Source organism: Pseudomonas tumuqii (assembly GCF_013184545.1).
Taxonomy (GTDB): Bacteria; Pseudomonadota; Gammaproteobacteria; order Pseudomonadales; family Pseudomonadaceae; genus Aquipseudomonas; species Aquipseudomonas tumuqii.
In genome coordinates this window covers 171,496-286,838 of sequence record NZ_JAAOJA010000001.1, presented here as the reverse complement: position 1 = coordinate 286,838, position 115,343 = coordinate 171,496, and the positions used below count along the sequence as shown (strand labels likewise).

Here is a 115,343-nt window from a genome sequence, read left to right as displayed (position 1 = left end):
GCCAGAACCAAGGCACCAGCAGGCTCATGATCACCGCCCCCAAGAGGCTGGTGAGAAAATTGCTGGTCGCCGGATGGTCGGTAGCGCTCAGACGCCGAGTCAGCAACTGGTAGAGGCCAAAGCACAACGCCGCCCCCAGCGGCAGCAGGATCGCCGGCGTGAACAGCGCACCACCGGGACGCACGATGATCATCACGCCGAGCAGGCCGCAGCCCACCGACAGCCAGAGCCCACGGCTGATCCGCTCCTTGAGCACGGTCGCCGACAGCACGATCACCACCAGCGGTGCCAGGAAGATCACCGCGGTCGCCTCCCCCAGCGGGATATGGCGCAACGCCGTGAAGAACAGCAGGCTGATCGCCACCAGGCTCATGCCACGGGCCAACTGCAGCCACGGGCGGCGGGTGCGCACCAAGGCCAGGCCCAGGCGCGGCGCGAACAGCGCACCCATCAGCAGGGTCTGCGTCATATAACGCGCCCAGACCACCATCAGCACCGGATAGAGCGCGGTGAGCGACTTGGACAGCGCGTCATGGCTGGCCAGCAACAGGCCGGCCGCCAGAATCAACAGAATGCCCAGACCGGGGCGAGCAGCAACGCGCATGGTGATAATCAGACTAATAATTAGCGAGCTAACAATAGTACCGACAGACGCCCGCGTTGGCTAGGCACCCGCCAACTGCGCCGACGATCTGCTTCTTGCCCCATCGCAACACGGGTTTTGCCACAGGCGACTAGAGTGAAATAACGTCAGCCAATTCGGGAGAGCGCCCGCCATGACCCACCACAAGTACCTGCCGCAGCTGGCCGGTCTGATCCTGCTGGCCAACCTGCCACTGGCCCAGGCCGAAACCGTGACGCCACTGCAGGGCCAGAGCCAGCAACAGATGCAGAACGACATAGCCGCCTGCCAGAGCCAGGCAGGCGCTAGCCAGACCAGCAGCGCCAGCCAGCGCCAGGGCGGCGAGCGTCTGCGCGGGGCCACCGCCGGCGCTCTGGCCGGCGCAGCAGCGGCCGAGGTGCGTGGACGGCAACACGAAGAAGTCTATGACCGAGTGGATGACGACATCCAGCAGGAGTATCGGCAGAATCAGGCCCGCGAAGCAGCTGCCGTAGGGATGGCCGTCGGCGGATCGCGGCAGCGCCGTGAACGCCGCGACGAGCGCCGCGCAGACAACGCGGCAGCCCAGAACCCCAGCAGCTCGAGTCAGGCCTACCTCAACTGCATGAGCAGCCGCGGTTACTCCGTCACCCCGTGAATCAGCGCAGCTGACTGTCCTTGCTGCCGCGCCGGTTATAGCCGCTGAACCGTGCCTGTTCCTGGTCATGCGCAGACTGGCAGGCAATGCACAGACGCACGCCAGCAACGGCCTGACGCCGCGCCTCGGGAATGCTGGCGTCACACTCTTCGCAGTGGCTCAGGCTTTCGCCACGCGGCAGCTGGCTGCGGGCACGCTGGATAGCGTCCTCGATGCTGCTGTCGATCTGTTCCTGCACCGCGTCGTCGCTTGCCCAGCCACTGGCCATCACCACCTCCCACCTGCCCGGCGTGGGTACGCCTGGCCATCAGGTCACTATTCAGGTTCGGGTAGCTTCCAGGCGTACAGGCTCACCGCCACCCTCCATCCACTGGGCGCGAAGCCCATGACGACACTAGCACCGTCCGTCGATCACTTGCCGTTCAAACGACGGATGGCCCTCGGCCCTGGCCCCCGGTGCTACCCTTGCAACCGCTCTAAATCGGCCGTCGCGTCTCTAGCTGCCGGGCGAGTTTCTGCGACACGGAGGCTCGCGTGGCCGCGCTGCGCGGCGCCATACCGCTATTCTTCACCGGCTCATGGGCATGATGTTGAAGAAAATCCTGCTGGCGCTAGCCATACTGCTGAGCGCTGCCTGCGTCGCCGAGAGCGACGTGCTGGAACGTGAGGTCGGCGACTTCGATCTCAAGCTCGGCACGGCGCCCACCCGCAGCATGGCCCAAGGCCTGGTGCGGCCGACCACTGCGGGCGCGTTCCACGGCGGGCTGGACCTGACCCATGCGAGCGGCTGGTACGTCGGCCAATGGTCGCCCAGCGTCGGCCTGAGCGAAGGCAGCCAGTTGGAAGTAAATTCCTACCTGGGCCTGGCCCGGCAGCCCTTCGATGCGTCCCTGGGCTATGAGCTGGGGCTGATCCGTTACAGCTTCCCGGAAGTCGGCGGTCGGGACCACAACGAATACTATGCCGGCCTGAATCTCGCCGGCAGCAGGCTGGGCGCGGCGCTGAGCAATTCGCTCGGTCGCACCGACAGCACGCTGTTCCTCGATCTCGGTGCGCTCAAACCAATTGGTGTCGGCCTGCGGATGAAATATGCCAACCATGCGCTGGATGAGCCGCGCTATCTCGCCGACGGGGGCAGCGTGCGGGTGTACAACGACTGGTCGCTGAACCTGTCGCGGCCCTGGCTCGGCATCCAGCTCGACATGTCCTACACCGGCTCGAGCCTGGGCGGCCCACAGTGCGGCGCCTATTCCGGGCAGAACGTCCGGTGCGATGGCTTGCTGATGTTCAGGGTCGAGCGGCCGCTGTACTGAGCGCCGAAACGCTCAGAGGCTGTGAACATATCGAGCGCCGTCGCGAGGCCGCAGCAGGTGAGCGTTTTTTCACAAGCGCTCAGCTCATTCCTTCACGTCCATGAATTCTTCGGCCCAGGCTAGGTACTCCTCGGGCAGGGTGTACTTGTGGGTCAGCTCGGTGGCACTGAGATCGCAGGCATCGACGCCGCGCTGTTCGCGCAGGCAATCGTAGGTGGCCTTGATCGCGGCGAAATAGGCCGCATGCCCGTTGACCACGATACGCACGCCGAGCGTGGCCAGGCGGGCGTTGTCGCGTAACCTGGGGTTGCCATAGGTGACCAGCATCAAGGGGATGCTCAACTGTTCGGCGATCTGTTCCAGATGCTCGAAGTCCTGCACCCCCACCAAGCAGATGCCATCGGCGCCAGCGGCCTGATAGGCGAGAGTGCGGCGGATCACTTCGCCGACCTCAAGCACTCCGGCATGGGTGCGGGCGATGATCGCCAATTGCGGATCGACCCGCGCCTGCAGCGCCGCGCGGATCTTGCCCACGCCCTCCTCGACCGAAATCAGGTCAGTCGACTTGCGCCCGAACTGGGCCGGCAGCAGGGTGTCTTCGAGGGTCAGCGCGGCGATACCGGCGCGCTCCAGTTCGACCACGGTACGCATCACATTGAGCGCGTTGCCATAGCCGTGGTCGGCATCGGCGATCACCGGCAGGCGGCTGACCCGGCCGATGCGGGTGGCCTGCTCGACGAACTCGCTGAGCGTGATCAGGGCGAAATCCGGCGCGCCCAGCACCTGCAGCGAGGCCACCGAGCCGCCGAGGATGCCGACCTCGAAGCCCAGATCGGCGGCAATCCGCGCCGACATGGGATCGAATACCGAGGCGCTGTGCTGGCAGGTGTCGCCAGCCAGCAGCGCACGGAAGGCGCGGCGCAGTTGATGATGGGAAGCTCGTTGCATGATCGGCATAAGACAGTGTCCAAACGGCGGTTGAGTCGAAATGGCCGGGCTGTGGCTCACCAGCCTGGCGGCGCAGGCCTGACCCGCAGCAAGTATCCCGCCAACTCGACGCCGCCCGGCCCGCGCGCCGGGCCAGCGCTCGGCAAGTGGCGGGAACTCGCCAGATCATGGCCCGCGCGGCGTCTTTTCGCCACCTCGCGCGGCCGCTACAGGCCACCACCCGCACAACTTTGTCACAGTCCAACCGACGGTCGGGCTGGCGGCCGAGGCCCAGGCAGGCGATCATCAGCACTCATTCCTGCGCCATGAACGACATGACCGATACCACACACAGCTCCACCGCCACACACAAACCCCGTCCGTTCGTGGATTTGCTGATCAGCATCCTGATTCCTTCACTGATCCTCATGAAGCTCAGCGGCGAGTCCAACCTCGGTGCCGATGGCGCGCTGGTTCTGGCGCTGGCGTTCCCCCTCGGCTGGGGCACGTTCGAGCTGGTCAAGTACCGCAAATTCAACTTCATCGCCCTGCTCGGCCTGGTCAGCGTGCTGCTGACCGGCGGCATCGGCCTGCTCAAGCTGGACAACCAGTGGCTGGCGATCAAGGAAGCGACGATTCCCGGCTTGATCGGCATCGCCGTGCTGGTGTCGACCCGCACCCGCTACCCGCTGATCCGCACCCTGCTGTTCAACAAGACCGTGCTCAATGTCGACAAGATCCATGAGCGCTTGGAGCAAGGCGGCCATACCCAGCACTTCGAAACACGCCTGCTGACCGCCACCTACTGGCTGAGCGGCACCTTCTTCTTTTCCTCGGCGATGAACTATGTGCTGGCCAAGTGGATCGTGATCAGCCCGGCCGGTAGCGAGGCCTTCAATGCCGAGCTGGGCCGCATGAACCTGCTCAGCTACCCGATGATTGCCATCCCCTCGATGATCATGCTGATGGCGATCTTCTATTACCTGTGGCGCACCATTCACGGTCTGACCGGCTTGAAGCTGGAAGAGATCATGGCCCCGCAGTCCTGAGCGAGCGACTGAACACGCTGCTTGCCGAGCTGCAGCGCATGGCGCCCAGGCCAGTTGCGGCGTGCTGACCTTCTCCGCCTACCTAGGCCTGTTCCTCTCCGCCTTCGGCGCCGCGACCTTGCTGCCATTGGGCTCCGAGGCGGTGCTGGTCAGCCTGCTGCTCAGCGATGCCCACCTGTTGTGGCTGCTGGTGGCGGTGGCCAGCGTCGGCAATGTCCTCGGTTCGCTGGTCAACTGGCTGCTGGGCCGCTACCTCGAGCACTTCCGCCAGCGCCGCTGGTTCCCGGTCAGCGAACAGCGCCTGCAACAGGCGCAGGGCTGGTATACGCGCTACGGGCGCTGGTCGCTGCTGCTCAGCTGGCTGCCGATCATCGGCGATCCCTTGACCCTGGTCGCCGGGGTGATGCGTGAGCGCTGCTGGATTTTCCTGTTGATCGTCAGCCTGGCCAAGACCGGGCGTTACCTGGCGCTGGCCGCGCTGACCCTGGGTTGGGGTTCATTCGTCGCGTCATAGCGCAATCGCGGCAGCATTGCGCGGACATATCCCATAGAATGCCCGGCCGTTTTTCTAGGAACAGCGCGCCGCATGCCTTTCTCCACTCCCGCCCGCGCCTGCGGCATCGACTTCGGCACCTCCAACTCCACCGTCGGCTGGCTGCGCCCGGACGCCGAGACCCTGATCGAACTGGAAGACGGCAAGATTACCCTGCCCTCGGTGGTGTTCTTCAACCTCGAGGAACGCCGCCCGGTCTATGGCCGCCTGGCCCTGCAGGAATACCTGGAAGGCTATGAAGGCCGGCTGATGCGCTCGCTGAAGAGCCTGCTCGGCTCCAAGCTGCTGAAGAGCGAAACCACGGTGCTGGGTAGTGCCCTGCCGTTCAAGGATCTGCTTGGCTTCTTCATCGGCGAGCTGAAGAACCGCGCCGAAGCCGTCGCCGACAGGCCGTTCGAGGAAGTGGTGCTGGGCCGCCCGGTGTTTTTCGTCGACGACGACCCGGTGGCCGATCTCGAAGCGCAGAACACCCTGGTGGCGGTAGCGCACAAGCTCGGTTTCAAGGACGTCTCTTTCCAGTACGAGCCGATTGCCGCGGCCTTCGACTACGAGTCCGGCATCGCCCGCGAGGAGCTGGTGTTGATCGTCGATATCGGCGGCGGCACCTCGGACTTCTCCCTGGTGCGCCTGTCGCCGCAGCGGCGCAGCCTCGCCGAACGGCATGACGATATCCTCGCCACCGGCGGCGTGCATATCGGCGGCACCGACTTCGACAAGCAGCTCAGCCTGCAGGGCGTGATGCCGCTGTTCGGCTATGGCAGCCGGATGAAAAGCGCCGCGCCGATGCCCACCAGCACCCACCTCAACCTGGCCACCTGGCACACCATCAACGCGGTCTATTCGGCGCAGACGCAGCGCCAGCTGCAGAGCATGCGCTACGACATCCTCGACCCGATCGGCATCGACCGCCTGTTCAAGCTGATCGAGCGCCGCGACGGCCACTGGCTGGCGATGCAGGTGGAAGACAGCAAGATCGCCCTGACCGAGCAGGACGCCCGACCTATCGACCTGGGCCGGGTAGAACCCGGCCTGGTCGCCGAGCTGACCCGCACGCTGTTCGAAAGAGCCATCGAGCCACTGCTCGAGCGCGTGCGCGCCAGCGTCACGCAACTGCTCGGTGATGCCGGGGTGGGCGTCGCGCAGGTCGATACGGTGTTCTTCACCGGCGGCTCCAGCGGCATCCCGGCCTTGCGCCAGAGCGTCGCGGCGATGCTGCCGAATGCCCGTCATGTGGAAGGCAATACCTTCGGCAGCATCGGCAGCGGTCTGGCCATCGAGGCGCAGAAACGTTACGGCTGAGCGATATCGCCCCGTAGCCCGGATAAGCGCCAGCGCAATCCGGGGAGCAATTCAGGCCGTAGGGTGGATGACGCTGTATCCATCCACCAATAGCGGCACGATGGTGGATGAAAAGAGCGTCATCCACCCTACCCAGCTCTGGTAGCCCGGATGCAATCAGGGAGCGAGTTGACGCCAGGTATCGCCCCCGGATTGCGCCGAGGCTTTTCCGGGCTACCGGGACCAGATGTTATCCACCCCGGACTTTGTCAGCCGCTATCAGCGCGGCGCTACAGGCTTCCTCGGCGGCTTCTTGCCTTTGCCCTTGGCGGCATCCGAACGTTCTTTGGCGGCCTGCTGGTTGCGCGCCTGGGCGGCGGCCTTGGCCTGCTCGCGCTTGTCCCAGGGGTTGCCGCCCGCGGCACCGGTGTCGCGCGGCGGCAGGCCGGTGTGCTGGGTCAGCAGCGGCCGGGTCTTGTCGCCCGGGCCGCGAGCGGCGGCGCCGACCTTCTTGCTGCCGGCCGGGGTGGAGTTCTTGCGCCGCGCACTCTGGTAGCTGTCGGTGGCCGGCTGGTGCAACGGGATCAACTGGTGCTTGCCCGGACCGATCAGGTCGCTGCGGCCCATGCGCTCCAGCGCCTCGCGCAGCATCGGCCAGCCCTTGGGGTCGTGGTAACGCAGGAAGGCCTTGTGCAAACGGCGCTGCGCCTCGCTCTTGACTATAGCCACGCCGTCCGACTTGTAGGTGACCTTGCGCAGCGGGTTCTTGCCCGAGTGGTACATGGCGGTGGCGGTGGCCATCGGCGAGGGGTAGAAGGCCTGCACCTGGTCGGCGCGGAAACCGCTGCTCTTCAGCCACAGGGCCAGGTTCATCATGTCCTCGTCGCTGGTGCCGGGGTGCGCGGCGATAAAGTAGGGAATCAGGTACTGCTCTTTGCCCGCCTCTTTCGAATACTTCTCGAACATGCGCTTGAACTTGTCGTAGCTGCCGATGCCCGGCTTCATCATCTTGTTCAGCGGGCCTTCTTCGGTGTGCTCCGGGGCGATCTTCAGGTAGCCGCCGACATGGTGGGTGACCAGTTCCTTGACGTATTCCGGCGACTCCACGGCGAGGTCGTAGCGCAGACCCGAGGCGATCAGGATCTTCTTCACCCCCGGCAGGGCACGGGCCGAGCGGTACAGCTGGATCAGCGCCGAGTGATCGGTATTGAGGTTCTCGCAGATGCCGGGGAACACGCAGGACGGCTTGCGGCAGGCGGACTCGATTTCCGGGCTCTTGCAGGCGATGCGGTACATATTGGCGGTCGGCCCGCCGAGGTCGGAGATCACCCCGGTAAAACCCGGCACCTTGTCGCGAATCTCTTCGATCTCGCGGATGATCGACTCTTGCGAACGGTTCTGGATGATCCGCCCTTCGTGCTCGGTGATCGAACAGAAGGTACAGCCGCCGAAGCAGCCGCGCATGATATTGATCGAGAAGCGGATCATCTCGTAGGCCGGGATCTTCGCCTGGCCATAGGCCGGGTGCGGCACCCGCGCGAAGGGCATGCCGAACACGTAGTCCATCTCTTCGGTGGTCATCGGGATGGGTGGCGGGTTGAACCAGACATCCACCTCGCCGTGCTTCTGCACCAGGGCGCGGGCGTTGCCCGGGTTGGTTTCCAGGTGCAGCACGCGGTTGGCGTGGGCGTAGAGCACCGAGTCGGCGCGGACCTTCTCGAACGAGGGCAGGCGGATCACCGTCTTGTCGCGCTCCAGGCGCGGGTGCGGCAGCAGCTGCACCACCTTGGCCTCGTTGGGGTCCTCTACCGGTCCCTTCTCCTGCTCGATGGCGCAGGCCTGGGTGTCCTGGGTGTTGACGTAGGGGTTGATGATCTTGTCGACCTTGCCCGGGCGGTCGATACGACTGGAATCGATCTCCATCCAGCCTGCGGGCGTGTCACGGCGGATAAAGGCGGTGCCGCGGATATCGGTGATCTCTTCGATCTTGTGGCCGTAGGACAGGCGCTGGGCCACTTCGACGATGGCCCGCTCGGCGTTGCCGTAGAGCAGGATATCGGCGCAGGCATCGATCAGGATCGAGTGGCGCACCTTGTCCTGCCAGTAGTCGTAGTGGGCGATCCGGCGTAGCGAGGCCTCGATGCCGCCGAGCACGATCGGCACATGCTTGTAGGCTTCCTTGCAGCGCTGGCTGTAGACCAGGCTGGCGCGATCCGGACGCTTGCCGGCCAGGCCGCCGGGGGTGTAGGCATCGTCGGAACGGATCTTCTTGTCGGCGGTGTAGCGGTTGATCATCGAATCCATGTTGCCGGCCGCGACGCCGAAGAACAGATTGGGCTCGCCGAGCTTCATGAAATCGTCTTTGCTGCTCCAGTCCGGCTGGGCAATGATGCCGACACGAAAGCCTTGGGACTCGAGCAGCCGGCCGATGATCGCCATGCCGAACGACGGATGGTCGACATAGGCATCGCCGGTGACGATGATGATGTCGCAACTGTCCCAGCCAAGCTGATCCATCTCTTCCCGGCTCATCGGCAGGAAAGGCGCCGGGCCGAAGCACTCAGCCCAGTATTTTGGATAGTCGAATAACGGCTTGGCTGCGTGCATGAAAATGACCGAGATGTCAGGATTAAACGGTCGCGGAATATAGCACAAAATTTGACCAAGTCCGACCCTGACACTAGGACAAAACCGGCTGACCTCGCTTAACGCCGAAACACGTCTTTTGTGATCACAGACGTACTTATGGCTATACTCGGCCCACCACGTCACCGGTAACGGCGCCGGGCACAAGGAGTGCATGCAGTGCAGCGGATAGTCGCCTCGTTCATTCTACTGTTGAGCCTGATCTGCCTGCCCGCAGGGGTCAGCGCGGCGTCTATCCTGCTCGACAGCGCCAGCAGCGGCATGCTGTTGAATGAACGGATCGAGCTGCTGGAAGATGTCGGCGCGCAATTGAGCATCGCCGACATGGCGGATCCGGCCGTGCAAAGCCGCTTTCAACCGGCGAATGGCCGGGCCACCGTCGGCCAGAGTCGCCATCCCTGGTGGGTCAAGGTCACCCTGCAACGCGGCCAGGACAGCCCCCGTCAGTGGTGGCTGGAAAACGCCGGCATCACCATCTTCAACCTGCACCTCTACCTACCCGACGGCCAGGGCGGCTGGCACACGCGGGCAACGGGCACCGCGGTGCCCTACGCCGAGGGCCGCGACTACGCCTATCGGCGCATGGTCTTCAAACTGCCCGAGTTGGGCGAAGAACCCCTGACCCTGTACTTCCGCAGCCTCGACCCCGCCGGCAACTCCTTCCCGTTGACCATCTGGCAGCTCGGCGACCTCGAGCAACAGGCCAGCAACGAAAATATCGGCTTCGGCCTGATCTACGGGATGATCCTGGCGCTGCTGCTGTACAACCTGTTCATCCTCATCGCCCTGCGCGACAAGGCCTATCTCTGGTACGTGCTGGCCACCGCCTGCGTGCTGGTGTTCATCCTCAGCATGAGCGGTCACGGCTTCCAGTACCTGTGGCCCGACAACGCCGTGCCCTTCTGGCTGGATCGCATCACCCTGCCCTCGCTCTGGGGCATTTTCGTCATGCGTTTCACCCAGGAGCTGCTCTACACCAAACGCGGTTTGCGCTGGTCGCATCGCCTGCTGAATGCCGGCTGCGTGCTCTATGTCATCGCCATTGCGATCAACGCCTTCGGCTATCGCGCCGAAGGTGCCCTGCTGATCGCCCTGACCCCGCTGGTCACGGTGCCCACCGCGCTGTTCAGTGCCGGCGTGCGCTGCTACCAGGGTTTCTTCCCGGCGCGCTTCTACCTGCTCGGCTACGGCGCCGTCCTCAGCAGTACAGTGGTGCTGGTGATGCGCGCGGCCGGGCTGATCGAGCCGTACAACTTCACCGCCTACCTGTTCCCGCTGTCGGTCGCCGCAGAAACCATCCTGTTTTCCTTTGCCCTGGCCTACCGCATCCAGATGCTCAAGCAGGAGAAGGCCGAAGCGGTACGACAAGCCGATCGCGAGAAAACCGCACGCCTAGCGCTGGCCCAGAGCAACGCCGACGAGCTGCAGCGCGCGGTGGAGCAACGCACCGCCGAGCTGGCCGCGACCAACCAGCGGTTGCTGCAACGCGAACTGGAACTGCAACACGCCGCCTTCCACGATCCGCTGACCGAACTGCCGAACCGCCGCTATCTGGTCGAACGTACCGGAACCGCGCTGGCCAACGCCGAGCGCCACAGCGAAAGCGTGGCATTGATGCTGATCGACCTCGACCACTTCAAGCCGATCAACGACCGCTTCGGCCATGATGCCGGCGACCTGATGCTGCAAGTGGTCGCCCAGCGCCTGCGCGAGCATGTGCGCAGTGGCGATACCGTGGCCCGCCTGGGCGGCGATGAATTCGCCGTGCTGATCTGCGGCGACGAGGCCGAACGGCATGCCCGCGAGATCGCCGCGCGCCTGCTCGCAGAACTGGCCCAACCGGTCCTCTATGGCGCCGAACGGCTGCTGGTAACCATCAGCATCGGTGTAGCCCTTTATCCGCAGCACGCCAGCCACTTCACCAGTCTCTACAAGGCGGCCGACGAGGCGCTGTACAAGGCCAAGGCCCGCGGCCGCTCGGGCGCGTCGGTCTGTGGCGACGACGGCGAGCTGAGCGACAGTGAACGCCTGCAACTGGACGTGATCAAGGTCACCAGCGGCCTGTAGTGGCCCTGCACCCGCTCAGGCATCGCAATAACGGCGCGGCACGCGCTGGGTGACCTTGCTCAACAGCTCATAGCCGATGGTGCCGGCCGCCCGCGCGACCTCGTCCACCGGCAATTGGGCGCCCCACAGTTGCACTTCGTCCCAAATCCGGGCGGCTGGCAGATCGGTCAGGTCCACCGTCAGCATATCCATCGACACCCGCCCCGCCAGGGCCACACGCTGGCCGCGCAGCAACAACGGCGTACCGTTCGGTGCATGGCGCGGATAACCATCGGCGTAACCGCAGCTCACCACCCCTATACGCGATGGCCGCTGGGCTCGCCAACTGGCGCCATAGCCGACGCTTTCGCCCACGGCCACATCGCGACAGGCAATCAGCTGGGCCGTCAGGGTCATCGCCGGCACAAGGCCCAGCTCGGCAGCGCCCAACTCGGCAAAAGGGCTCGCGCCATAGAGCATGATGCCCGGGCGCAACCAATCCATGTGCGCCGCCGGAATAGTCAGGATGGCGGCCGAGTTGGCCAGCGAGCGCTGGGCGAAATCCAGGTCGAGCACGTCGAGAAATGCCTCGAGCTGCTGCGCGGTCAATTCATGGCCACGCTCGTCGGCGCAGGCAAAGTGGCTGATCAGGTTCAACTCGGCAACCTGTGCCACCCCTTGCAAGCGCGCATGCCAGGCGCGCAGGGCGCGCGCATCGAAGCCCAGGCGGTGCATGCCGCTGTCCAGCTTCAGCCAGACAGCCAGCGGCCGACTCAGCTTGGCCGCGAGAAAATCCGCCGCCTGCTGCTCGCCCTGCAGCACCAGATCCAGGCCCAGTTGCGCGGCCAGTTGATACTCCGCCGCCTCGAAACAGCCCTCGAGCAACAGGATGCGTGCCTCGCCATGCAGCGCGCGCACCTCGACCGCCTCCTCCAGGCAGGCCACGGCAAAACCATCGGCCTGGTCAGACAGCGCCGTCACCACCTCGCGCACACCATGCCCATAGGCATTCGCCTTGACCACCGCAAAAGCCTGCCGGCCCGGCGCACAGCGCTTGGCAACGGCATAGTTATGGCGGATGGCGGCAAGATCGATGGTGGCGACTAGCGGGCGCATGCGGAAAGGCATCCATTGAGAGCACGGGCGCCCAGTCTAAGCTGCAAGCTCATAGGCGTCACGACCGGTTGGCCGCGACCAGGTATTTACTGGCAATTAATGGCTTTGAGCATGTCGCTCAAACCAAACCCTAGTCCTCGTCGAACTGATAGCTGCCCGGCGCCAGGTTCTCGAAGCGCGAGTACTTGCCGAGAAAGGCCAGCCGCGTGGTACCGATAGGCCCGTTACGCTGCTTGCCGATGATGATCTCGGCCACCCCCTTGAGCTCGGTTTCCGGGTGGTACACCTCGTCGCGGTAGACGAACATGATGATGTCGGCGTCCTGCTCGATCGCCCCGGACTCACGCAAGTCGGAGTTGATCGGGCGCTTGTTCGGCCGCTGCTCCAGGGAACGGTTGAGCTGCGACAAGGCGATCACCGGGCAATTGAATTCCTTGGCCAGGGCCTTGAGCGAACGGGAAATCTCGGAGATCTCGTTGACTCGGCTTTCGCTGCTGGACCCGGGAATCTGCATCAACTGCAGGTAGTCGACCATGATCATGCCGATCTCGCCGTGCTCGCGGGCCAGGCGCCGGGTGCGCGCGCGCATCTCCGACGGCGAGATGCCGGCGGTATCGTCGATGAACAGCTTGCGGTCGTTGAGCAGGTTGACCGCCGAGGTCAGGCGCGGCCAATCGTCGTCGTCCAGACGGCCGGCACGCACCTTGGTCTGGTCGATGCGCCCCAGGGAGGCGAGCATCCGCATGACGATCGAATCCGACGGCATCTCCAGCGAGTACACGACGATGGCCTTGTCGCTGCGCAACACGGCGTTTTCCACCAGGTTCATGGCGAAGGTGGTCTTGCCCATGGACGGACGACCGGCGACGATGATCAGATCCGCCGGCTGCAGGCCGCTGGTCTGCGCATCCAGATCGGTAAAGCCGGTGGACAGGCCGGTAATCGCATCGCCCGAGTTGAACAGGGTGTCGATGCGGTCGATGGCCTTGACCAGGATGTCGTTGATCCCCACCGGGCCGCCGGTTTTCGGCCGCGCCTCGGCGATCTGGAAGATCAGCCGCTCGGCCTCGTCGAGAATCTCCTCGCCGGTGCGGCCCTGCGGGGCATAGGCGCTGTCGGCGATCTCGCCGCTGATGCCGATCAACTGGCGCAGGGTGGCGCGCTCGCGAATGATCTGCGCGTAGGCCTTGATGTTGGCCACCGACGGAATGTTCTTCGCCAGTTCGCCCAGATAGGCCAGGCCGCCGACCTGGGACAGCTGGCCTTCCTTGTCCAGCTGCTCGGACACGGTGACCACGTCGAACGGGTGGTTACGCTCGGCCAGCTTGTAGATGGCGCGGAAGATCAGGCGGTGGTCGTGTCGATAGAAATCGCCATCGGACACCGCATCGAGCACCCGCTCCCAGGCGTTGTTGTCCAGCATCAGGCCACCCAGCACGGCTTGCTCGGCCTCGATCGAGTGCGGCGGCACTTTCAAGGCGGAGGTTTGCAGGTCGTATTGCTCGGGAATGCTGATGTCGTTCATAGGGCTCTGGGCAATAAATCTGGTGTTGAAAAACAAAGGGCACGGCATCGCTTGCGCAATGCCGTGCCCGATGTTAACGGGCTTGCGCCTAAGCGCAAGCCCGTTGAGCGGCTAGCTTCAGAGCGGGGCTCTTAGGCTGCTGCAACCACAACGACGCGGACGGTCGCTTCAACGTCGGAGTGCAGGTGCACCGCCACGTCGTATTCGCCAACCTGGCGAATGGTACCGTTCGGCAGACGCACTTCAGCCTTGGCCACTTCCACGCCGGAGGCGGTCAGGGCATCAGCGATGTCGTGGGTACCGATGGAGCCGAACAGCTTGCCCTCATCGCCCGCGGTAGCGGTGATGGTGACTTCCAGTTCAGCCAACTGTGCGGCGCGAGTTTCAGCAGATGCTTTCTTATCGGCAGCCAGCTGTTCCAATTCGGCGCGACGCGCTTCAAACGCAGCCACGTTGGCAGCGGTTGCAGCGGTGGCTTTGCCGAATGGCAGCAGGAAGTTACGGCCGTAACCGGCCTTAACGTTCACTTTATCGCCCAGGTTGCCCAGGTTGGCGATTTTTTCCAGCAGGATCAGTTCCATTTGGTAATAACCTCTTAACTTTTAACCTTCACCGTTCGCGGGACCCGAGCCGTGCTTGCGCTCGAAGCGACCACGAAAATCAAACAGGCTGTCGACAATGGCCAAGACCACCAGTAACGGATAAGTCAGCTGCATGAACAGCAGCAGCGTGATGTACAACCCGACCAGCCAGAACTTGGCCAGTCGCCCTTGCGCCACCAGCCCATGCAACAGGGCAATGGCGGCGAACACCAGCGGCACGCTGCACAGCGGAGTCAACATGGCCATCTGCGGCCCCAGATTGGGACCCAGTAGCATGCCGACCAGCAGCAACATCGCCGGTGCCAGCGGCAGTCGCAGCGCGCGAAACTCGCGTCCGAAACCGCCAGGGTTATACAACAGCGCCTGCCAATAACGCCCAAGCATCAGGCTCAGCAGGCTGACAATCTGCAGCAAAGCCGCCAATAAACCGGTCAGCACCGGTGCAATCAGGCTATCCAGGCGCGCTCGCTCGTCCACCGACATCTGCTGGTGAACCCCATCGAGCATTTGCGGCAGGAGCTTTTGCAGCTCACCTGCCATCGCCGCGATGGGTTCGCGGAACACCGCACCCAAAATCAACCCGTACACCAGGCCCAATGCCACGCTGCAAAGCAGCACACGATCCCAGGACAGACTGGCGCGCAACAACAACGCCAGCCCCAGTGCACCGAGCAACACCAATAGGGTGCGCGGCTCACCGAAATACCACCAGCCAATCGCCGGCAGCAGGGCCCAAGCGAGGATGCCCAGGGCATCACTCAGACCGCGCCGCAGGAGCACCAGGCAACCTGCGGCAGCACTTAACCAGAACAGCAGCGGCAATGCCGCCGAAACAACCACCACGAGGATGGCCTGCATACGGCCGCGCATAATAAATTCAGCTAAGGCGCGCATGCGTTTTATCCCTTACTTCTTGTCGAACACCCGATCTCAGCGGCCGTGGCTGTCGGTGTAGGGCAGCAGGGCCAGGAAGCGGGCGCGCTTGATAGCGGTAGCCAGCTGACGCTGATAACGAGCCTTGGTACCGGTGATACGGCTAGGAACGATCTTGCCGGTTTCCGAGATGTAGGCTTTCAGGGTGTTGAGATCTTTGAAATCGATCTCTTTCACGTCTTCAGCGGTGAAACGGCAGAACTTACGACGACGGAAGAAACGTGCCATGTAATTGGCTCCTCAATAGATCCGTGGATTACTCGTCAGCGTTATCGCTGCTGTCACTGGAGTCGCTGTCATCGCCATCGGCGGAATCGGCACTGTCAGGACGGTCGCGACGCTCACGGCGCTCACTGCGGTTTTCTTCGGCCTTGAGCATCTCGGACTGGTCGATAACGGCCTCGTCGCGACGGATGACCAGGTTACGGATCACGGCATCGTTGTAACGGAAGTTGTCTTCCAGCTCGGCCAGGGCCTTGCCGGTGCACTCGACGTTGAGCATCACGTAGTGAGCTTTGTGGACGTTGTTGATGGCGTAAGCCAGCTGACGACGACCCCAATCTTCCAGGCGGTGGACTTTACCGCCGTCTTCTTCGATCAGCTTGGTGTAACGCTCAACCATGCCGCCGACTTGCTCGCTCTGGTCCGGGTGAACCAGAAAGATGATTTCGTAATGACGCATAAATGCTCCTTACGGGTTGTAGCCTGCCGCCAAACGCGGTCAGGCAAGGAGTGAATATCACTGTGTGTCTTGCTGCAACAGAAGGGCGCGCTAGCGCCTGCCGTCGCGGCAAGGGGCGCCATTCTAGAGAAGCGCCCAGGCACAAGCAAGGTGGATTGGTGATTATTTGAGCAACGCGTAGATTGGGCCGGGGCGCGCAGGTTGGGTTGAGGAGCGCAGCGACGAAGCCCAACAGGAAGCGCGTAGCGCTCCGCTCGACGGTCGCCGTCCGCGTGGGCTTCGCAAGCTCAACCAACGTGGCCCGGCCCAACCTACGGCCTGGCGATCGGCTCGCATGGACACCGGATCGCCAGCAAGCTGGCTGCTACGGTTTGTTCTTGCTGCTGCGCTGGCGCAGCGCTTCGAACAGACAGACCCCGGTAGCCACCGAAACGTTGAGACTACTGACGCTGCCGGCCATCGGCAACTTGACCAGGTAATCGCAATGCTCGCGGGTCAGCCGGCGCATGCCCTTGCCTTCGGCCCCCATGACCAGCACGGTCGGCCCGGTCATATCGTGCTGATACAGCTCCTGCTCGGCCTCACCGGCAGTACCGACCACCCACAGACCGCGCTGCCGGAGCTTCTCCAGACTGCGCGCCAGGTTGGTCACCGCCACCAGCGGAATCACCTCGGCGGCGCCACAGGCCACCTTGCGCACCGTGGCATTGAGCGTGGCGGACTTGTCCTTCGGCACTATCACCGCCAGCGCACCCGCCGCATCGGCGGTACGCAGACAGGCACCGAGGTTGTGCGGATCGGTCACCCCATCCAGCACCAGCAACAACGGCGGGCCAATGGCGCGATCGAGCAACTCCTCGAGCATCGCCTCGCCCCAGACCTGACTGGGACTGACATCAGCGACCACCCCCTGATGCACGCCCTCGACCCAGACGTCCATCTCGCGGCGCTCGCACTGGCCGACGGCAACCCGCGCATCGGCTGCCAACGCCAACAGGGTTTGCACCCGCGGATCATTGCGCCCCTCCGCGAGCCAGACCTGCTTGACCCGCTTGGGGTGATGACGCAGCAAGGCTTCCACGGCATGCACGCCGTAGATCTTTTCCAACTGACTCATGATTTCGCCTTACGCTTGCGCGGCCCGCCACCGGCGGCCGGTGCCCCGCTCTTCGGCGGACCCTTGCGGTGCTTGGCGGATTTGGCATCCGCACTCGCCGGCCTGGCAGGCTCGCTTTTAGCACCGCGCCCCTTGCCCTTGGACTCGGCCAGCAACGCCTTTTTCAGCTCGCGACTTTTCTCCACATCGGTGCCGCCGGCAGCGGCAACTCGCCCGTCCCGGCGCCCGGTCTTACCCGCAGCCGACTCGAAGCCGCCACGCCTGCGCCCGACCGGCGCATCCACGACGCTCTGCGCCATTTCGAAGTCGATCTTGCGCTCGTCCAGATCGACCCGCATGACCTTGACCTCGACCGTGTCGCCGAGGCGGAAGTTACGCCCGCTGCGCTCTCCGGCCAGACGATGATGGACCGGATCGAAGTGGTAGTAGTCGGCCGGCAACGCGGTGACATGCACCAGGCCTTCGACGTAGATATCGGTCAGCTCGATGAACAGACCGAAACCGGTCACCGCGGTAATCACGCCCGGGAAGGTTTCGCCGACGCGATCCTTCATGAACTCGCACTTCAGCCAGTTCACCACATCACGGGTGGCCTCGTCGGCGCGCCGCTCGGACATCGAGCACTGCTCGCCGAGCTGTTCCAGGATCGGTTCATCATAGGGATAGATGCGTGCCTTGGGCATGCTCGCCGCGCCCGCGCGCTTGACGTGCGGAGTGTCGAGCTTGGAGCGGATCACGCTGCGAATCGCCCGGTGGATCAGCAGATCCGGGTAACGGCGGATCGGTGAGGTGAAGTGGGCATAGGCCTCGTAATTCAGGCCGAAGTGGCCCTGATTGTCGGCGCTGTACACCGCCTGACTGAGCGAGCGCAGCATCACGGTCTGGATCAGGTGGTAATCCGGGCGACCGCGAATGCTTTCCAGCAGCGCCTGGTAGTCCTTGGGTGTCGGACCGTCCTTGGACTTGCCACGATGCAGGGACAGGCCCAGCTCGGTGAGGAAGGCCTTGAGCTTTTCCACACGCTCGGGCGGCGGACCATCGTGCACGCGATACAGCGCCGGGATTTCATGCTTCTGCATGAATGCGGCGGTGGCCACGTTGGCAGCCAGCATGCACTCCTCGATCAGCTTGTGCGCATCGTTGCGCTGGGTCGGCCGGATCTCGGCGATCTTGCGCCCGGCACCGAAGACGATCCGCGTCTCCTGGGTCTCGAAGTCGATGGCGCCACGCTCATGACGCGCCGCCAGCAAGACCTGATACAGCGAGTAGAGCTGCTTGAGATGCGGCAGCACCTCCTTGTACTCACTGCGCAAGGCCTTGCCTTCGCTGCCTTTCGGCTCCTCGAGCATGGCACTGACCTTGTTGTAGGTCAGGCGCGCATGGGAGTGGATCACCGCCTCGCAGAACTGGTAGTCGATCATCTTGCCGGTCTTCGAGATGCTCATCTCGCAGACCAGGGCCAAACGATCCACCTGCGGATTCAGCGAACAGAGGCCGTTGGACAGCTCCTCCGGCAGCATCGGGATCACCCGCTCGGGGAAATACACCGAGTTGCCGCGCACCTGCGCCTCGGCATCCAGCGCCGAATCGACTTTCACATAATGGGAGACGTCGGCAATCGCCACGTACAGCTTCCAGCCGCCGGAAAACAGCCGCCAGTTGCTGCCATTCTTCTCGCAATAGACCGCATCGTCGAAATCGCGGGCATCTTCGCCGTCGATGGTGACGAACGGCAGGTGACGCAGATCGATGCGCTTTTCCTTGTCCTTGTCTTCGACTTCCGGCTTGAGCTTGCGCGCTTCCTTGACCACGGCCTCGGGCCAGACATGCGGAATGTCATAGCTGCGCAGCGCGACATCGATTTCCATGCCGGGCGCCATGTAGTTGCCAACCACTTCCATCACGTCGCCCTGCGGCTGAAAGCGCGGAGTCGGCCAATGGGTGATTTTCACCTCGACGAACTGGCCTTGCTTGGCTCCGGCATTGCGCCCCGGGGTGACCAGCACTTCCTGCTGGATCTTCGGGTTGTCGGCGACCACGAAACCGATGCCGCTCTCTTCGTAATAGCGGCCGACGATGGTTTCATGGGCGCGCGTCAGCACTTCGACGATGCCGCCTTCGCGGCGACCACGCCGATCCAGGCCGGTAACCCGCGCCAGGGCACGGTCGCCATCGAAGACCAGACGCATCTGCGCCGGACTGAGGAACAGGTCATCGCTGCCGTCGTCCGGAATCAGAAAACCGAAACCGTCGCGGTGGCCGCTGACGCGACCAAGGATCAGGTCCAGCTTGTCCACCGGCGCATAGGTGCCCCGCCGGGTATAGATCAACTGACCGTCGCGCTCCATGGCGCGCAGCCGACGACGCAACGCCTCGATCTGCTCTTCGGTGGTCAGGCCGAACTCGTCGAGCAACTGCTCACGGTTCGCCGGGGAACCACGCTCGGCGAGATGCTGCAGAATCAGCTCGCGACTCGGGATGGGGTTTTCGTATTTTTCCGCTTCACGAGCGGCCTCAGGGTCGAGGGATTGCCAGTCGGCCATTAGAGAGAGTTCACCTTTTCTATATAAATTCGGTTTGCCATGTGCCTATTGAAGCGCGAAACCACTATCCGGGTCAGCACAGCAGGCAGAATAAAATTTTTTGAGCACAGGGGTTTACAAGTAAAAAGTCGATCCGTATTATGCGCGCCACAACGACGGGAAACGAAGTTAACCGAGTTGTAGTTGATAGCAAACAAGTAATATTTGCAATCAATGCCCAGGTGGTGAAATTGGTAGACACGCCAGCTTCAGGTGCTGGTGACCTTACGGTCGTGGAAGTTCGAGTCTTCTCCTGGGCACCAATTCAAAAAAACCGAGCCAAGCGCTCGGTTTTTTCTTGCCTGCGATTTAGCCTGGCCGACCAGCAACCTGTCCGTGAATACACATCGTGCCGGCCGGGCCGCGAAGCCCGGCAGGGCGGTTTGTTGCACTTCGTTCCTCAGCGCCAACCTGGCATTTGCAGCCAGTGCTAGACGCGAAACTGCCCCAGACTGGCCTTCAGTTGCCTGGCCAGGCCATCCAGCACCCGCCCGCTGTCGGCCGTGGCAGCCACCGCCTCGGCCGCCCGCTGGGCCTCGGCATGAATCACCTCGACCCGCCCACGTACCGCATCGGCACCTTGTGCCTGATGCGCCGCCGCCTGAGTCGCCGCATTGATGGCGCCATGCACCTCCTCCACCGCCGCCTGCACCGACTGCTGCACCTTGGCGCTTTCCAGCAGCGCTGCCAGCCCCTGATCCGCCTGCTGGCCGGCCTGGCCGATTGCGCCAACCGCCTCACGCGCACCTTTTTGCAAGGCACCGATATGCGCCTGAATATCACCAGTCGACTGCTGGGTCTTGCTCGCCAGCGCACGCACTTCGTCGGCGACCACGGCGAAACCACGACCGCTCTCGCCGGCGCGCGCCGCCTCGATGGCAGCATTCAAGGCCAGCAGGTTGGTCTGCTCGGCGATACCGTGGATCACCGTCAGCACCACTTCGATCTGCTCGCTCTGCCTGGCCAGCCGCTCGATCACTGCCGCGCCCTCCCCGACTCGCAGCACCAGGGCCTCCATCGCCCCACCGACCCGCGCCGCAATCGCCGCATTATCCTGGGTAGACTGACGAATCGCCGCCACCCGGCGCAACGCCTCTTGCATCGCCTGGCTTTCCGCCTGCGCCTCACCCGCCATCTGCGCCAAGGCCTGCAGACTGCCCGCCACCTCGTCGCGCTGACGCCCGGCAGCGGCCTCGGCCGCGGCACTGCGCAACGCCAGACTGCCGATCTCCTGCCCGGTGAGCACCGCCACCTCGCCCGCCTCGCGCACGATGGGCTGCAACCTGGCGACAAACCGGTTGACCGCGGCCGCCATGTCACCCACCTCGTCACGGCTGTCCAACTCGACCCGCCGGGTCAGGTCGCCTTCGCCCTGCGCCAAGTCCTGCAAGGCCGCGATCAGCAATTGCAGGCGGCTCAACACCCGCCAACCAAGCACCAGCGCCACCGCCAGCAACGCCAGCAAACCGACCACCAAAAGCCCGACAGCGATGCGCCAGCGCAAGCTCTCGGCAGCCGCCCTAACCGAACTCAGGCTACCCTGCGCCATACCCTCGGCCGCCTGCTGCGCCTCAGTCAGGCGCCGCTGCAGCGCCTGAGTGCTTTCGCCTGCGGCGCTGGCCAGACTGGCATCCACCAACTCGCCCGCATTGTCCACCAGCGCGGAGAAACGCTGATCCAGCGACAGCAACTCCTGCTCCACTGCCGCCCTGGACAGGCCCAACTGGACCTTGCCGATCTGCGCGCCCATGGGATTGATGGGCACCTCGACCATGTACACCTGCGGATCGCGCGAGGCCGCCTCGACCAACTTGTCCAGCGGAGTATCGCCCTGGCCCACAGCGACCAGGGCCCGCACCCGCGCATCGCTGCGATTGAAATTGCGCGTCAGGCGTTGTCCCTGCGCGTCGTAATAGACGGCGAACAGCACCGCAGGGTCGCGCTGAGCGATGCGCGTGAACGCAGTCAGTGCCGGCACATCGTCATCCCAGATGGCCTTGGGTGCGACACCAGCCAGCAACTGCGCCATGGCGCTGCCCGACTGCTTGAGATTCTCCTCGAGCACGCCGCGCAACTGCTCCTGCTCGGCCTGAAGCCGCCCGGACAATGCCGCCCCCAGACTCTCACGGGTATTGGCCGAGAGCGCAGCCAAGCTCTGCACCACCTCACGCTCGGCGGCACCCAACTCGCCACCCAGGCGCTGGCTATCGCCCTCCAGGCGCGTCGCCAGGTCGGCAACCAGGTCATCCACAGTGGTGCGGGTCAGCCATACGGCCAGGAATACTTGCACCAACATGGCCACACCCAGGGCAATGAATACCGGACGCAACAAACGGCTGTGCAGCAATGCGAACATGGCGGACAAGGTTCCACTCCTTTCAAATCAGGCCAGCTTATAACCAGTGATCGGCCGCAAAATCCAAAGCTGAAGCCGTCGCCGCAAAACGACAAAGGGCCGCCCATGGCGACCCTTTGCTATACCGCTCACGACAATCAGGCGAACGGGTGACGCAGCACGATGGTCTCGTTGCGATCCGGGCCGGTGGAAATGATGTCGATAGGCGCACCGACCAGCTCTTCCACGCGCTTGATATAAGCCCGCGCACTGGCCGGCAATTCGTCCAGGGTCTTGGCGCCCAGGGTCGACTCGCTCCAGCCCGGCAGGTCCTCATACACCGGCTGCAGACCCAGATAGCTGTCGGCATCGGTCGGTGCGTCGACCAGCACTTCGCCGTACTGATCCTTGTAGCCGACGCAGATACGAATGGTCTCGAGCCCATCAAGTACATCGAGCTTGGTCAGACACAGACCGGAAATGCTGTTGATTTCGATGGCACGCCGCAGGATCACCGCATCGAACCAGCCGCAACGACGGGCACGACCGGTGGTGGAACCGAATTCATGACCGCGCTTGGCGAGAAAAGCACCGGTTTCATCGAACAATTCGGTCGGGAACGGCCCCGAGCCGACGCGGGTGGTGTAGGCCTTGGTGATGCCGAGGATGTAATCCAGGTACATGGGACCAAACCCCGACCCGGTGGCGATACCGCCGGCAGTGGTGTTGGAGCTGGTGACGTAGGGGTAGGTCCCGTGATCGATGTCCAGCAGCGAACCCTGGGCGCCCTCGAACATGATGTCCTTGGATTCGCGGCGCATCTCGTGCAGTACCGCCGTCACATCGGCCATCATCGGCTTGAGCAGCTCGGCGTATCCCATGCACTCATCCAGGGTTTTCTGGAAATCGATGGCCGGCTCTTTGTAATAGTTCTGCAGCACGAAGTTGTGGTAATCGAGCAGCTCACCCAGCTTGGCGGCGAAACGCTCGCGATGGAACAGGTCGCCGATACGCAGACCGCGACGCGCCACCTTGTCTTCGTAAGCAGGACCGATGCCGCGACCGGTGGTACCGATCTTGAGATCGCCACGGGCTTTCTCGCGAGCCTGATCCAGGGCCACATGATAGGGCAGGATCAGCGGGCAAGACGGGCTGATACGCAGGCGCTCGCGCACCGGCACACCCTTTTCTTCCAGCTTGATGATTTCACGCATCAGCGCGTCGGGGGCAACCACCACGCCATTGCCGATCAGGCACTGAACGTTCTCGCGCAGGATGCCCGAAGGGATCAGGTGCAGAACGGTTTTTTCGCCATCGATCACCAGGGTATGACCGGCATTGTGGCCACCCTGGTAACGCACGACGGCTGCAGCCTGTTCGGTGAGCAGGTCGACGATCTTACCCTTGCCCTCATCGCCCCACTGGGTGCCCAGGACTACGACATTCTTACCCATAACACTTGTCCTCTTCGCGCAAGCTTGATGTCGACCGCAGCCGACGGAAACAATTTGGAATGGTCAGTTGGACGGCCTATCAGGACGGTCAGTTTGGACGACCAGCCCGGGCGATCCATTGATGGGATACAACCCGAGGCTGGCCAGTCGGCTCAACCAGCCAACGGCGTCACCTGCCAACGACCATCACACAGCAATAATTGACGATCACAGCCCACCTCGTGCGCATCAACCAACGCCTGCCCAGGCAGAGCCTGCACCACACGCTCGCCTTCACCGCGCAGCCGCTGCACCGCACGCCACAAGTACAGATCATGATGATCCGGTGCCCAGATGCCCGCCGGCAGCTCACCGAGCGGCATCTGCCCAAGACTGACCAGGGTTTTCAGATCGGTGGAGAACCCCGTCGCCGGACGCGCCCGGCCGAAATCCGCACCGATATCGTCATAGCGGCCGCCCTGGGCTATCGACTGGCCGACACCCGGCACAAAGGCCGCAAACACCACACCGGTGTGATAGCGATAACCGCGCAACTCGCCCAGATCGAAGTACAACGGCAACTCCGGATAACGCAGGCTCAGCGCATCGGCAATCGCCAGCAAGTCATCCAGCGCAGCATGCACATCGTCCGGCGCCTCGACCAGGCAAGCCTGCGCCAAGTCCAGCACTTCGCGGCCACCACAGAGCTCGGCCAGGGCGCGCAGCATCTTGCACAGCGCAGTCGGCAAGGCCTCGGTCAGCAGCGCTATTTCATCCATGGCCTTGCGTTGCAGTGCATCGAACAGCTGCTGCTCGACCTCGCCAGACAAGCCAGCGGCGCGGGCCAGGCCACGGTAGATACCGACATGCCCGAGATCCATGTGAATGTCGGGGACCTGCGCCAGCTCCAGGGTATCCACCAACAGGCTGATAACCTCCACATCACTGGCCGGACTGGCATCGCCATACAACTCGGCGCCCAACTGGATCGGGCTGCGCGAGGTGGTCAGCGCTCGTGGCTGAGCATGCACCACGCTGCCGGCATAACACAGCCGACTCGGCCCTTCGCGGCGCAGTGTGTGCGCATCGATCCGCGCCACTTGCGGCGTGATATCGGCACGAAAGCCCATCTGCCGACCCGACAACGGGTCGGTCACCTTGAAGGTGCGCAGATCCAGATCCCGGCCCGCGCCGGTAAGCAGCGACTCCAGGTATTCGATATGCGGCGTCACCACGAATTCATAGCCCCAGCGCTGGAACAGATCCAGCACCTGACGGCGCGCGACTTCAATGCGCGCCGCTTCCGGCGGCAGTACTTCTTCGATGCCATCTGGCAGTAGCCAGCGGTCTACCGTTGCCATTTAGCCATTCCCCTCTTGAACCGGGCGGCACAAGCCTTCAGTGAAGCAGATAAAGGAGAGCCGTACCCAGCAACATGCTGGCCAGCCCCATCAGTCGCAATCGTCGATCCGACAGCCGTGCAAGCTGTGCGGCTGCCCCACGCCAAAGGCGCGGACAGAGGAAGGGCAGGATGCCTTCCAGGACCAGCAGTAGACAAAACGCAATGCCCAATTCCTGCCACATGATACCCACAGACGCAAAAAAGCCGGGATTTTCCCGGCTGCCGCATGATACCACGTTTTCTTCAACGGTCACCCCGGCGGACGGCTCGCGCCCGCCGGGGTGGGGATCAAGGCTTGGCCTTTTCCAGGTAGCGGAAGAAGTCACTGCTCGGATCAAGCACCAGCACATCACGCTTATCCGCGAAGCTCTCGCGATAAGCCCTCAGGCTGCGATAGAACGAGTAGAACTCCTGATCCTGACCATACGCCCTGGAGTAGATGGCCGCAGCCTGGGCATCGCCATCACCGCGCAGCTCTTCAGCCTGGCGATAGGCATCGGCCAACAGCACGCGACGCTGACGATCGGCATCGGCACGAATACCTTCGGCCAGCTCCTTACCCTTGGCCCGATGCTCGCGAGCCTCACGCTCACGCTCGGAGCTCATGCGGTCGAACACGCTGCGGTTGACCTCTTTCGGCAGGTCGATGGCCTTGACCCGCACATCCACCACCTCGATACCCAGCTCACGTTGCGCCGCACGGTTCAGCGAGGCCGTAACATCCGCCATCAGCGCATCACGCTCGCCGGATACCGACTCGTGCAGCGTGCGCTTACCGAACTGGTCACGCAGCGAAGCTTCCAGGCGGCGCGCCAGACGCTCGTCGGCGATCTGCTTGATACCCGAAGTCGCCGTGTAGTAACGCTCGGCATCGAGCACGCGCCACTTGGCGAACGCATCGACCATCAAGGCTTTCTTTTCCAGGGTGAGGAAACGCGAGCTGGAGGCATCCAGGGTCAGCAGGCGTGCATCGAACTTGCGCACCTGATTGACATAAGGAACCTTCACATGCAAACCCGGTTGCACATCCGGCTGGACGATACGGCCGAACTGCAGCAGGACCGCCCGCTCGGTTTGCGCCACAATATAGAAGCTGTTCCAGGCAACCAGCGCCAGTACTACGCCAACAATCAGGGCGATCAGCGATTTATTGCTCATCAACGGCTCTCCCTTGTACGCAGCTCAACCTGACGCGGATCACTACTGGTGCGCGCACCAAGCTCACCGGCGCCCGCCCCCGAAACGGCACTGGCGCCAGCACTGCTACGGCCATCGATCATCTTATCCAGCGGCAGGTAAAGCAGATTGTTCTGCCCCTTGTCGCCAGTCACCAACACCTTGCTGGTATTGCTCATCAGCTCTTGCATGGTGTCCAGGTACAAACGCTCACGCGTGACCTCAGGCGCCTTGCGGTACTCGGCGACCAGCGCAGTAAAGCGGTCCGCCTCACCTGTTGCGCGGGAAACCACTTCATCGCGATAACCGCTGGCATCTTCGATCAGACGCTGGGCCTGACCGCGGGCCTCCGGCACCACGCCGTTGGCGTAGGTTTCCGCCTGGTTCTTCTCGCGCTGTTCATCTTCACGGGCGCGGATCACATCGTCGAAGGCTTCCTGCACTTCACGCGGCGCCGCCGCACTCTGCAAGTTGACCTGGGTAACGCTAATGCCGGTGCGGTAGGTATCGAGGAAACGCTGCAAACGATCCTTGACCTCACTGGCCATCAACTCGCGACCTTCGGTCAGCACCTGGTCCATCTCGGTCGAGCCGACCACATGGCGCACGGCGCTGTCGGTGGCGTGTTGCAAGCTGATTTCCGGCTGATCGACGTTGAGCACGAAATCCTGCAGATTGCTGATTTTGTACTGCACGGTCAGCGGCACTTCGATGATGTTCTCGTCCTCGGTGAGCATCTGCCCCTGCTTGCTGTAAGCACGCTCGCGGGTGACGTTCTCCTGGAACTTGCGATCGATCGGCGGGAAGTAGATGTTCAGGCCCGGCCCTACGGTTTCGTAGTATTTGCCGAAACGCAGCACCACGGCCTGCTCCTGCTCATCGATCACATAGATTGCGCTGTACAGCCAAACGGCCGCGAGCAAGCCCAAACCGATGAATAGCAGACCGAAACCACCGCCCTTGCCAGCAGCGTCGTCACTGCCACGTTTCTTGCCGCCACCGAACAGCCCATTGAGGCTTTCCTGCAGCTTGCGGAAGGCCTCGTCGAGATCCGGCGGCCCCTTGCGATCACCGCCTTTGCGGCCGCCCCAAGGATCCTGATTGTTCGAGTTGCCACCCGGCTCATTCCAAGCCATAGCGCTCTCCATCAAATAAAGCAAAGACGCGCCCACGGCGCGCCGACCAATGCTACCGAATGCCAGCCATCAGCGGCAAAACCACTGTCGCAGGCTTTATTGCAAAGTGTGTTGCTCGATGAATTCCAACGGTTTCAAGCCTGCCCGAGTGACCAGTCGATTCAACTCGATCCGCGGCAGGCGTACAGCCAACAAACTGCTGCCATCCTCGGCATGCTCCTCGCTCTGCACCGCACCCACGGCAAAAAACTGCGCGCGCAGCCGCGCCATGCGCTGCGGCAACTGCAATGTAGCGATAAACAGGTCATTGCCCAATAATTCGGCAATGGCCTGCTTCAACAAGGGCAGGCCACGTCCGTCACGGGCGGACAACCAGACCCGCTGCGGTTTGCCCTCGGCATCGCGCTGAATTTGCGGTTCGACCCCTTCGAGCAGGTCCAGCTTGTTGTATACCTCGAGCATGGGTAGCTCGTGCGCACCGATCTCGCCCAGCACGGCCATGACCTGCTCGATCTGCTGGTCGCGCTCAGGCTCATGCGCATCGATCACATGCAGAAGCAAGTCGGAATTGCTCGATTCCTCAAGGGTCGCGCGGAAGGCTTCAACCAATTTATGCGGCAGGTGACGAATAAAGCCCACGGTATCGGCCAACACCACCGGCCCCAGGTCGTCCAATTCCAGCCGGCGCAACGTCGGATCCAGGGTGGCGAACAATTGATCGGCGGCGTAAACGTCCGACTCGGTCAGGGCGTTGAACAGGGTCGATTTGCCGGCGTTGGTATAGCCAACCAGAGACACGGAAGGGATATCCGCGCGCTTGCGCCCACGCCGCGCCTGCTCGCGCTGACTGCGCACCTTCTCCAGTTTCTGCTTGATCTGGCGAATGCGTACGCGCAACAAACGACGGTCGGTTTCCAGCTGAGTCTCACCCGGACCACGCAGACCGATACCGCCCTTCTGCCGCTCCAGGTGAGTCCAGCCGCGAACCAGGCGGGTGCTCAGATGATCCAGCTGGGCCAGTTCGACCTGCAGCTTGCCTTCGTGAGTACGTGCGCGCTGGGCGAAAATATCGAGAATCAGGCCGGTGCGATCCAGTACCCGACACTCGAAAACCCGCTCGAGGTTGCGTTCCTGGCTGGGCGTGAGGACGTGATTGAAGATCACCAGATCGGCCTCGAGAACCTTGACCTGATCACGCAACTCCTCAACCTTGCCACTGCCAATCAGATATTTCGCAGTCAGCCGGTTACTCGGCACGCTAAGGAAGGCAACCGTGTCAGCACCGGCCGAGATGGCTAGCTCCTGAAACTCTTGCGGATCTTCGCGCGCCGCGGAGTCTTGGCCGTCCAGATGAACCAGCACGGCCCGCTCACCCCCTTCATGGCGCTCGAAGAACAATACGACCTCCTAGATCAGGCGTTGCCCGGCTCGGCTTCGGCCAACTCAGTCTCGGAAACGCTCGGCAAACGCACCGGGCGGCTTGGCACCACGGTGGAAATAGCGTGTTTATAGACCATCTGGCTGACAGTGTTTTTCAGCAAAATCACGAACTGGTCGAAAGACTCGATCTGACCTTGCAGCTTGATGCCGTTGACCAGATAGATGGAAACCGGGACGCGTTCCTTACGCAGGGTATTCAGGTAAGGGTCTTGTAGCGAATGCCCTTTTGACATGGGTCGTACTCCTTTGAAAAATCAATAATTAATAATTTTAGTAATGCAATAAACAACTTCAGGCCGCCATACCCCCAAGGATAGACGGCCAATGGCAAGGTCTCAGGTCAATATGGAGTCCGCTGCCAGGTATTTCAAGGCGCGCGGCAAATTGTCACAAGCCAGGCTATCCAGCCAGTGCACATCGGCCCAACTGCGCAGCCAGGTGAACTGTCGTTTGGCCAACTGCCGCGTGGCGATAATGCCGCGCTCGCGCATCTGCGCCTCGCTCAGGTTACCTTCCAGAAAATCCCACACCTGGCGATAACCCACCGCTCGTATAGACGGCAACCCCGGATGCAGGTCACTTCTCTGCCGCAGCCGTTCGACCTCGTCGACAAAGCCCTGTTCCAACATCAACTGAAATCGTTGCGCAATTCGCGCATGCAACATCTGGCGCTGCGCCGGAGCGATGGCCAAGTGCGCGACAGTATAGGGGAATTGTCCCGCAGCGGACGCGCCCATGACATGATTTTGCTCAAGCTGGAGCTGACGGTGCGCGGTCATGGTCAGACCGCTGACGCGGTAGACCTCCAGCGCCCTGACCAGGCGTTGCGGGTCATTGGGATGGATGCGCGCAGCAGATTCCGGGTCGACCGCCTGCAATTCGCGGTGCAGAGCCCCCCAGCCTTCGGTCTGGGCACGCGCCTCGAGCTCGGCACGCACCTGCGGATCGGCGCCGGGCATATCGGCCAACCCTTCGAGCAGCGCCTTGTAATACAGCATGGTGCCGCCGACCAGCAGCGGGATGTGCCCGCGTGCGCTGATCTCGGCCATCGCCGTCAGGGCGTCGGCACGAAACTCGGCAGCCGAGTAGCTTTCGGCCGGGTCGCGAATGTCGATCAGGCGATGGGGGAACTCGGCGAGCGTGGCTTTATCGGGTTTGGCGGTGCCGATATCCATGCCGCGATAGACCAAGGCCGAATCGACACTGATCAGCTCGCACGGCAGCACCCGCGCCAGCTCGAGGGCCAGATCGGTTTTGCCGGCGGCGGTAGGCCCCATCAGGAAAATTGCCGGAGGCAGGCGTTCGGACATCGTCAATAGTTCTCGGTGTGGCGCGAACGCCGATCGCCCGCAGCCCGGTCAGCGACCACGCAGGAACAGCTTATCCAGATCATCCATGCCCAGCTGGGTCCAGGTCGGCCGACCATGGTTGCACTGGCCGCTGCGCTCGGTGTGTTCCATGTCGCGCAGCAGGGCATTCATTTCCGGCAGGCTCAGGCGTCGATTGGCGCGTATCGCACCGTGACAGGCCATGGTGCCGAGCAACTCGTTGAGGTGCGCCTGGATCCGGTCACTGGTGCCGTACTCGAGCAGATCGGCCAGCACATCCGCCACCAATCGATTGGCCTCGGCCTGCTTGAGCAGCGCGGGAATCTGCCGGATCGCCAGGCTTTCAGGGCCCAGACGCTGCAACTCGAAGCCCAGGCGCTGGAACCAGGCCGCATGCTCCTCGGCGCAATCGGCCTCGCGCTGACTGACGGCCAGCGACTCGGGCACCAGCAGTGGCTGGCCGCGCAAGCCTTCGCTGGCCATCGCCACCTTCAGCCGTTCATAGGTGATCCGCTCGTGCGCCGCGTGCATGTCGACCAGCACCAGGCCCGGCACGTTCTCGGCGAGGATATACACGCCCTTGAGCTGGGCAATGGCATAACCGAGCGGCGGCACATCGCCCTGGGCCTCGGGCAGGCTCGCCGGCGCCACGCTCAGCGGCGCGAAAAACTCGCGGTAGGCGCCCTGCGCCTCGGCCGCCGGCACTCCGGCCTGGGGCCGCTGGCCCTGATAACCGGCTCCCGGCGAGCGCCAGATCGACTCGCCCGGCGTCGGCTCGAGCAAACTGGCCGCCAGGCCGATCTCGCCCTGCGGGCCGAACTCGCCGGCCGCCTGCCCCGTCGGCGCCAGCATGCCGCTCACCGCTGCCGGTGCGGCCAGTTGATCCTCCGGACGCACATCGCCCAGGGCGCGATGCAAGGTGCCGTAGAGGAAGTCATGGACCATGCGCCCGTCACGAAAGCGCACTTCGTGCTTGGTCGGGTGTACGTTGACATCGACCACCGCGGGGTCGATTTCCAGAAACAGCACGAAGGTCGGATGACGGCCATTGAACAGCACGTCGCGATAGGCCTGGCGCACCGCATGGGCGACCAGCTTGTCGCGCACCGTGCGCCCGTTGACGTAGAAATACTGCAGATCCGCCTGGCTGCGCGAGAAAGTCGGCAAGCCGACCCAGCCCCACAGACGCAGGCCATTGCGTTCGATCTCGATGGGCAACGCCTGCTCGAGAAAAGCCGCCCCGCAGACCGCCGCCACCCGCCGCGCGCGACTGATATCGTCAGGCGCCTCGTGCAGGCCGAGCACGGTCTTGCCGTTATGGCGCAAGTGGAAAGCCACATCGAAACGCGCCAGGGCCAGGCGCTTGATGACTTCCTGCAAATGATCGAATTCGGTTTTCTCAGTCTTGAGGAACTTGCGCCGCGCCGGGGTATTGAAGAACAGGTCGCGCACTTCCACCGAGGTACCAACCGGGTGCGCCGCCGGCTGCACGCGCGGCTGCATGTCGCGGCCTTCGGTTTCCACCTGCCAGGCCTGTTCGGCATCGGCCGTGCGCGAGGTCAGGGTCAGGCGCGCGACCGAGCTGATCGAAGCCAGCGCCTCGCCACGAAAACCCAGGCTCATCACCTGCTCGAGGTCTTCGAGTTCACGGATCTTGCTGGTGGCATGCCGGGCCAGCGCCAGCGGCAGATCGTCCGCAGCGATGCCACCACCGTCGTCACGCACCCGCAGTAGCTTGACCCCGCCCTGCTCGACATCCACTTCGATGCGCTGGGCACCGGAATCCAGGCTGTTCTCGAGCAACTCCTTGATCACCGAAGCAGGCCGCTCGACCACCTCGCCCGCGGCGATCTGGTTGGCCAGCCGCGGACTCAGCAACTGGATACGCGCGTCACTACTCATGGCTGAACCGCCAGCGCAGTGGCCGGAATCTGCAGGGTCTGGCCGACCTTGATCACGTCGGAACGCAGCGAATTGGCACTGCGCAGGGCGCCAAGGCTGACCTGGTAACGCAGCGCGATCAACGCCAGGCTCTCGCCGGAGCTGACCACGTGCTCGCGCGGCCCCTGGGTAATCTTGCCATTATCGCGCTGCCAGGCGACGTAGCTGCCGGGCGGCGGGTTCTGCTGAAAGAACTGCCGCACGCCAGTCACGATAGAGCGCGCCAGCGCCTGCTGGTGGCCAGCACTGGCCAGCTTGCGCGCCTCATTGGGGTTGGAGATAAAGCCGGTCTCGACCAGGATCGACGGCATATCCGGCGATTTGAGCACCATGAAGCCGGCCTGCTCGACCCGGCGCTTATGCAGCGGCGTGATCCGCCCCATATTGCTCAGCACCTTGTTGCCGACATTCAGGCTGGACGACAGCGACGCGGTCATCGACAGATCCAGCAACACCCCGGCCAGCATGCGGTCCTTATCGTCCAGACTGACATTGCCGGCGCCGCCGATCAGGTCCGACTGGTTCTCCGAGTCGGCCAGCCAGCGCGCAGTCTCCGAGGTGGCGCCGCGATCCGACAGGGCATACACCGAGGCGCCAAAGGCCGCCGCCCGCGGCGCCGCATCGGCATGAATCGAGACGAACAGATCGGCGCCCTTCTTGCGCGCGATATCGGTACGCTTGCGCAATGGGATGAAATAGTCGCCGGTGCGCACCAACTCGCCGCGAAAGCCCTTCTCGGCGTTGATCTGGCGCTGGAGTTCCTTGGCGATCGCCAGGGTCACGTGCTTCTCGAACTGGCCCTTGACCGGCGACAGCGCGCCCGGGTCTTCGCCACCGTGACCGGCATCGATGGCGATGACGATATCGCGCTTGCCACCGGGCACCGGGGTCAGCTTGGCTGGCACCCGGGTCGGCGTGACCGGCACTGGCGGTGCGCTGGCCACCTGGGTCACCGGCAGACTGGGAGCAGCACCCGCCTCTTGGTCGAACAGATCGACCACCAGGCGATGGCCGTATTGCTGATTGGGCGCCAACATGAAGCTCTTGGGCGTAACCTGCGCCGACAGGTCGATCACCACCCGCAGGTCTTCGGGCGTGCGCTGCGCCGAACGCATACCGGTTATCGGGGTATTGCTCAACGCCAGGTTATCGAACCGGGTCGCCAGCTTGGCGCCACTGACATCGATGACCAGGCGATCCGGTGCCGTGAGGATAAAGACACTGTGCTGCACCGGGCCGGACAGGTCGAACACCAGGCGCGTATTGTCCGGCGCCCGCCACAGCCTGACGCTGCGCACATCCGAAGCGGCCAAAACCTCGACAGCCAGCGCCGCCAGCACCACTCCAACCGCGATGAAACGCGCGCCTATGCGCATACCCGACCCCATTTTGTTTTGATCATGCCCCGGAGGCCAAAGCGGCACACCAGGTTTCGCCACGCTCACCTTGCGCCTGCACATGCAGGGAGCGGCCGGACGCTTGCGCGCTAATGGTAATGTCCATGTCGGCCTTTGGCAAAACGCCTGCGCCGCGCTCAGGCCACTCGACCAGGCACAAGGCATCGCCCTCGAAGTAGTCGCGTATCCCCAGGTACTCCAGTTCCTCCGGGTCGACCAGCCGATAGAGGTCGAAATGAAACACGCGAACCGCGTCGATCTCGTATGGCTCGACCAGGGTAAAGGTCGGACTCTTGACTGCCCCGGCATGACCCAGGCCGCGAATGATCCCGCGTGACAGGGTGGTTTTCCCCGCCCCCAGATCGCCATGCAGATAGATCACCCCACGCCCGCCACTGACCTCGGCGATACGCGCGCCCAGGGTCAGCATCGCCGCTTCATCGGCGGCATAAAGCTCTAACTCGGACAAACAGACTGCTCCTGCAACAATTGACGAATGGCGGCGCACAGGTCACTCGCCGCCAACCCACAGCCCTGCCCGGCCAGACGCTCGCCAGCGCTCGCATGCAGCCAGACCGCCAGACTGGCCGCCGCCATCGCCGGCAAGCCCTGGGCCAGCAACGCACCAATCAGGCCGGCCAGCACATCGCCCAAACCGGCGCCGGCCATTACCGGGTGACCGCGATCGCAGAGCAGCAGCTGCCCGGCAGAATCGGCCAGCAGAGTGCCCGCCCCCTTGAGCACGCACACCGCCTGGTAGCGCTGGGCCAGGGCTCGCGCCGCCGCCGAACGATCGGCCTGCACCTCGGCGGCACTGATACCCAGCAAGCGCGCGGCTTCGCCCGGATGCGGGGTGATCACGCCACCAGCCGCCATCTTGACCGCCCCCGCGGCCAGCAGGTTCAAGGCGTCGGCGTCCCACACCTGCGGCGCGTCAGTGATCGCCGCCAGCGACAGCAGACTGCGCCCCCAGGCTCCCTGCCCCAGGCCCGGCCCGACCACCCAGACGCTGGCCGCGGCGCCCAAGGCCCGTAATTGATTGGCAGAGGCCACGGCGGCGCTCATCACCTCGGGCACGCGCGCCTGCGCCGCCGCCAGGTGCTCGCCGCGGGTCGCCAGGGAAACCATCCCGGCGCCGCTGCGCAAAGCGCTTTGCGCCGCCAACAGGGCGGCGCCGGCGAAACCGCGATCGCCACCGACCACCAGCACATGGCCCAACTGCCCCTTGTGCACGGTGCGCGGCCGCGCCGCCAGGCGCGGCACATTGGTTCCGGCCAGACGCTGCGCCACGCAAGCCTGCGCAGCGAGCAGCGCCGGATCGGCCCGCAGGTCATCGAAGACCAGCTCGCCCACCCAATCCGCCGCCACCCCGGTGAACAGCCCCAGCTTCAGGCCGATCAGGGTCACCGTCAGCTGCGCACGCACGGCCACCCCCAGTACCTGACCGCTGTCGGCGCACAAACCCGAGGGAATATCCACCGCCAGTACCGGCAGAGCGCTGGCGTTGAGCAGGCGAATCGCCTGGGCATAGGGTTCGCGCACCGCGCCACTGAGGCCGGTGCCGAGCAGCGCATCGACCACCACGCCCCTCAGCTCGGCGCATTCGCTCCAGGGCTGGACAGTCACGCCTGCGGCCTGCGCCTCATCGCGCGCCTGCGCCGCATCGCCTTGCAGCTGCAGCGGATCGCCCACGGCCAGCAGCTGCACCTGCCAGCCGGCACGTAGCGCCAGGGCCGCCACCAGGTAGCCGTCGCCGGCATTGTTGCCGCGCCCGGCCAGCACCGTCAGCGTCCCGACATCCGACCAACGGCGCCGCAGCGCGCGCCAGATAGCATGGGCGGCGCGGCTCATCAGCTCGAAGCCCGGGGTACCGGCGGCGATCAGGCGCGCATCCAGCTCGCGCACCTGGGCGGCGCTATATAAGGCGAGGGGAAGATTGTCTGGCGATTGCGGCATGCGTCGGCTCCGATGTCTGGCAGAATTATACCCACCTCCGCTCCGGTTACCCGCCCCATATGACAACTGTCGCTCTCGACCTCACCGCCCTCGCCCAGTCGATCAAGGATTGGGGCCGCGAGCTGGGCTTCCAACAGGTCGGCATTGCCGGGCTGGAGCTGAGCGAGCACGAGGCGCACCTGCAACGCTGGCTGGACGCCGGCTACCAGGGCGAGATGGACTACATGGCCGCCCATGGCAGCAAACGTTCGCATCCCGACGAGCTGGTGCCCGGCACCTTGCGGGTGGTCTCGTTGCGCATGGATTACCTGCCCGGTGACACGCAAATGGCCCAGCGCCTGGGTGAACCGGAGAAAGCCTATGTCTCGCGCTACGCCCTGGGCCGCGATTACCACAAGCTGATCCGCAAGCGCCTGCAGCAACTGGCCGAGCGCATCCAGCAACAGATCGGCCCGTTCGGCTACCGCGCCTTCGTCGACAGCGCGCCGGTACTGGAAAAGGCCATCGCCGAACAGGCCGGCCTCGGCTGGATCGGCAAGAACACCCTGGTGCTCAACCGCAGCGCCGGCAGCTACTTCTTCCTTGGCGAGCTGTTCGTCGACCTGCCGCTGCCGGTCGATGCGCCGCATGCCACAGAACACTGCGGGCGCTGCAGCGCGTGCCTGGACATCTGCCCGACCGGGGCTTTTGTCGGCCCTTACGTGCTGGATGCCCGGCGCTGCATTTCCTACCTGACCATCGAACTGAAAGGTTCGATCCCCGAGGAGCTGCGCGCACCGATCGGCAACCGCGTGTTCGGCTGCGACGACTGTCAGTTGGTCTGCCCGTGGAACCGTTTCGCCCGCCCCACCGAGCAGGGCGATTTCCAGCCGCGCCATCAACTGGACAACGCCGAGTTGGCCGCACTGTTTCGCTGGAGCGAAGAGGAGTTCTTGAGTCGCACCGAAGGATCGCCGTTGCGCCGCGCCGGCTACGAGCGCTGGCTGCGCAACCTGGCCGTCGGCCTGGGCAATGCACCCTCGAGCATCCCGGTGCTCGAGGCGCTGCAAGCGCGCCGCGACCACCCCTCGGCACTGGTGCGCGAGCATGTCGAGTGGGCACTGGCGCAGCACCGCAGGAGCAGGCCGGAATAGCCCAGTAGCCCGGATTACATCCGGGCTACGCCCATGGCACTCGCTCTGTGGCCGACGCTCAGACCTTGATGAAGTGCTCGCGGTAGTACTGGAGTTCGGCGATCGACTCGCGAATATCGTCCAGCGCCTGGTGACTGGCTTTTTTCTGGAACCCCTCCTTGAGTTTCGGTGCCCAGCGCTCGGCGAGGATCTTCAGGGTCGAGACATCCAGATAGCGGTAGTGGAAATAGGCTTCCAGATCCGGCATGTAGCGATAGAGAAAGCGCCGATCCTGACCGATGCTGTTACCGCAGATCGGCGACTGGCCCTTGGGCACCCACTGCTCGAGAAAAGCGATGGTCTGCGCCTCGGCCTCGGCCGGGCTGATCCTGCTCTCACGCACGCGTTTGACCAGGCCGCTTTCGCCATGGGTACGGGTGTTCCATTCATCCATGCCGGCAAGCGCCTCGTCACTCTGATGCACCGCAATCACCGGGCCTTCGGCCAGGATATTGAGGTCGCTATCGGTAATGATCGTGGCCATTTCGATGATCACGTCCTTTTCTGGATCGAGTCCGGTCATTTCCAGGTCGATCCAGATCAGATTCTGCGGGTTCTGCATGCTCTACTCCTCGGCTGATACCGGCAGTTTAGCGAATAAACCCGCGCGCGAACCGGCGGACTTGTCCTCACCACGCACGGTCAGGCCCGTCCGACGCCCGGCATCCGCCATAACAGCAGACGCGAGCGGCGCCAGTCATGCAGTTCGACCTGCTGCTCGGCCGGTACCCCCGGCACCTCGAAGCTGTTGCTGACCAGCCAGGCACCGCCGGCCATTTGCGCCACGGCCTTGGCCCAGAGCGCCGCCATCGGCGCAGGCGAGAGAAAGCAATAGACCACGTCGAACTGCGCCAGATCGGTGCGCCAGAGAGTCTCGTAGCGAATCCGGCAGTTGTCCTGCGGCAAGGCACGCAGCCAGGCGATGACGAACGGCAAGGGCGCGGTCTCCACCCCGACGAACTGCGCCTGGGGAAACCGCCGCGCCAGCCAGAGCAGGGTTCCCGCCGGGCCACAGCCGAGATCGACGAAACGAAAATCGGCGGGTTGCCGAACGAGCCACTCGGCCAGCTGCTGGCGACTGCGCGCGCCAGTCAGATACAACGGCACCCGCTCGCCGACACTGTTCCAGTTACCCAGCAACAGCAGCAGGAAGCCGACTAAAAATACCCAGGACGGCAGCGCCGCACCACTGAACAGCAGCAGCGCCGGAACGAACCCCAGGTTCAACCACCACCACCAAGACGCCAAGCCAAACCGGCGGCCGAGACCCGCCGCCAGCAAGCCCAGGGTCAAACCGGCGGCCAAACCGCTGGGGCGCCAGTTCGAGAACTGCCCCGCCACAACGATCACCCCGCCCACCAGCAGCGCCGCGCATAGCTGCGCCAGCAACGCCAGCAGGGCCGGATAGCGGCCGGCCACCCGACCAATCATCCGTAAACACGCAACCATTTATCGCCTCGATCTGCCTGTCGCCACTGCGCCGCAGTCTAACCCTCGACATCCTGCAACGCAGCAGCGCGAGTCCGCATGTGCCGCGTGCTAGACTCGCTGGCGGATTTCACCGCAAGTCAACCTCGGAACCTTCATGGCCAAACGCCAACTCAACCGCCGGCAAAGCTGGCGCATCGACAAAATTCAGGGCGAACGAGCCGCCCGTGCGGCCAAGCGCGAGTCGCAGGCCGTGCAAACCCTCGAGGGCGGCGACCTCGGCCCGGAACAGCTCGGCCTGGTCATCGCCCACTTTGGCGTACAGGTCGAAGTCGAAGCCGAGGACGGCGAACTGGCCGGCCAGGTGTTTCGCTGTCACCTGCGCGCCAACCTGCCGGCCATGGTTACCGGCGATCGCGTAGTCTGGCGGGCCGGCAACCAGGGCATCGGCGTCATCGTCGCGCAACTGCCGCGCAAAACCGAACTGTGCCGCCCGGATACCCGCGGCCAGCTGAAGCCGGTGGCGGCCAACGTCGATCTGATCGTGATCGTCTTCGCCCCGCTACCCGAGCCCCACGCCAACCTGATCGACCGCTATCTGGTAGCCGCCGAACACGCCGGCATTCGCCCCTTGCTGCTGCTGAACAAGGCCGACCTGATCGACGAGCAGAACGCCGTGGCGCTGAACGTCCTGCTCGGCGTCTATCGCCAGCTCGGCTATCCCGTGCAGGAAGTCTCGGCCCATCAGGGCGACGGCATGGAGCAACTCAAGCGGCAGCTCGACGGTCACGTCAGCGTCTTCGTCGGCCAGTCCGGGGTTGGCAAGTCATCGCTGGTCAACAGCCTGCTGCCAGGCGTGGACACCCGGGTCGGACCGCTGTCGGAACTGACCGGCAAGGGCACCCACACCACCACCACTGCACGCCTGTTCCACTTCCCCGGTGGCGGTGAGCTGATCGACTCGCCCGGTATTCGCGAGTTCGGCCTGGTGCATGTCAGCCGCGCGGATGTCGAGGCGGGCTTCATCGAGTTCAACGACCTGATCGGCCAGTGCCGCTTTCGCGACTGCAAGCATGACCGCGAACCTGGCTGCGCCCTGCTCAAGGCCCTGGAAGAGGGTCGCATCCAGCCACAACGGATGGCCAGCTACCGGCACATCCTGGCCAGCCTGCCCGAAGCGGAGTACTGAAACGACCAGGCCGCGATCACTCGCGGCCCGGGGCGTACGACCCGCGACTCACTCGCTCGGCTGATCGAGCTGCAACACCCCATCCTCGAAAATATTCAGGCGCTCGCGCAACTCAGCCGGATCCGCGGCGGGCGGCTGCGACACATCGGGCACGACAGAAGAGCTGTCAGGTGCCTCGGATTCCGCGCCGGCAGCGCCATCCTGCTCGCCTTCGATGGCGCGCTGAGCCTTTTTCGTCAACACGACGATATCGATACGCCGATTGACCGGATTCAACGGGTCGTCGCGATCGAACAACGCCGACGACGCATAGCCAACCACCCGGGCCACCTGCGCCTCGGCGTAACCACCGGCGATCAGGGCGCGCCGGGCCGCATTGGCCCGATTCGCCGAGAGTTCCCAATTGCCGAACTCGCCGGCACCGGCAAACGGCTTGGCGTCGGTGTGGCCGCTGATACTGATTTTGTTCGGCACTGCCTTGATGGTGTCGGCCAGGGCCAGCAGGATGTCCTCGAAATGCGGCTGCAAGCGCGCACTGCCACTATCGAACATCGGCCGGTTCTCGGCGTCCATGATCTGGATACGCAAGCCATCCTGGGTGATCTCGAACAGGATCTGATCCTTGAAGCGCTGCAACTGCGGATTCTCCTCGACCTTGTTCTGCAGCTCCTGCAGCAACAGTTCGAGGCGTTCGCGCTCCACTTCCTCGGCCTTGCCTTCGGCCTGCGCGGGGTCAGGCTGCGCCGGCTCGATCTCGACTTTCTCGCCTTCGGTCTGATCATCGACCTGCTGATTGAGCGTGCGATCCGGCGCCGGCGTGGGCGAGCCGCCGAGATCGATGACGAAGGGACTGGCGCTCTCGGAAAAGCCGATCGGATCCTTGAAATAACCGGAGATCAACTTCTTCTGTTCAGGGGTAGCCACGGACATCAGCCACATCACCAGGAAGAACGCCATCATCGCCGTGGCGAAGTCGGCAAAGGCGATTTTCCAGGCCCCGCCATGGTGGCCAGCGGCAACCTTCTTGACCCGCTTGACGATGATCGGCTGATTGTTGTCCATTTTCCGTTAGTTTCCGCGCATCGCCTGCTCGAGCTCGGAAAAGCTCGGGCGATGGGCCGGATAGAGCACCTTGCGCGAGAACTCGACGGCCAGCGAGGGCGGCATGCCGGATGCCGAAGCGACCAGGCCGGCCTTGATCGCTTCGAATACGTTGATCTCTTCCTTGGCGTCATGCTCCAGCGCCGCGGCCAGCGGACCGAAAAAACCATAGGAGGCGAGAATGCCGAGGAAGGTACCGACCAGCGCCGAACCGACCTTGTAGCCGATCATGGCATTGTCGGCTTCGGCAAGGACCGACATGGTGATCACGATCCCCAGCACCGCGGCGACGATACCCATGGCCGGCATGCCATCGGCGACCTTGGCCACGGCATGAGAGGGATGCTCGAGCTCTTCCTTGAGGCTGGCGATCTCCATGTCGAACAAGCCTTCCAGCTCATGCGGCGCCATATTGCCGGAGGACATGATGCGCAGGTAATCGCAGATATAGGCCGTTATCCGCTCGTCTTTGAGGATGCTCGGATACTTGCTGAAAATCGGGCTGGCCGAAGGTTCCTCGATGTCGGCCTCGATGGCCATCATGCCTTCGCGGCGGCTCTTGTTGAGGATTTCGTAGACCAGCTTGAGCACGTCAAGGTAGTAGGCGTGGCTGAAACGCGAGCTGAACATGCTCAAGGACTTCTTGAACACGCGCATGAACATGCTGCCCGGGTTGGCCTGCAGAAAAGCCCCCAGCGCGGCGCCGCCAATGATCAAGACTTCAAATGGATGCACCAGCGCCATGAACTGGCCGCCGGACAGCATGAATCCGCCGAGCACGCTAGCAATTACAACGATGATGCCAATGATTTTTGCCATAGAGAGGAAACTTGCGCGAGCCTGGAGTGAGGGTTATGCAAAACAACCCTTCTATTTATCGGAACTTATGCGCGAGACTATAGCCAGTTAAGTCTAAAAGCCAGCATGGCTAAGCACAGATGCCCACCGCCAAACCCTTACCGCGCACCCTCGAAGACTGGCTCGAACGGCTGGACAAGCAATTGTTGCCGGTGCCGGTCGAAAACCACCTGACTGTCTGTCGCGCCCTGTCCGACAGCCGCCGATCGCTGCGTGAAATAGCCGAGTTGATGCAGGCAAGCCCGGCCCTGGCCCTCTGCGTGTTACGGGAGGCCAATCGACAGGCAGGCAGTTTCAGCGCCTGCGCCGAAAGCCTGGAAAGCGCGCTCAGTCGACTGGGATTGCAGCGCACCCTGGAGCTGGTGCAACGCCAACCCGCTCGCCCCCTCGAGGAAATCCCCCTGGCGCTGCGGCAGATCCAGCTGATCAGCCAACATGCCACCCAGCAAGCCAGCGGCCTGTTCGGCGGGCGTCTGGCGCGGCTCTGGCAGGAGATCCACTGGGGCAGCCTGTTGTTTCTCGCGCCGATCTGGTCGTTGCTGGTGGCCCATCCCGAGCTGTTCGAGCAATGGGAGCAACGCGTGCTGGCCCACGCCGAGCCGGCCGCCACCGTCGAGCAGGATCTGCTCGGCGTGCCTCTGCTGACCCTGTGCCTGGCTTTGGCCGAGCGCTGGCGCCTGCCCGACTGGGTGATCCAAGGCTACCGCCTGCTGGTTGCCGATCGCCGCCAGCTGGTCAAGGCGCTGCACATCGCGCGCGACAATCAACACCCGCTGCACCAGCAGCAAATGCTCGATGCCGATATTCCTCTGCGGCGCTGGCTGACCCAGCCAGCCAACAGCATCCTGCTGGCCAACGGCCTGGCGCTGTCCGCCCACCATGCCTGGAATAGCCCTCACAGCCTGCGCTGGCAGCATCTGACCGGGCTCTACCTGCAACTGCCGTTGAGCGATGTGCAGCAACAGATTCACCAGCACGCCGCGCAGAGTGCGCGCCAGCAAGCCACGGCAGAACTCTGGCATCCCGCCCAGGCGTTGCTCTGGCCCTGGGACGCTCGGCGCCTGCACAGCAAGCCCCCCGCCTCACCAGCGACGGCAACGAGGACAACGACGGCAGACCAGGGATGGCGGCAACATTGCGCGCAATTGCTTGCGCAGCCGAGTGCGTTCCACAGCCTCGACCAGCTCACCACCAGCACCACTCAAGCCCTGCAGGCCTGCGGCCTGTCGCGGGTACTACTGCTCCTCGCCGACCGCAGCCATAGCCGCCTGCAAGCACAGCAACAGACCGGCCTGGACAAGTCGGCAAACACCCTGGTCATTGACCCACAGCAGAGCCAGGTGCTGCGGCGCCTGCTCAAGGCACCGGCACAGCTGCGTCTGACGCCGGCCAATATCGCGCAATTCTCGGCCCTGCTGCCAGGCTCGCTGAAAGCGCTATTTCCCAGCGAGCACCTGCTGATCCGCTCACTGACCAGCAACGAGCGCGTGGTAATGGTCATCGTCGCCGACCAGGCCGGCGCCGTACTCAGCGATGCCAGCGTGCAAGCCTTCGGTAAAACCGCGCAATGTATTCAACGGGCCCTGGACAGTTTTGCCAGACGTGAGAGGTTGTGAAAAAACTCCCGCCTACTGCGACCGTCTCCTGGCGCCCGCTGCTTGCATTGCGCTACGCGAGCACCGGGAGACGCTCTCGCGACGGTGCTCGATATTTTCACACCCTCTGAGCGTTAGGCTTTCCGTTACAATCCGCCCCTTTCTCCATTAATGAAGAGGCCCAGCATGACTGCCTTCGCTGCGTTGCCATTGGTTATCGAACCGGCCGAACTGGCCGAGCGCCTGGCGGCTCCCGAACTGATTCTGGTCGACCTGACCAGCGCTGCGCGCTATGCCGCCGGCCACATTCCCGGCGCACGCTTCGTCGATCCCAAACGCACCCAACTGGGCCAGCCTCCGGCGCCCGGCCTGCTGCCGGAACTCGCCCAACTCGAACAGCTATTCGCCGAGCTGGGCCATAACCCGAGCGCCGTCTATGTAGTCTACGACGATGAAGGTGGTGGCTGGGCCGGGCGCTTCATCTGGCTGCTGGATGTGCTCGGCCACCGCCATTACCACTACCTCGACGGCGGCCTGCAGGCCTGGTTGGCCGAGGATCGCCCTCTCAGCACCGAGCAGCCCGCCGCCTGCGCCGGCCCGCTCACGCTGACACTCGACGACGGCCCGACCGCCAGCCGCGAATACCTGCAAAGCCGCCTGGGCGCCGCCGACCTGGCGATCTGGGATGCCCGCTCGCCCGCCGAATACCGTGGCGAAAAGGCCTTTGCCGCCAAAGCCGGGCACATTCCTGGCGCAGTCAACTTCGAGTGGACTGCCGGCATGGATCCCGCCCGCGCCTTGCGCATTCGCCGGGACATGCCTGCGCTGCTCGCCAGCCTCGGCATCAGCCCGGACAAGGAAATCATCACCCACTGCCAGACGCACCACCGCTCCGGCTTCACCTACCTGGTGGCCAAGGCACTCGGCTATCCGCGGGTCAAGGCCTACGCCGGCTCCTGGGGCGAGTGGGGCAACCATCCCGACACCCCAGTCGAACGCTGAGCCAGCGAAGTAGCTGCCATCCGCATGCCATCGAATCTTCAAGGAACACCCATGAAACAACGCCTGTTCATCCTCAGCCAGTACCTGCTGCCGCACCACCTGCTGTCGCGCCTGATCGGCTGCGCCGCCGAGTGCCGCACCGCCTGGTTCAAGAACCGCCTGATCACCTGGTTCGCCAAGCGCTACCAGGTCGACATGAGCGAGGCGCAGATAGAAGACCCGAGCGCCTTCGAGCACTTCAACGCGTTCTTCACCCGCGCCCTGAAAGAGGGTGCGCGCCCACTCGACAGCACCCCTGGCGCGATCCTCAGCCCGGCCGACGGCGCCGTCAGCCAACTGGGCAAGATCGAGCACGGCCGGATATTCCAGGCCAAGGGCCAGAGCTTCAGCGCGCTCGAACTGCTCGGTGGCGACAGTGAACGTGCCAGCCCGTTCATGGGCGGAGAATTCGCGACCATTTATCTGTCGCCCAAGGACTACCACCGTGTGCACATGCCGCTGGCCGGCACCCTGCGGGAAATGGTCTACGTGCCGGGGCGGCTGTTCTCGGTCAACCAGACCACCGCGGAAAACGTCCCTGAGCTGTTCGCCCGCAACGAGCGGGTCGTCTGCCTGTTCGACACCGAGCGTGGGCCGATGGCCGTGGTACTGGTCGGCGCGATGATCGTCGCGTCGATCGAAACCGTCTGGGCCGGTCTGGTCACGCCACCCAAGCGCCAGCTGAAAAGCGTCCGCTATGACGAGGCAGCGCGCGCGCCCATCACCCTGGACCAGGGTGCGGAACTGGGCCGCTTCAAACTGGGTTCGACGGCTATCGTATTGTTCGGCCCGGACCAGGTGAGCTGGGCGCAAAACCTGGGCGCCAACAGCAGCGTGCAGATGGGGCAAAGCATCGGCACTAGCCAGATCGGCTAATCCGCACAATACCCGGACGCGGACAAGGTGCTGCCGATCGAGCCACTTGCACGGCTGCACACCCGACAAATACCACTGCCCGCCAGACAGAGCGGGCAGCGGCGCACCACTCAAGCACGCCTGCCGATGCAAGGCTGCGGCCTCGGCCAGATACTGCTAAAGTTTGCCACATTGATCATCAAGAGAATGACTCGGCCGAGCTCCGGGCGCTGGAGTATCCAAGCTAGATGGATAAACAGAATTCCCACCTACTGCTCCGCGTTCCCACGCCGCAGAAGCCAAGCCTGTCTTTCTGCGATGCCAGCCCGCGCGACCTCAAGCGCTGGATCGCCAACCTGCCAAAAGCCAATATCGGAGAAACCGCCCGCCAGCTTTACCAGGCCCTGATCGAGCTCAACCAGTTGCGCACCGCGTCGGATAACCGCCTGCAGCTGCTGGAGTTGTTGCGCCCGGAGGTGTATTTCGTCTGTAAACACCTGGAACGGCATTTCCTCAATCAGGCGATTGTCCTCGATGAACGCCCACGCAAGGTGGCCAATCTCTGTCAGGCCCTGCAAAACCATCTGGCCGTCGGTTACAAGCTGATCATTGCCAGCCTGGCCCCGCAAAATAATAGCGAGCGCAACCCACTGCTGAGCGTCGCCCTGCAGCGTGCCACCCACAGCCTGTGCGGCCCACTGATTCGCGCCAGCCAATTGTATTGCCCGGTGCCTGAAGGCCTCTGGCTGGAGCTGCACCAGATCTACCAGATCGCCCGCGAGCGGCGCCTGCACAAGCTTGCGATCCGCGATCCGCTGGCCCGCCACACTAAAGCCATGAGCACCGAGCAGAGCTATGTGGTCGCCTTGCTGCTCGGCTGCGCCCGCTGCAACCAGATGCGCCAGAACGGTATCGCGCGCCTCGCCGAAGTCCTCGAACCCTGGAGCGCGCTGGTCAGCCTGCAAGCCGGCGATGCACCTTCGAGCCTGTTCGCGCTGGCCCCGCAAGTGGATGGTCCGCCGCGCTACACCTCGCTGTTTCAGGACAAAGAGCTGCCCAACGCGTTGGGCATCGACCCACACCGGCTGGTCGAGGCGATCCAGGAGTACCTGTTGCTGCCTGCCGAGGATGCCGGCCAGTCACGCCTGCTGGTACCCGAAGGGTTCAGCCTGGACATGCTGCAACACCTCAGCGCCGCCTGGGGTGACATCTCCGAGCGGACCTTCAATCGCACCCACGGCCAGGGCAACATGACCCTGTGCATTGGCATGAGCGCGCTGCACTTTTTCCTGGCAAATGAGCGCCCCTTCAACGAGATCCTGCAACAGCCGAGCGAAACCAAGGCGGCGGTATTCGACCCCGACGCCAGTGTCGAGGATGTCTGGTCGAAAGCCTTCGACACCCAGAAGAGTTCCAACTGGGACAGCAAGCTGCCCTTCGAAGAAATCCAGTACAGCAAAACCGCCAATCAAGACAGGCAGACAGAGTCCGCCGACGCCGAGAGCTACCCGACCTTCGCCCTGCCGATCGTCAACCACAGCCCGGGCGGCTACTGCCTGTCCTGGCCCAAAGAAGTGCCGAGCCAACTGCAAGCCGGCGAACTGCTCGGCGTACAGGATTCACCGGAACAGGGCTGGAGCGTCGCCGTGGTGCGCTGGATTCGCCAGGTACGCGGCGGCGGCACGCAGATGGGCATCGAACTGATCGCCCCGCATGCACAAGCTTGCGGCCTGCAACTGCTGCGCCGGGCCGAACAGAACAGCCAATACCTGCGCACGCTGCTGCTGCCGGAAATCAGCGCGATCTCCCGACCCGCCACCCTGATCACCCCACGCCTGCCCTTCCAGGAAGGCAACAAGGTGATGATCAACCTCAATGGGACAGAACGCCGCGCCGTGCTCAGCCAGCGAAAAACCAGCACCGGCAGCTTCAATCAGTTCGAATACCGCAATGTCGAACAGAAACCCGCCGACCCAGGGAAACCCGTCACAACCCAAGGCAGCCAAGGCGCCAGCGGGGAGGAAGACTTTGACTCACTATGGAAGTCGCTGTAGATTGCCGGCACATCAATTTTCGTCGCCTTTTCGCGCCCGTTTGCCGCAGATTTGACCCCTGATATGGCCATCGAAAAAAAAACCATTCGCCTGCTGATCCTCGAAGACTCGCAGAACGAGGCCGAGCGTCTCGTCAGCCTGTTCCGCAATTCCGGCCGCGCCACGCGCGTGCATCGCCTGACCTCCAGCGATGATCTGGCCGAAACCCTGCAGCAAAGCTGGGATCTGTTGATCTGTGCGCCCAGCAGCGAACACCTCGACCCGAGCGAGGCGATCAACGCCATTCGCCGCCAGGCAAAAGATATTCCCGTCATCCAGCTACTGGCCGACAACGACTCCGACAGCATCACCGAAGCCCTGACGCTGGGCGCTCAGGATGCGCTGCCGCAAGGCGAAGACGAGCGCCTGGTACTGGTGGCCAAACGCGAACTGGCCAACCTCGAAGAGCGCCGCGCCCGGCGTGCCGCCGAAGTGGCCCTGCGCGAGGCGGAAAAGCGCTGCCAGTTGCTGCTCGACAGCTCGGTCGATGCGATTACCTACGTGCATGACGGCATGCATATCTATGCCAACCGCGCCTACCTCGAACTCTTCGCCTACCAGGATGGCGATGAGCTGGAAGGCATGCCGATGATCGACCTGATCGCCAGTGCCGACCAGAGCAGCTTCAAGGACTTCCTGAAGAACTACCAGAGCGTCGAAGGCAATGCCGAACTGACCTGCACCGGCGTTCGGGCCAGCGGCCAGACCGTCCCGGTGCGCATGAATTTTTCGCCGGCCACCTACGATGGCGAGCCCTGCATTCAGGTGGTGATTCACGCAGAAAGTGGCAACGCCGAACTGGAAGAGAAGCTGCGCGAGATCAGCAGCCAGGATCTGGTCACCGGCCTGTACAACCGCAGCTATTTCCTCGGCCTGATGGATGCCGCCGCCGAGCGCGCGGTGAATGCCGGCCAGCCGGCCAGCCTGGCCTATATCCGCATCGACCGTTACGCCAGCCTGCTGGCAGAAGTCGGCCTGGCGGGAATCGACCTGCTGCTCACCGACCTGGCCAGCCTGCTGCGCGGTCACTTCAGCCACGAGGCGCAACTGGCGCGCTTTGGCGACGATGTATTCACCGTCCTGCAGCCCGGGAAGACCCCGGAGCAAACCGAAGCCGAGCTGGCGAGCCTGTTGAAAAAGGTCGAAAGCAACCTGTTCGACATCAACGGCCGCACGGCGCAGAGCACCCTGTCGATTGGCGTTGCCGGGCTTAACGAGAAAACCTCGAAAGCCCAGGAAGTGGTCGACCGCGCCCAGCGTTGCGCCGACGAACTGGACCGGGGCAATGCACTCAAGCTGTTCAACCCTGGCGATGAACTGGCCGCGGCGGCCAGCCGCGGCAACATAGTCGCCATGGTGCAGCAGGCATTGGAACACAACAGCTTCCGCCTGCTGTTCCAGCCGATCATCAGCCTGCGCGGCGACAGCCATGAATACTATGAAGTCTTGCTGCGCCTGCTCAGCCCGCAAGGCGAAGAGGTGCCGCCGGACGAATTCCTCAACGCCGCCAAAGAGGCCGGCCTGGGCGAGAAGATCGACCGCTGGGTGATCCTCAACTCGATCAAGCTGCTCGCCGACCACCGCAACAAGGGCCACAACACCCACCTGTTCGTCCATCTGTCGAGCGCCAGCCTGCAGGATCAGACCCTGCTGCCGTGGCTCAGCGTGGCCTTGAAGGCGGCACGCCTGCCCTCGGATGCGCTGGTCTTCCAGCTCAACGAACCTGATACCATCGCCTACCTCAAGCAGGCCAAGGCGCTGACCCTGGGCTTGAGCGAACTGCACTGCAAGGTGGCGCTCAGCCAGTTCGGTTGCGCGATCAACCCCTTCAACACCCTCAAGCACCTGCACATCGACTTCGTCAAGATCGACGGTTCCTTCTCCCAGGACCTGTCCACCCCAGAGAGCCAGGAAGCCCTGAAAACCCTGCTGGCCAGCCTGCACGCCCAGGCCAAGCTGACCATAGTGCCCTTTATCGAGAGCGCCAGCGTGCTGGCCACGCTCTGGCAGGCCGGGGTCAACTACATCCAGGGGCACTACCTGCAAGGCCCCAGCCAGTCGATGGACTACGACTTCTCCGCCGGCGACGAATAACCTGGGGCTGGGCTTACTCACGCCCGAGGCCCGTCAGGCTTTTTCGTCCAACGCTCCAGCCTCCAGCGCTTGTTTTGTCTTTCCGGCTTTTATTAGGGTTATGCCCCAGCGAGCTGTTGCAAATCGCCAAAGCGCGGCATCTGTAGGAGCCAGCTTGCTGGCGATCCGGACTAAAAACCGCACAGAAGCATCGCCGGAGTGCCGGACCACAGCAAGGACTAGGCGTCCCCCTGGCTCCTACATGGGCTTACTGCATGCAACACGTAACCGGGACATAGCTTTTATTATTCCAACCCATCGCGGTCGCGGAAGCCGAGCAGATAGAGGATGCCGTCCAGGCCCAGGGTCGATATGGCCTGTTTGGCCGACTGCTTGACCAGCGGCTTGGCCCGGAATGCCACGCCCAGGCCGGCGATGGCCAGCATCGGCAGGTCGTTGGCGCCATCGCCGACGGCGATGGTCTGCTCCAGGCGCAATCCCTGTTTTTCTGCCAGCTCGCGCAGCAGGTCGGCCTTGCGCTGGGCGTCGACGATCGGCTCCACCGCCACCCCGGTGAGCAGGCCACCGACGATCTGCAGTTCGTTGGCGAAGACGTAGTCGATGCCCAGCTTGGCCTGCAGTTGCTTGGCGAAATAGCTGAAACCGCCGGACAGGATCGCGGTCTTGTAGCCGAGGCGGCGCAACTCGCTGAACAGCGTCTCGGCCCCTTCGGTCAGACGCAAGGAGGCGCCGATATCGGCCAGCACGCTTTCCGGCAGACCCTTGAGCAGGGCCAGACGCTCCCTGAAGCTGGCGGCAAAATCCAGCTCGCCACGCATGGCGCGCTCGGTGATCGCCGACACCTGCTCGCCGACCCCGGCAGCCTTGGCCAGTTCATCGATCACCTCGGCCTCGATCAACGTCGAATCCATGTCGAATACCGCCAGGCGGCGATTACGGCGGAACAGCGAATCGCGCTGGAAGGCGATGTCGACGTTGAGTTCCTGGGCCACGCTGAGGAACTCGGCACGCAGCCCCGCCGGGTCGGCCGGCTCGCCACGCACGGAAAACTCGATGCAGCCCTTGCCCTGCTCGGCCGGCATATCCAGCGGCATGCGCCCGGAGAGACGGTCGATATGGTCGATGTTCAGGTCGTACTTGGCGGTAATGGCGCTGACCCGCTGCAATTGCTCGGCGGTCACCTTGCGGGTCAACAGGGTCACGATATGCCGCGGCTTGCCCTGGCCGCCGACCCACTGCTGGTAATCCGCCTCGGACACCGGCGTGAAGCGCACCTGCTGGTCGAGCTTGTAGGCGGCGAACAGCAGATCCTTGAGTACCGAGGAGCCCTGTTCGGTAGGCGGAATCTCAACCAGAATGCCGAAAGACAGGGTGTCGTGGATCACCGCCTGGCCGATATCGAGGATATTCACCCCGCCTTGGGCCAGCACACCGGTGATGGCAGCAGTCAGACCTGGACGGTCTTCGCCGGTAATATTGATCAGGACGATTTCGCGCAAGGCGCACCCTCCGGGGCTCGGTTAATGGTCAACAGCCTGCCACGGCAGGGCAAGCTTGCTGAAAAGCCGCACATTCTACCCATTTTCACTGCCATACGGACACGCACGGCGCTTTGCCCTATGCAGAGCGGTCGCTATACTGCGCGGCACCTACAGTCGATAAGAGCCGAGCTCTGTGAACCGGCCTGCCCCCGTCAAACCCGATAATTTCTTCCTGCTGCTGTTCCAGGCTCTACGCCAACGCCGCGTACCCCTGGCCTTGCGCATCGCCAGCCACAGCCTGCTCCTCGTGGCGCTGGCGCTGGTGATCTATGCCTGGGTGATCGGTATGCAGTTCAAGCATGCCATGGAGCAACAGGCTGAAGCCCTGGGCACCAGCCTGATCACCCAGACGGCCTCCTCGGCCACCGAGTTGCTGGTGTCCAATGACATCCTCAGCCTCAGTGTGCTGCTGAATAACCTGGTGAAAAACCCGCTGGTGGCGCATGCCGCGATCTACAGCGTGGATAACCGCGTGCTCGCCGAAGCGGGTTCGCGCCCAAGCAAAACCATGCTGGGCGAGACCGAGGGCCTGTACTCGACCCCGATTACCTTTCAGGAGGTAATTGCCGGGCAATTGCGCATCAGCCTGGATATGCGTCAATTCCAGCAACCGATGACCATCAGCTTGCAGAGCATGGGCATCCTCAGCCTGATCCTGCTGGCACTGGCCTTGTCCCTGAGCATGCGCCTGGGCCGACATATTTCCACCCCGCTGCTGCAGCTGCGCGTCTGGTTACGCGACCCGGATGACCCGGCGCCGGGTGCCGGCCGCCAGGACGAAATCGGCGATTTGGCGCGCCAACTGCAAATGCGCCTGGTCCCGGAAAAACCCGAGCCTGAAGCAGAGCCTGAAGACTTCCACGACGATGCCGATGAGCACGACTTCGGCGACGATGACGCCGCCGCCGATGAGTCGACCTTCGAGGTGCGCGATCTGCATGACGAGCGCTTTGACGACCTCAACCAGGCGGACGATGACAGCGCTCTCGGCCAGCCGCACGATGATGACCCCTTCGCCGACCTGCGTGACCACGGCGATGAATCGGCAGCGATTCCCACGCTGACGGTCAACGGCCCACAACAAAGCGCCGTGCTGGCCATTCAACTGGGTGCCCAGGAGCAGCTCCGCCGCTTGCCACGCGCGCGCCTGCTGGATCTGCTGCAGCGCTATCGCGATTGCCTGAACCAGGCCTCGGCGCTCTATCAGGGCGAATTGCACACCCTCAACGACGGCAGCAGCCTGATGCTGTTCCATCGCCAGGACTGTGGTGAGGATTACCTGACCCATGCCATCTGCTGCGGCGAACTGATGCGCGCCCTTGGCCATGCCTTGCAAATCGAGGTGGCCGACAGCGGCATCACCCTTCAGCTGCAACTGGGCCTGACCCAGGGTGAAGACCTGCTCGACTTGAGCCAGGGCGATCTGTTGCTCAGCGAGACCGCCCAGGATGCCCTGGCCCTGTCCCAGCACAGCCGTAACCTGCTGCTGCTCGAACGGCGCGTGGGCGATGATGCGCTGGTACGTCAGCGCGCGCGCATCCGCACCATCGCCAGCCCGGAAGGGGCCTGCTGCGTGGAGCGCCTGCTGGAACCCTATCCGTCACTGCTGGAGCGGCAACTGGCGCATATGCACGAGCACCCGCAGCAGGAATGAGGAATCCTGGCGCCCGCGGCCGACGCTGATATGTTCACAATCGCCGGGAGTCAGGGCTGTTGCCGGCCGGGGCTTGGCAGAAAAACCCGACCGGCGGCACAGGCCTAGAAGCGGAACACTTCCATTTGCTTGGCGGGTTCGACCAGCGGTGTTGGCGGCTTGCTCTCTGGACGCTTGACCGGCGCGGCGGCCGGCTTGTGCGCAGGGGCCGCCTGGGCGATCGGCATGGACTTGATTGCGCTCGCCAATTCGCTGGCGAGCTGCTGGAGCAGGTCGCTCTGCGCACGCACCTGATCGATCACCGCGCCCGTGTGCTCGGCCTGCAGGCGCACAACCCGACTGCTTCGCTGTACCCCGGCGGAATCGAGCAAGCGCCATTGCGCTTCGAGTACCGCAGGTTGCTGCACACCCGAGTCCAGCCGGCTGATACTCAGCACAACCTGTACCTGAGTGGCGAAACCGACGCGATCCGGATACAGCGCTACGCGGCTGGTATCGAGCTGTCCGGCCAGTTGGCGCAGCAGCAATTGGCCGACATCGTCCTGCAAGCTACCGGCCCAGCGGGTCTTCTGACTGAGCGAGAGGCTGTCATCGAGCTCGCGCTGTACCAGATTCTCACGCTGCAGATAATCCGCCAGCTTTACCGGACCGAGCAGTAACGCCGGCCCTTTATCGTTCTGCGGCAGCTTTGGGCTGCCCTGCTCGAGCTGATAGAACTGCGACGCTGGTTGCAGCGCAGCACAGCCCTGCAGGGTGAGCGCCGCGAGAAGCAATAACAACGGCGGCGAAAAGTGCAACGGTCTCATCAAAACATTACCTTGATTTGCCAAATATAAGCGATTGGGGCTGCTGATCGAGCCCTTCCATCGTGCGCTGCAGGGCTTTTCCAGCCTTGCTGAGCTCCTGCAGGGCACGCAATGCCTCGTACTGTACCTCGGATTCCGGGCCGAGGCTGCGACGACTGTCAGCCGTCAGCTGGTTGATCTGTTGCAAAGCCTGCGCGGTATTCTGCGCCGCGTGACGAATTTCGCCCACTGCGTCACGCAGGTCAACGCTGCTTTGCTGAACATTATCCATGATCGGCGGCAGTTGTTGTTCCAGGCGGCCACTCAGGCGATCGAGTTTAGCCAGCAACTGGCTCATGCTCACCAGCCCCTGCTGCAATTCCGGGGAGCTGCTCAGCTTCTCCAGGGATTGCAGCGTCCGCGTGGCCGAGGCGACCATCTCCTGCAACGGCAATTCGCGCAGGCTGCCGGCCAGTTCGCGCAGCACATCGGCAATCTCATCGATACGCGACGGCACGCTGGGAATGGTCGGCAGATCCAGCTCGTGCGGTGTGCGCACATAGCCGGCCTGATCCGGAAACATGTCCAGCGCGACTATCGCCTTGCCGGTCAGCAGGCTGGGGGTCTGCAACTGGGCCCGCAGCCCCCGCTCGACCAGTTGATCGATGAACTGATCGAAACCACGGGAGCTGGTCTCTTGCCGCTCTGGAGCATTGATGCGCAGCACCACCGGCATGACCACATCGCCGAGCTGACGGTCATAGGACAGGCGAATTTCGCGCACCGTACCGACCTTGACCCCGCGGTAGGTGACATCGGCGCCGACATCCAGGCCGTCCAGGGTTCCGGTGAAATACACCACGTACTCGCTGGGCTGACTGAACCAGCTGTCGCGCGACAGCAGCAGAAGCCCCGCGGCCAGCAAGGCCAGGCCGCCGAGCAGGAAGGCGCCAATCATAAAGGGTTTGCGCGCTTCGCTCATGACGCCTCCATTCTGTGAGCCGTTTCGCCCCGCCGCAGAAAACGCTGCACCTGCTCCGGCCCATCGGCCAGCAATTCCTGCAGGGTGCCCAGGGCAATCTGGGTATGGGTCTGATTGTCGAGAAACAGACAGGTATCGGCCACCGCCTGGATGCTCGGCAACTCGTGGGTCACCAGCACGATGCTCGCGCCCAGGCTGTCGCGCAACTGCAGGATCAATTCGTCGAGGGCCTGCGAACTGATCGGGTCGAGGCCGGCCGAGGGCTCATCGAGGAACAACACCTGCGGATCGAGCGCCAGCGCCCTGGCCAGCGCGGCGCGCTTGCGCATGCCACCGGACAGCTCGGACGGATACAGCTCGTCGCAACCGGCCAGCCCGACCAGTGCCAGCTTCAACGCCGCCAGCTCGATCCGCTCGGCCGGCTGCAGGTGCCGGCGGTAGGCGGCCAGCGGCAGGCAGATATTTTCCCGCAGGGTCATCGACCCCCACAAGGCGCCATTCTGGTAGAGCACGCCGAAGTGCTGCTGCAAGGCGGCGCGGCGGTCCTCGTCGCCCGCCCAGAAATCTTCGCCATTGAACAGCACCCGCCCGGCCAGCGGCGCCTGCAGACCGATCAGATGACGCAACAGGGTGCTTTTGCCGCAGCCGCTGCCACCCATGATGACGAACACCTCGCCACGGCGGACGGAGAAATTCAGGTCGTGCTGGATCACCAGACTGCCGTAGCCGGCACTGAGATCCTCGGCGACCAACAGCGCATCGCTCATCTCAGATCCCCAGCCGGGTGCAAATCAGGGTGATCAGCGCATCGCTGACCACCAGCGCCACGATGATACTGACCACCGCCCGAGTGGTTGCCTGCCCCACCGCCTGGGCGTTGCGCCCGCAAGCCAGGCCGTAGTGACAGCCGATCAGGCCGATCAGCACGGCGAACACCAGGCTCTTGCCGATGCCCACCAGGAAATCGTCGAGGCTGAGCATCTCCAGGCTCTGCTTGAGGTAGAGCTGCGCGGAAATGTCGAACAGACCGGAGCCGATGACGAAACCGCCGAGAATACCGAGGGCGTCGGCGAACACGCAGAGCAGCGGCATGCTCACCAGCAGCGCCAGCACACGCGGCAGGACGAGGAATTCCAGCGGTGGAAAACCGAAGGTCTTCAGCGCATCGATTTCCTCGTTGGCCTGCATGCTGCCCAGCTCCGCCGCGTAGGCCGCGCCGGTGCGCCCGGCCATGATCACCGCGGTCATCAGCGCCCCCATCTCGCGGGTCATGCCAATGGCCACCATGTTGGCGATGTACAACTGGGCACCGAAGGCCTGCAATTGGGCGGCGCCGACAAAGGCCAGAATCAGGCCGACCAGAATGGCGATCAGCGCCACTATCGGCAGCGCGCCCGGCCCGCACTGCTGCAGGGCCAGCCAGAAATCACCCCGGCGCATGCGTCCACGACCGCGCAGCTGCCGCCCGAGCGCCAGCAGCACCTCACCGAGGAAGCGACAAGCCTGGCCGATGCTGGCCAGCACACCGAGCGACAGCAGCCCCAGGCGGGTCACCGGACCATACGCGGGCGTCGGCGCCTCCTGGGCCTGGGTAGACGGTTTGGCGGCCATCTGCAACAGCCGCTCGACACCGTCCGGCAAGCCTTGCCAGCGCAGCTCCACGTCCTGCGCCACGGCCAGGCGCTGCAGGCGGCGCAGCAGCGCCAGCAGACTGCTGTCCCAGGCGGCCACGGCGACATCCACCTGCACCTGCGCGGGCAGTTGCCGCTGGCTGTACCAGATAGCCTCGAGGTCGGGCTTGGCCGCCTGCAGCAGCCAGGCGCCATCCACCCGCAGGCGCGCCGGCCGGCCATCCTCCAGCCTCCATTGCAGCCCTGCGCCCTGCCCGCCCTCAGCCATCCCCGCGTCCTCAGTTAGCCCTGCTATTCCACCAGCAGCGCATCGACCCGCTGGAAGCCACGCGGCAGCTTGTTGCCGCGCCGGCCGCGTTCGCCCTTGTAGTGTTCCAGGTCATCCGCCTTGAGCGACAAGGTACGCTTGCCGGCCTGCAACACCAAGGTCGCGCCGCTCGGCAACACCACCAGATCGGTGAGGTATTCCTCGCGACTGGCGACCCGCTCGCCGGGGATGCCGATGATCTTGTTGCCCTTGCCCTTGCCCAGCTGCGGCAAGTCGCGTACCGGGAACAGCAGCAGCCGCCCTTCGGTGGTCACGGCGGCCAACCAGTCCTGTTCGCGGCTGAGCAACGGCTTGGGCGCCAGCACCTTGGCGCCTGGCGGCAGGCTGAGCAGCGCCTTGCCGGCCTTGTTCTTGGTCTGCAGGTCCTCGCCCTTGACCACGAAGCCGTAACCGGCATCCGAGGCGATCACATAGAGGCCGCTGTCGTCCGGCAGCAACACCCACTCGAAGGTCGCCCCCGGTGGCGGCGTCAGGCGCCCGGTCAGCGGCTCGCCCTGGCCACGCGCCGACGGCAGCGAATGGGCGGCCAGGGAGTAGCTCCTACCGGTCGAATCGATAAACACCGCGTACTGGTTCGAGCGGCCCGGCGCGGCGACCTTGAAGCCGTCGCCGGCCTTGTACGACAGGCCGGTGGCATCGATATCGTGACCCTTGCCGCAGCGTACCCAACCCTTCTCCGAGATCACCACGGTGACCGGCTCGGTCGGCAGCAACTCGGTTTCCGACAAGGCCCTGGCCTCGGCGCGGGCGACGATCGGCGAGCGCCGGTCGTCGCCATAGGTTTCGGCGTCCTTGATGATTTCATCGCGCACCAGTTTCTTCAGCTTGGCTTCGCTGCCGAGCAGGGCCAGCAACTTGGCGCGCTCCTTGGCCAGGGCTTCCTGCTCGCCGCGGATCTGCATCTCTTCCAGCCGCGCCAGCTGGCGCAGACGGGTTTCCAGGATGTACTCGGCCTGGATATCGGTGAGGCCGAAACGCTCCATCAGCACCGGCTTGGGCTGATCCTCGGTGCGGATTATATGAATCACTTCATCCAGGTTGAGGAAGGCGATCAGGCGGCCTTCCAACAGGTGCAGGCGGTGCTCGACCTTGTCCAGGCGGAACTGCAGGCGCCGGCGCACGGTGCCGACCCGGTACTCCAGCCATTCGCGCAGCAGCTGGCGCAGGTTCTTCACCTGCGGCTTGCCGTCCAGGCCGATGACGTTGCTGTTGACCCGGTAGCTGGATTCCAGCTCGGTGGTGGCAAACAGGTGTTGCATCAACTCGTCGGCATCGACCCGGTTGGAGCGCGGAATGATGACGATGCGGCACGGGTGTTCGTGGTCCGACTCGTCGCGCAGATCGGCGACCATCGGCAGCTTCTTCGCCTGCATCTGCGCGGCGATCTGTTCCAGCACCTTGGCCCCGGACACCTGGTGCGGCAGCGCGGTGACCACGATGTCGCCGTCCTCGACGCGGTACACGGCGCGCATGCGCACCGAGCCCTTGCCGGTTTCGTAGATCTTCAGCAAATCCGCACGCGGGGTGATGATCTCCGCCTCGGTCGGGTAATCCGGGCCGAGCACATGTTCGCAGAGCTGCTCGACCGTGGCGTCCGGCTGGTCGAGCAGGCGGATGCAGGCCGCAGCCACTTCGCGCAGGTTGTGCGGCGGCACGTCGGTGGCCATGCCCACGGCGATGCCGGTGGTGCCATTCAACAGGATGTTGGGCAGGCGCGCCGGCAGGGTGGCCGGCTCGTTGAGGGTGCCGTCGAAGTTCGGCACCCAGTCCACGGTGCCCTGGCCCAGTTCGGTCAGCAGCACCTCGGAGTAGCGTGACAGGCGCGCCTCGGTGTAACGCATGGCGGCGAACGACTTGGGATCGTCCGGCGCGCCCCAGTTGCCCTGGCCGTCGACCAGGGTGTAGCGGTAGCTGAACGGCTGGGCCATCAGCACCATGGCTTCATAGCAGGCCGAGTCGCCGTGTGGGTGGAACTTGCCGAGCACATCACCGACGGTGCGCGCCGACTTCTTGTGCTTGGAGTCGGCGTCCAGGCCCAGTTCGCTCATGGCATAGATGATCCGCCGCTGCACCGGCTTGAGCCCGTCGCCGATATGTGGCAGCGCGCGATCCATGATCACGTACATCGAATAATTGAGATAAGCCTGCTCGGTGAAGTCGGCAAGGGAACGGCGCTCAACACCGTCCAGGCTCAAATCGAGGGGTTCGCTCATGCGTGCCTCATTGATCAGAAAATTTAGTCAAGCGAAGTCGTCTGGCGCAGCACCAGGGTGCCGTCGCGCTGGGTAAATTCGAGTTGTTTCAGGGCGCTCATGCCGAGCAGCACCTCGTCGCCGTCCATCCCCGGCGTGATCAGGGCGTCAACATCGTGCAACAGGATCTCGCCGAGCTGCAGGCTGGCCAGCTGGGTACGGTAGCCGACCACGGTGCCATTGGCGGTACGGACCTGCACCGGCGCACCGCGCTGCAGGCCGAGGGACTCGGCCAGGGCGGCGGGTACGGCGACGGCGGTGGCGCCGGTATCGAGCAGCAGGGTCACGTTGGCGCCGTTGATCTGGCCGCCCAACAGGTAATGCCCGCCGCGACTGCTCAGCAGGCGCACCTCGATATAGCCCTCGCCCTGCACTGACTGCGGCGCCTGGTTCGGGTTATTGCGCCGCTCCTCCCACTGGCCGAAGAAGTGCGTGGCCAGCAGCAGCGCGGCGCCCCAGGCCAGCACCAGCATCACCCGGCCGATCCGCCGGCCCGCAGTCTGCGTGCTCACTTGGCCTGCTCCCAGCCGCCCTTGGGCGCGGCGAAGCGCCAGACGACCGGCCGCTGCTCGCCATCGGCACGGCTGTGCCGGCCATTGTCGCTACCGATCCAGGCGCCCTGCTCATCGATCCACAGCGCTTCGGCCAAACCAAAGGGCGGCGGATAACGCCGGGCATCGGTCAAAGCTTCGGCGGCGAACGACCAGCAGCGCTCGACCGCGCCATCGCTCAGCTTGCGCCGACAGATGCGATGGGCCTGACGCTCGAGGGTGAAGAGTTTTTCGTTGTGAAAGGCCAGGTCGGCAAAGTCCTGCGGTTGCGCCTCGCCGCCCAACTGCGGCGGCGAGGGTTCGCTACCGCCTTCGCTCATCAGCACGCAACTACCGCTGCAGCGCCAGCTCGAACCGTTCTTGTGCAGCACCAGCAGGCCGCGGCGCTGGCGTTCGGCCGCCAACCACAGGCGCTCGCCGGCAGGATCGATGGCCACGCCCTCGAGCAGCGCATTGAAGTGCCAGAGCATGCTGCTGGCACGTGCCTGGCGCACCATGCCATCGGGCAGCGCCAGCCACTGCGGCGCCCCCGCAGGAGGGATCTGTAACACGGCGGCGCGCGCCTCGCTGACCAGGTAGCGATTGCCGACTGCATCGCAGGACAGGCCTTCGAAATCCAGATTACCGCCACGCAGCAGACCGCTTATCCAGGTGCGCATGCGCAAGCCCCAGGGCAGCAGGGTCGAGGACAAGGGCGGGGCGACAAAGCGCTCGGCCTCGGCCTGCCAGGCAGTGTCGCCGGCAGCCAGGCGATACAGGCGGTCATCCTCGCGATCCGAAACGGCCCAGAGCGCCTCGCCGCACCAGGCCAGCCCCGACAGGTTGCCGGCGGCGATGCCCTCGATCGGGTGCTCGCTGACCAGCGTCAGCTCCTCCAGGGCCTGGGTCTCGGCCAGGACCGGAGCAGTGACCAGCAACAGGGCGGCAGCCAGTCGCCGCATCAAAGCAGCACCTCGGCCAGGTCGCCCTTGGACTCCAGCCAGGACTTGCGGTCGCCGGCGCGTTTCTTCGCCAGCAGCATGTCCATGAGCTCCTGGGTGCCCGGATAATCCGCCAGGGTCAGCTGTACCAGGCGCCGGGTATTGGGATCCATGGTGGTTTCGCGCAGCTGCGGCGGGTTCATCTCGCCGAGGCCCTTGAAGCGGGTGACCTGCGGCTTGCCGCGGCGCTTCTCGGCGACCAGGCGGTCGAGGATGCCGTCGCGCTCGGCCTCGTCCAGGGCATAGAAGATCTCCTTGCCCAGGTCGATGCGGTACAGCGGCGGCATGGCCACGTAGATGTGTCCGGCATCCACCAGCGGACGGAAATGCTGGACGAACAGCGCGCACAGCAGGGTGGCGATGTGCAGACCGTCGGAGTCGGCGTCGGCGAGGATGCAGATCTTGCCGTAGCGCAGCTGGGTCAGGTCGTTGGAACCGGGGTCGATGCCGATGGCCACGGCGATGTTGTGCACTTCCTGGGAGGCCAGCACTTCGCCGACATCCACTTCCCAGGTATTGAGGATCTTGCCACGCAACGGCAGGATCGCCTGGAACTCCTTGTCGCGCGCCTGCTTGGCGCTGCCGCCGGCGGAATCGCCCTCGACCAGGAACAGTTCGGAGCGCATCGGATCCTGGCCGGCGCAGTCGGCCAGCTTGCCGGGCAGCGCCGGGCCCTGGGTGATGCGTTTGCGCTCGACCTTCTTGCCGGCCTTGAGGCGGCGATTGGCGTTGCTGATCGCCAGCTCGGCGAGCTGCTGACCGAGTTCCGGGTGGGCGTTGAGCCACAGGCTGAAGGCGTCCTTGACCACCCCGGAGACGAAGGCCGCGGCCTCGCGCGAGGACAGGCGCTCCTTGGTCTGGCCGGAGAATTGCGCGTCCTGCATCTTGGTCGAGAGGACGAAGGCGATGCGCTCCCAGATGTCTTCCGGCGCCAGCTTGACCCCGCGCGGCAGCAGGCTGCGGAACTCGCAGAATTCGCGCATGGCGTCCAGCAGGCCCTGGCGCAGGCCGTTGACATGGGTGCCGCCCTGGGCCGTGGGGATCAGGTTGACGTAGCTTTCCTGCACCGTATCGCCGCCCTCCGGCAGCCACAGCAGCGCCCAGTCGACCGCCTCCTTGTTACCGCTGAGGCTGCCGCAGAACGGCTCGACGGGCAGGCGTTCGAATTCGCTGACCGCATCCACCAGGTAGGAGCGCAGCCCCTCCTCGTACAGCCACTCGACCCGCTCGCCACTGGCCTTGTCCTCGAAGCTGACGTGCAGCCCCGGACAGAGCACAGCCTTGGCCTTGAGCACATGCTTGAGGCGGCTGACCGAGTACTTGGGCGAATCGAAATACTTGGTATCCGCCCAGAAATGCACGCTGGTACCGGTGTTGCGCTTGCCGACTGTGCCGATCACCTGCAGGTCGCTGGCCTTGAAGCCGTCGGCAAAGGTCATGCGGTATTCGTTGCCATCGCGCTTGACCCGCACCTCGACGGAGGTCGACAGGGCGTTGACCACGGAGATGCCGACGCCGTGCAAGCCGCCGGAGAACTGGTAGTTCTTGTTGGAGAACTTGCCGCCGGCGTGCAGTTTGGTGAGGATCAGCTCGACCCCCGAGACCCCCTCCTCGGGGTGAATATCCACCGGCATGCCGCGACCGTCGTCGATGACTTCCAGGGAATTGTCCTCGTGGAGGATCACCTGGATCGAGCTGGCATGGCCGGCCAGGGCTTCGTCGACGCTGTTGTCGATGACTTCCTGGGCCAGGTGGTTGGGGCGGCTGGTGTCGGTGTACATGCCCGGGCGCTTGCGCACCGGATCCAGGCCGGAAAGGACTTCGATGGCGTCTGCGTTGTAACTGGCCATGGGCTCTCTGGTCGTTATTAAAGGTCGGAAAAGTCGGTATCGCGCCACAGTTGGGGCGCAATACCGGCGAAGGCAAAGAGCATCGGCAAGCGCGCGGCAAAGCCCTGAAAACCATGATCGCCACCGGCCTGAATGCGCAGCGCGCAGGCGCGGTAATAGGCTTGGGCATCGCGGTAATCGAGGGTTTCGTCGGCGGTCTGCAACCACACCTGGTAACGCGCGGGATCTTGCGGCGGCGGCACGTCCAACTCGGCCAGGGCCAGCACATGATCGGCCGTCAGCTCCCAGGTTTCACCGCTGTAATAGTTGTGTTGCGGCCCCAGGAAGCCATCGAAACGCAGATGCGGACGCACCGCCGGATTGATCAACAGCGCGCGCAAGCCATGGCGCTCGGCCAGGTGGGTCGCATAGTAGCCGCCCAACGAGCTGCCGACCAGCACGGGCCGGCCGAGTTCGGCGATCAGCGCCTCGAGCTGGGCGATGGCCCGGCGCGGATGATGGTCCAGGGCCGGCACCCGCAGGTGCGCCGCCAGCCCCATGCGCGTCATGGCACGCGACAGCTGGCTGGCCTTGAGCGAAGCCGGTGAGCTGTTGAGGCCGTGGAGATAGAGAATAGATGCAGTCATGGAGCGGGAGGCTACTAGTGCCAAGCATCCGGCTGCAAGCTGCACGTAGGTATGCATGCTGCGCCAGCGCGGCACCTGCAGCGGCTAATAACCTTTCACCGTGTAATCCACCTCGAAGTCGATCCCGGTCACCCGCGACACGCCGGTATCCAGCCGACCGTCGGCGTACAGGCGCAGCCAGCGGTAGCCGGGCGCACTGGTGTCGACCTGGAACTCTTCACTGCCCGGGGCGAACTGCACGCAGGTGGAAGGCGACGCCAGCAGGCGCAGACCTTTGTGCCATTGATCGAATTCCTGATGGATATGCCCCCAGAGCAGCGCCCGCACCTGACTGAAGCGCTCCAGCACGGCGAATAGCGCCTCGGGGTTGCGCAGGCCGATGGGCTCCATCCAGCGACAACCGATGGACACCGGGTGATGGTGCAGGCAAATCAGGTGATGGCGCTCCGGCGCTTCGCCGAGCGCGCGCTCCAGCAGGGCCAGCTGTTGCGGGTCAAGATAGCCCGGCACCGCACCGGGAATCGACGAGTCGAGCAGGATGATGCGCCAATTACCCAGGTCGATCACCGGTTCCAGCAGATCGCTACCAGCGCAGGCGGTTTGCATGGCTGGGACGTCGTCATGGTTGCCGGGGAACCAGCGGGCCGGTGCCGCCAGCACCTCGGTCATCTGCCGAAAGCGCTGGTAGGACGCCAGGCTACCGTCTTGCGACAGATCGCCGCTGGCGAGCATCAGGTCGATCTGCGGCTGCTCTTGCAGCACCCGCTCGATCACTTGCTGCAGACTGTCCTGGGTATCCAGGCCCAATAGCTTGCCGGCCGCTTCGGCAAATAGATGGCTGTCGGACAGCTGTACCAGCAGGACCGAGGAATCAGCAGCGGAATTGAGCTCGCTCGGCAAGGCCGTCTCCTTGAGCAGAATGGGTGAATTATGGTGGCTAGCCAGGGCGGCGGTAAACCCGCGAAGTGGGCATGGATCACATAAAAGCAGCGGCAAGCTGTCGGGTGACGCGCTCAGGATACTTCTTGACGCCTATGGCTTGGCGCATGTGGCAGGGTTTAAAGCACCGGTTCCAGCTCATGGCCACAGGCCAGGCAATGACTCAGCCATTCGCCGAGAAACAGGTTGAGCTGGGACTTTTCGTCCGGTTGATGCATGGCGGCATTCGGATACGGGTAGATGCTGCGAAAACGCCGGGCGTTCTGTGCGCCGATCACCTCGGCCATGCGCGCATCGTGGTACACCCGCACTTCCAGTTGCGGCACCGGCAACCACGGCAGGCTGTGCTCCTGGCGCACCCGCACGGTCGAGGTATAGGGGCAGGTTTCCAGCACTTCCAGGCTCAGCACGCCGAGCAGGTGCTCGCCCTGACTGAGGGCGACCCGCCGCGCACACGATGCCTCGCGCATGTCCGGCAGCAGGCGCATCAAGCGTGCGTAGTTGGCTGCACAGGCCGCCTGCAGCTCGATCAGATCAACCCGATAACGGTCACGCAACAGGTTCACGACCATAACCCCCTCACCTCGGCGCGGTTCAGCGCCAGCCATTGCAAGGCGATGATGCTCGCCGCATTGTTGATCCGCCCATCCTTGACCGCGTCCAGGGCAGCGTCCAGCGACAGCACATGCACGCGAATGTCCTCACCCTCCTCGGCCAGGCCATGCACGCCCCCGGCACCCAGGCTATTGCAACGCCCGAGGTAAAGGTAGACACGCTCGTCCGAACCGCCGGGCGAAGGAAAGTATTGGGTAATCGGCCACAGCGCGGTCAGGGCCAGGTTGGCCTCCTCCACCGCCTCGCGCAGCGCCACTTGCTCCGGTTGCTCATCGGTATCGATCAGCCCGGCAACCAGCTCCAGCAGCCAGGGGCTGGCGGATTTGCCCATGGCGCCGACGCGAAACTGTTCGATCAGCACCACTTCATCGCGCTGCGGGTCATAGGGCAGCACGCACACGGCATCGTGGCGGATAAACAGTTCGCGACTGAGCGTCGGGCCCATTTCGCCAGAAAACTGCAGATGGCGAAAACGCAGGCGATCGAGGCTATAAAACCCGCGAAAACAGGTTTCTCGCTCGATAATCTGCACCGCATCCGGGCCTGGTTTAAAAGTGTCGGTCATCCACGTCTCACTCAATCCGATAATCTGGGCTTTCGCGCATCCTACCCCCTGCGTCCAACCTTGCGCAGCCTCTTTGCAGATTAGGCGCTGGCTGGGATCATGCAGCGCTGCTGCGACGGGTTACCCTGGCGAACCACTGGGACAACCGGCAGTCCAACCCCGCGACCCTACCCTCTCTCCGCCTGGCGCAGAACTCAATGTTTGCACGTAAAAAACTCGTCACAATCAGTCTTGGCCTCCTGCTCAGCGCCTGCCAGAGCCTGCTTCCAGGCGACAGCGCGCTACCGGTGCAACGCGTCGCCTGGGAGAGTATTCAGCCCGGCTGCCAGGGCGAGACCTGCCCCCTGGTGAATATCGACACCCTGGTTTTTTCCGACCAGCCGCAGCTCAACCAATTGATCGAACAGCGCCTGCTGCAGATGACCAACGACTCGCCGGACGCGCCCCTGCCGGCCTCGCTGCAATCCTATGAAGAGGATTTCCTGCAGAGTGCCAAGCGCGGCTGGAACACTTACCTGCAAGCCAAGGTGCGCGAGCAACATGACCAACTGGTGATCATCGAATTTTCCAGCTACCTGTCCACGGGCGGGGCGCACGGCATGCCGGGGCGCGGTTTCATCAACTACGACCGCCGGCTGGAAAAGGCCCTGAGCCTGCAGGACATGCTGCTACCCGGGCAGACAGATGCGTTCTGGAACCTCGCCGGCCAGGCTCACCAGCGCTGGCTGACCGCCAACCAGCTGGCGCAGGACCCCGAGTACCTCCGCAACTGGCCGTTCGAGCGCACCGAGAACGTCGCCCTCGGCCAGGCCGCCGTGCTGCTGAAATACAACGTCTACAGCATAGCGCCCTACTCCAGCGGCCATCCGCAACTGACGATCCCCTACAGCCAGCTCCAGGGCATCCTCAAACCGCAATACGTTCCCGCCCGCGACTGAAGGATCCGAAGACCAACTGCAGCACACCGGCCAGCAACAAGGCCGGCAGGGTCGCACCGATCCCGGGCCAGAAACTCGCCAGCGCATGATAGATGGCCGCCCCGCAAGCCCAGGCCAGCAGCGTGTCCCAGCGCAACGCCACGCGCGGCGCCAGCTCCGCCCGGCGCCGGCGCAGGATGAAGTGATCGACCAGCACCACACCGAACAGCGGAGCGAACACCGAGCCGATCAGCAACAGGAAGTTCTGGTACTCGGCCAGCGGCGCGAACCAGGCGATCAGGGTGCACAGCGCACCAATCACCAGCGCCAGCAGTTCGACCCTGAACGGCAGCAGAATACCGACGGAGACCGCCGCCGAATGGATGTCGGCAAAGGCGTTCTCCGACTCGTCGAGCAGGATCAGCAGCAACGGAATGCCCAGGCCGGCGCCCGCCAGAGCCAACAGCAAGGCATTGACTTCGCCGTTGTCGGCAAAGGCCAGGGTGTAGGCCACGCCCAGGCTCATCAACCAGAAGTTGCCGACGAAGAACCCCAGCGCGGTGCCGCCGAACACCCGGCCGGCCGCCTTGCCGAAGCGCGAGTAGTCGGCGATCAGCGGCAGCCAGGACAGCGGCATGGCAATCGCAATGTCGAAACCCAGGGCGAACGGCATCGAGCCATCGCCGCGGCGCGCCCACAACGCCGCGAGGTCGGCCTTGTCGAACAGGTTCCAGGTCAGCCAGAGGCAGGCACCAAGCAGCAGCCAGATGCCCCACCTGCGCAGAATACGGCGCACGAAGGTCAGCGGACCAGCCACCGCCAGCAGGGTCGCCAGACCACCAAACAACAGGGTCCACAGGCCCTGGCTATGCCACGGACTGCCTTCGCCGAAGGCCCGCAGCGCCAACACGCTGGCGGCATCGCGCATGACGATGATCTCGAATGCGCCCCAGCCGACCAGTTGCAACAGATTGAGCAAGGCCGGCACCACGGCCCCCTTGCTGCCCAGGCTGAGCTTCAGCGCCGCCATGGACGACAGCCCGGTATCGCTGCCGATTACCGCCACCGAACCCAACAACAACACCCCGACGGCCGTGCCACAGGCAATCGCCAGCAGCGCGCCGCTCAGGCCCAGGCCCGGCGCCAGCAAGGCGCCAAGCTGCAGCACCATCAGGCCGATGCCCAGGGAAAACCACAGGGAAAACATGTCGCGCGCGCCAAACACACGCTGCCCGATCGACACCGGCAGATGCGGTGAGTAATTCGTTGGGGGGTTCACAATGAGGAGAGTCTCGAAGAACTGAATAGGCGACGCCAGGAGCAGGCTCCTGGCGTCGGGTAACGCGTCAGACCTGCTTGTAGATCACCGAACCCTCATCCTTGAAACGCCCGGACTGCTCGGCGAAACCGGCCTCGATGGCCTTCTGCTCGTCGGTCAGGCCATGCTCCTTGGCGTAGTCGCGCACTTCCTGGGTGATCTTCATCGAGCAGAACTTCGGCCCGCACATCGAGCAGAAATGCGCGACCTTGGCCGAATCCTTGGGCAGGGTCTCGTCGTGGTAGCTGCGGGCGGTGTCCGGATCCAGGCCGAGGTTGAACTGGTCTTCCCAGCGGAACTCGAAACGCGCCTTGGACAGGGCGTTGTCGCGGATCTGCGCGCCCGGATGACCCTTGGCCAGGTCGGCGGCGTGGGCCGCGATCTTGTAGGTGATGATGCCGGTCTTGACGTCATCCTTGTTCGGCAGGCCCAGGTGCTCCTTGGGCGTGACGTAGCAGAGCATGGCGCAGCCGAACCAGCCGATCATCGCCGCACCGATGCCGCTGGTGATGTGGTCGTAGCCCGGCGCGATGTCGGTGGTCAGCGGACCGAGGGTGTAGAACGGCGCCTCGTCGCAGCATTCCAGCTGCTTGTCCATGTTCTCCTTGATCAGCTGCATCGGCACGTGGCCGGGGCCTTCGATCATGGTTTGCACGTCATGCTTCCAGGCGATCTTGGTCAGCTCGCCGAGGGTTTCCAGCTCGCCGAACTGGGCGGCGTCGTTGGCGTCGGCGATCGAACCCGGACGCAGGCCGTCGCCCAGCGAGAAGCTGACGTCGTAGGCCTTCATGATTTCGCAGATGTCTTCGAAGTGGGTGTAGAGGAAGTTTTCCTGGTGATGCGCCAGGCACCACTTGGCCATGATCGAGCCGCCGCGCGAGACGATACCGGTGACCCGCTTGGCGGTCAGCGGCACATAGCGCAGCAGCACACCGGCATGGATGGTGAAGTAGTCGACGCCCTGCTCGGCCTGCTCGATCAGGGTGTCGCGGAACAGCTCCCAGGTCAGGTCTTCGGCCACGCCGTTGACCTTCTCCAGCGCCTGGTAGATCGGCACGGTGCCGATCGGCACCGGCGAGTTGCGGATGATCCACTCGCGGGTCTCGTGGATGTGCTTGCCGGTGGACAGGTCCATCACCGTGTCCGAACCCCAGCGGATGCCCCAGGTCAGTTTGGCCACTTCTTCCTCGATCGAGGAACCCAGCGCCGAGTTGCCGATGTTGCCGTTGATCTTCACCAGGAAGTTGCGGCCGATGATCATCGGCTCCAGCTCGGTGTGGTTGATGTTGGCCGGGATGATGGCGCGGCCGCGGGCGATTTCCTCGCGGACGAACTCGGCAGTGATCTGCTTGGGCACACTGGCACCGAAGCTATGCCCGGCGTGCTGCTGGTCGAGCAGGCCGGCGGCGCGGGCTTCCTGCAGCTTGAGGTTCTCGCGGATGGCGACGTATTCCATCTCCGGGGTGATGATGCCCTGGCGCGCGTAGTGCATCTGGCTGACGTTCTTGCCGGCCTTGGCCCGGCGCGGGTTGCGCACGTGGGCGAAGCGCATCTTGGTCAGCTCGGGATTGACCAGGCGCTCCTGGCCGAAGTGCGAGGACAGGCCGTCGAGCAGTTCGGTGTCGCCACGGTCGTCGATCCAGGCCGAACGCACATCGCCCAGGCCCTGACGCACATCGATGGTCACGTTCGGATCGGTGTAGGGACCGGAGGTGTCGTAGACCAGCACCGGCGCGTTGATCTCGCCACCGAACTCGGTCGGGGTGATGTCGAGACTGATCTCGCGCATCGGTACGCGGATGTCCGGGCGCGAGCCCTGCACGTAGATCTTCTGCGAACGCGGAAACGGCTGGATCGACTGCTGGTCGACCTGAGCGCTTTCGCTGAGGTTCTTCGGGCTAAGGTTGTCTTGTTGTTGTGTGCTCATCGGCTGGTGCTCTCCTGGGACGAAATGTCGGAGCGAACCTGGGGCGGATGAGCGTACGGGGTGCACCGCAAGTGGTGCCGAGAGCACTCGCCGAGGGAAGGGCGAGGCCATCTTGTTCCCTACGCAGGCCTTAACCTGATCAGGTTCAACGGGATCCGGCAGCTGCCAATCTCAGCCCCGCATATGGGGCACCCCGACAAGAACCTGGCCAGTCTAATCAAGACGCCACGATAAAACCAACCGGGGAGTCAAAAAAGCATGACCCATGCGTCGGATAGTGACGACGCCATCCCAGCCAGGCAGTCGGTCCAGTAGATTGTTGCGCACAGGCAACATAGCTTGTTGCAAACTACACTCAGGCCCAATAAGCATGCCTTGACCCCTCTGGCAGCGCCCCTTAGCCTTGCCGATTATCGCCAAACTCAGGATCTCCCCCAATGTTGCGCAGACTCTCCCTGGCGCTTGCTGTGGCCTCCGCTTCCGTTGCAACGGCCTGGGCAGAACAGGCCCCACCGTCCGCCAAGACGGACCTCGTCACGGTCTATCAGCAAGCCACCGCCAACAACGCCGACCTGGCGGCCGCCCGCGCCGACTACCAGGCTCGCCGCGAAGTAGTGCCACAGGCGCGCTCAGGCTTGCTGCCCAACCTCTCGGCTGGCGCCGACCTGAGCGACAGCCGCACCGAAATCGACTCGCCGGCCAACACCGCCTCGCGCAGCGGCACGGTGTACCAGGCCAATCTCAGCCAGCCGCTGTTCCGCGCCGACCGCTGGTTCCAGCTGCAGGCCGCCGAAGCCAGCAGCGAGCAGGCCGCGCTGGAGCTGTCTGCCATCGAGCAGACCCTGATCCTGCAGAGCGCGGAAACCTACTTCGCCGTGCTGCGCGCCCAGGACACCCTGGCCTCGACCAAGGCCGAAGAGGCCGCGTTCAAGCGCCAGCTCGACCAGGCCAACGAGCGCTTCGACGTCGGCCTGTCGGACAAGACCGACGTGCTCGAGGCCCAGGCCGGCTTCGATACCGCACGGGCCAACCGGATCATCGCCAATCGCCAGGTCGAAGACGCCTTTCAGGCCCTGATCACCCTGACCAACCGCGAGCACCCGGCTCTCGAAGGCATCGAACACAGTCTGCCGATCCTCGCCCCGATCCCGAACGACGCCAAGGCCTGGGTCGATACCGCCGCCGCGCAGAATCTCAACCTGCAAGCCAGCAATTACGCGGTGAACGCCGCCGAAGAAACCTTGCGCCAGCGCAAGTCCGGGCATGCCCCGACCCTGGACGCGGTGGCCAGCTACCAGAAGGGCGACAACGACAGTCTTGGTTTCAGCAATACCGGTACGCCAGGCCAGCCGACCTTCAGCGGCGATGTAGAGCAGCGCTCGATCGGCCTGCAACTGAATATCCCGCTGTACAGCGGCGGCCTGACCAGCTCGCAGGTGCGCGAAGCCTATCAGCGGGTCAACCAGAGCGAGCAACTGCGCGAAAGCCTGCGCCGCCAGGTGGTGCAGGACACCCGCAACCTGCACCGCGCGGTGAACACCGACGTGGAAACCGTGCAGGCGCGCAAGCAGTCGATCATCTCCAACCAGAGCGCCCTGGAAGCCACGGAAATCGGCTATCAGGTCGGCACCCGCAACATCGTCGACGTGCTCGATGCTCAACGCCAACTGTACAACTCGGTGCGCACCTACAACTTTGCCCGCTACGACTACATCCTCAACAACCTGCGCCTCAAGCAGGCCGCCGGCACCCTCAGCCCGGCCGACCTGGAAGCCCTCGAGCAATACCTCAAGTCGGACTACGACCCGGATCGCGACTTCCTGCCCCCCGACTTGGCCAAGGCCGCCGAAGCGCAGTTACGCGGCAATCTGGATTATTGAGTCGCTCAGATTGAGTGGCTCACATTGAGCGGCTCGCACTGAGTAGCCTGCATGAAGAAGCCCGATGCGAGTCGGGCTTTTTTGTGGGTGCTGGCGACTCGTGGTGCGCATGGCGCACCCTACCCGGCAGTCGCATTCCATAGCGTAGGGTGCGCCGTGCGCACCACGTCTTTCATGGGTGCCTTAACAAACGCGCCAGCCCCGCCAGCAACCGCGCCAGCGCCCCCTGGTTGGCCTGCATCACGGCCAGGCCCGCCGCGCGCATGCGCTGCGCCTCGGTCGGCTCGCGCCACAGCCGGTCGACCCGTTGCGCCAGGTCGGCGGCATCGGTCACTTCGAGCAACGCGCCGGCCTCGCGCAACTGCGCAGCGATTTCGAGGAAGTTGAACAGGTGCGGGCCGCTTAGTACCGGCTTGCCCAGCGCGGCCGGCTCCAGCAGGTTATGCCCGCCATTGCCGACCAGGCTGCCGCCGACGAAGGCCAGATCGGCCAGGGCATAGAGAAACAGCAGTTCGCCCATGGTGTCGCCAAGCAGCACCTGATCGCCCGCCAGCAGCGCCGCGCCACTGGAGCGCCGAAGGGTGGCGAAACCCTGGCGCTGGCACAACTCGAATACCGCGGCGAAGCGTTCCGGATGCCGCGGCACCAGAATCAACAAGGCCTCGGGCCGCTGTTCGAGCAGCAAGCGGTGCGCCGCCAGGACAATTTCATCTTCACCGGCATGGGTACTGGCGGCGATCCACACCGGCCGTGACGACGCGCCCCACTGCTCGCGCAACTCGCTGGCGCGCACAGGCAGCGCGGGGTCGATCGTCAGGTCGAACTTGATCGAACCGGTCACCTCGACGCACTCGGGCCGCGCGCCCAGGCTGCGGAAGCGCTCGGCCTCAGCGGCGGTCTGCACCGCGATCAGGCTCAGCTCGGCGAGCATGGGCGCGGTCAGCTTGGCGAAGCGCGCGTAACCATGCGCCGAGCGCTCGGACAACCGCGCATTGGCCAGGGCCACGGGAATACCGCGGCGGGCACATTGATGGATGTGGTTGGGCCACAACTCGGTCTCCATGACCACCGCCAGCCGGGGCTGGGCGCGCTCGAGAAAGCGCGCCGCGGCCCAGGGCAAGTCATAGGGCAGATAGCAGTGCTGCACGCGCCCGGCATACTCGGGCCCGGCGAACAGGGCCTGAATCCGTTCGGAGCCGGTCGGCGTCATGCAGGTGATGGTGATCGGCAACTGCGGATAGCGCGCCAGCAGCTGACGAATCAGCGGCGCGGCGGCAATGCTCTCGCCGACCGACACCGCATGCAGCCAGATGCCACCGGGTTGCAGGGGCGGCAGGTCAAGGGCGAAGCGTTCGCCGATGCGCCTGGCATACGCCGGTGCGCGCCACGCGCGCCAGGCCAGACGCCCGGCGACCAGGGGCAGGCCGAGATGCAACAGCAGGGTGTAGAGGGCTCTATTCATGGGCGCGCAGCTTAGCAGAGCGGCCGCCAGCAATCAGCCGATGGCTTGCAGGCGCTCGCCAAAGCAGTCGGCCAGCCACAGCGCCGCCGGCCCCAGGGCTTCATCGCGCCGGCAGACCAACTCGACGACCAGCGGCGGCGGGGTCCAGTCACTGCTTAGCTCCACAAGCTGGCTCTGGTAGGTCGGGTACTGCACCACATGGCGCGGCAGCCAGGCCCAGCCCAGGTTACGCATCAACAGCTCGGCCATGGCGTAGAAACTGTCGGTGCGCCAGACCGACGGGCTGATCTGCTCGCCGCCAGGGTAATGACTGTCCTGCGGCGCCATCAGCAACTGGCGATGGCGCGCCAACTCGCGCCGGTCGACATGCCCGGCCCCGGCCAGCGCATGCCCGGCACCGCATACCGTAACCATTTCAATCGTGCCCAGCCGTTGGCGTTCCAGGGCTTCGGGCATCTGCTCATGGTGGAACAGCAGGCCGAGGTCGGCGCGACGCTCCAGCAGCTTGCGCGCGACATCGCCCTGGGCACCGCTGGCCAGTTGCACCTCCAGCAGCGGGAAAGCCTGAGCCAGGGCCTCGAGGCTGTCGAGCACCGGCTGATAGGGCATGGCCTCGTCCTGGGCCAGGCGCAGGCGCACTTCTTCACCGCGCACCAGCCCCAACGCCCGTCCCTCCAGGCGTTCGCACTGGCGCAGCACCTCGCGCGCTTCTTCCAGCAGCGACGCACCGGCCGCCGTGAGGCGCGGCTGACGACCGCTGCTGCGCTCGAACAACAGCACCCCGAGGTCGGTCTCGAGCATGGCGATCGCCGTGCTCACGGCCGATTGCCCGCGGTTCATCTGCCGGGCCACGGCAGAGAAGGACTGGCCCTCGGCCACGCTGACGAACAGGCGAATTTGCTCCAGGTTCCACTGCATAACCCATCTCCAAAACAGATAGGTAATCACTTTATCCCATCAATCGAACGACTAGAATGGCCGCCAGATCAAACAGGAGGTCCACCATGAGCGGCTATCTCTATCTCGCTGTCGCCATCACCGCCGAAGTCATCGCGACCACCTCGATGAAAGCCCTGGACGGCTTCAACAAACCGCTACCGCTGCTGCTGGTGGTGCTCGGCTACGCCCTCTCCTTCTGGATGCTCAGCCTGGTGGTCAAGACCATCCCGGTCGGCGTTGCCTACGCCGTCTGGGCGGGTTTGGGCATCGTGCTGGTGAGCATTGCCGCGGTGTTTCTCTACCAGCAGCGCCTCGACCTGCCGGCGATGCTCGGCATGGGCCTGATCGTCTGCGGCGTGGTGGTGATTCAATTGTTTTCGCACAGCGTCGGCCATTGAACCAACCGTGAGCGCCAAGCTGCCGCTTGAGCCTGGAAGCCCGTCACCAGCACTTGCCGTTATACTGCGGGCCTGATTTCCAATGAGGCCCTCGCATGTCCCAGGCTCTGAGCACTGACATTCTGATCGTCGGCGGTGGTATCGCCGGCCTCTGGCTGAATGCGCGCTTGCGCCGCCAGGGCTTTGCCACCCTGCTGGTGGAAAACGCCAGCCTGGGCGGCGGGCAAAGCGTCAAATCGCAGGGCATCATCCATGGCGGCGCCAAGTACGCCCTGCACGGCGCCCTGACTGGCGCCTCGGAAGCCATCGCCGACATGCCGCGCCGCTGGCGCGAGGCACTGGCCGGCAGCGGCGAGCTGGACCTCTCCGGCGTGCGCCTGCTGTCCGATGCCCATTACCTGTGGTCGCCCGGCAGCCTGGCCGGCAATATCACCAGTTTCTTCGCCAGCAAGGCGGTGCGCGGCCGGGTCGACCAGGTCAAGGGCGAGCAACTGCCGCCCGCGCTGCAGCACCCGAAATTCAAGGGCAAGGTCTACCGTCTGGCCGAACTGGTGCTGGATGTACCCAGTCTGATCGCCCGCCTGGCCGAACTGGCCGGCGACGGCCTGCTGGCCGCCGAGTCCATCGCACCGCTGCACGAACAGGGTCAACTGGTCGGCCTGCTCGTCGACGGCCGCGAGATTCGCGCGCAGCGCATCGTGCTCAGCGCCGGCCGCGGCAACGCCGCCCTGCTCGCCGCGCTGGGCCTCACCCAGCCCGTGCAGCAACTGCGGCCGTTGCATATGGTGCTGGTCAAGGGGCCGACCCTGAAACCGCTGTACGCCCACTGCCTCGGCGGCGGACCGAAGCCGCGGGTCACCGTCACCACGCATCCGGCGGCCGATGGCGAGTGGGTCTGGTACCTCGGCGGCGACCTGGCCGAGGCGGAAGGCGTGGCCCGCGACGCAGCCGCGCAGATCCAGGCCGCGCAGAAGGAAATCGGCGCCCTGCTGCCCTGGGTCGACCTCTCCCGCGCACGCTGGGCAACCCTGCGCGTCGAGCGCGCCGAACCGGCGCAGTCCGGCCTGGTCCGCCCGGATAACGCCTTTCTCGCCGAACAAGGCCAACTGCTGGTCGGCTGGCCGACTAAACTGGCATTAGCCCCGGATTTCGCCGATCGCGTACTGGCGGCTCTCGACCGTGACGGCATCCAGCCCGCCACCCATGCGCCGCTCCCGGCCCTGCCCCGTCCGGCCGTAGCGCGCCCAGCCTGGGAGGAACTGTTCTAATGCACGCCTTGCATACCCTGCACAACCTGCACCGCCCGCTCGGTTCGACCGAGCTGCTGGTCTCGCCCCTGGGCCTCGGCACGGTGAAGATCGGCCGCGACCAGGGCGTGAAATACCCCAACGGCTTCACTATTCCCGACGACGCGGCGGTCATCGAGTTGCTCGCCCAGGCCCATGATCTGGGGATCAACCTGATCGACACCGCCCCCGCCTATGGCAGCAGCGAAAGCCGCCTCGGCCCGCTGCTGCGCGGCCAGCGCCAGCAGTGGGTGATCGTCAGCAAGGTCGGCGAAGAGTTCGAGGGCGGCCACTCCAGTTTCGACTTCTCCCCGGCCCACACGCGCTTCTCGGTGGAACGCAGCCTCAAGCGCCTGGAAACCGACTTCATCGACCTGGTGCTGGTGCATTCCGACGGCAACGACCTGGCCATCCTGCGCAACAGCGGCGTCTATGAAACCCTTGCCGAGCTCAAGCGCGAAGGCAAGATTCGCGGCTTCGGCCTGTCCGGCAAAACCGTCGAGGGCGGCCTGCTGGCACTCGAACAGGGCGACTGTGCGATGGTCACCTACAACCTCAATGAACAGAGCGAGCTGCCGGTACTGGACTACGCCGAGCAGCACGGCAAAGGCATCCTGATCAAGAAAGCCCTGGCCAGCGGGCATGCCTGCCTGGCCCCGGGGGAAGACCCGGTGCGTGCCAGCTTCGAGCTGATTTTCGCCCACCCGGCGGTGAACTGTGCGATCGTCGGCACCATCAATGCGCAACACCTGGCCCATAATGTCGCGACTGCCGCGGCGGTCATTCAGGATATTGCCTGACTCGGCATAACGCGCTGCGCATCGAGGCCGGCGTGGTTTCAGCCGCGCAACGGCATCCCTTGCAACCACGCCGGCCCTGCCTTACAAACAGCCCGATCTGGGCCGCCCCCAACGCAATGTAGGAGCCGACATGTCGCGCACGCTTAACCAGCATGACCCCAGCGCCTTCAAGACCCTGCCCTTGTTCGTCGAGGCCAGCGCGGACGGCATCAGCTACCAGAGCCTGGGCCGACCACTGAACTTCAGCGAAATGCTCGGCCGGCGCCGTGCCATCGAGGTGATCGACAACCAACGCTTCGCCGTGGAGTTGGCCAACCTGGGGGTTTCGGTGCGCCTGACCCTGAACTGGCAAGGTCGGGACTATTGGATTCTGGTCCGCCAGCGGCGCCTGGACCGGGGCGACGTGGTGCTCAAGCTGATCTCCGGCTACGTGCCCGCCCACGAACTCAACCTGCCGCTGCTCACCGCCATCCAGGAGGTTGCCGAAGAGTGCCTGCTGGAAACCCCCGAAGGCTGGCTGAGTGGCCGCTTCGGCGAAACCTGGCTGCCCTCGCCCTATCGAGGTGCCTTGCACTACCGCGAGACCCTGCACTTTCAACTCAGCCCACTGTCCGGCGCGGCGCGCCCGGTGCAATGCGGCAACCTGACCCTGCTGGAACGCCCGCGCGCCTATGTGCACCTGCCCACGGCCTCGTTGCAGCTGGTCTACGACCTGCGCCTGGAGCTGCCCAAAGAGGCCAGGCAACTCAGCCTGTTCCACGTCGACGAACGCCTGGAGGACGGCAAGCTGGTCGCCCGCCTCGACCGCAGTCGCCCCGACCTGTACCTGATACCGCTGCACCAGGGGCGGCCGACCGCCGAACTGCTGACACTCAACAAAGGCCAGCTGAAAGCCGCCAGCACCCGCGGTCTGTGGCTGGCAGAGAGTTTCGCGGCGCAGGACGGCTGGCTGGTGCGCGACGAACGGATCCGCTGGAAAGACTGGCTGAGCCAGCAACAGCTCGGCGCCACACCCCCCAAACCGGCGGCGAAGCCGCGAGCGCCGGTCACATCAGCAGCAGCCAAACTGCACGCCGCTCAACCGGGTTGAACGGCATGCTGGATCAGTTGTTGCGGATCTTCTCGACGATGGCGGTGGTCGAGCTGTTTGCCACCAGCCCCAGCACCCGCACTTCGCCACCGTAGGCGCTGACGATGTCGGCGCCGACCACCTGATCGATGCCGTAGTCGCCGCCCTTGACCAGCACGTCCGGCTTGACCTCGCGCAGCAAGTTCTCCGGGGTGTCTTCGCTGAAGCTCACCACCCAATCCACCGCGCCGAGGCCGGCGAGCACGGCCATGCGCCGATCCACCGAATTGATCGGTCGACCGGGGCCTTTCAGGCGAGTGACCGAGGCATCGTCGTTGACCGCCAGCACCAGGCGGTCCCCCTGGGCCCGGGCCTGCTCCAGGTAAGCCACGTGGCCGGCATGCAGGATGTCGAAACAGCCGTTGGTGAAGACGATCTTCTCGCCATGGGCACGGGCGTCCTCGATGGCCAGCAACAGCTGATCCGGACTCAGCACGCCGCGCTCGGAACCGGCCTCGCGCTGGATCGCCCGGCGCAGTTCCGGTGCACTGATGGCGGCGGTACCCAGCTTGCCGACCACGATACCGGCCGCCAGGTTGGCCAAGGCCACGGCCTGGGGCAATTCCTCGCCAGCGGCCAGGGAGGCCGCCAGGGTCGAGATCACCGTATCGCCGGCACCGGTGACGTCGAACACTTCACGGGCGCGGGCCGGCAGGTGCAGCGCCGGGTGATCGGGGCGCAGCAGGGTCATGCCGTGCTCGCCGCGGGTAATCAGCAGCGCGCCCAACTCCAGCTCGCGCATCATGCGTGCGCCCTTGGCCACCAGTTCGGCCTCGTCGACGCAATGACCGACGATGGTCTCGAACTCGTTGAGATTCGGCGTGATCAGGCTGACGCCGCGGTAGATCGAGAAATCCTTGCCCTTGGGGTCGGCCAATACCGCAATGCCCTTGGCCAGCGCCGCCTGGATCAGCACCTGATGATTCTGCAGCGCGCCCTTGCCGTAGTCGGACAGCACCAGCACCTTGACCCCGGCGAGCAACGCCTCGACCTCGACCGCCAAGGCCGCGGCATCGGTATTGAAGGGCTGTTCGAAGTCCATGCGCAGCAGTTGCTGATGCCGGCTCATGACCCGCAGCTTGACGATGGTCGGCTGGCCGACGATACGCTGGAAATGGGTCTTGACCCCCACCGCCTGCAGTCGGTCGCTCAGGCTGGCGGCCGCCTCGTCGTCGCCGGTCACACCGACCAGCAGCGCCGGCGCCCCCAGCGCGGCAATGTTCAACGCCACGTTGGCGGCACCGCCCGGACGGTCTTCGATCTGCTCGACCTTGACCACCGGCACCGGCGCCTCCGGCGAAATCCGCGAGGTGCCGCCATGCCAGTAGCGGTCGAGCATGACATCGCCCACCACCAGGACGGGGGCTTGGTCGAAACGGGGCATGGACAACTTCATGTGAACTCCGGTGGCCTCAAGTGGCGGGCGCGTAGTTTATCAGGCGATATCCAATGGCGCGCTTTCATCCAGTCCCAGCGCATGCAGGCGCGCATAGAAACCGTTCTGCTCGAGCAGACTGGCATGGGTGCCACGCTCGACGATCCGCCCCTGGTCCATGACCAGAATCAGGTCGGCTTTCTCGATGGTCGACAGGCGGTGGGCGATGACCAGCGTGGTCCGCCCCGTCATCACCCGATCCAGGGCCGCCTGGATATGCCGCTCGGATTCGGTATCGAGGGCCGAAGTCGCCTCGTCCAGCACCAGAATCGGCGCGTCCTTGAGCAAGGCCCGGGCAATCGCCAGACGCTGGCGCTGGCCGCCGGAGAGCAGCACGCCATTCTCGCCGACCTCGGTATCCAGCCCCTGCGGCAGCTTGTCGATGAATTCCTTGGCGTAGGCCGCCTCAACCGCCTGCTCGATGGCCTCGCGCGGCGCATCGGCCAGGTCGCCATAGGCGATGTTGTTGGCCACGCTGTCGTTGAACAGGGTGACCTGCTGAGTCACCAGGGCGATATGTCGGCGCAGGTTACGCAACTTGTAGTCTTCGACGTCCACTCCATCGAGCAGAATCTGCCCGGTCTCATGGTGATAGAAACGCGGAATCAGGCTGGCCAGGGTCGACTTGCCGCTACCGGAGCGACCGACCAGGGCGATCATCTGCCCGGGCTCGGCGCTGAAGGAGATATCGCTGAGCACCGGCTTCTCGGCGCCAGGGTACTGGAAGCTCAGATTGCGCACCTCCAGACGACCGCTGACCCGATCGAGCTCGACCGTGCCGCGGTCGACCTCGGGGGCTTCGTCGAGCTGCTCGAAGATGCTGTCGGCGGCAGCCAGGCCTTTCTGGATATTGGCACTGACCTCGGAAAGCTGGCGAATCGGCTTGGGCAGCAAGCCGGCGGCGGTGATGTAGGCCACCAGATCGCCCGCCGTGGCATCGCCGCGCAGGAATAGCACCAGGAACATCAATACCGCCATGGCACTGTAAATCACCAGTTGCAGCATGGGCGTGTAGACCGCTCCGGTCTTGGTCATGCGCAACTGCTTGTTGGTGTTGTCCTGACTGGCGGCAGCAAACCGCGTGGACTCGTAACCCTCGCCACCAAAACTGCGCACTACCCGATAGCCCTGGATGGTCTCGGAGGCGACGTGGGTGACATCGCCCATGGCCACCTGGATCTTCTTGCTTTGCTTGCGGAATTTCTTGCTCGCGCTGCCGACCATCAGCGCAATGAGCGGCAGAATAGCCAGCATCACCAGGGTCAGTTGCCAATTCATCCAGAGCAGATAGGCAAACAGGAACACCACCGTCAAGCCTTCGCGAATCACCACCTTGATCGCATCGGTCGCCGCGCCAGTGACCATGGTCACATTGAAAGTGATACGCGAGATCAGATGCCCGGAGTTGTGATTGTCGAAATAGCGGTTGGGCAGCGCCAACAGGCTGTTGAACAACGAAACGCGCAGATCGTGCACCAGTCCCAACGAAACCTTGGCCAGGAAGTAGTTACCCAGATAGGCCCCGACGCCCTGCCAGGCGGCAATCAGCACAATCAGCAGCGGCACCGCCTGCAGCAGTTGCAGATCACGCAGGTAGGGCACCGTCGGGAACAGCACCGCCTCGGGATTGGACAGGCCATCGACGAAGTACTTGAGAATGCCGGCGAGCATCGGCTGAGTCGAGGCGAAGATCACGTAGCCGATGATGCTGATCGCGAAGTAGCCGATGTAGGGCTTCACATAGCCGAGGAGGCGGAAATAGATTTTTAGACTGGAAGCCGGGGCTGCGTTTGGGTGCTGGTCGGTCATGCGCTCACGCTTCGACTGGGCCGAAAAGGTAGCCGAGCTTAGCACAGCAGTGGCTGCCTCTTCCCGGCGGATGCTTTAAGATGCCCAACTCTCAATAGTCCCCGGCCTGGTCCAGTGCAGACATCGCAAACGCTGACAAATCCCCCTTTATTGTTCATGGAAAACTTCATCGTTCGCTATTGGCTGGTGCTGGGCTATCTGGTGCTGCTGACCGGCCTGTTCTGGGTGGCCAATGGCAGTCTGTTCACCAAGCTTTACTACGGCCTGATTGCCGTACCCGCCTTGTTCGCCCTGATCGTTGCACCACATAACCTACGGCTAATCCTTCGCGAGCCCGTGGTGCTGGTCTTCCTGGTCTTCTCCGCCTGGTTGCTGTTCAGCCTCTCCTGGACCCAGGCAGATGACGGCCTGGGCGGGCTGGCCAAACGTCCTCTGTACGTGTTCATGATGTTCGCCGCCTGCACACTGATTGCCTGCAAGGACGAGCAGTTGCTGCTCAAGGCCCTGCGCATCGGCGCCATGCTCGCCGCCCTCGCCGCCCTGATCAACCTGTACTTCTACTTCACAAGCCCGGCAGCCGGGGAACGCCTGATCGGCACCGGTGCACTGCGCAATCCGCTGCTGACCTCTCATGTGCTGGGCTTTTTCTGCACGTACTGGATCGCCGCCTGGCTGACCCGCAGCGAACGCCACGACTGGCTGCCAATAATGCTCGCCCTGCCCCTGCTGGCAGCCCTGCTGGCCACCGGCTCGCGCACGCCGCTGCTGGCCCTGGTCCTCACTAGCCTGTGGATGCTGCCGATGATCGGGCGCCGAGCACTCTACCTGATCGCGACGCTGGCGCTGGCCGCCGGCATCTGCATGGTTATGGCTCCCGATCTATTGCTGCAACGCGGTCTGTCCTTCCGCCCGCAACTCTGGAACGAAGCCATTCGTCAGGCCAGCGAGCAGCTGTGGATCGGCCATGGATACGACAGCCAGTTCGCATTCAACATCAAGGGACTCGGTGTGACATTGAATGACCCGCACAATGTCGAACTGGCCGTCCTGCTCGAACTCGGCCTGGTAGGCCTGAGCCTGTGGCTGCTGATGTATGGCGTGACCCTGCTGCGCTGCCTGCAGCAGCGCCATGCAGGCAATTTCCAACTGGCGTCTGCCTTGATCGTCTACGGCTTGGCGGCAGGCCTCAGCGAAGGCAGCAACTTCTTATCCAGACCCAACGAAAATTGGTTCCTGATCTGGATCCCCCTGTCCCTGGTCGCCGCGCTCTCCATCAGCCAGCGCCTGCAGAGCAAGCCATGAAGATCCTCAGCGCAATGGAACTCGAGGCCCTGCTGCAGGGCGCCAAAGTCATCGAAGAAGACGGCTATGGCCTCAAGGTGGCGCGCCTTGTCGGTGGAGACTTTCTCAAGCTCTACCGGCGCAAGCGGCTGTTGTCCTCTGCGCTGTGGTCTGCCCCGGCACAACGTTTTGCCGAAAATGCCGCGCGCCTCAAGCAACTCGGCATCATCGCCCCCAACATCGTTGACACCCTGCTGATTCCGCAACACAAACTCAACGGAGTGCGCTATCAGCCGCTCCCTGGGCAAACCCTGCGCGATCACTGGCGCGCCCTCGGGTCGCATGCTCGCGACGGAGAAATTGAGCGTTTCGGCTCGTTCCTCGGCAAACTGCATCAACTTGGTGTGTACTTCCGCTCGCTGCACCTGGGCAATGTGCTGTACATGCCGAACCACAGATTTGGCCTGATTGATCTCTCCGACATGACGATCACCGGCAAACCGCTCGGACGCTGGAAGCGCAAACGCAACCTGCAGCATATGCTGCGTTACACAGAAGACAGCGCTTGGCTGGCACAGGAGCACCATATAGCCCTGCTGCGCGGCTACAGCCAGCAGTGTGGAAACAAGAGTGCGGAACGCCTCGCCAAGGATCTGCATAACCTGCGCCCCGGTGGAGACAGGCTATGAACAGGCTACTGGAGCGCCTGCAGCGGCTGCTTGGACGCAAACCGGCAAAACTGCCGAAACTGCTCAGGGCCCAGGCGAAATTCCGCCAGCGCTACCCCCAGTACAGCATTGGCACCGGCACCTACGGGATGCCGCAGGTACACGACTGGAACGAAGGCGCGACGCTGAAGATCGGCGCTTACAGCTCGCTAGCCGGCAATGTACAGATCTACCTGGGCGGGCATCACCGCACCGACTGGGTCAGCTGCTTTCCATTCCCGGCGTTTATCGAGGAGGCTGTGCACATCGTGGACTACGGCGGTACACGTGGCGACGTCGTCATCGGCAGTGATGTCTGGATCTGCTCAAACAGCATAATCCTGTCTGGCGTCACTATTGGCCATGGTGCAGTCATCGCCAACGGTAGTGTGGTCACTCGCGATGTAGCGCCTTACGCCGTAATCGCCGGCAACCCCGCACAACAGGTGCGCTGGCGCTTTGCGGAAGAGCAACGCCTGGCGCTGCTCGAAACGACCTGGTGGGACTGGCCGGAAGCAGAAGTGCGGGGCATTGCACATCTGCTCTGCTCACAGGACATCTCTGCCTTTCTCGATTACGCGCGCCGGCGTTCAGCGCAATAGCCAACGCCAGAGAGCACGCAGCGTCTTGCGATTCCAGAATCGCCAAGGCAACCGCCCCAGCAACTCGCGGGCAAGCTCTTTATCGTTACGCGCACACTTGAGCAGCATGGAGTTGATAAAGCGTGCACAGACTTCGGGATAAGCCGGGTCGTCGCTGAATTGCGCATAGGTCTTCAACACGTTATCGATCATGAATCGATAGTTCTTATAGGTGTTATGCCCATGCGTACGATATTGGGCCAATACCGTATCCAGCACATCGATAACATAGCCCGCGCGGGTGATCTTCAGCTTGATCAGCAAGTCTTCCAGCCTGATCTCCGGATCGAAGCCCCCCACGGCCTCCAGCGCTTCCCGGCGAAACAGCATGGTGGGCGCCGGAGCACCGGGCTGGCGCCCGAGGAAGATATCGTTGAAGCCCAGGCGTCGGGCCGACTTCATGCGCTGCTTGGGAAGCGGCCGACCGGTTTCGTCGATTTTCTCGATATTGCCGCCACAGATACCCACTTCCGGCTTGTCACGCAGATGCGCAACCTGTACTGCCAGACGCTCGGGACACATGACGTCATCGGATCCGAAGGGGGCGATCAGACTGCCGGAAGCCCGGGCAATGGCGCCATTCAAGGTGCGCGACAGGCCCTGGTTGGCCTGCACCCGAAAATCGAAGCCGTGTATCGCCTGCAGGCGCTGAATGCGCTCGACACTGTCGTCCTGCGAACCATCATCGATGACCAATAGCTCAACACGTGGGTACGATTGCGTCAGCACGCTGTTAATACTTTGCTCGACGTATTTGCCGTGGTTGTAGGACGAAATAATCACCGTCACCAGCGGCAGCTCGGCGTCCTGAATATCACTCATAAAGATGTTCGCTCCGCGGCTAGTGATTGTTCGATCAAGCGCAGGTACTGCCGGCGAAAATCCTCGATTGCATGCGCACCACGCAGGTAGCGGTAGGCCCGCTCGCCTTCGGCAAGGCGTTGCTCGACATCCAGCTTCAGCACCGCGCCCAACTGCGTGGCCAGGGCCGCGGCATCACCGACCGGAAATATCCGCCCACCGCAATCCTCGAGTATCGACCGCAAACTGGGGATATCCGACCCAATCACCGGCAAATGGCCGCTCATGCCCTCGAGCAAGGCCAGCGGCAGCCCCTCGCTCAGCGACGGCATGACGAATGCGTCGAAGGCGCGGACGTACTGCAGGGCATCCTCACGGGCACCCAGCAGGTGCGCTTTGCCTTCCAGGCCAAAGCGGACGATTGCGGCTTCGAGTTCTGCGCGCATGCGCCCTTCGCCGATGATCGCCAGCTGGGCCTGCGGGTAAATGGACTGTACCTGAGCGAAGGCCTCGATCAGGTGGATATGCCCCTTCACCGGCACCAGCCGGCCAATGGCGCCGAAGATGAAGGGCTCCTGCGCCAGCCCCAGCAAGCTGCGCGCCTGCTCGCGCGGATGTTGCAGGCGTTCGGCACGGTCGATATCGATGGCATTGTTGATCTGCACGGTATTGCTGGCATCGAAACCCGCCCCGCAGCCCACCAGGTAATCGCGGACCGCCCGTGACACACCGACCACCCGCCAATTGGCAGTCAACAGCCGACGTGCTTCCCAGCGCCGGTAGCCGCGATCGAAATCACCGATACCGTGCTGCACACCAATACAGGCCGGAATGCGCAGCCACAGGTTGAGCAACATCAGCATATTCATCGGTTTGAAGCGATGGGCGATCACCACGTCGTAACGCTGTTCGCGACACAGTCGAAACAGGCGCCACAACGCCCGCAGGCGCAGACCCTTGAGGTCCGCCTGGCTGAAGCCGAAATAGATCGAGCGTGCCGCCCGGCTCTCCGGCTCCCCCGGACCGGGCCGCCCCCGCAGGAACGCCGTGGTCACCTCGAAATGTTCGGCGGGCAAGCCCTGGATGACCTGCTCGGCCAAATCGGAGGCATTGACGTTGTAACGGTTCTGCAACTGCAAAACCTTGATCTTGCGCTTCATGCTCTCAGCCCCAACCACAGGCGCACGGCCTTGCGTGCATAGGAACCCTTGAACAGTACCCGCCAATCCGCCTTCACCGCCGCAGTGAAGTAAGACTTGGCCGCCGCCACATCGCCGGCCAGGTAGGCGCTGCGGAACAACGACAGGCAGCGCTGTACATAGAACTCGGGTTTGAGCGCCTGGAACTGAACGCCCAGCCGTTGCGGGGCGAACACTTCGTCGACCAGCGCCAGGCCACCGGCCTTGGCATGGCTGAACTGGTGACGCAGGCTGTCGTCATGCTTGTGGATCAGCGCCAGTGGCTGCTCCAGCAGGGTGCAGGGGTAATTGGCCAGGGCCTGGGCAAATACCGGAATATCCTCGGCGCTGCGGAACGCCTCGGGATAGTCACCACGCGCGAACACCTCGCGGTGCATGGCACAGGCGCCATTGGACAGGGTCAGGCGCTTATCCAACAGATAGGCACGCAAGCGCTCAAGGGGCGACTCGGAAAGAGTCCCCGGCTGGTGCTCGCGACGCTTGCCCTCTGGCGAGACACTGATATGTCCGCCGATAACCATACGCGTCGACGGCTGCTGGGTAATGTGCTCTTGCAATAGCACCAACGCTCCGGGCGCCATCTCGTCATCGGCATCAAGAAACACCAGGTAATCCCCTTGCGCCTCGCGGATCCCTCTGTTGCGCACGGACGCCAGCCCGCCATTTGCCTTGTTCACGACCCGAAACTGCTGCGGATGACGCTGCAGCAAATCTTCCAGAACGGCAGGCGTAGCGTCGGTCGAGCCGTCATTAATCACAATCAGCTCGCACTGGCTATCAAGTTGCGCAAGGACAGAGTCCACTGCACGCGCCAAGATGGGTGCGTAGTTGTAGGCGGGGATTACCACACTGATCAGCGGCTTAGCCAACATTGTCATACCAATCCATGCCGTCCTTCACCACCAGGATATCTTCCATGATCAGGTACTGCAGATCCGAGCCGTAGAACATGTTCAGCGCGTCGGTGGGCGAGCAGATCATCGGTTCGCCGCGGCGATTGAGCGAGGTGTTCAGCGACACGCCGTTGCCGGTGAGTTTTTCCAGCTCGAGCATCATGTCGTAGTAGCGCGGGTTGTATTCGCGCTTGAGCACCTGGGCGCGCGAGGTGCCGTCTTCGTGGACCACTTCGCCGACACGGGTCTTCCACTCTTCGTTGACTTCGAAGGTGAAGGTCATGAACGGGCTCGGGTGATCGACCTTGAGCATCTGCGGGCCGACGGTGTCGAGCATCGACGGGCAGAAGGGGCGCCAGCGCTCGCGGAACTTGATCTGCTCGTTGATCCGGTTGGCCACCCCGGGAATGCTCGGACAACCAACGATCGAGCGGCCGCCGAGGGCGCGCGGACCGAACTCCATGCGCCCCTGGAACCAGGCCACCGGGTTGCCCGCGACCATGATCTCGGCGATGCGCTGCGGCATGTTGTCGATCTGCTTGAACGCAGGCTTGCTCGGGTGTTTGGCGCAGGCGGCGATCACGTCTTCGTTGGAGAAGGACGGGCCGAGGTAGACATGCTCCATCTTCTCCACCGGCACGCCGCGGGCATGTGACACATAGGCCGCCGCGCCGACCGCGGTGCCAGCGTCGCCGGAGGCCGGCTGGACGAACAGCTCCTTGACCTCGTCGCGGGCGATGATTTTCTGGTTCAGCTTGACGTTGAGCGCGCAGCCGCCGGCGAAGGCGATCTTGCCGGTTTCCTTGATGATGTCGCCGAGGTAGTGATCCATCATCTGCAGCGCCAGCTTCTCGAACAGCGCCTGCATGCTGGCGGCATAGTGGATGTAGGGGTCGTCGGCAATATCGCCGACCCGCTTGGGCCCCAGCCACTCGATCAGCTTGGGCGAGAAGTAGAAGCCCTTGCCCTTCTCTTTATAGCGGCGCAGGCCGATGACGTTGGCGTACTCGGTGTTGATGATCAGTTCGCCGTTCTCGAACTTGGCCAGGCGCGAGAAATCGTATTTGCTGGCGTCGCCGTAGGGCGCCATGCCCATGACCTTGAACTCGCCGTCGAGCATCTCGAAGCCGAGGAATTCGGTGATCGCGCCGTACAGGCCGCCGAGCGAATCCGGGTCGAAGAATTCCTTGATCTTGTGGATCTTGCCGTTCTCGCCGTAGCCGAAGAAGGTGGTGGCGTACTCACCCTTGCCGTCGATACCGAGGATCGCGGTCTTCTCCTTGAAACCGGAGCAGTGGTAGGCGCTGGCGGCGTGGGCCAGGTGGTGCTCGACCGGCTCGATCTTGATCTTCTTCGGGTCGAAGCCGAGTTGCTCCAGGCACCAGACGATCTTGTTGCGGTAGCGCTTGTAGCGGCGGTTGCCCATCAGGATCGCATCCAGGGCACGATCCGGGGCGTACCAGTAGCGCTTGGCGTACTTCCAGCGCGCCTCGCCGAACAGGCTGATGGGGGCGAAGGGAATCGCCACCACGTCGACGTCGCTCGGCTTGATCCCGGCCTGTTCCAGGCAGAACTTGGCCGACTCGTAGGGCATGCGGTTCTTCGCGTGCTTGTCGCGCACGAAGCGCTCTTCCTCGGCGGCCGCGATCAACTTGCCGTCGATATACAGGGCGGCGGAAGGATCGTGACTGAGAGCGCCGGACAGGCCAAGAATCGTCAGTGCCACAGGTGAAAACCTCTATTCAGGGCAGGTGCCGGGCACCTGCGGTAAACGTTCGTCGAGCAGCCTGAACAGCCTTGAGTCGGCCGGCCAGTTGCGCAGAAAGCGGGCGCGGTCGCGGGCATAGGCCCGGGCGAAACTGTGCCCACTCAGGTGTTGCTGCATGGCATCCAGATCGATCAGAACCCAGCGACCGTCCTGCCGCCCTTCATCCCAAAGAAGATTGCTGCCCTTAAGGTCGCCATGGCTGATGCGCTCGCGCAGTAGGGCCGCGAACAGCAGATCCAGGGCCTGGAGCTCGGCCTCGGGCGGCGCAGCGGCCCCCCCCGGCGCGTCCAGGCAGGGTTTGAAGCGCGCGATTATATCCTCACCGGCCGCGTATTCGGTAACCAGATAGGCCCGCCGCCGCAGCCACAGGGTGCGCAGCTCCAGCAGAGCCAGGGGTTTGGGCGTGGCGATACCGAGAAAATCCAGGCGATTGCCCTCCACCCAGCTGTGCCAGGCGCGGCTGGGTCGCCAGAAACGCTTGAGCCAATGGGCGAAACCCTTGATGTTGTAGCGCTTGACCACCAGCTGGCGGCCAGCCTGCTCGACCAGCGCCACCGTGGAGGTGCCACCGAGCTTGAGCGCTTGACCGGCGGCGATGGCCGCATCCGGATCGGCCAGCAATGGCGCCAAGCGGCTCTCATCCTGGCGCCGCACCACCCGCAGGAACGACGCACTGCGGCGCGCGCTGAACAGGCTGCAGTCGCGGCCGATCTTGCGCAGGTAGTCGCGCAGGCGCCAGCGGCGAACCTTGCCGACCTCCTTGAGCAACGCCTCCACCGGCAGGGCATGCTCGCCGTTGGCCAGCAGGTAATGCACCAGCAACTCTTCGATAAACGACTCCAGCTCGACCGGCAGCTGGGCGAAGAATACCCCGAGGTTTTCCAGCACCTTGTCCCGCGACAGCGGCTGGCCGGGTGTTTCGCCGCGCACGCCACCGCCATCGATCACATACAGTTGGCCGTCATGCCGCAACAGGTTGTCCAGGTGCAGGTCGGCTTGCCACAGGCCCTGACCGTGCAGCCGGGCCACCAATGCCAGGGCCTCGGCGAGCACAGCCTGCTGGGCATCCGACAGCAGCGGCTGCCCCTCGACCGCACGCCAGGCATCCCCCAGGCTTTGCGCGTTATCGAGGTACTCGAACAGCAGCCAGCCACCCTCGCCTTCGCGCAGGCCATCGGCCAGCAGCAGCGGCGTGGGCAGGCCCTGCCCGGCGAGAAGGCGGGCGCCGTGCAGTTCGCGCTGGAAGGCGCGTGCCGCCTTGCCGCCGACCAGCAGCTTGGCCAGCACCTTGCGCCCACGCCACTCGGCCACGCCGACATAGCGCTGACCGGGCAGCACACGCAGCAGCTGTGCCAGCACCAGGGTGGCCGAGCCGGCAGCGTCCGCCAGCTCGATGCGCAGCGGCAACTGCGGGTTGCGTCCGCCCCGCCGCAGTTCGGCGAGGGTCAAGGGCGTACGTTGCTGTTCCATCGGTTTCATCGGCGCGCCTCCTTATCCCGCCGGCGGTTGCCGAGGCGTTGCCACCAGTGTTCGACATCGGCGTCCGCGCCCAGATAGGCGGCCAACAACTGGCGCACTTCGCTCTCGCTCCAGAGGCTGGCGCGGCGCAGCAGCGGCTCCAGGTCCTTGACCCGGTCACGCTCGCCGAACAGCAGCGGTCGGGTCTTTTCCAGGTCGATCAATTGCGCGCTGAACGCGTCGGCGTGTCGCTTGAGAAAAATATGCTTGGGGTAGAAGCAGCCATGCATCTGCCCGGCGTCGTGCAGACGCCGCGCCAGGGCGCCGCAACTGCGCAGAATGCTCGCCCGCTCGCGCTCGGCGCGCTGCTGCCAGCCCTCCAGCAGCGCCTCCAGATCCTGCCAGCCATCGAGGGCGCGGGTCAGCAGAATCGCCCGGCGTTCGCCGGCGACCCGCCGCTCGGCAAAAAACGCCGCCTGCAGCGCCGGGATCCCCAGGCGCTGGTAGCGCTGGATATTGCGAAACTCGCGGGCAAAGGTCGGCTCGCCCAGTGGACAGCTCAGCCGACGGGTCAGGTGATTGCTCTGGCGCTTGAGGTAGAACGCGGCCTCGCCCAGGTCCAGGCGATAGACACTGCTCCAGCCGCCGCGCTCGGTGTTCGGTTCGTCCACCGCCTCCAGCCTGAGCGCCCAGAGCGCGTCATAGCTGGCCAGGCCGTGGCGCTCGAGCAGCGCACGATCCTGCTCGGCAATAAAATCCTTCATTCGCGGCCCTCGAAATAGCGGACGATCTGCCGCACACGGCGCTTGTCCGCCGCATTCAGGCGCTGCCGCCCGCGGTACTGCAGATAGAAACGCAGGCGCTGGGTGCGCGACAATTTGTACTTGGCCACTTTGTCCAGGCAGGCCAGGTCCTTGACGATGCGATAGCGCAACAACGGCCCCCACCAGAAGGCGCCGGTCGGGCAGTCGATGAGAAACAGCTCGGCCTGATCGTTGACCAGCAAGTTGCGCCACTTCAGGTCGTTATGGGTGAAGTGATGGTCATGCAGGGTTCGGGTCGCCGCGGCCAGCTGCTGACTGACCCGCATAACCCAGGTGCGGTCGCGCAGGCAGGCCGCATCGCGTTGCGCCAACTGCGCCAGGTCCTCGGTGGCGACCAGCTCGCGGGTAATCAGCGCGCCGCGAACGAAGGCGCCGGCCTTGCGCTCCAGCCCGTAGGCGACGATGGGCGCCGTGGCGATGCCCCACTTGGCAAAATACTTGAGGTTCTGCCACTCGGCCTTGACCCGCGGCCGCCCGATAAAGCGGCGCAAGCCCTTGCCTGCGCCGTGATAGCGCTTGACGTAGTAGCGCACGCCCTCGTACTCGACGCGCAACACCTCGGACAGCGGGTCGCGGGTGATGCACTCGCCTTGCAGGGCGAACACCGCATCCAGATCGGCAAAGGCCGCCGCCACCCGCGACGACGCCTGCTCGCTCAGCCGCCACTCACTCATGACCGGCACCCGGGGCATATTTGCGCGCATAGCGGGCCAGCAGCTTGTCCGCCTTGCGTTGCAACCAGGCCAGCGACTGCGCCTCGTCGTGCAGGATCTGCCGCAGCGACTGCTGGCCCTTCAACTCGGCAAAATAACTGCGCAGAAAGCGCAGCTTGTCGCGCCGGGTCAGGCCGATATTCAGGGCCGAGAAGTACAGGCCCGCCAGGTCCTTGTTGCGCCAGCGCAGCGGCAAGCTGGCGTGGATCTGCGCGCGGTGCAGGTCGATCAGCGACAGGCGCAAATCGCTCGCGCTGACCGGCTTGTCGGTGTGCAGCAGGAAGTGGCAGATATAGCAGTCGCGATGATTGACCCCGGCGCGGTGCATACGGCCGGTCATCTGCGCCACTTCGGCGATCAGCGCGCGCTTGAGCGCAGGCGCGGGTGGGTTCTGCGGCCAGTCGAGGCTGAAGTCTTCCAGGCTGACGGTGGGCGCCAGCTCCTCGGTGACGATGAAGGAATGCTGCTGCGCCGGATTGCTGCCGCGTTCGCCATAGGCCACCGCAGTCATGGTCGCCACGCCGACTTCCTGCAAGCGCTGGATCGCCCGCCACTCCTGACCCGCACCGAGCACCGGCCACTTGACGGTCAGCAGGTTCTTGGCGATCTCGCGCCAGCCGATGCCGCGATGGATCTTGACGAAATAGCCGCGCCCGGCCACTTCGGTGCGCAGGGTGCGGCGGCCCTCCAGCTCGCGGTAGACCTGGCCCTGCAAGGCCTCCACTTCGGCAAAGGGGTCCTTGCCGGCCCACAGACTTTTAAAGGGTTCGGCGAGGATCAGGCGCATGTTTGCCACCCTTGCTGGCGGGTGCCTACATCCGTAGGGTGCGCCATGCGCACCAGTGAAGCGGCGATGCCAGCCTTGTGGTGCGCACAGCGCACCCTACACAAGAAGTTCATGGGCGCTCCGCCAGGATCACATCGGCCGCCTTCTGCGGCATGGAATAGAGGTCGGCACAGTCGGCATAGGCCAGGCCGTTACGCCCCCAGAAGGCACGGCGCTGATCGTCGGCCAGCATGTCGGCCAGGGTGTGATTGAGCCGCTCCTGTTCGAAGGGACTCGGCAGCACCCGCCCGGCATCCGCATCGCGGATGTAATGGGCATAACCGCAGACATCGGTCACCAGTACCGGCAGGCCGGCGACCAGCGCCTCGAGCAGCACGGTGCCGGTGTTCTCGTTGTAGGCCGGATGGATCAGCAGGTCGGCGCCGAGCAGGAAACGCGGGATATCGCTGCGGCCCTTGAGGATCTGCACCTGTTCGGCAATCCCCAGCGCCTTGGCCTGCAGCTGAAAGCTACGCGGATCGTCCTGGCCGATGACGATCAGCCGGGTGCGCTGGCGCAGCTCGCGCGGCAGGGCGGCGACGGCTTTCAGGCTGCGATCCAGGCCCTTGGTCTTGAACCCGGAACCGATCTGCACCAGCAGCAGCTGGTCATCCGCCAGGCCGAATTCGCGGCGGAACTCGGCGCGAATCTCGCCGGCATTGGCCGGCGCGCGGCGGTCCTGGGCGATGCCCGGCGGCAGCAGGTGAAAGCGCTGCCGCGGGGTGTGGTAATGCTTGACGAACAGCGGCTGCTGCACCTCGGAGATCATCAGGATCTCGGTCTTGGCGTCCGGGGCGAACACCGCCCGCTCGTAGTCGGCGAAATGCTTGTAACGGCCCCACTTGCGGTAAATCGGGTTGCGCAGGGTCTGCGCCTTGTCCTCGAAACAACCGTCGGCGGCGTAATACACATCCAGCCCCGGCATCTTGTTGAAGCCGATCACCCGGTCGACTGGACGCCTGGCCAGGTCGGCCTCGACCCAGGCCGTGAGCTTCTCGTTGCGCTTGTGGTTGAACAGCGCCTTGACCGGCACCACCACCACCTCGAAACCCTCGGGCACCTCGCCTTCCCAGATCGGCGTATACACGCGAATGCCATGGCCGCGCTGCTGGCACTCCAGGGCGATGCGCAGGAAATCGCGCTGCAAGCCGCCGTAGGGAAAATACTTGTAGAGGATAAAAGCCAGTTGCATCAGGCGTGCCCTTCAATCGCGTAGCCCGGCTGCAACCCGGGGAAAATGCTCGGCACCCGCATCAGACGACGGCCTCGGCCAGCAGCAACGCCTGCAACTCGCCGACCACCCGCTCCGGCAACAGCGTCTCGAAGCAGGGCTTGTGGCGGTCGCCCGAACCGGCACCCGGGCCCGTGGCGCACAGGTGAACCTGGGAACGGCCATAGGCGCCCACCCGCCCCGGCAAGGTCGGCCCGTAGAGCGAGATGGTCGGCACATCCAGGGCCGCGGCCAGATGACCGAGGCCGGTATCGACCGCCACGCAGGCGCTGGCGCCGGCGATCGCCTTGGCCACGCCGGCCAGGTTCAACCTGGGCAGCAACGCGGCATTGTCCAGGCCGGCGACGATGCGCTCGGCGCGCGCCTTCTCCACCTCGTTGCCCCACGGCAGGCGCACCGCCCAGCCGAGCGCGCTCATGCGTTCGGCCAGTTCGCGCCAGCAGGCTTCCGGCCAATGCTTGCTCGGCCAGGTGGTACCGTGCAGGAACAGCAGATACGGCTGCTCCACCGCACCGGCCAGGCGCGCACGATTCAGGCCGTAGTCGCCGATGCCCGCCGGCAGCGGATAGCCCAGCGCCTGGGCGAACAACTGGCGCACCCGCTCCAGCGCATGCTGCTCGCGCGGCACGCTGTAGCGGCGGTCATAGAAGCGGCTGGCGATCGGCTCGCGCGCGGAGTCCGGCCCCAGACCAGCCACCGGCGCCTTGACGTAACGGGTCAGCCAGGCACTCTTCAGCAAACCCTGGGCATCGATCACCAGGTCGTAACGGGTTTCCCCCAGACGCGCCTTGAAGCGGCGCCACTCGCCATTTTTCAGGGTCTGCCAGAGGTGCTTGCGCCAACGCCGTAGCGCCACTGGAATCACCTGGGCCACGGCGGGGTGCCAGGCGGGAATCTCGGCGAAGCCCTCTTCCACCACCCAGTCGAACTGGATACCGGGAATCGCGTTGGCCGCGTCGGTAAGGGCCGGCAAGGTATGGATGACATCGCCGAGCGAGGACGTCTTGATCAACAGAACCCGCACTATTCGACCTCGACCGGCTCGATCGGATCGGCCACCAGGCGATCCAGCGCCTGCAGCACCGGCCGCGGTGCCAACTCGCGCAGGCAGTTGTAGTGGCCGTAGCGACAGGTGCGCTCGAAGCAGGGGCTGCACTCGATACCCAGGCGGACGATCTCCACCTGCTCGGCCAGCGGCGGGGTGAACTGCGGCGACGTCGAGCCGTAGATCGCCACCAGTGGGCGATTGAGCGCGGCGGCCACATGCATCAGGCCCGAGTCGTTGGAGACCACGGCGCCCGCGCAGGACAGCAGGTCGATGGCCTCGGCCAGGCTGGTTTCACCGGCCAGGTTGACCGCCTCTTCGCGCAGTCCGGGAATCAGCCGCAGGCGGATTTCTTCACCCACCGGATGATCGTTCTTCGAGCCGAACAGCCAGACCTGCCAGCCGGCGCGGACCTTCGCCTCGGCGACCTGGGCGTAATGCTCGCTCGGCCAGCGTTTGGCCTCGCCGAACTCGGCGCCGGGACAGAGCGCCAGCACCGGCCGGTCCAAGCTCAGGCCGAACTTGGCCAGCGCCGCCGCGCGACTGCCTGCGTCGATGTGCAGGGACGGCCGCGGATAAGGTTTCGGCAAATCGACGCCAGGTTCGAATGCCAGCGCCATGAAGCGTTCGATCATCAGCGGATAACGCTCTTTATCCAGCACGCGCACATCGTTGAGCAGGCCGTAGCGCATCTCGCCCTTCCAGCCGGTGCGCTTGGCGATCCCGGCGAAGAACGGCACCAGCGCCGACTTCAGCGAATTGGGCAGCAGGATGGCCTGGTCGTACTGGCCCGCCAGGGATTTGCCGAGCTTGCGCCGGGTCGCCAGTTGCAACACGCCATGGCCGAGCGGAAAGCTCAGGGCCTGGCGGACTTCGGGCATGCGCTCGAGAATCGGCCGGCTCCACTCGGGCGCCAGCACATCGATCTCGCAGTCGGGATGACGCTGCTTCAGGCACTGAAACAGCGTCTGCGCCATCACCATGTCACCGACCCAGCTGGGGCCTACGATCAGTATTTTCATGCTTATTCCAGAAACGACCGGGGAGGCTCACGCCTCCCGGACAGATTCAACACTCAACTATCCGCCTCAACAGGGCGATGGTTATCGCTGCGCTCAACCTGCGCGGCCCGACCTACGCGGCCCGACCCATCCGACGAAGCTTCCGGCTTGAGGGTTACTTCACCAGCGTGCGCCATTCGGCGTGGGCGCGGGTCTTGCCGGCCACCAGGTCGAAATAGGCTTTTTGCAGCTTCTCGGTCACCGGGCCACGGCGGCCGGCGCCGATCTGCCGATCATCGACTTCGCGGATCGGCGTGACTTCGGCGGCGGTGCCGGTGAAGAAGGCCTCGTCGGCGATGTACACCTCGTCGCGGGTGATGCGCTTCTCGATCACCTTGATGCCCAGCTCGTCGGCCAGGGTCAGGATGGTGTTGCGGGTGATGCCGTTGAGGCAGGAGGTCACTTCCGGGGTGTAGACCACGCCGTTCTTGACCAGGAAGATGTTCTCGCCCGAGCCTTCGGCCACATAGCCTTCGGTATCCAGCAGCATGGCCTCGTCGGCGCCGCCGGAGATGGCTTCCTGCAGGGCCAGCATCGAATTGATGTAGTTGCCGTTGGCCTTGGCCCGGGTCATCGAGATGTTGACGTGGTGGCGGGTGAAGGAGCTGGTGCGCACCTTGATGCCGATCTGCAGGGCTTCGTCGCCCATGTAGGCGCCCCAGTTCCAGGCGGCGACGATGACATGCACCTTCAAGCCGGTGGCGCGCAGGCCCATGGCTTCCGATCCGTAGAACACCATCGGGCGGATGTAGGCGCTTTCCAGGTTGTTCTCGCGCACCGCGGCGCGGGTCGCCTGGTTGATTTCGTCCTTGGAGAAGGGAATCTTCATGGCCATGATTTGGGCCGAGTCGAACAGCCGGTCGGTGTGCGCCTGCAGGCGGAAGATCGCCGTGCCGTCCGGGGTGTCGTAGGCGCGCACGCCCTCGAATACGCCCATGCCGTAATGCAGGGTGTGGGTCAGCACATGGGTGGTAGCGTCACGCCACGGCACCAGTTTGCCGTCATACCAAATCACGCCATCACGATCGGCCATCGACATAGTTGCCTGCTCCTCAAATTCGATTCGTACTTAGTCGCCGGGGCGCCGCGCGCCGGCCAGCCTACATGATTCAGTTCAGCCCCAGCTCCCGCCAGATGCGCAGCACGCTGCGTCTTTGCTCCTGGAACTGGTCGCCATGCACCACCCCGGGCTGCTTCTGCAATGCCTGGCGATGGGCCGCCGCACGGTAGGCCTTGTAGGCCTCCTGCAACAGGCCGGCATCCTCGGCGGCCAGCAAGCCAACGCGTTCCAGGCCTTCCAGGATGCGGATGTTATCGGTGAACTCCAACAGCTCGGGATAGTGTCGCGACCAAGCCAAGGCCGCGTATTGCACCATAAATTCAATATCGACGATACCACCGGCATCCTGCTTGAGGTCGAACCAGACCGCGGCCTCGAAGGCATTGGCCGCGGTGCCGGCAGCCGTGGCCCGGGTGCCGAGGTTGTCGCGCATCTTCGCGCGCATCTCGCTGACTTCGGCGCGCAGCCGGTCGAGATCACGCTCGCGGCCGAGCACCGCCGCGCGCACCGCCTCGAACGCCTTGCCGACCCGCGGGCAACCGACCAACACCCGGGCGCGCACCAGGGCCTGGTGCTCCCAGGTCCAGGCTTCGTGTTCCTGATAGCGCTGGAAGGCGCCCAACGAGCTGACCAGCAGACCCGACACGCCCGAAGGGCGCAGGCGCATGTCGACCTCGTAGAGCTGGCCGGAGTTGGTCTGGGTGGTCAGCAGGTGGATGATGCGCTGACCCAGACGATTGAAGAACTGCGCGCCGTCGATCGGCTTGGCGCCATTGGTCTCGGCCTGGGAATCGCCATCGTGGATGAACACCAGATCCAGATCCGAGCCATGACCCAGTTCGATGCCGCCGACCTTGCCGTAACCGACGATGATGAAGTCCGGGTCGCAGAGGCTGCCATCGGCACGCTGCGGCACCCCGTATTTGCTCACGGTATGCCGCCAGGCCAGGGCCAGCACCTGCTCGAGAATCGCCTCGGCCAGCCAGGTCAGGTAGTCGCTGACCTTCATCAGCGGCAGGCTGCCGGCGATCTCCGAGGCCGCCACGCGCAGGCGGTGCGCCAGCTTGAAGTGGCGCAGCGCCTCCATCTGCTGCTCGAGGTCATCCTCGGGAATGCGCATCAGCCGCTCACGCAGCTCGGCGGCCAGCTCCGGCGCCAGTGGTGGCTTGAACAGCCGCCCCTCGTTGAGCAATTCGTCGAGCAGTAAAGGGAAGCGGGTGATCTGCTCGGCAATCCACGGGCTGGCGGCACAGAGGTTCAACAGGCGCTGCAAGGCGCCGGGATTTTCCGTCAGCAGCACCAGGTAGGCCGAGCGCCGTGCCACCGCCTCGATCAGCGGCAGCACCCGCTCCAGAACCAGATCGGGGTTGTCATGCTCCACCGCCTGCGCCAGCAACCTGGGCATGAAGGCATCCAGGCGCTCACGGCCGAGACGCTGCATGGCCCGCACCTGATTGCCGCTGCGCAAGCCGGCCAGGCGCTGCCACGCGGACTGCGGATCGCTGAACCCGGCCTCGGCCAGCTGCCGGCAGGCGGCGGCCTCGTCCTGCACATCGCCCCACAGCGGCAGCCACTCACCGCCGACCACTTCATCGGCGGCGGTTTCGGTATCCTCATCCGGGTCGGCGATCACCTGGCGGAAATGCCAGTCGACCCGGCCGCGCCAGTGCATCAGTTGCTGGTGAAACGCCGGCCAGTCGTCGAAGCCGAGCATGAACGCCACCCGCACCCGATCCCGCTCGTCGTCGGGGAGCATCTGCGTCTGCCGGTCGCCGATCGCCTGCAGGGCATGTTCGGTGTAACGCAGGAACTCGTAGCCCTGGCGCAATTCGGCGACCACGGCGGCCGGCAGATAACCCTGCCCCTCGAGGGTTTTCAGCACCTGCAGCAGCGGCCGCTGCTGCAGGCTCAGGTCGCGCCCACCGTGAATCAACTGGAAGGCCTGGGCGATGAACTCCACCTCGCGAATGCCGCCGGCACCGAGCTTGATGTTCTCGGCCATGCCCTTGCGCCGCACCTCCTGCTGGATCAGCTGCTTCATGGTGCGCAGCGCTTCGATCGCGGAAAAGTCCAGGTAACGCCGATAGACGAAGGGCCGCAGCATCTCCAGCAACTGCGCGCCGGCCAGCGGGTCGCCGCCGACCACCCGCGCCTTGATCATCGCATAGCGCTCCCAGTCACGGCCCTGATCCTGGTAGTACTGCTCCAGCGCGTTGAAGCTGAACACCAGCGAACCCGAGGAGCCGTAGGGGCGCAGGCGCATGTCGGTACGAAAGACGAAGCCGTCGACGGTGATCGCATCCAGCGCCTTGATCAGGCGCTGGCCGAGACGAATGAAGAACTCCTGGTTGTCCAGCGGGCGCTTGACCCCTTCGGTCTCGCCGCCCTCCGGGTAGCCGAAGATCAGGTCGATGTCCGAAGACAGGTTCAGTTCAAAGGCGCCCAGCTTGCCCATGCCGAGCACGACCAGGTGCTGGGCCTGCCCACTACGCCGGCCGATGGGCGTGCCGAACTGCGTGCAATGCCGGGGATAGAGCCAGTGATAGGCCAGATCGATGCAGGCGTCGGCCAGCTCCGAAAGGTCGCGACAGGTTTCGATCAGGTCGGCCTGGCGACTGATGTCGCGCCAGATGATGCGCACCTGCTGACGATTGCGGAAACGCCGCAGGCGCCGGCCCAGTTCGTCTTCGTCGGCGCAATCGAGCAACGCGGCCGCCAGTTGCCCACGCAGCTCGCCGGCCTGCAGCGCGCGCTCCAACTCACCGCAGGCGGCCAACTCCAGGAGCATCTGCGGGTCGCGCCGGGCTTGCTCGACGACGAAATCGCTGGCCGCCGCCACGCGCCGCAGCACCTCGCGGCGCGCGCTCGGCCAGGCGGCAAAGTCGGCCGCGGCAGCCGCCGAGCACTCGGCGAAAGCCGCCTGCAGGGACTGTTCGGCACGCAGCGCCAGGGGAGCAAGAGTGGCAGGTAAAGAAGCCAACGCGGGCAGGCTCATGGTCTATCCTTTTTGGCGGACTGCAAGTGACACGCGCAAAGCCGGAAACCCTCTCGCTTGACGCGATGCGCGCAACAAACAGACAAATAAATTGTAGTTTTGCTACGAAAGATTGTATCCAAAGGGCTGAAATCGCCGTCGATATGTAGTAAAACTACACAGAGCCGGTCCTATCCCCGGTATATCCAAGAATTCACGTGCCCGCCCACAAAGCCGGTCACGAATCCTGGCCTCCGATTCTGGAAGCCTTTCCGCCCTGGAGCAAGCCATGCAAGACCTCGATCCCGTCGAAACCCAGGAATGGCTGGACGCCCTTGAGTCTGTTCTCGACAAGGAAGGCGAAGACCGCGCGCATTACCTGATGACCCGCTTGGGCGAACTGGCCACCCGCAGTGGTTCCCAGTTGCCCTATGCGATCACCACGCCGTACCGCAACACCATCCCGGTAACCCACGAAGCACGCATGCCTGGCGACCTGTTCATGGAACGCCGCATTCGCTCGCTGGTGCGCTGGAACGCCCTGGCCATGGTGATGCGCACCAACCTGAAAGACCCGGACCTGGGCGGCCACATCTCCAGCTTCGCCTCGTCCGCGACCCTGTATGACATCGGCTTCAACTACTTCTTCCAGGCCCCGACCGAGGAGCACGGCGGCGACCTGATCTTCTTCCAGGGCCATGCCTCGCCGGGCGTCTACGCCCGCGCCTTCATGGAAGGCCGGATCAGCGAAGAGCAGCTCGACAACTTCCGCCAGGAAGTCGATGGCAAGGGGCTGTCGTCCTATCCGCACCCCTGGCTGATGCCGGACTTCTGGCAGTTCCCCACCGTGTCCATGGGCCTGGGCCCGATCCAGGCGATCTACCAGGCACGCTTCATGAAGTATCTGGAAGACCGTGGCTACATCCCGGCCGGCAAGCAGAAGGTCTGGTGCTTCCTCGGCGACGGCGAGTGCGACGAGCCGGAATCCCTCGGCGCCATCTCCCTGGCCGGCCGCGAGAAGCTGGACAACCTGATCTTCGTCATCAACTGCAACCTGCAGCGCCTCGACGGCCCGGTGCGCGGCAACGGCAAGATCATCCAGGAACTCGAAGGCGTGTTCCGTGGCGCCCAGTGGAACGTCAACAAGGTGGTCTGGGGTCGCTTCTGGGATCCGCTGCTGGCCAAGGACACCGACGGCATCCTGCAACGGCGGATGGACGAAGTGATCGACGGCGAGTACCAGAACTACAAGGCCAAGGACGGCGCCTTCGTCCGCGAGCACTTCTTCAACAGCCCCGAACTCAAGGCGATGGTCGAAGACCTCTCCGACGACGAGATCTGGAAGCTCAACCGTGGCGGCCACGACCCGTACAAGGTCTATGCGGCCTACCATGAGGCGGTCAACCACAAAGAACAGCCGACCGTGATCCTGGCCAAGACCATCAAGGGTTATGGCACCGGCGCGGGCGAGGCGAAGAACACCGCGCACAACACCAAGAAAGTCGACGTTGCCAGCCTCAAGCAGTTCCGCGACCGCTTCGACATCCCGGTGCAGGACGACGAACTGGAGAACCTGCCGTTCTTCAAGCCGAAACCCGGCAGCGCCGAATACAAGTACCTGCACGAGCGGCGTGCCGCCCTCGGCGGTTTCGTACCGCAGCGCCGCGCCAACAGTTTCAGCATCCCGACCCCGCCACTGGACACCCTCAAGGCCATCCTCGACGGTTCCGGCGATCGTGAAATCTCCACCACCATGGCCTTCGTGCGGGTCCTCGCCCAGTTGCTCAAGGACAAGGAACTCGGCCAGCGCATCGTGCCGATCATCCCGGACGAGGCGCGCACCTTCGGCATGGAAGGCATGTTCCGCCAGCTCGGCATCTATTCCTCGGTCGGCCAGCTGTATGAGCCGGTGGACAAGGATCAGGTGATGTTCTACCGCGAGGACAAGAAGGGTCAGATCCTCGAGGAAGGCATCAACGAAGCCGGCGCCATGAGCTCCTTCATCGCCGCGGGCACCAGCTACAGCTGCCACAACCAGCCGATGCTGCCGTTCTATATCTTCTATTCGATGTTCGGTTTCCAGCGTATCGGCGACCTGGCCTGGGCGGCCGGCGACAGCCGCACCCGCGGCTTCCTGATCGGCGGCACCGCCGGGCGCACCACGCTCAACGGCGAAGGCCTGCAGCACGAAGACGGTCACAGCCACATCATGGCCTCGACCATTCCCAACTGCCGCACGTTCGACCCGACCTACGGCTACGAGCTGGCGGTGATCATCCGCGAAGGCACGCGGCAGATGATCGAAGAGCAGCAGAACGTCTTCTACTACATCACCGTGATGAACGAGGCGTATCAGCAGCCGGCCATGCCTGAAGGTGTCGAGGCAGGCATCGTCAAGGGCATGTACCTGCTCGAAGAGGACAAGAAGGAAGCCGCCCATCACGTGCAGCTGCTCGGCTCCGGCACCATCCTGCGCGAAGTGCGCGAGGCGGCGAAGATCCTCCGTGAAGAGTTCAACGTCGGCGCCGATGTGTGGAGCGTCACCAGCTTCAACGAACTGCGCCGCGATGGCCTGGCGGTGGAACGCAACAACCGCCTGCATCCCGAGCAGAAGCCCAAGCAGTCGTATGTCGAGCAGTGCCTGGCGGGCCGCCAAGGCCCGGTCATCGCCAGCACCGACTACATGAAGCTGTTTGCCGACCAGATTCGCCAATGGGTGCCGAGCAAGGAATACAAGGTGCTGGGCACCGACGGTTTCGGCCGCAGCGACAGCCGCAAGAAACTGCGTCACTTCTTCGAAGTGGATCGCAACTGGGTGGTCCTGGCCGCCCTCGAAGCCCTCGCCGACCGCGGTGATATCGAACCCAAAGTGGTGGCCGAAGCCATCGCCAAGTTCGGCATCAACCCGGAAAAACTCAACCCACTGGACTGCTAAGGAGACGCACTGTGAGCGAATTAATCCGCGTACCCGATATCGGCAGTGGTGAAGGCGAAGTCATCGAGCTGTTCGTCAAGGTCGGCGATCGCATCGAAGCCGACCAGAGCCTGCTGACCCTCGAGTCGGACAAGGCCAGCATGGAAATCCCGGCGCCGAAAGCCGGAGTGATCAAGAGCCTGAAAGTCAAGCTGGGCGACCGCCTGAAAGAAGGCGACGAACTGCTCGAACTGGAAGTCGAAGGCGCCAGCGCAGCCGCTCCGGCGCCAGTCGCCGCAGCGCCCGCACCTGCTGAAGCGCCCAAGGCTGCGGCGCCTGCCGCAGCGGCACCAGCAGCGGCAGCCGCATCGTCCGTGCAGGACATCCATGTGCCGGACATCGGTTCGGCCGGCAAGGCCAAGGTCATCGAAGTGCTGGTCAAGGCCGGCGACAGGGTTGAAGCCGAGCAGTCGCTGATCACCCTGGAATCGGACAAGGCCAGCATGGAAATCCCCTCGCCGGTTGCCGGCGTGGTGGAAAGCGTCGAGGTCAAGCTGGAAGCCGAGGTCGGCACCGGCGACCTGATCCTCAAGCTGAAAGTCGCCGGGGCCGCAGCGGCCCCAGCACCGGCTGCAGCGCCAGCGCAAACGGCCGAGGTGCACAGAGTCCCGGCCGGCGCCGACCCTGCAATCGCCGCCGAGGTCAACGCCATCGCCAAGCTGTCGGCCGCTGCCGCCAGTGCGGCAGCCGCGCCTGCAGTCGTCAGCGGCGACAAGGTGCATGCCGGCCCGGCCGTGCGCCAGCTGGCCCGCGACTTCGGCGTGGAGCTGTCGGCCGTACCTGGCAGCGGCCCGAAAGGCCGGATTCTCAAGGAAGACGTGCAGGTGCATGTCAAGGCGATGCTGCAGAAGGCCAAGGAAGCGCCCGCGGATGCAACCGGCGGCGCCACCGGAGGTGCGGGCATCCCGCCGATCCCGGTGGTGGACTTCAGCAAGTTCGGTGAAATCGAAGAAGTGGCCATGACCCGCCTGATGCAGGTCGGCGCCGCCAACCTGCACCGCAGCTGGCTCAACGTGCCGCACGTGACCCAGTTCGACTCGGCCGACATCACCGAGCTGGAAGCCTTCCGCGTCGCGCAGAAAGCCGTGGCCGAGAAAGCCGGGGTCAAGCTCACCGTGCTGCCGCTGCTGCTCAAGGCCTGCGCCTTCCTGCTCAGGGAACTGCCGGACTTCAACAGTTCGCTGGCGCCGAGCGGCAAGGCGATCATCCGCAAGAAATACGTGAACATCGGCTTCGCCGTGGACACCCCGGATGGTCTGCTGGTCCCGGTGATCAAGAACGTCGACCAGAAGAGCCTGCTGCAGCTGGCCGCCGAAGCCGCCGTACTGGCGGAAAAAGCGCGGACCAAGAAGCTCTCCGCCGATGACATGCAGGGTGCCTGCTTCACCATCTCCAGCCTCGGCCATATTGGCGGCACCGGCTTCACGCCGATCGTCAACGCGCCGGAAGTGGCAATTCTCGGCGTCAGCAAGGCGACCATCCAGCCGGTCTGGGACGGCAAGGCGTTCCAGCCCAAGCTGATGCTGCCGCTGTCGCTGTCCTACGACCACCGGGTGATCAACGGTGCTGCTGCCGCACGCTTTACCAAGCGCCTCGGCGATGTGCTGGCAGATATTCGCACCATGCTGCTGTAATCCCAGGCTTCAACTTTCGAGCACGCCACGCTCGTCCCTCAACCCCGCCCTGTTTGGCGGGGTTTTTTTTTGGCTATGTACCCGTTACCTGGTGCGCGCAAACGCTGGGTTAGCGGCGACTTTCGCCATAGCGCCCGCCACGTGGCGCCGCGCGCTGACGATGGCGTTCGACGCTTGCCGCGTAGTTTCGCCGCCCTCCTCCTCTCCCATCCATCCGCCGAGGCCGGTTGTGGTCAATCCGATCCACCTCAAGCTGATGCAGATCAAAAACCCCGGCCAGGCTTGCGCCCATCGTGAACGTATCGCACCTGCGATAACTCCATCAACAGGTGCATGCACGCGTGCACAGAGGTGAAATCATGGCCATTGGCGAATACTGCTGTCGCGAAATAGTCGCGGCATCCCCCACCGACTCGGTTGCCGTCGCCGCGCGGCTGATGCGCGACTACCATGTCGGCGACCTGGTGCTGGTCGAGCCCACGGACGACGGTAACTTCGTACCGGTGGGCATCATCACCGACCGCGATATCGTGCTCGATCTGGTCGCCAACGACGAGAGCGATCTGAGCCGCATGGCCGTCGGCGACTTCCAGCGGCGCGAGCTGATCACGGTACAAGAACAGGAGGATGTCTTCGACGTCATCGCCAAGATGCGCCGCGGCGGCGTGCGCCGCCTGCCGGTGGTCGATGAACGGGGCGTGTTGGTCGGCATCATTGCCGCCGACGACCTGCTCGGCGTACTGGCCGACGGCCTGCGCGACCTGGCTCGACTGGCGACCTACCAGGGACGGCTGGAAGCCGATCAGCAGCCGTAATAGCGCCGCCTGCGTCAAGGGAACCAGAGCATGCCTCGCCACCCGCCGGCCTCGCCGTCTAGCACCGCCACTGCCCGGCCGCCTGCCGCGGCGGTCGACAACCAGCGCATCGCGCAGGTCTTCGAGGAGATCGCCGACCTGCTGGAGCTGGAGGCCGCCAACCCGTTTCGCATACGTGCCTACCGCAATGCCGCGCGCACGGTGCGCAGCCAGGAGCTGTCGTTCGCCGAGCGGATCACCAGCGGCATCGCGCTGCCCAAGCTGCCGGGCATCGGTCACGACCTGTCGGAGAAAATCGACGAAATCGTCCGCACGGGCGACTGCGCTTTGCTGCAACGCCTGCAGCGCGAAGTCCCGGCGGGGCTGAGCGAATTGCTGCACCTGCCTGGCATTGGCCCCAAGCGGGTGCGGCAGCTGTATCAGGAACTGGGCGTCGACTCGTTGCCAAGCCTGCGGCAGGCCCTGGCTGGCGGCCAGGTGCGGCAGTTGACCGGCTTCGGCGCGCGCCTGATCGAGCGCTTACAACACGCCATTGGCGCCAAGGCCAGCGCCGAGCGACGTTATCTGTTGCCGCAGGCCGCCGCCCAGGCCGAACCACTGCTGGACTATTTGCGCGGCCTGGCCAAGGTCGAGGTCGCCGTCATCGCCGGCAGCTACCGGCGCCGCCGCGACACCGTCGGCGACCTGGATATTCTGCTGCAGGCAGACCCACAAGACAGCCGGGTCATGGCCAGCGCGCTGCGCTACCCCGCTATCGAAAGAGTCATGGCCGCCGGACCGACCCGCGCCAGCCTGCGCCTGTATGGCGGCATGCAGGTTGACCTGCGGATCGTCGCCGCCGCCAGCTTTGGCGCGGCCCTGCAGTACTTCACCGGCAGCAAGGCCCACGGCATCGCCCTGCGCCGTCGGGCGCGGGCGCAAGGCTGCAAGCTCAACGAATACGGGCTGTACCGCAACGCCAAGCAGCTGGCCGGGCACCAAGAAGCGGACATCTACCAGGCCCTGGGCCTGCCCTGGATCCCCCCCGAACTGCGCGAGGATACTGGCGAGATCGCCGCCGCCGAGCACGGCAAGCTGCCCAGGCTGATCGAACTCGACGATTTGCGCGGCGACCTGCATTGCCATACCCGCGCCAGTGACGGCAACAACAGCCTGCGCGAAATGGCCATGGCCGCCCAGCAACGCGGTTGGCAATACCTGGCTATCACCGAACACTCGCGGCGCCTGAGCATCGCCCACGGCCTGGACGCCGATCGCCTGCTGCGCCAACTGGATGAGATCGACCGGCTCAACGACGAACTGCAGAGCCTGACGCTGCTCAAGGGCATCGAGGTCGATATCCTCGCCGACGGCACGCTGGACATGCCGGATACCCTGCTGGCACGCCTGGATATCGTCGTCGGCGCCGTGCACAGTCACTTCAACCTGCCCGTACAGCAGCAGACACAACGCATCCAGCGCGCCATGGATTCGCGCTACTTCACGATCCTCGCCCACCCGACCGGACGCCTGCTGCAGGAACGCGAAGGCTACCCGCTCGATATCGAGGCGATCATCGAGCATGCGCGACAGCGCGGCTGTTTCCTCGAGTCGAATGCGCAGCCGCAACGCCTCGACCTGAACGACCACTATTGCCGGCTGGCCAAGGCACAAGGCGTGCTCGTGAGCATCGCCTCCGACGCCCATCGCAGCAGCGACTTCGACCTGCTCGAGTACGGCATTGGCCAAGCCCGCCGCGGCTGGCTGGAGCCCGCCGACGTACTCAACACGCGCAGCCTGGCGCAGCTGTTGCGCCTACTGCATCAGGCGCGTTGAGCCAGGTGCCGTAGACGCGGCGAGCCGCGAAACGGCAACACAGACCCTAGAGCGCCGCCAGGAATTCCCGCCAGGGCGTGGCCAGCAGCGTCTGGGTATTGGCCTTGCCGTAGGCGCGGATGATCATCGCCGCCTTCTCGACCTGCAGCGGGTCGTCCGACTCGATGATGTCGATGACGTCGAAGCGGCCCATGGTGGCGTAACTCTGGCCCCAGATCACATCCGGGCATTCGCGCTTGATCCGCTCCGACACATCGTCGGCCATCTGCTTGAACTCCTGCGGCGAGGCGAAGGTGCCGGCCGCCGCCTGACTGAGAATGATGTAAGTCGCCATGGCGCTTCCTCCAAGTGGATCATCTGCAATGCCGCCGACGCAGCGTCGGAACGCCGGTGCCCTTATTCGCAGGTGTAGCCGAATATATCCAGGCCTTCCTGCAGGTGATCGGCCAAGTAGGGATGGGCGATCAGGTACTCGGCCGTGCGTTCGTTCCAGTCGTCAGCGGCCTGTTCGAGCAGTTCCCCCCAATCTTCCTGCGCCGCATCACCGCGGCCCAGCCAGAGCAGCGCCACCACCTCCTGCTGCTGGTCGGGCTCGAGGTCGTCGACGATCGACTTGAACTCCAGGAATACCTCGTCGTCCGCGTGGTCGGCGAGCACCTGCAGCGCCCAGTCATCGCTCGGGCTGGTGGGTTCCTGGGGGATGGAGACCGCCTCCTTGGCATGGAACACGCGGGCCAAGGCGATCAGGCGACAGACGGTATCGGGATTGACATTCAGCATCTTGCGCACTCCCCTCGATCGGCAAAGGTTTGCATCAAGCATCGCCCCGAACAGCCAGATGCGCCAGCGCCCGGTCAGCCACGGGTCGGGAATCGCCCGACCTAGCCCTTGATGCAGACCAGCGGCTCCAGGCGCGCGACCCGCCGCGCCAGGCCGGCCAGCTCCGCGGCCAGGGCCACCGCATCGACGTCCTTGTAGGCGCCCGGCGCCTCTTCCGCGACACCGCGCCAGGACGGGCTGCGGATCAGCACGCCGCGCGCGGCCAGTTCGTCGCGCAGGCGTTCGCCGCTCCACAGGCGGCTGGCCTGGTGTCGGCTCATGGCCCGCCCGGCACCATGGCAGGCGCTGCCGAAGGCCAGGCCCATGCCGGTGGCGGTGCCGGCCAGCACGTAGGAGGCGGTGCCCATGGTGCCACCGATCAGCACCGGCTGGCCGACCGCACGGTAGGCCGGCGGTAGCTGTGGATGCCCCGGCCCGAAGGCCCGCGTGGCGCCCTTGCGGTGCACGTAGAGCTCGCGCGGGCGGCCATCGAGGCTGTGCGTCTCGCGCTTGCAGGTGTTGTGCGAAACGTCGAACAGCAGGCTCAAGCGCGCCTGGGGCAGCAGGCGGGCGAAGGTCTCGCGGGCCAGGTTGGTAATGATCTGCCGGTTGGCCAATGCGCAGTTGATCGCAGCCCGCATCGCCCCCAGGTACTGCTGGCCGAGCGCGGAGCCGATGGGCGCGCAGGCCAGCTCGCGGTCGGGCAGCGCGATGCCGAAGCCGGCCGCGGCGACCGCCATGCGCCGCAGGAATTCGCTGCCGATCTGGTGGCCGAGGCCGCGCGACCCGCAGTGGATGCTGATCTTGATGTCGCCCAGGCGGATGCCGAAGGCCTGCGCCAGGCGCTCGTCGAACAGCTGCACGACGCGCTGCACTTCCAGGTAGTGGTTGCCCGAGCCCAGGGTGCCCATCTCGTCGCGCTGGCGCCGCTTGGCCTCGGCCGACACCTCGCCCGGCTCGGCGTCGGCCATGCAACCCTGCTCCTCGATCAACGCCAGGTCCTGCGGGCTGCCGAAGCCTTGCTCCACCGCCCAGCGCGCGCCGCCGCGCAGCATCGCATCCATCGCCGCCGCACCGAGGCGCAAGGCGCCGCGGCTGCCGACGCCGGCGGGGATATCGCGGAACAGGGCATCGGCCAATGCCGGTTGCACGCCACGGATGTCCTGTTCCACCAGGCCGGTGTGCAGCAGGCGCACACCGCAGGAGATGTCGAAGCCGACGCCGCCGGCGGAGACCACCCCGCCGGCCTCGGCATCGAACGCCGCCACCCCGCCGATCGGGAAGCCATAGCCCCAATGGGCATCCGGCATGGCGTAGGCGGCCTCGACGATGCCGGGCAGGGCGGCGACGTTGCAGGTCTGCTGGTAGACCTTGTCGTCCATCGCCGCAAGCAGTTCGCGGCTGGCGAAGATGATGCCCGGCACGCGCATGGCGCCCCGCGGCGGGATACGCCAACGCTGTTCGCCCACGGTTTCGAACTTGTTCAGGTCCATAGTCGTCCACTTCCGCATTCAGACGTCGACGATGCACTGTGCCAGCCACTGGTCGGGGGCGACCCGGCGCACCTCGAGTTCGGTCAGGGTGGCGCCCTTGACTTCGACAGCCGGCCGATGCCGCGGCCGGTCCACGGGCTCGCCGTAGGCGGTGGCGCTCAGCCGATCGCCCTCGATGACCACCTGGAAGCGCCCGAACAGCAGGCCACGGGTGGCCATGGTGTAGATCACCGCGTTGAGCCAGTCGTACAGCAACAACTCCGGATCGGCTTCGCGGCACTCGATGCTCACCGCCTCGCGTTCGACTATCCCCTCGGGCGCGGTGATCAGCGCGGTCAGCGCCAGTGCGGCCTGGGCGAACGCCTCGGCCAGCGAGCCGGCATAGCCGCGCACGCCGATATCGGCACCGTGATCGAGGTGTTGCCAACACGCCTGCGGCATGGACCGATACTCCCGATAGCGCTTCGATCAGGATGGCACCCGGCGCCCCATTCGAGCAAAGCCGCGACGTACGGTATGGCGTGCCCGCTGCCCCTCAGCCCTTCTGCACCCTGCGGATCAGAAAGCTCAGCGCCTTGGCCAGTTCGGCCGCACCCTGGTGATTGCGCACGATGGTCAGCAGCGGGCTGCCATCGACCGGGTTGTACAGCACGCAGCTGATGCCACTGGACGGGCAGTCGTAACGGATAAACGGATCGACGCCGAACAGCGCAATGCGCTGGTTGCGCACGGCCACGTCGCTGCCTTGGCCACGAATCTCCTCGCGCAGTATCAACTCACCGGGCGCGCCCAGGCGCAACTGGTAGAGCAGATCCTGACGTTGCGCCTGGCCCACCTGATAGCCAGCGCGCAGGGCGTAGCTGGTCAGCAGCGCATTGCTGTGTAGCAACAGGGCCTGGCGCTCGTCCTGACTCAGGTACAGGCGCTGCACGTCGGCCAGATAACCGGCCTGTTCGGCGCTGCTCAGCCCCGCTGCCGGTTCGCCGGCCAGGGCCGGCGGTGCAACCAGGCAACCAAGCAAACACACGGCGTGAATTAGTTCTCTTGTCAGTCGCAAATGCATGATGCACCCTTACTCGACGCTATAGTGAAGCGAGCCCAACCCTCGCCTCAGCCAGCATACTGGAAGCCAGCCGCTTGATGAAAAGCCATACCGATGCCGTGAGCCGGTTAGCATCCGAGGTTGTGACACAGTTGCCAGTGCCGTCGAGGCTCGGCATGCTGCGCTTCGAACGATTGAACGAGGCGAGCTGGACGCTGTTATTTATAGACCCGGCCTGCGAACGCCAGTTCGGCATCCCCGCCAGCGAACTCTGCGCACTGATCGATGCCCCCTATGCCTGCCTGATGGAGCCTGAAGCTCGCCATCGGTTGCATGACCGCATTCAGCTGCAACTGGCGCAGCAAGCGCATTATCTGGTGAATTACACCCTGCACACCGCACACGGCCCCATCTGCCTGATGGAAATGGGCGAACCGTTCAAACAACACGGCCGGCAGCTGCTGCGCGGCTACCTGATAGCCACCGCCGACACCAGCGATCCGCTCCCGCCCGCGCCAAGCGGCGAAGAGCAGGAGCGGCAGCAGCGCTCGCATGCCCAGCAAAGCCTGATCGTGCGTCTGGCGCGCCAGCGCTACACCACCAGCGATGCGCTGCGTGAAGCCGCCGAACTGATCACCCGTACGGCCTGCCGCGTCTATAACGTGGCACGGGCGAGCATCTGGATGCTCAATGGCGCCAGTCTTGAGCCCGTAGCCCTGTTTCGCCGTGACATCGACGGCCATGAACGTGCCACGCCGATCACAATCGACGCGTTCCCCAACTACCTGCAAGCACTGCACGGTGGTCGGGCGATTGACGCCCACGACGCCTGTCTCGACCCACGCACCCGTGAGATGTCTGCGACCTACCTGCAACCAATGGGCATTGAGGCCATGCTCGATGCCAGCATCCGGGTCGGCGGCGAAGTGGTCGGCGTGCTGTGCCTGGAGCACACAGGCTCTCGGCGCGTCTGGCAGGCCGACGAAATTGCCTTCGCCGGCGAACTGGCCGATCAGTACGCGCAAGTGCTGAGCAATCAGCAACGGCGCAGCGCCACCAGCGAGCTGCACCTGTTCAAGCGTGCCGTCGAGCAGAGTGCCAGCGCCTTTATCCTGATCGATCGCGACGGCCTGGTGGAATACGTCAACCCGAGTTTTACCGCCATCACCCTGTACAGTTCCGCCGAGGTACAGGGCCGCCGCCTGTCCGAGCTGCCGGCCCTGGAAAACCTCGGCGAGTTGCTCTTCGAGGCGCCCGCCAGCCTCTGCGAACACAACAGCTGGCAAGGCGAATTCAAGAGCCGGCGCAAGAACCTCGACCCCTACTGGGGGCAACTGTCGATCTCCAAGGTGCATGCCGACGACGGCATCCTGACCCATTACATCGGCATCTACGAAGACATCACCGAAACCAAGCAGGCCCAGCAACGCATCGAACGCCTGGCCTACAGCGACAGCCTCACCGGCCTGGGTAACCGCTACGCCTTTATCCGCGCCCTGGAACGCCGCTTTGCCAGCGATGCCGGCAAACCGTTCAGCCTGCTGCTGGTGGACATCGACAACTTCAAGCGGATCAACGACAGCCTCGGCCACCAGACCGGCGACAAGCTGCTCATCAGCCTCGCCCGGCGCCTGCGCAACAGCCTCACGCCGAGCGGCATGCTCGCGCGCTTCGCCAGCAACGAATTCGCCATCCTGCTGGAAGCCGCCGACCTGGCTGGCGCCCAACAACTGGCCCACCAGGTGCTGCACACCCTGGACAAGCCACTGTTCGTCGACAACCAATTGATCAGCGTCACCGGCTCGGTGGGCGTGGCCTGCATGCCAGAACACGGGGCGGATCCACACACCCTGATGAAGCATGCCGGCCTGGCGCTGCACAAGGCCAAGGCCAACGGCAAGCACCAATTGCAAGTCTTCACCGAGGTCCTGAACGCCGAGGCCGACTACAAACTGTTCGTCGAGAACAACCTGCGCCGCGCGCTGACCCAGAACGAGCTGGAAGTGTTCTATCAACCCAAGCTGTGCCTGAAGACTGGCCGGCTGGTCGGCATGGAGGCGCTGCTGCGCTGGCACCACCCGGAGAAAGGCATGATCCAGCCGGACCAGTTCATCGGCGTGGCCGAGGAAACCGGGCTGATCATCCCCATCGGCAAATGGGTGGTGCGCCAGGCCTGCCACATGAGCAAGCAGTTGACCGCCGCCGGCCTGGGCAACCTGCAGGTAGCAATCAACCTGTCGCCCAAGCAGTTCTCCGATCCCGATCTGGTTGGCTCGATCGCCGCGATCCTGCACGAGGAGCTGCTGGCGCCAAACCTGCTGGAACTGGAATTGACCGAAAGCCTGCTGCTGGAGGCCACCGACGACACCCGTCACCAACTCAGCCGCCTGAAAAGCCTGGGCCTGACCCTGGCGATGGACGACTTCGGCACCGGTTATTCGTCGCTCAGCTACCTGAAGAAATACCCCATCGACGTGATCAAGATCGACCGCAGCTTCATCAAGGACATCCCGGAAAATCAGGACGACATGGAGATCACCTCGGCAGTGATCGCCATGGCGCATAAACTGAAACTCACGGTAGTCGCCGAAGGCATCGAAACCGCGGCGCAACTGGGCTTCCTCCGCCGCCAGCACTGCGACATCGGCCAGGGCTACCTGTTCGACCGGCCAATCGCCGCGGGCGAACTGATCGCCAGACTGCAGCGCTATCCCTGCCGCTAACCGGCCGTTTTTAACGCCCCCTCGCTTTTATCAAGAGGAGCAACGCTGGCAGTTTTCAACGGCCGGCTAGGCGATCCCGACAACGACCTGTAACACCGCGCCATGCGCGCGGTCTACCAATACACCCGCTTATGTTGAGGAAATCGTTCATGGTCCTGCGTTCGCAAATTCTTGCCCACCAACTCGAACTGCCCAACGCCGAGCAGGCTCTGCCCGGCCGTGATACGCCGCTGCCCGTACCGGACGCCCATTACGTCAACGGCCACCCGTTGCAGGCGCCCTTCCCGGCCGGCATGCAGCAGGCGGTGCTCGCCCTTGGCTGTTTCTGGGGCGCCGAGCGACGTTTCTGGCAGCAACCGGGGGTGTGGACCACCGCCGTCGGCTATGCCGGCGGCCATACGCCCAACCCGACCTACGAGGAAACCTGCTCCGGCCTGACCGGCCACACCGAAGCGGTGCTGGTGGTCTTCGACCCGCAACAGACCAGTTACGAGGCGCTGCTGAAAGTCTTCTGGGAAGCGCACAACCCGACCCAGGGCATGCGCCAGGGCAACGACGTCGGCAGCCAGTACCGCTCGGCGATCTACTGCTATGGCGCCGAGCAGCTGGCCGCCGCCAAAGCCAGCCAGGCGAAGTTTCAAGCCGAGCTGGAACAGGCCGGCTTCGGCCCCATCACCACCGAAATCGCCGAGGCCCCGCCCTTCTACTATGCCGAGGCCTACCACCAGCAGTACCTGGCGAAGAACCCCGGCGGCTATTGCGGCCTGGGCGGCACCGGAGTGTGCTTGCCGGCGTAGCCGGCATATAGGTCAGGCGGGCGGGCGATCTGCGCCGCTCAAGCTGTTCGCTTGAGGCTTATGGCTTACCGCCTGCCGCTTGCTCCTCGATCAGCCAATCCATGCGCCAACCGGCCTGGCTTTGCCCGAGCAAGGTGGTCAGCCAGGGCAGGATCTGCTTGAGCTCGTCCTCCAGGCCCCAGGGCGGATTGCTGATCACCAGGCCGGAACCGTTCAGGCGTTGCGCGTCGTCGGCGGGATGCACATAGAGTTCGATGCGCAGCAGCTTGGGCGCGTTGCTCTTTTCCAGGTCGCGGTAGAAGCGCCTGAGCTGGCCCAGCTCCTTGATCGGATACCAGATCGCCACCACCGCCTGACGCATCCGGCCGATCGCCTCGTTCAGCGACTGCACGCAACGCTCCAGTTCGTCGGCCTGCTCGAAAGGCGGGTCGATCAGCAGCAGCACGCGCTTCTCGCGGGTCGGCAGCAAGGCACGCGACACGTACCAGCCTTCGCCCAGGTGCACGGCGACGCGGCGGTCGCCGGCCATGTTTTCCTTGAGCAGGCGGCCGTCTTCCGGGTGTTTCTCGTTGAGGTGCAGGCGATCCTGTTCGCGCGTCAGCATGCGTGCCAGCTCCGGCGAGCCGGGGTAATGACGCAGCACGCCGTCGGGGTTCATGGCGCGAATGACTTCCAGGTAATCGACCAATTGATCCGGTACATCCTCGGCCTGCCACAGCCGGGCGATGCCCTGCAGCCATTCGCCGGTGCGGCTGGCCTGGTCCCCGGCGAGGTCGTAGAGGCCCACGCCAGCATGGCTGTCGAGGTAGGCGAAGGGCGCCTCCTTGCGTGACAGCAGGGCAATCAGGCGACTCAAGATAACGTGTTTCAACACATCGGCATGGTTGCCGGCATGGAAGGCGTGACGGTAGTTCATGGGCAGGCTCCTGTGGCCGCACAGTTTACGTTTGCCGCCTCATTCAAGCGACCGATTGCAGCGGCTGGGCGCGCAATAGTTCGAGCAGATGCTCCAGGGCCGGGTGACTGGGGGCGTCGCGGCGGCGCATCAGCAGGGTCGGTGCGGCGGCCAGGTCGTTGTCGATGACCTTTGCAGCCACCAGCCGACCGCGCGGGTGCAGCTGCAACAGGCTGCGCGGCAGCATACCGATGCCCATGCCGGCGGCAATACCGCCGAGTATGGCGTCGATGGACCCATAACTCTGACGCGCGCTGACCTGCAGGGCATGGCGCTCGCTCCATTGCTCCAGGCGCTCGCGGTAGTGGCAGCCAGCGGGGAAGCCGAGCAGGTTGACCGGCCCCTGCAGCAAAGACTCGCCGGCCGGGCGGGCGGGCAGCACCAGCATCAGCTCCTCGCGCCAGATCACCTCAGCAGCCAACAACGGATGCTCGAAGGGCCCGCCGATCAGGGCGGCGTCCAGGCGCCCGGCCAGCACCTGGTCGAGCAGATGGCGGCTGGTGCCGGTCAGCAGGCTGACATCGACCCGCGGCGCATCGCGATGAAAAGCCGCCAGCACCTCGGGCAAACGCACCGCTGCGGTGGTTTCCATCGAGCCCAGGCGCAATTCGCCGGCCCAGACATCCTCCTGCACGCTGCGCCAGGCGGCCTGGCACAGCTGCTCCAACTGTTCGGCATAGGTCACCAGGCGCTCGCCCGCCGGGGTCAGGCGCAAGCGCTGGGCCTGACGCTGGAACAATACGGCGCCGAGTTGGCTTTCCAACTGACGCAACCGCGCCGACACATTCGACGGCACGCAGTGCAGCTGCTGGGCGGCCGCGGTCAGCGAGCCGGCGCGGCTAAGGGCAAGAAAATGCCGCAGCAATTGGGGATTGAGCCTTTCCCAGGACGACATGGCCAGCCTCCGATTCACTCTGAGTGAGAAACATGCGCAGTATTTTTCATTACCAGTCGGATTGCTACAACCGCTAAGGTTCGAGGCCTCGACCCAGGCGTCTCGTCCATGACCACAGCCCAACCGCGCCATATCTTCCTGGCCCTGCTCGCCGGCGCCAGCGCACTGGTGGTGGTGCATGGTCTCGGCCGGTTCGCCTTCACCCCGCTGCTGCCGCACCTGATTGACGACGGCTTGCTCAACCTGGAACAGGGTGCCCGCCTGGCGACCTGGAATTACATCGGTTACCTGCTCGGCGCGCTGCTCGCTCTGGCCCTGCATGCGCCGAAGCGGATGCGCATCGCCCTGCCCCTGGCGCTGCTGCTGAATGCCTTGCTGACCCTGGCCCAGGGTTTCACCGAAGACTACCAGAGCCTGCTCCTGCTGCGCCTGGCCAACGGCATCAGCAATGGCGTGGTGTTCGTCCAGGCGCCGGCATTGGTACTGGAGTGGCTGGCGCAGCAGCAGCGCACGCGCCTGAGCGGTTTGATCTATCTCGGTTTGGGCGGCGGCCTGTTGTTGTCCAGCGGCGTGGCGGACTGGCCGGCGCACTGGCTCAGCGGCGCGCAGCGCTGGTGGCCAGCCGCGGCCCTGGCCTTGCCGATAGCACTGCTGAGCGCCTACCTGCTTGGCCAACTCAAGGTGCAGCCCCACGTCTCGACCGCCCGGCAGCCGACCACCAGGCTGTTCGATCGCGCCAGTACCCCGCTGTTTCTCGCCTATGCCGGCGCCGGCCTCGGTTATATCCTGCCGATGACCTTTCTACCGGCCCTGGCTCGCGAACAGCTACCGCCGGGCGACCCGCTGTTGAGCGGCGCCTGGCGCTGGACGGCACTGGCCAGCCTGGCCTCCATCGCCCTGTGGAATCATCTTGGCGCGCGCCTGGGCGACCGCCGCGCGCTGCTCGCCAATTACGCTACCCAGGCACTCGGCGCGGCCGCGCCGTTGCTATGGCCGGGACAATTCGGCGTATTGTTTTGCGCGGTGCTGGTTGGCGGCAGCTTTATCGGTAGTGTGTTTTTGACCCAGCGTCTGGCGCGCAGCCTGCACCCGCACCAAGGCCCGCGCCTGTCGGCGGCATTGATCGCGTTGTACGGCGGCAGCCAGTTGCTCGGCCCCTGGCTGGCCGAGCAATGGCTGGCCCAGGGCGGCAGCCTCGGGCAAAGCTTCGCCCTCGGCGCCGCCGCGCTGATCTGGGCCTTGGCCTGGTCGTTTGCGGTTCCCGTTCAGTCAGCAAGGAGGTAATGAAATGCCCTATGTGAATATCAAGATCACTCGCGAAGGCGCGACCGCCGAGCAGAAACGCCAATTGATCGAAGGCGCCACCCAATTGTTGGTCGATGTGCTGGGCAAAAACCCGGCGACCACCGTGGTAGTGATCGACGAGGTGGACACCGACAACTGGGGCATCGGCGGCATTCCGGTGACCGAGCGACGGCGCAGCGAGGGCAAAGGCTAGGCGCTGTAAGCTGCTGCGCGAATGTCCGACTTGCGTCCATGGGCCCCTCCTCCCCCGAAGGAGAGGGGCAATTCGCACCTGGCGATACAACGCCTAACTGGCACATAGCTAAAAACCAAGAGCCGCCACATCGCTCTCTGTTGAGCAGGTTTTGCAGCTTTATCACGCCAATGGATGGAACTAGGCGCTGATTATTCAGCGGCC

Annotated in this window: 99 protein-coding genes, 1 tRNA gene, 1 pseudogene and 1 riboswitch (1 of these 102 running past the window's edge); of the genes and pseudogenes, 32 read left to right on the top strand and 69 right to left on the bottom strand. The window is 64.4% G+C overall.

The features are described from left to right. On the bottom strand, positions 1-604 hold the 5' portion of the coding sequence (locus G9C89_RS01265; RefSeq protein WP_172143539.1) for a DMT family transporter. 260 nt of this gene lie to the left of the window's left edge; 604 of the gene's 864 nt are visible here — the first part of the coding sequence; its start codon is at positions 602-604; its stop codon lies off the left edge, out of view. A gap of 172 nt (positions 605-776) precedes the next feature. Between G9C89_RS01265 and G9C89_RS01260 the strand changes: the two genes are divergently transcribed. Beyond that, positions 777-1,259, top strand: a complete 483-nt coding sequence (locus G9C89_RS01260) for a hypothetical protein (protein WP_256674084.1) — start codon at positions 777-779, stop codon at positions 1,257-1,259. A 1-nt stretch (position 1,260) separates the two neighbouring features. On the opposite strand, the gene G9C89_RS01255 is transcribed toward G9C89_RS01260, so the two are convergent. After that, positions 1,261-1,527, bottom strand: a complete 267-nt coding sequence (locus G9C89_RS01255; protein WP_172143538.1) for a DksA/TraR family C4-type zinc finger protein — start codon at positions 1,525-1,527, stop codon at positions 1,261-1,263. Positions 1,528-1,846: 319 nt separating this feature from the next. Between G9C89_RS01255 and G9C89_RS01250 the strand changes: the two genes are divergently transcribed. Then, positions 1,847-2,572: a TorF family putative porin gene (locus G9C89_RS01250; protein ID WP_172144798.1), complete on the top strand. Its 726-nt coding sequence runs from the start codon at positions 1,847-1,849 to the stop codon at positions 2,570-2,572. Positions 2,573-2,656: 84 nt separating this feature from the next. Here G9C89_RS01250 and G9C89_RS01245 read toward each other — a convergent pair whose 3' ends face one another. Continuing rightward, positions 2,657-3,520 carry an isocitrate lyase/PEP mutase family protein gene (locus tag G9C89_RS01245; RefSeq protein WP_172144795.1) on the bottom strand — a complete coding sequence of 288 codons (864 nt, stop codon included), beginning with the start codon at positions 3,518-3,520 and terminating at the stop codon, positions 2,657-2,659. A gap of 314 nt (positions 3,521-3,834) precedes the next feature. On the opposite strand from G9C89_RS01245, the gene G9C89_RS01240 reads away from it, so the two are divergent. From G9C89_RS01240 to G9C89_RS01230, 3 genes are all read left to right on the top strand, one after another. Continuing rightward, positions 3,835-4,548, top strand: a complete 714-nt coding sequence (locus G9C89_RS01240; protein WP_172143537.1) for a VC0807 family protein — start codon at positions 3,835-3,837, stop codon at positions 4,546-4,548. A 61-nt stretch (positions 4,549-4,609) separates the two neighbouring features. Then, positions 4,610-5,062 carry a YqaA family protein gene (locus tag G9C89_RS01235; protein ID WP_172143536.1) on the top strand — a complete coding sequence of 151 codons (453 nt, stop codon included), beginning with the start codon at positions 4,610-4,612 and terminating at the stop codon, positions 5,060-5,062. Between the two features lie 72 nt (positions 5,063-5,134). Next, a complete protein-coding gene (locus tag G9C89_RS01230) occupies positions 5,135-6,400 on the top strand; it encodes an Hsp70 family protein (protein WP_172143535.1) in 1,266 nt (421 codons plus the stop codon). A 258-nt stretch (positions 6,401-6,658) separates the two neighbouring features. Here G9C89_RS01230 and G9C89_RS01225 read toward each other — a convergent pair whose 3' ends face one another. Further along, positions 6,659-8,986, bottom strand: coding sequence for a YgiQ family radical SAM protein (locus G9C89_RS01225; protein ID WP_172143534.1), 2,328 nt, complete (start codon positions 8,984-8,986; stop codon positions 6,659-6,661). Positions 8,987-9,184: 198 nt separating this feature from the next. On the opposite strand from G9C89_RS01225, the gene G9C89_RS01220 reads away from it, so the two are divergent. Then, a complete protein-coding gene (locus G9C89_RS01220) occupies positions 9,185-11,092 on the top strand; it encodes a diguanylate cyclase domain-containing protein (protein ID WP_315852745.1) in 1,908 nt (635 codons plus the stop codon). 15 nt (positions 11,093-11,107) lie between these two features. Here the strand turns inward: G9C89_RS01220 and alr are convergent, their stop codons facing one another. The 8 genes from alr to rnr form a co-directional block, all read right to left on the bottom strand. Continuing rightward, positions 11,108-12,187, bottom strand: coding sequence for an alanine racemase (alr, locus tag G9C89_RS01215; RefSeq protein WP_172143533.1), 1,080 nt, complete (start codon positions 12,185-12,187; stop codon positions 11,108-11,110). Positions 12,188-12,317: 130 nt separating this feature from the next. Then, positions 12,318-13,712, bottom strand: a complete 1,395-nt coding sequence (gene dnaB, locus G9C89_RS01210) for a replicative DNA helicase (RefSeq protein WP_172143532.1) — start codon at positions 13,710-13,712, stop codon at positions 12,318-12,320. A gap of 131 nt (positions 13,713-13,843) precedes the next feature. Continuing rightward, complete coding sequence (gene rplI / locus G9C89_RS01205; protein WP_172143531.1) at positions 13,844-14,293, bottom strand: 50S ribosomal protein L9; 450 nt, start codon at positions 14,291-14,293, stop codon at positions 13,844-13,846. Between the two features lie 21 nt (positions 14,294-14,314). Then, the gene (locus tag G9C89_RS01200; RefSeq protein WP_172143530.1) at positions 14,315-15,208 is read right to left on the bottom strand and encodes a hypothetical protein; all 894 of its coding nucleotides are present in this window, start codon (positions 15,206-15,208) and stop codon (positions 14,315-14,317) included. A gap of 36 nt (positions 15,209-15,244) precedes the next feature. Next, complete coding sequence (gene rpsR, locus G9C89_RS01195; RefSeq protein ID WP_003246847.1) at positions 15,245-15,475, bottom strand: 30S ribosomal protein S18; 231 nt, start codon at positions 15,473-15,475, stop codon at positions 15,245-15,247. 28 nt (positions 15,476-15,503) lie between these two features. Continuing rightward, the gene (gene rpsF / locus G9C89_RS01190) at positions 15,504-15,929 is read right to left on the bottom strand and encodes a 30S ribosomal protein S6 (RefSeq protein WP_090501605.1); all 426 of its coding nucleotides are present in this window, start codon (positions 15,927-15,929) and stop codon (positions 15,504-15,506) included. A gap of 364 nt (positions 15,930-16,293) precedes the next feature. After that, a complete protein-coding gene (rlmB, locus tag G9C89_RS01185) occupies positions 16,294-17,046 on the bottom strand; it encodes a 23S rRNA (guanosine(2251)-2'-O)-methyltransferase RlmB (protein WP_172143529.1) in 753 nt (250 codons plus the stop codon). Further along, entirely contained in the window at positions 17,043-19,589 is a 2,547-nt protein-coding gene (gene rnr, locus G9C89_RS01180) for a ribonuclease R (protein ID WP_172143528.1), read from the bottom strand. Before rnr ends, rlmB begins: the two co-directional genes overlap by 4 nt. A 215-nt stretch (positions 19,590-19,804) precedes the next feature. Between rnr and G9C89_RS01175 the strand changes: the two genes are divergently transcribed. Then, positions 19,805-19,891: transfer RNA gene (locus G9C89_RS01175), tRNA-Leu, on the top strand. 167 nt (positions 19,892-20,058) lie between these two features. Here the strand turns inward: G9C89_RS01175 and G9C89_RS25455 are convergent. From G9C89_RS25455 to G9C89_RS01110, 14 genes and pseudogenes are all read right to left on the bottom strand, one after another. Continuing rightward, entirely contained in the window at positions 20,059-20,943 is an 885-nt protein-coding gene (locus tag G9C89_RS25455) for a methyl-accepting chemotaxis protein (RefSeq protein ID WP_390623756.1), read from the bottom strand. Then, positions 20,917-21,177: pseudogene (locus tag G9C89_RS25450) on the bottom strand (HAMP domain-containing protein); the annotation flags it as partial. The gene G9C89_RS25455 and the pseudogene G9C89_RS25450, both read right to left, overlap by 27 nt. Positions 21,178-22,121: 944 nt before the next feature. Further along, positions 22,122-23,417, bottom strand: a complete 1,296-nt coding sequence (locus G9C89_RS01165; RefSeq protein WP_172143526.1) for an adenylosuccinate synthase — start codon at positions 23,415-23,417, stop codon at positions 22,122-22,124. 152 nt (positions 23,418-23,569) lie between these two features. Beyond that, positions 23,570-24,757 carry an ATP phosphoribosyltransferase regulatory subunit gene (locus tag G9C89_RS01160; RefSeq protein ID WP_172143525.1) on the bottom strand — a complete coding sequence of 396 codons (1,188 nt, stop codon included), beginning with the start codon at positions 24,755-24,757 and terminating at the stop codon, positions 23,570-23,572. A 37-nt stretch (positions 24,758-24,794) separates the two neighbouring features. Then, positions 24,795-24,980 carry a DUF2065 domain-containing protein gene (locus tag G9C89_RS01155; RefSeq protein ID WP_172144774.1) on the bottom strand — a complete coding sequence of 62 codons (186 nt, stop codon included), beginning with the start codon at positions 24,978-24,980 and terminating at the stop codon, positions 24,795-24,797. A gap of 106 nt (positions 24,981-25,086) precedes the next feature. Next, positions 25,087-25,956: a protease modulator HflC gene (gene hflC, locus G9C89_RS01150; protein WP_172143524.1), complete on the bottom strand. Its 870-nt coding sequence runs from the start codon at positions 25,954-25,956 to the stop codon at positions 25,087-25,089. Beyond that, positions 25,956-27,110: an FtsH protease activity modulator HflK gene (gene hflK, locus G9C89_RS01145; protein ID WP_172143523.1), complete on the bottom strand. Its 1,155-nt coding sequence runs from the start codon at positions 27,108-27,110 to the stop codon at positions 25,956-25,958. The genes hflC and hflK overlap by 1 nt, the downstream gene beginning before the upstream one ends. A gap of 96 nt (positions 27,111-27,206) precedes the next feature. Continuing rightward, positions 27,207-28,508, bottom strand: a complete 1,302-nt coding sequence (gene hflX, locus G9C89_RS01140) for a ribosome rescue GTPase HflX (protein ID WP_172143522.1) — start codon at positions 28,506-28,508, stop codon at positions 27,207-27,209. Between the two features lie 14 nt (positions 28,509-28,522). Next, complete coding sequence (gene hfq, locus G9C89_RS01135) at positions 28,523-28,783, bottom strand: RNA chaperone Hfq (protein WP_090501586.1); 261 nt, start codon at positions 28,781-28,783, stop codon at positions 28,523-28,525. 102 nt (positions 28,784-28,885) lie between these two features. Then, on the bottom strand, positions 28,886-29,860 hold the full coding sequence (gene miaA, locus G9C89_RS01130; RefSeq protein ID WP_172143521.1) for a tRNA (adenosine(37)-N6)-dimethylallyltransferase MiaA: 975 nt from the start codon (positions 29,858-29,860) through the stop codon (positions 28,886-28,888). A 48-nt stretch (positions 29,861-29,908) separates the two neighbouring features. Further along, complete coding sequence (mutL, locus tag G9C89_RS01125) at positions 29,909-31,780, bottom strand: DNA mismatch repair endonuclease MutL (RefSeq protein WP_172143520.1); 1,872 nt, start codon at positions 31,778-31,780, stop codon at positions 29,909-29,911. Beyond that, positions 31,777-33,207: an N-acetylmuramoyl-L-alanine amidase gene (locus G9C89_RS01120; RefSeq protein ID WP_218575906.1), complete on the bottom strand. Its 1,431-nt coding sequence runs from the start codon at positions 33,205-33,207 to the stop codon at positions 31,777-31,779. Before G9C89_RS01120 ends, mutL begins: the two co-directional genes overlap by 4 nt. Before the next feature lie 10 nt (positions 33,208-33,217). Beyond that, positions 33,218-33,685 carry a tRNA (adenosine(37)-N6)-threonylcarbamoyltransferase complex ATPase subunit type 1 TsaE gene (tsaE, locus tag G9C89_RS01115; RefSeq protein ID WP_172143518.1) on the bottom strand — a complete coding sequence of 156 codons (468 nt, stop codon included), beginning with the start codon at positions 33,683-33,685 and terminating at the stop codon, positions 33,218-33,220. Beyond that, entirely contained in the window at positions 33,673-35,172 is a 1,500-nt protein-coding gene (locus G9C89_RS01110) for an NAD(P)H-hydrate dehydratase (RefSeq protein ID WP_172143517.1), read from the bottom strand. The genes tsaE and G9C89_RS01110 overlap by 13 nt, the downstream gene beginning before the upstream one ends. Positions 35,173-35,231: 59 nt before the next feature. On the opposite strand from G9C89_RS01110, the gene queG reads away from it, so the two are divergent. Beyond that, positions 35,232-36,305, top strand: a complete 1,074-nt coding sequence (queG, locus tag G9C89_RS01105) for a tRNA epoxyqueuosine(34) reductase QueG (protein ID WP_172143516.1) — start codon at positions 35,232-35,234, stop codon at positions 36,303-36,305. A gap of 58 nt (positions 36,306-36,363) precedes the next feature. Here queG and orn read toward each other — a convergent pair whose 3' ends face one another. Together orn and G9C89_RS01095 are read right to left on the bottom strand one after the other, a co-directional pair. Next, positions 36,364-36,906 (bottom strand): oligoribonuclease, encoded by a 543-nt coding sequence (gene orn, locus G9C89_RS01100; RefSeq protein ID WP_172143515.1) that lies wholly within the window; start codon positions 36,904-36,906, stop codon positions 36,364-36,366. A gap of 80 nt (positions 36,907-36,986) precedes the next feature. Then, positions 36,987-37,793 carry a class I SAM-dependent methyltransferase gene (locus G9C89_RS01095; RefSeq protein ID WP_172143514.1) on the bottom strand — a complete coding sequence of 269 codons (807 nt, stop codon included), beginning with the start codon at positions 37,791-37,793 and terminating at the stop codon, positions 36,987-36,989. A gap of 136 nt (positions 37,794-37,929) precedes the next feature. Here G9C89_RS01095 and rsgA point away from each other — a divergent pair, with 136 nt between their 5' ends. Continuing rightward, positions 37,930-38,961: a small ribosomal subunit biogenesis GTPase RsgA gene (gene rsgA / locus G9C89_RS01090; protein ID WP_172143513.1), complete on the top strand. Its 1,032-nt coding sequence runs from the start codon at positions 37,930-37,932 to the stop codon at positions 38,959-38,961. Positions 38,962-39,009: 48 nt separating this feature from the next. Here rsgA and motB read toward each other — a convergent pair whose 3' ends face one another. Beyond that, complete coding sequence (gene motB, locus G9C89_RS01085) at positions 39,010-40,023, bottom strand: flagellar motor protein MotB (protein WP_172143512.1); 1,014 nt, start codon at positions 40,021-40,023, stop codon at positions 39,010-39,012. A gap of 6 nt (positions 40,024-40,029) precedes the next feature. Beyond that, complete coding sequence (gene motA, locus G9C89_RS01080; RefSeq protein ID WP_172143511.1) at positions 40,030-40,881, bottom strand: flagellar motor stator protein MotA; 852 nt, start codon at positions 40,879-40,881, stop codon at positions 40,030-40,032. A 119-nt stretch (positions 40,882-41,000) separates the two neighbouring features. On the opposite strand from motA, the gene G9C89_RS01075 reads away from it, so the two are divergent. The 5 genes from G9C89_RS01075 (at position 41,001) to G9C89_RS01060 (ending at position 48,598) form a co-directional block, all read left to right on the top strand. Next, positions 41,001-42,536 (top strand): HDOD domain-containing protein, encoded by a 1,536-nt coding sequence (locus G9C89_RS01075; protein ID WP_172143510.1) that lies wholly within the window; start codon positions 41,001-41,003, stop codon positions 42,534-42,536. Between the two features lie 165 nt (positions 42,537-42,701). Beyond that, the gene (locus tag G9C89_RS25015) at positions 42,702-43,517 is read left to right on the top strand and encodes a rhodanese-like domain-containing protein (protein WP_218575905.1); all 816 of its coding nucleotides are present in this window, start codon (positions 42,702-42,704) and stop codon (positions 43,515-43,517) included. A 51-nt stretch (positions 43,518-43,568) separates the two neighbouring features. After that, positions 43,569-44,432, top strand: coding sequence for an archaetidylserine decarboxylase (gene asd / locus G9C89_RS25010; protein ID WP_218575904.1), 864 nt, complete (start codon positions 43,569-43,571; stop codon positions 44,430-44,432). A gap of 227 nt (positions 44,433-44,659) precedes the next feature. Beyond that, positions 44,660-46,465 (top strand): molecular chaperone, encoded by a 1,806-nt coding sequence (locus G9C89_RS01065; protein ID WP_172143509.1) that lies wholly within the window; start codon positions 44,660-44,662, stop codon positions 46,463-46,465. Positions 46,466-46,528: 63 nt separating this feature from the next. Further along, positions 46,529-48,598: an EAL domain-containing response regulator gene (locus G9C89_RS01060; RefSeq protein ID WP_172143508.1), complete on the top strand. Its 2,070-nt coding sequence runs from the start codon at positions 46,529-46,531 to the stop codon at positions 48,596-48,598. Between the two features lie 284 nt (positions 48,599-48,882). Here G9C89_RS01060 and serB read toward each other — a convergent pair whose 3' ends face one another. Then, positions 48,883-50,097 carry a phosphoserine phosphatase SerB gene (gene serB / locus G9C89_RS01055; RefSeq protein ID WP_172143507.1) on the bottom strand — a complete coding sequence of 405 codons (1,215 nt, stop codon included), beginning with the start codon at positions 50,095-50,097 and terminating at the stop codon, positions 48,883-48,885. 175 nt (positions 50,098-50,272) lie between these two features. On the opposite strand from serB, the gene G9C89_RS01050 reads away from it, so the two are divergent. Beyond that, a complete protein-coding gene (locus G9C89_RS01050; RefSeq protein WP_172143506.1) occupies positions 50,273-51,793 on the top strand; it encodes an AhpA/YtjB family protein in 1,521 nt (506 codons plus the stop codon). Between the two features lie 104 nt (positions 51,794-51,897). On the opposite strand, the gene G9C89_RS01045 is transcribed toward G9C89_RS01050, so the two are convergent. The 12 genes from G9C89_RS01045 to G9C89_RS00990 all read right to left on the bottom strand — a co-directional run bounded on the left by G9C89_RS01045 (position 51,898) and on the right by G9C89_RS00990 (position 63,897). Beyond that, positions 51,898-52,599, bottom strand: a complete 702-nt coding sequence (locus G9C89_RS01045) for a PqiC family protein (protein ID WP_172143505.1) — start codon at positions 52,597-52,599, stop codon at positions 51,898-51,900. Between the two features lie 7 nt (positions 52,600-52,606). Next, positions 52,607-53,560: an MlaD family protein gene (locus tag G9C89_RS01040; RefSeq protein WP_172143504.1), complete on the bottom strand. Its 954-nt coding sequence runs from the start codon at positions 53,558-53,560 to the stop codon at positions 52,607-52,609. Next, positions 53,557-54,327, bottom strand: a complete 771-nt coding sequence (locus tag G9C89_RS01035) for an ABC transporter ATP-binding protein (protein WP_172143503.1) — start codon at positions 54,325-54,327, stop codon at positions 53,557-53,559. Before G9C89_RS01035 ends, G9C89_RS01040 begins: the two co-directional genes overlap by 4 nt. Position 54,328: 1 nt before the next feature. Further along, positions 54,329-55,459: an MlaE family ABC transporter permease gene (locus tag G9C89_RS01030; protein WP_172143502.1), complete on the bottom strand. Its 1,131-nt coding sequence runs from the start codon at positions 55,457-55,459 to the stop codon at positions 54,329-54,331. Between the two features lie 23 nt (positions 55,460-55,482). After that, complete coding sequence (gene parC, locus G9C89_RS01025) at positions 55,483-57,732, bottom strand: DNA topoisomerase IV subunit A (RefSeq protein ID WP_172143501.1); 2,250 nt, start codon at positions 57,730-57,732, stop codon at positions 55,483-55,485. 23 nt (positions 57,733-57,755) lie between these two features. Next, positions 57,756-58,244, bottom strand: a complete 489-nt coding sequence (locus G9C89_RS01020) for a retropepsin-like aspartic protease family protein (RefSeq protein WP_178115424.1) — start codon at positions 58,242-58,244, stop codon at positions 57,756-57,758. Positions 58,245-58,279: 35 nt separating this feature from the next. Then, entirely contained in the window at positions 58,280-59,263 is a 984-nt protein-coding gene (locus G9C89_RS01015) for an esterase-like activity of phytase family protein (RefSeq protein ID WP_172143499.1), read from the bottom strand. Then, on the bottom strand, positions 59,263-61,152 hold the full coding sequence (gene parE, locus G9C89_RS01010) for a DNA topoisomerase IV subunit B (RefSeq protein ID WP_172143498.1): 1,890 nt from the start codon (positions 61,150-61,152) through the stop codon (positions 59,263-59,265). Before parE ends, G9C89_RS01015 begins: the two co-directional genes overlap by 1 nt. Before the next feature lie 17 nt (positions 61,153-61,169). Next, positions 61,170-61,778 (bottom strand): YqiA/YcfP family alpha/beta fold hydrolase, encoded by a 609-nt coding sequence (locus G9C89_RS01005; protein ID WP_172143497.1) that lies wholly within the window; start codon positions 61,776-61,778, stop codon positions 61,170-61,172. 84 nt (positions 61,779-61,862) lie between these two features. Beyond that, on the bottom strand, positions 61,863-62,678 hold the full coding sequence (cpdA, locus tag G9C89_RS01000; RefSeq protein ID WP_172143496.1) for a 3',5'-cyclic-AMP phosphodiesterase: 816 nt from the start codon (positions 62,676-62,678) through the stop codon (positions 61,863-61,865). A gap of 158 nt (positions 62,679-62,836) precedes the next feature. Beyond that, the gene (locus tag G9C89_RS00995; RefSeq protein ID WP_172143495.1) at positions 62,837-63,289 is read right to left on the bottom strand and encodes a DUF1249 domain-containing protein; all 453 of its coding nucleotides are present in this window, start codon (positions 63,287-63,289) and stop codon (positions 62,837-62,839) included. Next, positions 63,280-63,897, bottom strand: a complete 618-nt coding sequence (locus G9C89_RS00990; RefSeq protein WP_172143494.1) for an NUDIX domain-containing protein — start codon at positions 63,895-63,897, stop codon at positions 63,280-63,282. Before G9C89_RS00990 ends, G9C89_RS00995 begins: the two co-directional genes overlap by 10 nt. A gap of 197 nt (positions 63,898-64,094) precedes the next feature. On the opposite strand from G9C89_RS00990, the gene G9C89_RS00985 reads away from it, so the two are divergent. After that, positions 64,095-64,835: an RsiV family protein gene (locus G9C89_RS00985; RefSeq protein WP_172143493.1), complete on the top strand. Its 741-nt coding sequence runs from the start codon at positions 64,095-64,097 to the stop codon at positions 64,833-64,835. Here the strand turns inward: G9C89_RS00985 and cytX are convergent. Both cytX and thiC read right to left on the bottom strand, forming a co-directional pair. Next, positions 64,804-66,093: a putative hydroxymethylpyrimidine transporter CytX gene (gene cytX, locus G9C89_RS00980; protein WP_390623746.1), complete on the bottom strand. Its 1,290-nt coding sequence runs from the start codon at positions 66,091-66,093 to the stop codon at positions 64,804-64,806. The genes G9C89_RS00985 and cytX overlap by 32 nt on opposite strands. 67 nt (positions 66,094-66,160) lie before the next feature. Then, positions 66,161-68,059 carry a phosphomethylpyrimidine synthase ThiC gene (thiC, locus tag G9C89_RS00975; protein WP_172143492.1) on the bottom strand — a complete coding sequence of 633 codons (1,899 nt, stop codon included), beginning with the start codon at positions 68,057-68,059 and terminating at the stop codon, positions 66,161-66,163. 99 nt (positions 68,060-68,158) lie between these two features. Beyond that, positions 68,159-68,265, bottom strand: a riboswitch (TPP riboswitch). A gap of 231 nt (positions 68,266-68,496) precedes the next feature. On the opposite strand from thiC, the gene G9C89_RS00970 reads away from it, so the two are divergent. Beyond that, on the top strand, positions 68,497-69,939 hold the full coding sequence (locus G9C89_RS00970; protein WP_172143491.1) for a TolC family outer membrane protein: 1,443 nt from the start codon (positions 68,497-68,499) through the stop codon (positions 69,937-69,939). Between the two features lie 172 nt (positions 69,940-70,111). Here the strand turns inward: G9C89_RS00970 and waaA are convergent, their stop codons facing one another. Both waaA and G9C89_RS00960 read right to left on the bottom strand, forming a co-directional pair. Further along, positions 70,112-71,401 carry a lipid IV(A) 3-deoxy-D-manno-octulosonic acid transferase gene (gene waaA, locus G9C89_RS00965; RefSeq protein WP_172143490.1) on the bottom strand — a complete coding sequence of 430 codons (1,290 nt, stop codon included), beginning with the start codon at positions 71,399-71,401 and terminating at the stop codon, positions 70,112-70,114. 33 nt (positions 71,402-71,434) lie between these two features. Further along, complete coding sequence (locus tag G9C89_RS00960; RefSeq protein WP_172143489.1) at positions 71,435-72,319, bottom strand: LysR family transcriptional regulator; 885 nt, start codon at positions 72,317-72,319, stop codon at positions 71,435-71,437. Between the two features lie 86 nt (positions 72,320-72,405). Here G9C89_RS00960 and G9C89_RS00955 point away from each other — a divergent pair, with 86 nt between their 5' ends. The 4 genes from G9C89_RS00955 (at position 72,406) to G9C89_RS00940 (ending at position 75,914) form a co-directional block, all read left to right on the top strand. Further along, positions 72,406-72,738: a DMT family transporter gene (locus G9C89_RS00955; protein WP_172143488.1), complete on the top strand. Its 333-nt coding sequence runs from the start codon at positions 72,406-72,408 to the stop codon at positions 72,736-72,738. Between the two features lie 95 nt (positions 72,739-72,833). Further along, positions 72,834-74,006 (top strand): FAD-dependent oxidoreductase, encoded by a 1,173-nt coding sequence (locus G9C89_RS00950; protein ID WP_172143487.1) that lies wholly within the window; start codon positions 72,834-72,836, stop codon positions 74,004-74,006. After that, positions 74,006-74,824, top strand: a complete 819-nt coding sequence (locus G9C89_RS00945) for an aldo/keto reductase (protein WP_172143486.1) — start codon at positions 74,006-74,008, stop codon at positions 74,822-74,824. The genes G9C89_RS00950 and G9C89_RS00945 overlap by 1 nt, the downstream gene beginning before the upstream one ends. Before the next feature lie 130 nt (positions 74,825-74,954). Next, positions 74,955-75,914 (top strand): metal ABC transporter ATPase, encoded by a 960-nt coding sequence (locus G9C89_RS00940; protein ID WP_172143485.1) that lies wholly within the window; start codon positions 74,955-74,957, stop codon positions 75,912-75,914. A gap of 13 nt (positions 75,915-75,927) precedes the next feature. Here G9C89_RS00940 and hldE read toward each other — a convergent pair whose 3' ends face one another. Both hldE and msbA read right to left on the bottom strand, forming a co-directional pair. Beyond that, the gene (gene hldE / locus G9C89_RS00935) at positions 75,928-77,349 is read right to left on the bottom strand and encodes a bifunctional D-glycero-beta-D-manno-heptose-7-phosphate kinase/D-glycero-beta-D-manno-heptose 1-phosphate adenylyltransferase HldE (protein ID WP_172143484.1); all 1,422 of its coding nucleotides are present in this window, start codon (positions 77,347-77,349) and stop codon (positions 75,928-75,930) included. A gap of 39 nt (positions 77,350-77,388) precedes the next feature. Beyond that, positions 77,389-79,197, bottom strand: coding sequence for a lipid A export permease/ATP-binding protein MsbA (msbA, locus tag G9C89_RS00930; RefSeq protein WP_172143483.1), 1,809 nt, complete (start codon positions 79,195-79,197; stop codon positions 77,389-77,391). 156 nt (positions 79,198-79,353) lie between these two features. Between msbA and G9C89_RS25080 the strand changes: the two genes are divergently transcribed. From G9C89_RS25080 to G9C89_RS00920, 3 genes are read left to right on the top strand one after another with little or no spacing between them, the layout of a single operon-like run. Next, positions 79,354-80,499 (top strand): O-antigen ligase family protein, encoded by a 1,146-nt coding sequence (locus tag G9C89_RS25080; protein WP_256674082.1) that lies wholly within the window; start codon positions 79,354-79,356, stop codon positions 80,497-80,499. Continuing rightward, complete coding sequence (locus G9C89_RS25075; RefSeq protein WP_256674081.1) at positions 80,496-81,167, top strand: lipopolysaccharide kinase InaA family protein; 672 nt, start codon at positions 80,496-80,498, stop codon at positions 81,165-81,167. Before G9C89_RS25080 ends, G9C89_RS25075 begins: the two co-directional genes overlap by 4 nt. Next, complete coding sequence (locus G9C89_RS00920; protein ID WP_172143482.1) at positions 81,164-81,787, top strand: CatB-related O-acetyltransferase; 624 nt, start codon at positions 81,164-81,166, stop codon at positions 81,785-81,787. The genes G9C89_RS25075 and G9C89_RS00920 overlap by 4 nt, the downstream gene beginning before the upstream one ends. Here the strand turns inward: G9C89_RS00920 and G9C89_RS00915 are convergent. From G9C89_RS00915 to glnE, 13 genes are all read right to left on the bottom strand, one after another. Then, positions 81,776-82,648: a glycosyltransferase gene (locus G9C89_RS00915; protein ID WP_172143481.1), complete on the bottom strand. Its 873-nt coding sequence runs from the start codon at positions 82,646-82,648 to the stop codon at positions 81,776-81,778. The two genes, G9C89_RS00920 and G9C89_RS00915, sit on opposite strands and share 12 nt — an antisense overlap. Then, complete coding sequence (locus G9C89_RS00910; RefSeq protein WP_172143480.1) at positions 82,645-83,787, bottom strand: glycosyltransferase; 1,143 nt, start codon at positions 83,785-83,787, stop codon at positions 82,645-82,647. Before G9C89_RS00910 ends, G9C89_RS00915 begins: the two co-directional genes overlap by 4 nt. Then, positions 83,784-84,704, bottom strand: coding sequence for a glycosyltransferase family 2 protein (locus G9C89_RS00905; RefSeq protein WP_172143479.1), 921 nt, complete (start codon positions 84,702-84,704; stop codon positions 83,784-83,786). The genes G9C89_RS00910 and G9C89_RS00905 overlap by 4 nt, the downstream gene beginning before the upstream one ends. Then, a complete protein-coding gene (locus tag G9C89_RS00900) occupies positions 84,688-86,445 on the bottom strand; it encodes a carbamoyltransferase family protein (RefSeq protein WP_172143478.1) in 1,758 nt (585 codons plus the stop codon). Before G9C89_RS00900 ends, G9C89_RS00905 begins: the two co-directional genes overlap by 17 nt. A gap of 12 nt (positions 86,446-86,457) precedes the next feature. Beyond that, complete coding sequence (locus G9C89_RS00895; RefSeq protein ID WP_172144768.1) at positions 86,458-87,936, bottom strand: lipopolysaccharide kinase InaA family protein; 1,479 nt, start codon at positions 87,934-87,936, stop codon at positions 86,458-86,460. Between the two features lie 26 nt (positions 87,937-87,962). Then, positions 87,963-88,709, bottom strand: a complete 747-nt coding sequence (locus G9C89_RS00890) for a lipopolysaccharide kinase InaA family protein (RefSeq protein ID WP_172143477.1) — start codon at positions 88,707-88,709, stop codon at positions 87,963-87,965. Further along, a complete protein-coding gene (locus G9C89_RS00885; protein ID WP_172143476.1) occupies positions 88,706-89,443 on the bottom strand; it encodes a lipopolysaccharide kinase InaA family protein in 738 nt (245 codons plus the stop codon). The genes G9C89_RS00890 and G9C89_RS00885 overlap by 4 nt, the downstream gene beginning before the upstream one ends. Then, complete coding sequence (rfaP, locus tag G9C89_RS00880) at positions 89,436-90,269, bottom strand: lipopolysaccharide core heptose(I) kinase RfaP (RefSeq protein ID WP_172143475.1); 834 nt, start codon at positions 90,267-90,269, stop codon at positions 89,436-89,438. The genes G9C89_RS00885 and rfaP overlap by 8 nt, the downstream gene beginning before the upstream one ends. 109 nt (positions 90,270-90,378) lie before the next feature. Then, positions 90,379-91,500, bottom strand: coding sequence for a glycosyltransferase family 4 protein (locus tag G9C89_RS00875; RefSeq protein WP_172143474.1), 1,122 nt, complete (start codon positions 91,498-91,500; stop codon positions 90,379-90,381). A gap of 61 nt (positions 91,501-91,561) precedes the next feature. After that, a complete protein-coding gene (waaC, locus tag G9C89_RS00870; RefSeq protein WP_172143473.1) occupies positions 91,562-92,563 on the bottom strand; it encodes a lipopolysaccharide heptosyltransferase I in 1,002 nt (333 codons plus the stop codon). Further along, positions 92,563-93,606 (bottom strand): lipopolysaccharide heptosyltransferase II, encoded by a 1,044-nt coding sequence (gene waaF / locus G9C89_RS00865; protein WP_172143472.1) that lies wholly within the window; start codon positions 93,604-93,606, stop codon positions 92,563-92,565. The genes waaC and waaF overlap by 1 nt, the downstream gene beginning before the upstream one ends. Before the next feature lie 154 nt (positions 93,607-93,760). After that, entirely contained in the window at positions 93,761-94,684 is a 924-nt protein-coding gene (locus tag G9C89_RS00860; protein ID WP_172143471.1) for a branched-chain amino acid transaminase, read from the bottom strand. Between the two features lie 70 nt (positions 94,685-94,754). After that, positions 94,755-97,700 carry a bifunctional [glutamate--ammonia ligase]-adenylyl-L-tyrosine phosphorylase/[glutamate--ammonia-ligase] adenylyltransferase gene (gene glnE, locus G9C89_RS00855; protein WP_172143470.1) on the bottom strand — a complete coding sequence of 982 codons (2,946 nt, stop codon included), beginning with the start codon at positions 97,698-97,700 and terminating at the stop codon, positions 94,755-94,757. 268 nt (positions 97,701-97,968) lie between these two features. On the opposite strand from glnE, the gene aceE reads away from it, so the two are divergent. The 4 genes from aceE (at position 97,969) to polX (ending at position 104,917) form a co-directional block, all read left to right on the top strand. Beyond that, positions 97,969-100,614, top strand: a complete 2,646-nt coding sequence (aceE, locus tag G9C89_RS00850; RefSeq protein ID WP_172143469.1) for a pyruvate dehydrogenase (acetyl-transferring), homodimeric type — start codon at positions 97,969-97,971, stop codon at positions 100,612-100,614. Between the two features lie 11 nt (positions 100,615-100,625). Then, positions 100,626-102,287: a dihydrolipoyllysine-residue acetyltransferase gene (gene aceF, locus G9C89_RS00845; RefSeq protein ID WP_172143468.1), complete on the top strand. Its 1,662-nt coding sequence runs from the start codon at positions 100,626-100,628 to the stop codon at positions 102,285-102,287. Positions 102,288-102,628: 341 nt separating this feature from the next. Beyond that, positions 102,629-103,102, top strand: a complete 474-nt coding sequence (locus G9C89_RS00840; RefSeq protein WP_315852744.1) for a CBS domain-containing protein — start codon at positions 102,629-102,631, stop codon at positions 103,100-103,102. 30 nt (positions 103,103-103,132) lie between these two features. Beyond that, positions 103,133-104,917, top strand: a complete 1,785-nt coding sequence (gene polX, locus G9C89_RS00835) for a DNA polymerase/3'-5' exonuclease PolX (RefSeq protein ID WP_172143467.1) — start codon at positions 103,133-103,135, stop codon at positions 104,915-104,917. Positions 104,918-104,963: 46 nt separating this feature from the next. On the opposite strand, the gene G9C89_RS00830 is transcribed toward polX, so the two are convergent. The 5 genes from G9C89_RS00830 to G9C89_RS00810 form a co-directional block, all read right to left on the bottom strand. Next, the gene (locus tag G9C89_RS00830) at positions 104,964-105,251 is read right to left on the bottom strand and encodes a GYD domain-containing protein (RefSeq protein WP_172143466.1); all 288 of its coding nucleotides are present in this window, start codon (positions 105,249-105,251) and stop codon (positions 104,964-104,966) included. Between the two features lie 62 nt (positions 105,252-105,313). Next, entirely contained in the window at positions 105,314-105,697 is a 384-nt protein-coding gene (locus G9C89_RS00825) for a DUF3775 domain-containing protein (RefSeq protein ID WP_172143465.1), read from the bottom strand. Between the two features lie 101 nt (positions 105,698-105,798). Then, positions 105,799-107,229: an RtcB family protein gene (locus tag G9C89_RS00820; protein WP_172143464.1), complete on the bottom strand. Its 1,431-nt coding sequence runs from the start codon at positions 107,227-107,229 to the stop codon at positions 105,799-105,801. A gap of 18 nt (positions 107,230-107,247) precedes the next feature. Then, the gene (locus G9C89_RS00815; RefSeq protein WP_172143463.1) at positions 107,248-107,670 is read right to left on the bottom strand and encodes an archease; all 423 of its coding nucleotides are present in this window, start codon (positions 107,668-107,670) and stop codon (positions 107,248-107,250) included. A gap of 94 nt (positions 107,671-107,764) precedes the next feature. Continuing rightward, complete coding sequence (locus G9C89_RS00810; protein ID WP_172143462.1) at positions 107,765-108,292, bottom strand: hypothetical protein; 528 nt, start codon at positions 108,290-108,292, stop codon at positions 107,765-107,767. Between the two features lie 77 nt (positions 108,293-108,369). Between G9C89_RS00810 and G9C89_RS00805 the strand changes: the two genes are divergently transcribed. Continuing rightward, on the top strand, positions 108,370-110,994 hold the full coding sequence (locus G9C89_RS00805; protein ID WP_172143461.1) for a putative bifunctional diguanylate cyclase/phosphodiesterase: 2,625 nt from the start codon (positions 108,370-108,372) through the stop codon (positions 110,992-110,994). A 149-nt stretch (positions 110,995-111,143) separates the two neighbouring features. Next, positions 111,144-111,791 (top strand): peptide-methionine (S)-S-oxide reductase MsrA, encoded by a 648-nt coding sequence (msrA, locus tag G9C89_RS00800; RefSeq protein WP_172143460.1) that lies wholly within the window; start codon positions 111,144-111,146, stop codon positions 111,789-111,791. Positions 111,792-111,849: 58 nt separating this feature from the next. On the opposite strand, the gene G9C89_RS00795 is transcribed toward msrA, so the two are convergent. Then, entirely contained in the window at positions 111,850-112,707 is an 858-nt protein-coding gene (locus G9C89_RS00795; protein ID WP_172143459.1) for a 23S rRNA (adenine(2030)-N(6))-methyltransferase RlmJ, read from the bottom strand. 43 nt (positions 112,708-112,750) lie between these two features. Continuing rightward, positions 112,751-113,641: a LysR substrate-binding domain-containing protein gene (locus tag G9C89_RS00790; protein ID WP_172143458.1), complete on the bottom strand. Its 891-nt coding sequence runs from the start codon at positions 113,639-113,641 to the stop codon at positions 112,751-112,753. 108 nt (positions 113,642-113,749) lie between these two features. Between G9C89_RS00790 and G9C89_RS00785 the strand changes: the two genes are divergently transcribed. Further along, a complete protein-coding gene (locus tag G9C89_RS00785) occupies positions 113,750-114,925 on the top strand; it encodes a YbfB/YjiJ family MFS transporter (RefSeq protein WP_172143457.1) in 1,176 nt (391 codons plus the stop codon). A gap of 4 nt (positions 114,926-114,929) precedes the next feature. Further along, a complete protein-coding gene (locus G9C89_RS00780; RefSeq protein WP_172143456.1) occupies positions 114,930-115,139 on the top strand; it encodes a 2-hydroxymuconate tautomerase family protein in 210 nt (69 codons plus the stop codon). The last annotated feature ends 204 nt before the right edge of the window (positions 115,140-115,343 follow it).

Excerpts from the sequence above, each read along its gene's own strand:
- G9C89_RS25455 (WP_390623756.1), bottom strand. The coding sequence starts at position 20,943 with ATGGCGGCCGCGGTCAACCGGTTTGTCGCCAGGTTGCAGCCCATCGTG.
- rplI (WP_172143531.1), bottom strand. The coding sequence starts at position 14,293 with ATGGAACTGATCCTGCTGGAAAAAATCGCCAACCTGGGCAACCTGGGC.
- hflC (WP_172143524.1), bottom strand. The coding sequence starts at position 25,956 with ATGAGCAATAAATCGCTGATCGCCCTGATTGTTGGCGTAGTACTGGCG.
- alr (WP_172143533.1), bottom strand. The coding sequence starts at position 12,187 with ATGCGCCCGCTAGTCGCCACCATCGATCTTGCCGCCATCCGCCATAAC.
- G9C89_RS00815 (WP_172143463.1), bottom strand. The coding sequence starts at position 107,670 with ATGCCGCAGGCGTGTTGGCAACACCTCGATCACGGTGCCGATATCGGC.
- G9C89_RS01240 (WP_172143537.1), top strand. The coding sequence starts at position 3,835 with ATGACCGATACCACACACAGCTCCACCGCCACACACAAACCCCGTCCG.
- G9C89_RS00905 (WP_172143479.1), bottom strand. The coding sequence starts at position 84,704 with ATGACAATGTTGGCTAAGCCGCTGATCAGTGTGGTAATCCCCGCCTAC.
- G9C89_RS00950 (WP_172143487.1), top strand. The coding sequence starts at position 72,834 with ATGTCCCAGGCTCTGAGCACTGACATTCTGATCGTCGGCGGTGGTATC.
- G9C89_RS00860 (WP_172143471.1), bottom strand. The coding sequence starts at position 94,684 with ATGTCGATGGCCGATCGTGATGGCGTGATTTGGTATGACGGCAAACTG.
- G9C89_RS00790 (WP_172143458.1), bottom strand. The coding sequence starts at position 113,641 with ATGTCGTCCTGGGAAAGGCTCAATCCCCAATTGCTGCGGCATTTTCTT.
- G9C89_RS01245 (WP_172144795.1), bottom strand. The coding sequence starts at position 3,520 with ATGCAACGAGCTTCCCATCATCAACTGCGCCGCGCCTTCCGTGCGCTG.
- G9C89_RS01230 (WP_172143535.1), top strand. The coding sequence starts at position 5,135 with ATGCCTTTCTCCACTCCCGCCCGCGCCTGCGGCATCGACTTCGGCACC.
- G9C89_RS00885 (WP_172143476.1), bottom strand. The coding sequence starts at position 89,443 with ATGAGTGAGTGGCGGCTGAGCGAGCAGGCGTCGTCGCGGGTGGCGGCG.
- hldE (WP_172143484.1), bottom strand. The coding sequence starts at position 77,349 with ATGAAGTTGTCCATGCCCCGTTTCGACCAAGCCCCCGTCCTGGTGGTG.
- rpsR (WP_003246847.1), bottom strand. The coding sequence starts at position 15,475 with ATGGCACGTTTCTTCCGTCGTCGTAAGTTCTGCCGTTTCACCGCTGAA.
- rfaP (WP_172143475.1), bottom strand. The coding sequence starts at position 90,269 with ATGCGCCTGATCCTCGCCGAACCCTTTAAAAGTCTGTGGGCCGGCAAG.
- parC (WP_172143501.1), bottom strand. The coding sequence starts at position 57,732 with ATGAGCGAACCCCTCGATTTGAGCCTGGACGGTGTTGAGCGCCGTTCC.
- G9C89_RS00955 (WP_172143488.1), top strand. The coding sequence starts at position 72,406 with ATGAGCGGCTATCTCTATCTCGCTGTCGCCATCACCGCCGAAGTCATC.
- G9C89_RS01200 (WP_172143530.1), bottom strand. The coding sequence starts at position 15,208 with ATGCGCGCCTTAGCTGAATTTATTATGCGCGGCCGTATGCAGGCCATC.
- orn (WP_172143515.1), bottom strand. The coding sequence starts at position 36,906 with ATGCAGAACCCGCAGAATCTGATCTGGATCGACCTGGAAATGACCGGA.
- rpsF (WP_090501605.1), bottom strand. The coding sequence starts at position 15,929 with ATGCGTCATTACGAAATCATCTTTCTGGTTCACCCGGACCAGAGCGAG.
- G9C89_RS01110 (WP_172143517.1), bottom strand. The coding sequence starts at position 35,172 with ATGCCGCAATCGCCAGACAATCTTCCCCTCGCCTTATATAGCGCCGCC.
- msbA (WP_172143483.1), bottom strand. The coding sequence starts at position 79,197 with ATGACCGACCAGCACCCAAACGCAGCCCCGGCTTCCAGTCTAAAAATC.
- G9C89_RS00910 (WP_172143480.1), bottom strand. The coding sequence starts at position 83,787 with ATGAAGCGCAAGATCAAGGTTTTGCAGTTGCAGAACCGTTACAACGTC.
- G9C89_RS01020 (WP_178115424.1), bottom strand. The coding sequence starts at position 58,244 with ATGCTGGTGCTGGCCTGGGGCGCCGCGCTGCTGCTGGCCACGCACTTC.
- G9C89_RS00875 (WP_172143474.1), bottom strand. The coding sequence starts at position 91,500 with ATGCAACTGGCTTTTATCCTCTACAAGTATTTTCCCTACGGCGGCTTG.
- asd (WP_218575904.1), top strand. The coding sequence starts at position 43,569 with ATGAAACAACGCCTGTTCATCCTCAGCCAGTACCTGCTGCCGCACCAC.
- G9C89_RS01035 (WP_172143503.1), bottom strand. The coding sequence starts at position 54,327 with ATGAGCGATGCGCTGTTGGTCGCCGAGGATCTCAGTGCCGGCTACGGC.
- G9C89_RS01030 (WP_172143502.1), bottom strand. The coding sequence starts at position 55,459 with ATGGCTGAGGGCGGGCAGGGCGCAGGGCTGCAATGGAGGCTGGAGGAT.
- dnaB (WP_172143532.1), bottom strand. The coding sequence starts at position 13,712 with ATGAACGACATCAGCATTCCCGAGCAATACGACCTGCAAACCTCCGCC.
- G9C89_RS01065 (WP_172143509.1), top strand. The coding sequence starts at position 44,660 with ATGGATAAACAGAATTCCCACCTACTGCTCCGCGTTCCCACGCCGCAG.
- G9C89_RS01040 (WP_172143504.1), bottom strand. The coding sequence starts at position 53,560 with ATGAGCGAAGCGCGCAAACCCTTTATGATTGGCGCCTTCCTGCTCGGC.
- motB (WP_172143512.1), bottom strand. The coding sequence starts at position 40,023 with ATGGACAACAATCAGCCGATCATCGTCAAGCGGGTCAAGAAGGTTGCC.
- mutL (WP_172143520.1), bottom strand. The coding sequence starts at position 31,780 with ATGAGTAGTGACGCGCGTATCCAGTTGCTGAGTCCGCGGCTGGCCAAC.
- rlmB (WP_172143529.1), bottom strand. The coding sequence starts at position 17,046 with ATGAGTCAGTTGGAAAAGATCTACGGCGTGCATGCCGTGGAAGCCTTG.
- G9C89_RS00785 (WP_172143457.1), top strand. The coding sequence starts at position 113,750 with ATGACCACAGCCCAACCGCGCCATATCTTCCTGGCCCTGCTCGCCGGC.
- G9C89_RS01255 (WP_172143538.1), bottom strand. The coding sequence starts at position 1,527 with ATGGCCAGTGGCTGGGCAAGCGACGACGCGGTGCAGGAACAGATCGAC.
- thiC (WP_172143492.1), bottom strand. The coding sequence starts at position 68,059 with ATGAGCACACAACAACAAGACAACCTTAGCCCGAAGAACCTCAGCGAA.
- hflK (WP_172143523.1), bottom strand. The coding sequence starts at position 27,110 with ATGGCTTGGAATGAGCCGGGTGGCAACTCGAACAATCAGGATCCTTGG.
- aceE (WP_172143469.1), top strand. The coding sequence starts at position 97,969 with ATGCAAGACCTCGATCCCGTCGAAACCCAGGAATGGCTGGACGCCCTT.
- G9C89_RS01075 (WP_172143510.1), top strand. The coding sequence starts at position 41,001 with ATGCCCACCGCCAAACCCTTACCGCGCACCCTCGAAGACTGGCTCGAA.
- G9C89_RS00960 (WP_172143489.1), bottom strand. The coding sequence starts at position 72,319 with ATGCAGTGGAACCTGGAGCAAATTCGCCTGTTCGTCAGCGTGGCCGAG.
- miaA (WP_172143521.1), bottom strand. The coding sequence starts at position 29,860 with ATGTCCGAACGCCTGCCTCCGGCAATTTTCCTGATGGGGCCTACCGCC.
- queG (WP_172143516.1), top strand. The coding sequence starts at position 35,232 with ATGACAACTGTCGCTCTCGACCTCACCGCCCTCGCCCAGTCGATCAAG.
- G9C89_RS25075 (WP_256674081.1), top strand. The coding sequence starts at position 80,496 with ATGAAGATCCTCAGCGCAATGGAACTCGAGGCCCTGCTGCAGGGCGCC.
- G9C89_RS01160 (WP_172143525.1), bottom strand. The coding sequence starts at position 24,757 with ATGGCAACGGTAGACCGCTGGCTACTGCCAGATGGCATCGAAGAAGTA.
- G9C89_RS01225 (WP_172143534.1), bottom strand. The coding sequence starts at position 8,986 with ATGCACGCAGCCAAGCCGTTATTCGACTATCCAAAATACTGGGCTGAG.
- hfq (WP_090501586.1), bottom strand. The coding sequence starts at position 28,783 with ATGTCAAAAGGGCATTCGCTACAAGACCCTTACCTGAATACCCTGCGT.
- parE (WP_172143498.1), bottom strand. The coding sequence starts at position 61,152 with ATGGCCAGTTACAACGCAGACGCCATCGAAGTCCTTTCCGGCCTGGAT.
- G9C89_RS00945 (WP_172143486.1), top strand. The coding sequence starts at position 74,006 with ATGCACGCCTTGCATACCCTGCACAACCTGCACCGCCCGCTCGGTTCG.
- motA (WP_172143511.1), bottom strand. The coding sequence starts at position 40,881 with ATGGCAAAAATCATTGGCATCATCGTTGTAATTGCTAGCGTGCTCGGC.
- G9C89_RS00985 (WP_172143493.1), top strand. The coding sequence starts at position 64,095 with ATGTTTGCACGTAAAAAACTCGTCACAATCAGTCTTGGCCTCCTGCTC.
- G9C89_RS00825 (WP_172143465.1), bottom strand. The coding sequence starts at position 105,697 with ATGCTGAATGTCAATCCCGATACCGTCTGTCGCCTGATCGCCTTGGCC.
- G9C89_RS00795 (WP_172143459.1), bottom strand. The coding sequence starts at position 112,707 with ATGAACTACCGTCACGCCTTCCATGCCGGCAACCATGCCGATGTGTTG.
- G9C89_RS00920 (WP_172143482.1), top strand. The coding sequence starts at position 81,164 with ATGAACAGGCTACTGGAGCGCCTGCAGCGGCTGCTTGGACGCAAACCG.
- G9C89_RS00805 (WP_172143461.1), top strand. The coding sequence starts at position 108,370 with ATGAAAAGCCATACCGATGCCGTGAGCCGGTTAGCATCCGAGGTTGTG.
- G9C89_RS01015 (WP_172143499.1), bottom strand. The coding sequence starts at position 59,263 with ATGCGGCGACTGGCTGCCGCCCTGTTGCTGGTCACTGCTCCGGTCCTG.
- G9C89_RS00995 (WP_172143495.1), bottom strand. The coding sequence starts at position 63,289 with ATGGTCGTGAACCTGTTGCGTGACCGTTATCGGGTTGATCTGATCGAG.
- waaF (WP_172143472.1), bottom strand. The coding sequence starts at position 93,606 with ATGAAAATACTGATCGTAGGCCCCAGCTGGGTCGGTGACATGGTGATG.
- rsgA (WP_172143513.1), top strand. The coding sequence starts at position 37,930 with ATGGCCAAACGCCAACTCAACCGCCGGCAAAGCTGGCGCATCGACAAA.
- glnE (WP_172143470.1), bottom strand. The coding sequence starts at position 97,700 with ATGAGCCTGCCCGCGTTGGCTTCTTTACCTGCCACTCTTGCTCCCCTG.
- G9C89_RS01045 (WP_172143505.1), bottom strand. The coding sequence starts at position 52,599 with ATGAGACCGTTGCACTTTTCGCCGCCGTTGTTATTGCTTCTCGCGGCG.
- G9C89_RS25015 (WP_218575905.1), top strand. The coding sequence starts at position 42,702 with ATGACTGCCTTCGCTGCGTTGCCATTGGTTATCGAACCGGCCGAACTG.
- G9C89_RS00890 (WP_172143477.1), bottom strand. The coding sequence starts at position 88,709 with ATGAAGGATTTTATTGCCGAGCAGGATCGTGCGCTGCTCGAGCGCCAC.
- G9C89_RS00970 (WP_172143491.1), top strand. The coding sequence starts at position 68,497 with ATGTTGCGCAGACTCTCCCTGGCGCTTGCTGTGGCCTCCGCTTCCGTT.
- G9C89_RS00810 (WP_172143462.1), bottom strand. The coding sequence starts at position 108,292 with ATGCATTTGCGACTGACAAGAGAACTAATTCACGCCGTGTGTTTGCTT.
- G9C89_RS01120 (WP_218575906.1), bottom strand. The coding sequence starts at position 33,207 with ATGGGGTCGGGTATGCGCATAGGCGCGCGTTTCATCGCGGTTGGAGTG.
- rnr (WP_172143528.1), bottom strand. The coding sequence starts at position 19,589 with ATGGCCGACTGGCAATCCCTCGACCCTGAGGCCGCTCGTGAAGCGGAA.
- G9C89_RS01095 (WP_172143514.1), bottom strand. The coding sequence starts at position 37,793 with ATGGTTGCGTGTTTACGGATGATTGGTCGGGTGGCCGGCCGCTATCCG.
- G9C89_RS01165 (WP_172143526.1), bottom strand. The coding sequence starts at position 23,417 with ATGGGTAAGAATGTCGTAGTCCTGGGCACCCAGTGGGGCGATGAGGGC.
- G9C89_RS00820 (WP_172143464.1), bottom strand. The coding sequence starts at position 107,229 with ATGGACCTGAACAAGTTCGAAACCGTGGGCGAACAGCGTTGGCGTATC.
- G9C89_RS01155 (WP_172144774.1), bottom strand. The coding sequence starts at position 24,980 with ATGTGGCAGGAATTGGGCATTGCGTTTTGTCTACTGCTGGTCCTGGAA.
- msrA (WP_172143460.1), top strand. The coding sequence starts at position 111,144 with ATGGTCCTGCGTTCGCAAATTCTTGCCCACCAACTCGAACTGCCCAAC.
- G9C89_RS01060 (WP_172143508.1), top strand. The coding sequence starts at position 46,529 with ATGGCCATCGAAAAAAAAACCATTCGCCTGCTGATCCTCGAAGACTCG.
- G9C89_RS00990 (WP_172143494.1), bottom strand. The coding sequence starts at position 63,897 with ATGACCGACACTTTTAAACCAGGCCCGGATGCGGTGCAGATTATCGAG.
- G9C89_RS01005 (WP_172143497.1), bottom strand. The coding sequence starts at position 61,778 with ATGACTGCATCTATTCTCTATCTCCACGGCCTCAACAGCTCACCGGCT.
- polX (WP_172143467.1), top strand. The coding sequence starts at position 103,133 with ATGCCTCGCCACCCGCCGGCCTCGCCGTCTAGCACCGCCACTGCCCGG.
- G9C89_RS25080 (WP_256674082.1), top strand. The coding sequence starts at position 79,354 with ATGGAAAACTTCATCGTTCGCTATTGGCTGGTGCTGGGCTATCTGGTG.
- G9C89_RS00780 (WP_172143456.1), top strand. The coding sequence starts at position 114,930 with ATGCCCTATGTGAATATCAAGATCACTCGCGAAGGCGCGACCGCCGAG.
- G9C89_RS00940 (WP_172143485.1), top strand. The coding sequence starts at position 74,955 with ATGTCGCGCACGCTTAACCAGCATGACCCCAGCGCCTTCAAGACCCTG.
- G9C89_RS00915 (WP_172143481.1), bottom strand. The coding sequence starts at position 82,648 with ATGAGTGATATTCAGGACGCCGAGCTGCCGCTGGTGACGGTGATTATT.
- G9C89_RS00830 (WP_172143466.1), bottom strand. The coding sequence starts at position 105,251 with ATGGCGACTTACATCATTCTCAGTCAGGCGGCGGCCGGCACCTTCGCC.
- G9C89_RS01250 (WP_172144798.1), top strand. The coding sequence starts at position 1,847 with ATGTTGAAGAAAATCCTGCTGGCGCTAGCCATACTGCTGAGCGCTGCC.
- waaA (WP_172143490.1), bottom strand. The coding sequence starts at position 71,401 with ATGAATAGAGCCCTCTACACCCTGCTGTTGCATCTCGGCCTGCCCCTG.
- G9C89_RS01260 (WP_256674084.1), top strand. The coding sequence starts at position 777 with ATGACCCACCACAAGTACCTGCCGCAGCTGGCCGGTCTGATCCTGCTG.